Origin of the sequence: Agromyces sp. PvR057 (assembly GCF_040547485.1) — a bacterium.
Classification (GTDB): Bacteria; Actinomycetota; Actinomycetes; order Actinomycetales; family Microbacteriaceae; genus Agromyces.
Map to the genome: position 1 here is coordinate 453,143 of NZ_JBEPPT010000001.1, position 115,343 is coordinate 568,485.

Annotated in this window: 90 protein-coding genes and 1 pseudogene (1 of these 91 cut by a window edge); 54 read left to right on the plus strand and 37 right to left on the minus strand. The window is 70.0% G+C overall.

From position 1 onward, the window contains the following. Nucleotides 1-669, plus strand: partial view of a sensor histidine kinase gene (locus ABIC29_RS02060; RefSeq protein ID WP_354242271.1) — the 3' portion only. Its footprint begins 630 nt before the window's first position; 669 of the gene's 1,299 nt are visible here — the last part of the coding sequence; its start codon lies off the left edge, out of view; it ends in the stop codon at nucleotides 667-669. Here ABIC29_RS02060 and ABIC29_RS02065 read toward each other — a convergent pair. Beyond that, complete coding sequence (locus ABIC29_RS02065; protein ID WP_354242274.1) at nucleotides 609-2,114, minus strand: permease prefix domain 1-containing protein; 1,506 nt, start codon at nucleotides 2,112-2,114, stop codon at nucleotides 609-611. The two genes, ABIC29_RS02060 and ABIC29_RS02065, sit on opposite strands and share 61 nt — an antisense overlap. A gap of 1 nt (nucleotide 2,115) precedes the next feature. After that, nucleotides 2,116-2,481, minus strand: coding sequence for a PadR family transcriptional regulator (locus tag ABIC29_RS02070; protein ID WP_116080627.1), 366 nt, complete (start codon nucleotides 2,479-2,481; stop codon nucleotides 2,116-2,118). Nucleotides 2,482-2,762: 281 nt separating this feature from the next. On the opposite strand from ABIC29_RS02070, the gene aceA reads away from it, so the two are divergent. The 3 genes from aceA to ABIC29_RS02085 all read left to right on the plus strand — a co-directional run bounded on the left by aceA (nucleotide 2,763) and on the right by ABIC29_RS02085 (nucleotide 6,668). Next, nucleotides 2,763-4,097: an isocitrate lyase gene (gene aceA / locus ABIC29_RS02075; RefSeq protein WP_354242279.1), complete on the plus strand. Its 1,335-nt coding sequence runs from the start codon at nucleotides 2,763-2,765 to the stop codon at nucleotides 4,095-4,097. Between the two features lie 107 nt (nucleotides 4,098-4,204). Continuing rightward, nucleotides 4,205-5,911 carry a malate synthase A gene (gene aceB, locus ABIC29_RS02080; protein WP_354242282.1) on the plus strand — a complete coding sequence of 569 codons (1,707 nt, stop codon included), beginning with the start codon at nucleotides 4,205-4,207 and terminating at the stop codon, nucleotides 5,909-5,911. Nucleotides 5,912-6,068: 157 nt separating this feature from the next. Continuing rightward, entirely contained in the window at nucleotides 6,069-6,668 is a 600-nt protein-coding gene (locus ABIC29_RS02085; RefSeq protein ID WP_354242285.1) for a GNAT family N-acetyltransferase, read from the plus strand. Here the strand turns inward: ABIC29_RS02085 and ABIC29_RS02090 are convergent. After that, nucleotides 6,665-8,071, minus strand: a complete 1,407-nt coding sequence (locus ABIC29_RS02090) for a cryptochrome/photolyase family protein (protein ID WP_354242288.1) — start codon at nucleotides 8,069-8,071, stop codon at nucleotides 6,665-6,667. The two genes, ABIC29_RS02085 and ABIC29_RS02090, sit on opposite strands and share 4 nt — an antisense overlap. 48 nt (nucleotides 8,072-8,119) lie before the next feature. Further along, complete coding sequence (locus tag ABIC29_RS02095) at nucleotides 8,120-9,637, minus strand: MFS transporter (protein ID WP_354242291.1); 1,518 nt, start codon at nucleotides 9,635-9,637, stop codon at nucleotides 8,120-8,122. 56 nt (nucleotides 9,638-9,693) lie between these two features. Between ABIC29_RS02095 and ABIC29_RS02100 the strand changes: the two genes are divergently transcribed. After that, nucleotides 9,694-10,653 (plus strand): ArsR/SmtB family transcription factor, encoded by a 960-nt coding sequence (locus ABIC29_RS02100; RefSeq protein ID WP_116080631.1) that lies wholly within the window; start codon nucleotides 9,694-9,696, stop codon nucleotides 10,651-10,653. Nucleotides 10,654-10,733: 80 nt separating this feature from the next. On the opposite strand, the gene ABIC29_RS02105 is transcribed toward ABIC29_RS02100, so the two are convergent. The 8 genes from ABIC29_RS02105 to ABIC29_RS02140 form a co-directional block, all read right to left on the minus strand. Beyond that, entirely contained in the window at nucleotides 10,734-11,075 is a 342-nt protein-coding gene (locus ABIC29_RS02105) for a YciI family protein (RefSeq protein WP_354242294.1), read from the minus strand. Between the two features lie 19 nt (nucleotides 11,076-11,094). Beyond that, on the minus strand, nucleotides 11,095-11,499 hold the full coding sequence (locus ABIC29_RS02110) for a DUF1801 domain-containing protein (protein WP_116080633.1): 405 nt from the start codon (nucleotides 11,497-11,499) through the stop codon (nucleotides 11,095-11,097). Nucleotides 11,500-11,508: 9 nt separating this feature from the next. Beyond that, nucleotides 11,509-11,892 carry an MmcQ/YjbR family DNA-binding protein gene (locus ABIC29_RS02115; protein ID WP_354242297.1) on the minus strand — a complete coding sequence of 128 codons (384 nt, stop codon included), beginning with the start codon at nucleotides 11,890-11,892 and terminating at the stop codon, nucleotides 11,509-11,511. A gap of 128 nt (nucleotides 11,893-12,020) precedes the next feature. Beyond that, a complete protein-coding gene (locus tag ABIC29_RS02120) occupies nucleotides 12,021-12,995 on the minus strand; it encodes an NADP-dependent oxidoreductase (protein ID WP_354242300.1) in 975 nt (324 codons plus the stop codon). 24 nt (nucleotides 12,996-13,019) lie between these two features. Then, nucleotides 13,020-13,841 carry an alpha/beta fold hydrolase gene (locus ABIC29_RS02125; RefSeq protein ID WP_116080635.1) on the minus strand — a complete coding sequence of 274 codons (822 nt, stop codon included), beginning with the start codon at nucleotides 13,839-13,841 and terminating at the stop codon, nucleotides 13,020-13,022. Further along, nucleotides 13,838-14,482 (minus strand): YqaJ viral recombinase family protein, encoded by a 645-nt coding sequence (locus ABIC29_RS02130; protein WP_199471471.1) that lies wholly within the window; start codon nucleotides 14,480-14,482, stop codon nucleotides 13,838-13,840. The genes ABIC29_RS02125 and ABIC29_RS02130 overlap by 4 nt, the downstream gene beginning before the upstream one ends. A 128-nt stretch (nucleotides 14,483-14,610) precedes the next feature. Then, nucleotides 14,611-15,618 (minus strand): SDR family oxidoreductase, encoded by a 1,008-nt coding sequence (locus ABIC29_RS02135; RefSeq protein WP_116080636.1) that lies wholly within the window; start codon nucleotides 15,616-15,618, stop codon nucleotides 14,611-14,613. A gap of 81 nt (nucleotides 15,619-15,699) precedes the next feature. Then, the gene (locus tag ABIC29_RS02140) at nucleotides 15,700-17,403 is read right to left on the minus strand and encodes a molybdopterin-dependent oxidoreductase (protein ID WP_354242304.1); all 1,704 of its coding nucleotides are present in this window, start codon (nucleotides 17,401-17,403) and stop codon (nucleotides 15,700-15,702) included. A 178-nt stretch (nucleotides 17,404-17,581) separates the two neighbouring features. Here ABIC29_RS02140 and ABIC29_RS02145 point away from each other — a divergent pair, with 178 nt between their 5' ends. Further along, nucleotides 17,582-17,968: an SIP domain-containing protein gene (locus tag ABIC29_RS02145; RefSeq protein WP_354242307.1), complete on the plus strand. Its 387-nt coding sequence runs from the start codon at nucleotides 17,582-17,584 to the stop codon at nucleotides 17,966-17,968. 18 nt (nucleotides 17,969-17,986) lie between these two features. On the opposite strand, the gene ABIC29_RS02150 is transcribed toward ABIC29_RS02145, so the two are convergent. The 4 genes from ABIC29_RS02150 to ABIC29_RS02165 all read right to left on the minus strand — a co-directional run bounded on the left by ABIC29_RS02150 (nucleotide 17,987) and on the right by ABIC29_RS02165 (nucleotide 21,644). Next, nucleotides 17,987-18,379, minus strand: coding sequence for a RidA family protein (locus ABIC29_RS02150; RefSeq protein ID WP_116080639.1), 393 nt, complete (start codon nucleotides 18,377-18,379; stop codon nucleotides 17,987-17,989). A 94-nt stretch (nucleotides 18,380-18,473) separates the two neighbouring features. Next, a complete protein-coding gene (locus tag ABIC29_RS02155; protein ID WP_354242310.1) occupies nucleotides 18,474-19,259 on the minus strand; it encodes an amidase domain-containing protein in 786 nt (261 codons plus the stop codon). Nucleotides 19,260-19,402: 143 nt separating this feature from the next. Continuing rightward, nucleotides 19,403-20,071: an ABC transporter ATP-binding protein gene (locus tag ABIC29_RS02160; RefSeq protein WP_354242313.1), complete on the minus strand. Its 669-nt coding sequence runs from the start codon at nucleotides 20,069-20,071 to the stop codon at nucleotides 19,403-19,405. 49 nt (nucleotides 20,072-20,120) lie between these two features. Next, nucleotides 20,121-21,644, minus strand: a complete 1,524-nt coding sequence (locus tag ABIC29_RS02165) for an ABC transporter permease (protein WP_354242316.1) — start codon at nucleotides 21,642-21,644, stop codon at nucleotides 20,121-20,123. A gap of 174 nt (nucleotides 21,645-21,818) precedes the next feature. Between ABIC29_RS02165 and ABIC29_RS02170 the strand changes: the two genes are divergently transcribed. From ABIC29_RS02170 to ABIC29_RS02185, 4 genes are all read left to right on the plus strand, one after another. Further along, nucleotides 21,819-22,559 (plus strand): response regulator transcription factor, encoded by a 741-nt coding sequence (locus tag ABIC29_RS02170; RefSeq protein WP_116080643.1) that lies wholly within the window; start codon nucleotides 21,819-21,821, stop codon nucleotides 22,557-22,559. Continuing rightward, on the plus strand, nucleotides 22,556-24,133 hold the full coding sequence (locus tag ABIC29_RS02175) for a sensor histidine kinase (RefSeq protein ID WP_116080644.1): 1,578 nt from the start codon (nucleotides 22,556-22,558) through the stop codon (nucleotides 24,131-24,133). The genes ABIC29_RS02170 and ABIC29_RS02175 overlap by 4 nt, the downstream gene beginning before the upstream one ends. A 47-nt stretch (nucleotides 24,134-24,180) precedes the next feature. Further along, complete coding sequence (locus ABIC29_RS02180) at nucleotides 24,181-25,395, plus strand: PucR family transcriptional regulator (protein ID WP_116080645.1); 1,215 nt, start codon at nucleotides 24,181-24,183, stop codon at nucleotides 25,393-25,395. Between the two features lie 166 nt (nucleotides 25,396-25,561). Then, nucleotides 25,562-27,412, plus strand: a complete 1,851-nt coding sequence (locus tag ABIC29_RS02185) for a Xaa-Pro dipeptidyl-peptidase (protein WP_116080646.1) — start codon at nucleotides 25,562-25,564, stop codon at nucleotides 27,410-27,412. Nucleotides 27,413-27,507: 95 nt separating this feature from the next. Here ABIC29_RS02185 and ABIC29_RS02190 read toward each other — a convergent pair whose 3' ends face one another. Together ABIC29_RS02190 and ABIC29_RS02195 are read right to left on the minus strand one after the other, a co-directional pair. Continuing rightward, complete coding sequence (locus tag ABIC29_RS02190) at nucleotides 27,508-27,960, minus strand: MarR family winged helix-turn-helix transcriptional regulator (RefSeq protein WP_116080647.1); 453 nt, start codon at nucleotides 27,958-27,960, stop codon at nucleotides 27,508-27,510. Between the two features lies 1 nt (nucleotide 27,961). Beyond that, nucleotides 27,962-29,713 carry an MDR family MFS transporter gene (locus ABIC29_RS02195; protein ID WP_199471475.1) on the minus strand — a complete coding sequence of 584 codons (1,752 nt, stop codon included), beginning with the start codon at nucleotides 29,711-29,713 and terminating at the stop codon, nucleotides 27,962-27,964. A 508-nt stretch (nucleotides 29,714-30,221) separates the two neighbouring features. Between ABIC29_RS02195 and rplJ the strand changes: the two genes are divergently transcribed. The 4 genes from rplJ to ABIC29_RS02215 all read left to right on the plus strand — a co-directional run bounded on the left by rplJ (nucleotide 30,222) and on the right by ABIC29_RS02215 (nucleotide 33,011). Continuing rightward, nucleotides 30,222-30,710 carry a 50S ribosomal protein L10 gene (gene rplJ, locus ABIC29_RS02200; RefSeq protein WP_116080648.1) on the plus strand — a complete coding sequence of 163 codons (489 nt, stop codon included), beginning with the start codon at nucleotides 30,222-30,224 and terminating at the stop codon, nucleotides 30,708-30,710. A 49-nt stretch (nucleotides 30,711-30,759) separates the two neighbouring features. Further along, the gene (rplL, locus tag ABIC29_RS02205) at nucleotides 30,760-31,137 is read left to right on the plus strand and encodes a 50S ribosomal protein L7/L12 (RefSeq protein ID WP_116080649.1); all 378 of its coding nucleotides are present in this window, start codon (nucleotides 30,760-30,762) and stop codon (nucleotides 31,135-31,137) included. Between the two features lie 183 nt (nucleotides 31,138-31,320). Beyond that, nucleotides 31,321-31,776, plus strand: coding sequence for a MarR family winged helix-turn-helix transcriptional regulator (locus tag ABIC29_RS02210; RefSeq protein ID WP_354242325.1), 456 nt, complete (start codon nucleotides 31,321-31,323; stop codon nucleotides 31,774-31,776). Further along, nucleotides 31,773-33,011, plus strand: coding sequence for an MFS transporter (locus ABIC29_RS02215; RefSeq protein ID WP_147309111.1), 1,239 nt, complete (start codon nucleotides 31,773-31,775; stop codon nucleotides 33,009-33,011). Before ABIC29_RS02210 ends, ABIC29_RS02215 begins: the two co-directional genes overlap by 4 nt. 13 nt (nucleotides 33,012-33,024) lie before the next feature. On the opposite strand, the gene ABIC29_RS02220 is transcribed toward ABIC29_RS02215, so the two are convergent. The 6 genes from ABIC29_RS02220 to ABIC29_RS02245 all read right to left on the minus strand — a co-directional run bounded on the left by ABIC29_RS02220 (nucleotide 33,025) and on the right by ABIC29_RS02245 (nucleotide 41,193). After that, entirely contained in the window at nucleotides 33,025-34,167 is a 1,143-nt protein-coding gene (locus ABIC29_RS02220; RefSeq protein WP_354242327.1) for a Gfo/Idh/MocA family protein, read from the minus strand. 4 nt (nucleotides 34,168-34,171) lie between these two features. Continuing rightward, entirely contained in the window at nucleotides 34,172-36,121 is a 1,950-nt protein-coding gene (locus tag ABIC29_RS02225) for a DUF6807 family protein (RefSeq protein ID WP_354242330.1), read from the minus strand. A 264-nt stretch (nucleotides 36,122-36,385) separates the two neighbouring features. Next, a complete protein-coding gene (locus tag ABIC29_RS02230; RefSeq protein ID WP_116080653.1) occupies nucleotides 36,386-37,723 on the minus strand; it encodes an ABC transporter substrate-binding protein in 1,338 nt (445 codons plus the stop codon). Nucleotides 37,724-37,833: 110 nt separating this feature from the next. Further along, nucleotides 37,834-38,709 (minus strand): carbohydrate ABC transporter permease, encoded by an 876-nt coding sequence (locus ABIC29_RS02235; RefSeq protein ID WP_354244567.1) that lies wholly within the window; start codon nucleotides 38,707-38,709, stop codon nucleotides 37,834-37,836. 46 nt (nucleotides 38,710-38,755) lie between these two features. Next, nucleotides 38,756-39,685: a carbohydrate ABC transporter permease gene (locus ABIC29_RS02240; RefSeq protein ID WP_116080655.1), complete on the minus strand. Its 930-nt coding sequence runs from the start codon at nucleotides 39,683-39,685 to the stop codon at nucleotides 38,756-38,758. Between the two features lie 416 nt (nucleotides 39,686-40,101). Continuing rightward, nucleotides 40,102-41,193: a LacI family DNA-binding transcriptional regulator gene (locus ABIC29_RS02245; RefSeq protein WP_354242334.1), complete on the minus strand. Its 1,092-nt coding sequence runs from the start codon at nucleotides 41,191-41,193 to the stop codon at nucleotides 40,102-40,104. A gap of 262 nt (nucleotides 41,194-41,455) precedes the next feature. Here ABIC29_RS02245 and ABIC29_RS02250 point away from each other — a divergent pair, with 262 nt between their 5' ends. From ABIC29_RS02250 to ABIC29_RS02305, 12 genes are all read left to right on the plus strand, one after another. Next, entirely contained in the window at nucleotides 41,456-42,814 is a 1,359-nt protein-coding gene (locus tag ABIC29_RS02250; protein ID WP_116080657.1) for an ABC transporter substrate-binding protein, read from the plus strand. A gap of 128 nt (nucleotides 42,815-42,942) precedes the next feature. Continuing rightward, a complete protein-coding gene (locus tag ABIC29_RS02255) occupies nucleotides 42,943-43,911 on the plus strand; it encodes a carbohydrate ABC transporter permease (protein WP_116080658.1) in 969 nt (322 codons plus the stop codon). Next, nucleotides 43,908-44,906 (plus strand): carbohydrate ABC transporter permease, encoded by a 999-nt coding sequence (locus tag ABIC29_RS02260; RefSeq protein ID WP_116080659.1) that lies wholly within the window; start codon nucleotides 43,908-43,910, stop codon nucleotides 44,904-44,906. Before ABIC29_RS02255 ends, ABIC29_RS02260 begins: the two co-directional genes overlap by 4 nt. Before the next feature lie 227 nt (nucleotides 44,907-45,133). Then, entirely contained in the window at nucleotides 45,134-47,068 is a 1,935-nt protein-coding gene (locus ABIC29_RS02265) for an ABC transporter ATP-binding protein (protein WP_502915440.1), read from the plus strand. 47 nt (nucleotides 47,069-47,115) lie between these two features. Then, a complete protein-coding gene (locus ABIC29_RS02270) occupies nucleotides 47,116-48,591 on the plus strand; it encodes a sugar porter family MFS transporter (protein ID WP_116080660.1) in 1,476 nt (491 codons plus the stop codon). Between the two features lie 131 nt (nucleotides 48,592-48,722). Further along, nucleotides 48,723-50,090, plus strand: a complete 1,368-nt coding sequence (locus ABIC29_RS02275) for a cystathionine beta-synthase (RefSeq protein ID WP_116080661.1) — start codon at nucleotides 48,723-48,725, stop codon at nucleotides 50,088-50,090. 123 nt (nucleotides 50,091-50,213) lie between these two features. Next, nucleotides 50,214-51,380 carry a cystathionine gamma-synthase gene (locus tag ABIC29_RS02280; protein ID WP_354242340.1) on the plus strand — a complete coding sequence of 389 codons (1,167 nt, stop codon included), beginning with the start codon at nucleotides 50,214-50,216 and terminating at the stop codon, nucleotides 51,378-51,380. 169 nt (nucleotides 51,381-51,549) lie between these two features. Further along, the gene (locus ABIC29_RS02285; protein WP_116080663.1) at nucleotides 51,550-52,341 is read left to right on the plus strand and encodes a slipin family protein; all 792 of its coding nucleotides are present in this window, start codon (nucleotides 51,550-51,552) and stop codon (nucleotides 52,339-52,341) included. Between the two features lie 76 nt (nucleotides 52,342-52,417). Continuing rightward, a complete protein-coding gene (locus ABIC29_RS02290; protein WP_354242343.1) occupies nucleotides 52,418-53,830 on the plus strand; it encodes an APC family permease in 1,413 nt (470 codons plus the stop codon). Then, entirely contained in the window at nucleotides 53,827-54,750 is a 924-nt protein-coding gene (locus ABIC29_RS02295) for a cyclase family protein (protein ID WP_354242346.1), read from the plus strand. Before ABIC29_RS02290 ends, ABIC29_RS02295 begins: the two co-directional genes overlap by 4 nt. A gap of 73 nt (nucleotides 54,751-54,823) precedes the next feature. Continuing rightward, nucleotides 54,824-55,654, plus strand: a complete 831-nt coding sequence (locus ABIC29_RS02300) for an aldo/keto reductase (RefSeq protein ID WP_116080666.1) — start codon at nucleotides 54,824-54,826, stop codon at nucleotides 55,652-55,654. 98 nt (nucleotides 55,655-55,752) lie between these two features. Beyond that, nucleotides 55,753-57,306, plus strand: a complete 1,554-nt coding sequence (locus ABIC29_RS02305; RefSeq protein WP_354244572.1) for an MFS transporter — start codon at nucleotides 55,753-55,755, stop codon at nucleotides 57,304-57,306. A gap of 2 nt (nucleotides 57,307-57,308) precedes the next feature. On the opposite strand, the gene ABIC29_RS02310 is transcribed toward ABIC29_RS02305, so the two are convergent. Then, nucleotides 57,309-58,331, minus strand: coding sequence for a LacI family DNA-binding transcriptional regulator (locus tag ABIC29_RS02310; RefSeq protein WP_502915441.1), 1,023 nt, complete (start codon nucleotides 58,329-58,331; stop codon nucleotides 57,309-57,311). A gap of 559 nt (nucleotides 58,332-58,890) precedes the next feature. Between ABIC29_RS02310 and ABIC29_RS02315 the strand changes: the two genes are divergently transcribed. The 4 genes from ABIC29_RS02315 (at nucleotide 58,891) to mmsB (ending at nucleotide 63,844) form a co-directional block, all read left to right on the plus strand. Next, the gene (locus ABIC29_RS02315) at nucleotides 58,891-59,613 is read left to right on the plus strand and encodes an L-ribulose-5-phosphate 4-epimerase (RefSeq protein WP_116080667.1); all 723 of its coding nucleotides are present in this window, start codon (nucleotides 58,891-58,893) and stop codon (nucleotides 59,611-59,613) included. 199 nt (nucleotides 59,614-59,812) lie between these two features. Beyond that, nucleotides 59,813-60,910, plus strand: a complete 1,098-nt coding sequence (chvE, locus tag ABIC29_RS02320; RefSeq protein ID WP_116082238.1) for a multiple monosaccharide ABC transporter substrate-binding protein — start codon at nucleotides 59,813-59,815, stop codon at nucleotides 60,908-60,910. Nucleotides 60,911-61,037: 127 nt separating this feature from the next. Continuing rightward, entirely contained in the window at nucleotides 61,038-62,567 is a 1,530-nt protein-coding gene (mmsA, locus tag ABIC29_RS02325) for a multiple monosaccharide ABC transporter ATP-binding protein (protein ID WP_116080668.1), read from the plus strand. Between the two features lie 32 nt (nucleotides 62,568-62,599). After that, a complete protein-coding gene (gene mmsB, locus ABIC29_RS02330) occupies nucleotides 62,600-63,844 on the plus strand; it encodes a multiple monosaccharide ABC transporter permease (protein ID WP_116080669.1) in 1,245 nt (414 codons plus the stop codon). A 140-nt stretch (nucleotides 63,845-63,984) separates the two neighbouring features. Here mmsB and ABIC29_RS02335 read toward each other — a convergent pair whose 3' ends face one another. Both ABIC29_RS02335 and ABIC29_RS02340 read right to left on the minus strand, forming a co-directional pair. Beyond that, nucleotides 63,985-64,677 carry a maleylpyruvate isomerase family mycothiol-dependent enzyme gene (locus ABIC29_RS02335; RefSeq protein ID WP_116080670.1) on the minus strand — a complete coding sequence of 231 codons (693 nt, stop codon included), beginning with the start codon at nucleotides 64,675-64,677 and terminating at the stop codon, nucleotides 63,985-63,987. 105 nt (nucleotides 64,678-64,782) lie between these two features. Next, complete coding sequence (locus tag ABIC29_RS02340; protein WP_354242353.1) at nucleotides 64,783-65,178, minus strand: glyoxalase superfamily protein; 396 nt, start codon at nucleotides 65,176-65,178, stop codon at nucleotides 64,783-64,785. A 153-nt stretch (nucleotides 65,179-65,331) separates the two neighbouring features. Between ABIC29_RS02340 and ABIC29_RS02345 the strand changes: the two genes are divergently transcribed. From ABIC29_RS02345 to nrdF, 8 genes are all read left to right on the plus strand, one after another. Next, complete coding sequence (locus ABIC29_RS02345; protein WP_116080672.1) at nucleotides 65,332-65,907, plus strand: HhH-GPD-type base excision DNA repair protein; 576 nt, start codon at nucleotides 65,332-65,334, stop codon at nucleotides 65,905-65,907. 141 nt (nucleotides 65,908-66,048) lie between these two features. Next, entirely contained in the window at nucleotides 66,049-67,494 is a 1,446-nt protein-coding gene (locus ABIC29_RS02350; protein ID WP_354242356.1) for a sensor histidine kinase, read from the plus strand. Next, on the plus strand, nucleotides 67,491-68,162 hold the full coding sequence (locus ABIC29_RS02355; RefSeq protein ID WP_116080674.1) for a response regulator: 672 nt from the start codon (nucleotides 67,491-67,493) through the stop codon (nucleotides 68,160-68,162). Before ABIC29_RS02350 ends, ABIC29_RS02355 begins: the two co-directional genes overlap by 4 nt. A 138-nt stretch (nucleotides 68,163-68,300) precedes the next feature. Beyond that, nucleotides 68,301-69,749: an acyltransferase family protein gene (locus ABIC29_RS02360; RefSeq protein WP_158551737.1), complete on the plus strand. Its 1,449-nt coding sequence runs from the start codon at nucleotides 68,301-68,303 to the stop codon at nucleotides 69,747-69,749. 301 nt (nucleotides 69,750-70,050) lie between these two features. Continuing rightward, nucleotides 70,051-70,284: a glutaredoxin-like protein NrdH gene (nrdH, locus tag ABIC29_RS02365; protein WP_157425962.1), complete on the plus strand. Its 234-nt coding sequence runs from the start codon at nucleotides 70,051-70,053 to the stop codon at nucleotides 70,282-70,284. A 68-nt stretch (nucleotides 70,285-70,352) separates the two neighbouring features. Then, nucleotides 70,353-70,772 (plus strand): class Ib ribonucleoside-diphosphate reductase assembly flavoprotein NrdI, encoded by a 420-nt coding sequence (gene nrdI, locus ABIC29_RS02370; protein ID WP_354242361.1) that lies wholly within the window; start codon nucleotides 70,353-70,355, stop codon nucleotides 70,770-70,772. Nucleotides 70,773-70,798: 26 nt separating this feature from the next. Beyond that, complete coding sequence (gene nrdE, locus ABIC29_RS02375; protein ID WP_354244575.1) at nucleotides 70,799-72,904, plus strand: class 1b ribonucleoside-diphosphate reductase subunit alpha; 2,106 nt, start codon at nucleotides 70,799-70,801, stop codon at nucleotides 72,902-72,904. 76 nt (nucleotides 72,905-72,980) lie between these two features. Next, nucleotides 72,981-73,961, plus strand: a complete 981-nt coding sequence (nrdF, locus tag ABIC29_RS02380) for a class 1b ribonucleoside-diphosphate reductase subunit beta (RefSeq protein WP_055855039.1) — start codon at nucleotides 72,981-72,983, stop codon at nucleotides 73,959-73,961. A gap of 167 nt (nucleotides 73,962-74,128) precedes the next feature. On the opposite strand, the gene ABIC29_RS02385 is transcribed toward nrdF, so the two are convergent. Next, nucleotides 74,129-74,716 (minus strand): nitroreductase family protein, encoded by a 588-nt coding sequence (locus tag ABIC29_RS02385; protein WP_354242365.1) that lies wholly within the window; start codon nucleotides 74,714-74,716, stop codon nucleotides 74,129-74,131. A 612-nt stretch (nucleotides 74,717-75,328) separates the two neighbouring features. Here ABIC29_RS02385 and ABIC29_RS02390 point away from each other — a divergent pair. Further along, nucleotides 75,329-77,587 (plus strand): NPCBM/NEW2 domain-containing protein, encoded by a 2,259-nt coding sequence (locus ABIC29_RS02390; RefSeq protein WP_354242368.1) that lies wholly within the window; start codon nucleotides 75,329-75,331, stop codon nucleotides 77,585-77,587. 85 nt (nucleotides 77,588-77,672) lie between these two features. Here the strand turns inward: ABIC29_RS02390 and ABIC29_RS02395 are convergent, their stop codons facing one another. Together ABIC29_RS02395 and ABIC29_RS02400 are read right to left on the minus strand one after the other, a co-directional pair. Next, nucleotides 77,673-78,563 (minus strand): LacI family DNA-binding transcriptional regulator, encoded by an 891-nt coding sequence (locus ABIC29_RS02395; protein WP_354244577.1) that lies wholly within the window; start codon nucleotides 78,561-78,563, stop codon nucleotides 77,673-77,675. A 6-nt stretch (nucleotides 78,564-78,569) separates the two neighbouring features. Then, nucleotides 78,570-78,725: pseudogene (locus ABIC29_RS02400) on the minus strand (LacI family DNA-binding transcriptional regulator); the annotation flags it as partial. Between the two features lie 292 nt (nucleotides 78,726-79,017). Here ABIC29_RS02400 and ABIC29_RS02405 point away from each other — a divergent pair. The 4 genes from ABIC29_RS02405 to ABIC29_RS02420 all read left to right on the plus strand — a co-directional run bounded on the left by ABIC29_RS02405 (nucleotide 79,018) and on the right by ABIC29_RS02420 (nucleotide 86,420). Then, nucleotides 79,018-81,951: a beta-xylosidase family glycoside hydrolase gene (locus ABIC29_RS02405; protein ID WP_354242371.1), complete on the plus strand. Its 2,934-nt coding sequence runs from the start codon at nucleotides 79,018-79,020 to the stop codon at nucleotides 81,949-81,951. A gap of 185 nt (nucleotides 81,952-82,136) precedes the next feature. Further along, nucleotides 82,137-84,485: a family 43 glycosylhydrolase gene (locus tag ABIC29_RS02410; RefSeq protein WP_116080682.1), complete on the plus strand. Its 2,349-nt coding sequence runs from the start codon at nucleotides 82,137-82,139 to the stop codon at nucleotides 84,483-84,485. An 87-nt stretch (nucleotides 84,486-84,572) separates the two neighbouring features. Then, nucleotides 84,573-85,199 carry a hypothetical protein gene (locus ABIC29_RS02415; RefSeq protein WP_354242376.1) on the plus strand — a complete coding sequence of 209 codons (627 nt, stop codon included), beginning with the start codon at nucleotides 84,573-84,575 and terminating at the stop codon, nucleotides 85,197-85,199. A gap of 162 nt (nucleotides 85,200-85,361) precedes the next feature. After that, nucleotides 85,362-86,420: a WxL protein peptidoglycan domain-containing protein gene (locus ABIC29_RS02420; protein WP_354242379.1), complete on the plus strand. Its 1,059-nt coding sequence runs from the start codon at nucleotides 85,362-85,364 to the stop codon at nucleotides 86,418-86,420. 45 nt (nucleotides 86,421-86,465) lie between these two features. Here the strand turns inward: ABIC29_RS02420 and ABIC29_RS02425 are convergent, their stop codons facing one another. Further along, entirely contained in the window at nucleotides 86,466-86,873 is a 408-nt protein-coding gene (locus ABIC29_RS02425; protein ID WP_354242382.1) for a VOC family protein, read from the minus strand. Between the two features lie 107 nt (nucleotides 86,874-86,980). Here ABIC29_RS02425 and ABIC29_RS02430 point away from each other — a divergent pair, with 107 nt between their 5' ends. From ABIC29_RS02430 to ABIC29_RS02445, 4 genes are all read left to right on the plus strand, one after another. Next, nucleotides 86,981-87,448, plus strand: a complete 468-nt coding sequence (locus ABIC29_RS02430) for a DNA alkylation repair protein (RefSeq protein WP_354242385.1) — start codon at nucleotides 86,981-86,983, stop codon at nucleotides 87,446-87,448. Nucleotides 87,449-87,518: 70 nt separating this feature from the next. Next, nucleotides 87,519-88,661 carry a peptidoglycan-binding domain-containing protein gene (locus tag ABIC29_RS02435; protein ID WP_116080685.1) on the plus strand — a complete coding sequence of 381 codons (1,143 nt, stop codon included), beginning with the start codon at nucleotides 87,519-87,521 and terminating at the stop codon, nucleotides 88,659-88,661. Between the two features lie 126 nt (nucleotides 88,662-88,787). Then, complete coding sequence (locus ABIC29_RS02440) at nucleotides 88,788-89,693, plus strand: transposase (protein WP_354242388.1); 906 nt, start codon at nucleotides 88,788-88,790, stop codon at nucleotides 89,691-89,693. Nucleotides 89,694-89,744: 51 nt separating this feature from the next. After that, on the plus strand, nucleotides 89,745-90,491 hold the full coding sequence (locus tag ABIC29_RS02445) for a formylglycine-generating enzyme family protein (RefSeq protein WP_354242391.1): 747 nt from the start codon (nucleotides 89,745-89,747) through the stop codon (nucleotides 90,489-90,491). Between the two features lie 28 nt (nucleotides 90,492-90,519). Here the strand turns inward: ABIC29_RS02445 and ABIC29_RS02450 are convergent, their stop codons facing one another. Then, nucleotides 90,520-90,918: a pyridoxamine 5'-phosphate oxidase family protein gene (locus tag ABIC29_RS02450; protein ID WP_116082247.1), complete on the minus strand. Its 399-nt coding sequence runs from the start codon at nucleotides 90,916-90,918 to the stop codon at nucleotides 90,520-90,522. A 166-nt stretch (nucleotides 90,919-91,084) separates the two neighbouring features. Between ABIC29_RS02450 and ABIC29_RS02455 the strand changes: the two genes are divergently transcribed. The 5 genes from ABIC29_RS02455 to ABIC29_RS02475 all read left to right on the plus strand — a co-directional run bounded on the left by ABIC29_RS02455 (nucleotide 91,085) and on the right by ABIC29_RS02475 (nucleotide 95,522). Next, entirely contained in the window at nucleotides 91,085-91,564 is a 480-nt protein-coding gene (locus ABIC29_RS02455) for a peptidoglycan-binding domain-containing protein (RefSeq protein WP_158551741.1), read from the plus strand. 158 nt (nucleotides 91,565-91,722) lie between these two features. Then, on the plus strand, nucleotides 91,723-92,700 hold the full coding sequence (locus ABIC29_RS02460; protein WP_354244579.1) for a zinc-binding dehydrogenase: 978 nt from the start codon (nucleotides 91,723-91,725) through the stop codon (nucleotides 92,698-92,700). A gap of 100 nt (nucleotides 92,701-92,800) precedes the next feature. Next, nucleotides 92,801-93,970: a 3-oxoacyl-[acyl-carrier-protein] synthase III C-terminal domain-containing protein gene (locus ABIC29_RS02465; RefSeq protein ID WP_116080688.1), complete on the plus strand. Its 1,170-nt coding sequence runs from the start codon at nucleotides 92,801-92,803 to the stop codon at nucleotides 93,968-93,970. Continuing rightward, entirely contained in the window at nucleotides 93,967-94,671 is a 705-nt protein-coding gene (locus ABIC29_RS02470; RefSeq protein WP_354242396.1) for an iron-containing redox enzyme family protein, read from the plus strand. The genes ABIC29_RS02465 and ABIC29_RS02470 overlap by 4 nt, the downstream gene beginning before the upstream one ends. After that, nucleotides 94,671-95,522 carry a DUF6999 family protein gene (locus tag ABIC29_RS02475; RefSeq protein ID WP_354242398.1) on the plus strand — a complete coding sequence of 284 codons (852 nt, stop codon included), beginning with the start codon at nucleotides 94,671-94,673 and terminating at the stop codon, nucleotides 95,520-95,522. Before ABIC29_RS02470 ends, ABIC29_RS02475 begins: the two co-directional genes overlap by 1 nt. A gap of 58 nt (nucleotides 95,523-95,580) precedes the next feature. Here the strand turns inward: ABIC29_RS02475 and ABIC29_RS02480 are convergent, their stop codons facing one another. The 5 genes from ABIC29_RS02480 to ABIC29_RS02500 form a co-directional block, all read right to left on the minus strand. Beyond that, complete coding sequence (locus ABIC29_RS02480) at nucleotides 95,581-97,326, minus strand: SulP family inorganic anion transporter (RefSeq protein ID WP_354242401.1); 1,746 nt, start codon at nucleotides 97,324-97,326, stop codon at nucleotides 95,581-95,583. 180 nt (nucleotides 97,327-97,506) lie between these two features. Beyond that, nucleotides 97,507-99,729: a family 43 glycosylhydrolase gene (locus tag ABIC29_RS02485; RefSeq protein WP_354242404.1), complete on the minus strand. Its 2,223-nt coding sequence runs from the start codon at nucleotides 99,727-99,729 to the stop codon at nucleotides 97,507-97,509. A 108-nt stretch (nucleotides 99,730-99,837) separates the two neighbouring features. Then, nucleotides 99,838-102,021, minus strand: a complete 2,184-nt coding sequence (locus tag ABIC29_RS02490; RefSeq protein WP_354242407.1) for a family 43 glycosylhydrolase — start codon at nucleotides 102,019-102,021, stop codon at nucleotides 99,838-99,840. 29 nt (nucleotides 102,022-102,050) lie between these two features. Further along, nucleotides 102,051-104,945 (minus strand): immunoglobulin-like domain-containing protein, encoded by a 2,895-nt coding sequence (locus ABIC29_RS02495; protein WP_354242410.1) that lies wholly within the window; start codon nucleotides 104,943-104,945, stop codon nucleotides 102,051-102,053. A 134-nt stretch (nucleotides 104,946-105,079) separates the two neighbouring features. Further along, a complete protein-coding gene (locus ABIC29_RS02500) occupies nucleotides 105,080-108,049 on the minus strand; it encodes an immunoglobulin-like domain-containing protein (RefSeq protein WP_354242413.1) in 2,970 nt (989 codons plus the stop codon). Nucleotides 108,050-108,278: 229 nt separating this feature from the next. Here ABIC29_RS02500 and ABIC29_RS02505 point away from each other — a divergent pair, with 229 nt between their 5' ends. After that, complete coding sequence (locus tag ABIC29_RS02505) at nucleotides 108,279-110,990, plus strand: LamG-like jellyroll fold domain-containing protein (protein WP_354242415.1); 2,712 nt, start codon at nucleotides 108,279-108,281, stop codon at nucleotides 110,988-110,990. Between the two features lie 52 nt (nucleotides 110,991-111,042). Then, on the plus strand, nucleotides 111,043-115,197 hold the full coding sequence (locus ABIC29_RS02510) for a beta-L-arabinofuranosidase domain-containing protein (RefSeq protein WP_354242417.1): 4,155 nt from the start codon (nucleotides 111,043-111,045) through the stop codon (nucleotides 115,195-115,197). Nucleotides 115,198-115,343 lie beyond the last annotated feature (146 nt).

Genomic DNA, 115,343 nt, shown 5'->3' on the forward strand with positions numbered 1-115,343 from the left:
ATGCTCGACGTGGCCTTGAGCTCGCAGGGCGCCGGCGACGCGCACCTGCTCGAACGCCTGCGGGAGATGAACGAGCGCAGCATCGCGACCGTCGAGGCGCTGCTCGACCTCTCGGAGCTCGAGTCGACGGACGCCGGCGCGTTCGGCCCCGTGGATCTCGCCGCGCTCGCGGCATCCGTCGTCGATGAGTCGCGTGTCGAGGCCGAGGAGGCCGGGGTGCGCTTGTCGGCGTCGGCGTCGGCTGCGCCGGTGCTCGTCGAGGGCGACGAGGTGCTGTTGCGCCAGCTCGTCGTGAACCTCGTGCAGAACGCGATCCGCCACAACGAGCCGGGCGGTTTCGTGACCGTGACGACGGATGCCGCGGGGCCGCTGCCGATCCTCGAGGTCGCGAACAGCGGGGCCGAGCTCGATGCCGCGACCGTCGCCGAGCTCACGGCGCCGTTCCATCGCGGACGCGGGCGCACCAGTGCCGCCGCTCAGCGAGGCCGGGGTCTCGGCCTGTCGATCGTCGCGGCGATCGCCGAGCGCCACGGGGCCGGCCTGCATCTGGTGCCCCGCGCGGACGGCGGGCTCCTCGTCGCCGTGCGGTTCCCGGGTGACGCCGTCGCTCAGGCGAAGTCGAAGACGGGTGGGAACACCAGCACCAGCACGGCCGCCCAGGCGAGGTAGACCGGAAGGTACCCCGTCTGCCAGCGCTCGAGTCGGTCGAACGGCTCGCGCCCGCGAAGGAATCCGAGCTGCAGCCAGGCGGCCCAGGCGAGGTTCACGAGCAGGATCAGGTTGAGCCCGAGCGATGCCGTCTTGTTCGGGCTGAAGCCGAACTCACCCGTGCGCCCGACCATCGCGACGAGCACGAACACGTCGACCACGAGCGCCGCGACGAGCATCACGAGCTGGATGCGGTCGAACCATCCGGGCCGTTGCAGCGGATCGCGCGACGAGTACGAGTAGACGAGCAGCCCGAGCACCACGACGAGCACGAGGTCGAACGCGATGAGGAGCTCGCGGTCGGCGTCGACGATGTTCCACTGCAGCACCGCGGCCACGACGAGGGCGATCAGCATGATCGTGAAGAGCGGGGTGAAGACCTTGGTGAGCACGGGCGCGATGTTCTCGATCACGCGCTGCTTGGCGTCGACGAGCCAGGCTGCGACGAGCACGGCCCCCGGAATCGCGCACGGCAGCACCCATCGGCCGAAGAACCACGCGACGTCGACGTCGATCGTCGAGAACACGCCGATCGTGAGCGCCGACAGGGCCCCGCCGACGAGGGCGATGAGCACGTAGTACACGAGCCACTCGCCGCTGAACCGCACGAAGTCCATGCGGGCGTCACTGCTGCGCCACCGGCCGGCCGAGTAGGCCACGCCCGTCATGAGCCAGAGGGCGACGGCGGCGCCGAGGGACGCGAGCAGTTCGGTGTCGGCGACCGCGCCGCCGAACGCCTGCGCAGCGCTGAGGGAGGCCCACGGGAAGACGTTCAGCACCACGCCCACGAGCACGAACGCGCCCGCGACGGCCAGCACCGCGGCCATCGGCGGACGGTGACGCCACACGAACCAGGCGGCGAGGAACGGCAGCACGAGCAGCGTGGCGTTCCGCAGGAAGAACGCCGGGTCGGCTCCGACGAGCGTCGCCGCCGTCACGACGAGGCCGGCACCGACGCCCAGCGCGAGCGCGACGGCGAGCCCGTTCGCGCGCTTCCAGAACGGCGCGCGCCCGCCTGCGGCATCCGCGCGGTCGAGGGCGTCGGATGTCCCGGCGCGCGCGCCGGGGTCCGCTGCGCCGGGCTCGGCCTCGCCGTCGAGCACGAGCTGCTTCCACAGCCGTTCGGAGTGCACGCGGGCGTACTCGTGGGAGAGCTCGTCGACGGCGCCGAGGCGCTTCACCGCAACGAGGAAGGCCTCGTCGTCGTGGAGTCCGACCTCGCGCAGCGCGTCGACGCGGTCGAGCAGGTGGCTCTCGAGCTCGTCGAGGTCGGCACGGTTCACGGCGTCGTCGCGCTGCATCCATGCGCGCCAGGAGGCGACGAGTGCGCCGAGCTCGTCGGGGGCGCCTGGCCCGTGGGCGTCGGCCGGAGTCGGGGCCGCCGGGCGCGGGGTCTCGGGTGCCATGTCAGACCTCCCCGAAGGCCAGGCGCATGCGCGGGCCGCCGTCGTCGGGCCAGACCTTGCTCAGCACCTCGCCGACGACCGACCACTGACGGCGCTGCTCGGTGAGCACGCCGGCGCCCTGCTCGGTCAGGCGGTAGTGCTTGCGCGGGCGGCCGGTGTCGGAATGGCGCCACTCGGCGCGCACATGGCCGAGCCGCTCGAGGCGGTGCAGCAAGGGGTAGAGCATGCCGTCGCTCCACTCGAGCTCGCCGCCCGAGAGCGCGGTGATGCGCTGGAGGATCGCGTAGCCGTACGACTCGCCCTCGGCCAGGATGCCGAGCACGACCGGGGTCGCGGCCGCCGCGACGAGGTCTTTGCCGATGCGCATGGGTGACTCATCTCGGTTCGTACCTTGCAGCTCAAGGTATCTGGATCAGCAATATACCTTGCAGTGCGAGGTATCGCCACTCGACCGGACGGCGAACATTCCGCGGCGCAGAAATACCCCGGAAGTTCACCCCCCGAATCGTCGGTCGGGGTGCCCCCGCGGCCCGCAGAGTGGATGCACAGCCACCCCGGAACGCGTCGAGGCAGACGCCGAACGGGCCGCACGAGACATCCGCCCGCCGCACTGAAGCGGCACCGAAGCAGCACCGAAGGAGCACGACGATGAGCACCGACCGCCCCGGCGACCAGACCCAGACCGCAGCCGAACTGCAGCTCGAGTGGGACGCGAACCCGCGTTGGGAGGGCGTCAGCCGCGACTACACCGCCGAGGACGTCATCGCCCTCCGCGGCCCGGTGCGCGAGGAGCGCACGCTCGCCAAGCGCGGCGCCGAGCGCCTGTGGGCCGACATCCAGCAGAACACCGGCACCGCCTTCGCCCCCCAGGAGGACCCGCAGTGGTCGGCCGCGCTCGGCGCGCTCACCGGCAACCAGGCCGTGCAGCAGGTGCGCGCGGGTCTCAAGGCCATCTACCTGAGCGGCTGGCAGGTCGCGGCCGACGCGAACCTCAGCGGCCAGACCTACCCCGACCAGTCGCTGTACCCCGCGAACTCGGTTCCGGCGGTCGTGCGTCGCATCAACAACGCGCTGCTCCGCACCGGCCAGATCGAGCAGGGCACCGAGGCGCAGACCGGCATCACCGACTGGATGGCGCCGATCGTCGCCGACGCCGAGGCCGGCTTCGGCGGCCCGCTCAACGCCTACGAGCTCATGCACCAGATGATCGAGGCCGGCGCCGCCGGCGTGCACTGGGAGGACCAGCTCGCGAGCGAGAAGAAGTGCGGCCACATGGGCGGCAAGGTGCTCATCCCGACGGGCCAGCACATCCGCACCATCAACGCGGCCCGGCTGGCGGCGGATGTCGCGGGCGTGCCGTCGATCATCATCGCCCGCACCGACGCGCTCGCCGCGACCCTCCTCACGAGCGACCACGACGAGCGCGACACGCCGTTCGTCACGGGCGAGCGCACCGCCGAGGGCTTCTACGAGGTGCAGAACGGCATCGAGCCGGTCATCGCCCGCGGCCTGGCCTACGCCGAGTACGCCGACCTGCTCTGGGTCGAGTCGGCCGAGCCCGACCTCGACCTCGCGCGCCGCTTCGCCGAGGCCGTGCACGCGAAGTTCCCCGGCAAGCGCCTGAGCTACAACTGCTCGCCGTCGTTCAACTGGAAGCGCCACCTCGACGACGGCCAGATCGCGAAGTTCCAGCGCGAGCTCGCGTCGATGGGCTACGCGTTCCAGTTCATCACCCTCGCGGGCTTCCACGCCCTCAACCACTCCATGTTCACGCTCGCGAAGGACTACAACGAGCGGCACATGAGCGCATACGTCGAGCTCCAGGAGGCGGAATTCGCCTCGGAGGCATCCGGGTACACCGCCACGCGCCACCAGCGCGAGGTCGGCACCGGCTACTTCGACCAGATCGCCACGGCGCTGAACCCCAACAGCGCGACGCTCGCCCTCGTCGGATCGACCGAGGAAGACCAGTTCGCTCACTGACCTGCCCGTCGGTCGAGGAGGCGCCCCGGCGCCGTATCGAGACCACTCGACCGGGTCTCGATACGCGCTTCGCACGACTCGACCGACGAACCGAAGGAGACACCATCATGAACACGACACCGACCATGACCCTCGAGCGCGAGCGAGCGGATGCCGCGCCCGCACGTCGCCCCGCACCCGCCACCGGGAGCTTCCAGACCGTCGAGCCGCGCATCGAGGTCGCCCGTTCGGGCGCGGAGCGCGCCGCATCCGTCGACCGCGCGGACGAGATCCTCACGCCCGAGGCGCTCGCGTTCCTCGCGGCGCTGCACGACCGCTTCGCCGGCACCAGGCACGAGCTGCTCGCCGAGCGCCTGCAGACCCGCGTCGATGCGGCGAACGGCCGCGACCCGCGCTTCATGCCCGAGACGGCCTGGATCCGCGACGACACCTCCTGGCGCGTCGCCGGCCCCGGCCCCGGCCTCGAGGACCGCCGCGTCGAGATCACCGGTCCGACCGACCGCAAGATGGCGATCAACGCGCTGAACTCGGGCGCGAAGGTGTGGCTCGCCGACCAGGAGGACGCCACGAGCCCCACCTGGGAGAACGTCATCGGCGGGCAGCTGACGCTGTTCGACTTCCCGCGCGGCGACCTCGCGTACACGAGCCCCGAGGGCAAGGAGTACCGCGTCACGGCCGAGGAGACGCCGACCATCGTGATGCGTCCGCGCGGCTGGCACCTCGTCGAGAAGCACCTGACGTTCCACGACCGGGCCGGCCGTGCGATGCACGCGTCCGGCTCCCTCGTCGACTTCGGCCTGTACTTCTTCCACAACGCGACGGCGCTCATCGCCGCCGGTCGAGGCCCGTACTTCTACCTGCCGAAGCTCGAGTCGCACCGCGAGGCCAAGCTCTGGAACGACATCTTCGTGTTCGCGCAGCGCGAGCTCGGCATCCCGCAGGGCACGATCCGCGCGACCGTGCTCATCGAGACGATCCAGGCCGCGTTCCAGATGGACGAGATCCTCTACGAACTGCGCGACCACTGCGCCGGCCTCAACGCCGGCCGCTGGGACTACATCTTCTCGATCGTGAAGACGTTCCGCTCGCGCGGTCGCCGCTGGGTCCTCCCCGACCGCAAGGCGATCACCATGACGGTGCCGTTCATGCGGGCCTACACCGAGCTGCTCGTGCAGACGTGCCACAAGCGCGGAGCGCACGCGATCGGCGGCATGAGCGCGTTCATCCCGAACCGTCGCGACCCCGAGGTCACCGAGCGGGCGCTCGCCGCGGTCGCGGCGGACAAGCGCCGCGAGGCCGGCGACGGCTTCGACGGCACGTGGGTCGCGCACCCCGACCTGATCCCGACCGCTCGTGCGGAGTTCGACGCCGTGCTCGGCGACCGGCCGAACCAGGTCGGCCGCCTCCGCGACGACGTCGAGGTGACGGCGGCCGAACTGCTCGACATCCCGTCGATCGGCGGCGAGGTCACCGAGGCCGGCGTGCGCGACAACGTCTCGATCGCGATCCGCTACATCGAGTCGTGGCTGCGCGGCACGGGCGCGGCGGCCATCGACAACCTCATGGAGGATGCCGCGACCGCCGAGATCTCGCGCTCGCAGATCTGGCAGTGGCTCGACAACAACACGGTCACCGCCGAGGGCACGCGCATCGACCAGACGTCGATCGTGCGCCTCATGGCCGAGGCCGTCGCGGCGCTGCCCCGCTTCGAGGGCGACCGGTTCGACGACGCGATCTCGGTGTTCCGCACCGTGGCGCTCGAGCCCGAGTTCCCGACGTTCCTCACGGTGGGGGCGTACGCCCGGTTCCTCTGAGCCGGCGCCCGCGTTGCCGAAGGGCTGCGTCGACCGCATCCGGTGATCCCGGAAGGTGCAACGGTCGGCGCGGCCCTCTCGGCATGCCTCGGCGGGCGGTGCCGCGTACCGTCACGCGAGCCCCGCGGCATCCGTCGGCCTGCCAGAATGGCGAATCGTGACCCGAACCACGATTCGACAGGCCAGGCCGACGGATGCCGCTGCGCTCGCCGGACTCGCAGCCGAGACGTTCCCGCTCGCCTGCCCGCCCTCGACCACCGCCGAGGCGATCGCCGAGTTCATCGCCGCGAACTTCACGGTCGAGCGCTTCGACGAATATCTCGCAGACCCCGACCGCATCCTCGTGGTGGCCGAGGCCGATGCGGCCGGAGGTGATTCGGCCGGAGTCGGCCCGGGCGAAGCCGGCCCGGGCGAGCTCGTCGGTTACACGATGCTCATCGCGGGCGAGCCCACGGATGCGGATGTCGCGGCCGCCGTCACGGCACGGCCGACGATCGAACTCAGCAAGTTCTACACGCGCAAGGTGCTGCACGGCACGGGCTCGGTCGCCGGGCCGCTCATGACCGGCACGCTCGAGGCCGCCGAGGCGACCGGGGTCGCCTCCGTGTGGCTGGGTGTCAACGAGGAGAACGAGCGGGCGATCCGCTTCTACGAGAAGCACGGGTTCGTGAGGTCGGGGCGCAAGCACTTCCGGCTCGGCGACCGCGACGAGGACGACTGGGTGCTCGCGCGCCCGGCGGCCGGGACCCTCGCCTAGCCCTCGGCGCGGGCGCCGCGCACGACCCGGTACGCGGCCAGGGCGGCCTCGCGGGACTCGCCGAGATCCACGATCGGCTCGGGGTACTCCTCGGAGTCGACCTCGGGCACCCACCGCCGCACGTACGCCCCGTCGCGGTCGAACTTCGTCGCCTGCAGCAGGGGATTGAAGACGCGGAAGTAGGGCGCGGCATCCGCCCCGGACCCGGCGACCCACTGCCAGTTGAACGGGTTCGAGGCCGCGTCGGCATCGACCAGGGTGTCCCAGAACCACTGCTCGCCCCGGCGCCAGTCGATGAGCAGGTTCTTCGTGAGGAACGACGCCGTGACCATGCGCACCCGGTTGTGCATCGTGCCAGTGCGCCAGAGCTCGCGCATGCCCGCGTCGACGAGCGGCACGCCCGTGCGACCCTGCTCCCACGCCTGCAGTGCCGAGGGGTGCAGCCGGGGCCACGGGAACACGTCGAACTCGGCTCGCCAGTTGCGGGTCGCGAGGTCGGGGGCGTGGAACAGCACGTGCCAGGCGAACTCGCGCCAGCCGAGCTCGGCGAGGAACCGCCCGCGGCTCGTCGTCTCGCCGCGGGGGTCCGTCGTACGCCGCTCGCGCACGGCGTTCCAGACCTCGAACGGGCTGATCTCGCCCCAGCGCAGGTGCGGCGACAACCGCGAGGTCGCGTCGATCGCCGGGCGGTCGCGGTCGACGTCGTAGTCGCCGAGCCGCTCGTCGAGGAACGCCTCGAGCCGGTCGTGCGCCGCGGCCGAACCGGGAGCCCAGGTCTCGCGGAGGCCCGCGGCCCAGTCGGGGCGCGTCGGCAGCAGGTGCCATGACGCGAGGTCGTCGGTCGCGACATCCGCTCGCCCTGAACGATCGCCGGGGTCGGCGAACGCGAGGCGCTCCGGAGCCGGCAGCGGATGCCGCGGCTCCGGCGCCGCGAGGCAGGCGCGCCAGAACGGGGTGAACACCGAGTAGGGCGTGCCCTGCCCGGTGCGGATCGTCCACGGCTCGAAGAGCAGGTTCGCGCCGAAGCTGCGCACCTCGAGCCCGTCGTCGGCGAGCGCGGTCTTCAGCTCGGTGTCGAGGTCGCGCTCGGGGCCGCCGTAGCGGCGGTTCCAGAACACGGCGTCGGCGCCCGTCTCGTCCACGAGCGAGCGGATGACGCGGCCCGCCGCACCCCGACGCAGCACGAGCGTCGTGCCGAGTGCCTCGAGGTCGGCGCGCAGGGCCTCGAGCGAGCCGTGCAGCCACCAGCGGGCGGCGCCGCCGAGCGGACGGATGCCGGCGGACTCCTCGTCGAGCACGAACACGCACACGACGGGCGCACGGCGCTCGGCCGCCGCCGCGAGCGCCGGGTGGTCGGCGACCCGGAGGTCGTCGCGGAACCAGACGATCGTCGGTGCGGGCATGCGCCCGACGATACCGGGCGCGCCTGCGGGTCGGGAGCGGCGCCCGGGTCAGGGGATCGCGCGCTCGGCGCGATTCGCCGCCGCCCGCGCGATCGCCCAGGTGCCGAGGCCCGACGCCAGGAACACGACCGCGAGGATCGCCCACCCGGCCAACCCCATGTTGAGGGCCGTGGCCGTGACCACCGCGGGGGCGAGCGTCGCGCCGATCGAGTAGCCCATCGAGTAGACGCCCTGGTAGGTGCCCGCCTGCACGGGATCGGCGAGCTCGAAGCTGAGGCCCCAGCCGCCGGCCTGCGAGAGCACCTCGGCGAACGCGTGCGTGATCGAGGCGAGCACGATGAACAGGACCGAGAACCACACCGGCAGTCCGGCGGCCGCGGCGTACACGAGGCAGGTCGCCGCCATGAGCCAGGCGGCGATCGCCGAGACGCGTCCGGCGCGGCGCAGGTCGTGCGTGCCCCGCGAGAGCGGCACCTGGAACAGCACGACGATCGTCGTGTTGATGATCAGCACCGCCGACACGAGCACGGCCGAGGCGTCGGTCTCGTGCGCGATCCACAGCGGCACGCCGATCTCCGCGACGCCGAACTGCATGCCGAAGATCGCGCTGAGTCCGGTGAGCGCGAGGTACCGGGGGTCGCGCCACGGCGAGTGCGCGAATCGGCTGCGGCGCTTCGCCGGGCGAGCGGATGTCGCGGCGCGGGCGGCGTTCGAGCTGCGGCCGTCTGCGGCATCCGCCCGGTCGGCACTGGCGTCGTCGTCGCCCTCGTCGCCGACCCCGTCGCCCACCGCGACCGCTTCGACGGCGCCAGTGACCGGCGGGACGGCGCGCGGCGCGTCGACGCTCGCGGGCAGCTTCACGAGCCGCACGAGGGCGAGCAGGTAGAGGGCGCCGGCGGCGACGAGCAGGATCCGGTACGCCTCGGCCGTGCCGATGGCCAGGGCCAGCGCGCCGAGCCCGGAGCCGACGGCGATCGACACGTTCGTGACCGTGCGCAGCACCGCCCGGGCGTGCACGCGCTGCTCGGGTTCGAAGGCCCGCGCCAGGATCGCCATGCGCGTGGAGTTCGCGCCCTGCCCGAATGCCCCGACGACCACCGCGACGACGAGCGCCGAGACGAAGTCGCCCGTCGCGGCGTAGCAGAGCAGCCCGAGCCCTTCGAGCGTCGTGAACACCAGCAGCACGCGGCGGGCGCTCATGCGGTCGGCGAGCCATCCGCCCGCGAGCGACGCGACGATGCCGGCCGCGCTCGCCGCACCGAGCACGATCGCGATCTCATGCGCGGGCAGCCCGACGATGAGCGTGAAGTAGAGCACCGTGATGGTGATGAAGATGCCGCGACCGACGCGGCTGATGAGCGTCGCGGTCACGAGGATCCGCAGCACCGGGTCGGAGACGGATGCCGCGATGCGGGCGGCCAGCCCCGGCTTGCCCGTGTCCCCGGCATCCGTCGCCGACCCGACCTGCGCTGCGGCATCCGCCTCGTCGATGCTCGTGGCGGCGGCCTCGAGGTCGGGCTCGATGACGGGGAGGGACGACGTGTCTGGACTGGAGGTAGGGCTCACATGGACGATCCTGCTGATGGCGAGGAGGCGGCGAAATCGATGTAGCGTAGTGCTACATGTTGCGGTACGTGCTGAACGAGGACGACGTCGGAGCCGTGCGCTTCGCCCTCTCACCGCTGTGCGAACTCGGCCTGTCGCTGCGAGCGATCCGGGAGCCCGCGAGGTTCCCGTTGCAGCTCGGCTGGCTCCGCCGTACCGAGGAGGCCCGCGAGCGTCTCGACATGCGCGTGCTCGGGGCGCTCATCGACGAGCGCATGTGGACGCCCGACTTCCTGAACCCCCGCCCCGCCTCGCCGCTCACGCGCCTCGAAGACGAGTTCCGCGTGCTCGCCGCGACCCCGCCCGACGTGTTCCGCAGCGATCTCGTCGCCGTGCACGGGTTCGTGCCCGACGTGCTCGCCGGGTCGACGAGCCAGGCGCTGCGCCGCATCATCCGCGCGTTGCGACAGCTCTGGGAGACCTGCTTCGAGCCGTACTGGCCGCGCATGCGCGCCGTGCTCGAGGCCGACGTCGTCTACCGCGGACGCCAGATCGCGCAGGCGGGCGTGGCGAGCATGCTGAACGGACTCTCGCCGCGCATCGCCTACGACCACGGCGTGGTCTCCGTGCGGCTGGCCGACCCCAACGACCGCACCCTCGCCATCGACGGCAACGGCCTCACCCTCATGCCCACGATGTTCACGCGCCGCGCCTCGGCGCCCGTCGGCGACGGCCCGCCGATGATCCTCTACTCCGCCAGGGGACAGGGCGCCCTGTGGGAGGCCGAGCCGGTCGCGAACCCCGCCGCCGTCGCCGCGGTGCTCGGCGAGACGCGCGCGAGCCTGCTCGCCGCCCTCGGCGACCCCGCGTCATCCACCGAGCTCGGCGTGCGCTTCGGCGTCAGCGCCTCTGCCGTGAACCAGCACCTGCGCGTGCTCCGCGACGCGGGCCTGCTCGTCAGCACCCGCTACGGCCGCAGCGTGCTCTACCTGCGCAGCGAACTCGGCTCGGCCCTGCTCGAGTCGCGCTCGGGCTGAGGCCGGTGTCGGGCCGATGCTCCTGCCCGACACCTCGTCGCCGGAGGTCGTGGAATCGGCCGCGCCGACCCGCGCGGTCGTCAGCTCTCGGGGTCGTACATGAACTCCCGCACCTCCTGCGCGCAGCGGCAGGCGGTCGCGATCCTGGCGGCCCACTCGAGGGCGGCCTCGCGGGTGGGGAGCTCCAGCACGGTGAAGCCGCCGTCGAACTGCCTGGTCTGCGGGTACGTGCCCTCGCCGACCGTTCCATCGCCGTCGACCATGACCGGCGCAACGCCCTCGTCGATGCCGCCGCCGAACACCCAGACGCCGGCGTCCTTCGCGTGCTGCACGACCGCGTGCGCGGCGTCCGCCACAGCCGGCAGCTCGTCGGCGGAGACGACCATAACGCTGCTCGGGAACGAGATCAGGTACTTCGTCATCGTGCTGACTCCTCGTCGTTCATCGGTTCGAGCCGCCCTCCGCCAACCAGGCGCGGATGACGGTGACGATCGCACCGCGCCCGCCCGCGAGTTCGTCGGCGGGCGGCAGCGTGAGGCTGGCCCGGATGTCGGAATGCCAGGTCAGCAGCCCCGCCGGGTCGCCCCCGAAGGTCGACACGGCGCCCTTGTCTTCCGCACGCTCGGTGCCGAAATGCAGGATCAGCCGTACCGGGCCCCTGCCCGCGGCGTTGATCGTCAGCCGATCGATGCCGCCGAGCGTGTAGCTGGGCGAGTTCCACTTCACGATCTCGACGAGACCGGGCTCAGCCTCGCGCACGAGCGCCCGCAGCGCGTCGATGTCGGCTCGGCGGTCGGGCGACTGGGCGGCGAGAAACCCGTCGACGGTTTCGAATCGCGTGGGCATGCGGCGATGCTAGCGCTCGTCGAACTCGCGCCGCAGGTACTTCGGCGCCTGCACGCGCCATCCCTCGGTCACGAGTTCGGCGAGGTGGTCGAGGTCGACGTCGGCCACGCGGAGCGCGATCTTCGGCTCGCCCCACGGGGTCGTCGTGCGCAGGAACACGTCGGGCGCCATCTGCACGAGCGCGAGCGCGTCGACCGGGTCGGCGACCTTGACACCGACGACGAGCTCGGCCGCGACGATCGCGCGCACGTCGTCGGGGATGCTCGGCCAGGGGTGGCACTCCCACGCGTAGAGCTTGTTGCGCACGAACCACGCGGCGCCGCCGGTGGTCGCGCGCTCCTCACTGCCGGGGAGCGTCTCGGCCGTGCGGCGCAGGTCATCGAGGGTGGCCACGAGGGCGAGCATACGCAGCGCCACCGACAGTCGCCGACCCACACGTTTTCAGGACCACATCGGTCATACGTGCAATATGCAGCCATGACCGCTGTGGTCCTGAAAAGGTGCTCGCTCGAACCGAAGCCCTACTCGGGGTCGGGCGCGACGCGCAGCACGACCTTGCCGCGCACGTGCCCGCCTTCGACGAGGCGGTGCGCCTCGGCTCCGCGTTCGAGCGGCAGCTCGCGGTCGACGTGCACGCGCAGGGCGCCGTCGTCGACGAGGCGGGTGAGCACGGCGAGCGTGCGGGCATCGGGGGAGCACGAGTATCCGGTGGCGCGGATGCCGCGGGCGGCCGCCTCGTCGGCCATGGTCGGCCACGACCCGGTGGGCACGTTGACGATGAGCCCGCCGTGGCGGATCACGTCGAGCGAGCGGCTGCCCGTGTCGTCCTTCACGTTGCCGATGAGGTCGATGACGACGTCCTGCTCGCCGGCGACCTCTTCGAAGCGCTCGGCGCGGTAGTCGATGACGTGCTGGGCGCCGAGGCCCTGCACGAACTCGACGTTGTCTGGGCCGCACGTGGCCGTGACGTGCGCGCCGAAGTAGGCGGCGAGCTGCACCGCGAGGTGGCCGACGCCGCCTGCGCCGGCGTGCACGAGCACGCGTTGCCCGTCGTGCACCCGGGCGACGTCGACGATCGCGCCCCACGCGGTGAGCGCCGCGATCGGCAGCGCGGCGGCCTCGACGAAGCCGAGCGAGGCGGGCATCGGCGCCACGCTCATCGACGACACGGTGACGAACTCGGCGAAGCTGCCCGGCGTGCGCGGGGGGCGTGCGCTGCCGTAGACCCGGTCGCCGACGTGCAGCGGATGCGCCGCATACGGCACGTGCTCGACGACGCCGGCGAAGTCGTTGCCGAGCACCGCCGGGTACCCGGTGATGGCGGCGGAGGTGCCGCGTCCGGCGCGGGTCTTCACGTCGATCGGGTTAACCCCGGCGGCGATGACGCGCACGACCACCTCGTCGCTGATGCGGGTCGGCCGGCCGACCTCGGCGAGGTGGAGTTCGTCGGCGTCGCCCGTGCGGTCGATCACCAGGGCGCGCATCGTGTCGGTCATGCGACCATCCTCCCGCGCCGGGCGCTAGAAGTCCCGCAACCAGCGCCCGACCTGCTCGGTGAGCACGTGCGCCTGCGCGGCGGGCCCGTCGTCGCGGGCGGGCAGCACGAGCATCGGCCCGGCGAGTCCGGCGGCCCAGCGCTCGGCGGTCGGGAGCGGGTGCACGGGGTCGCGAAGCGCGGCGACCACGAGCGAGCGGATGCCGCGGCTCTCGAACTCGGCCAGTTCGGCGTCGTCGCGGAACGCCCGGTTGCGCGGGATCTCGACGAGGCGCATGGCCCGTCGCGCGGCGTCGGGGGCGGTGAACTGGGCGAGCAGCCCGCGGGCGCCGAGCGGAGAGATCTCGGCGACCTTCTGGTAGACCTCGCGCTCCTGGAACTCGGCCGCGCCCGAGACGCCGGCGTCGGCGAGCACCTGCCCGATCACGGGGAAGGGGCGGAGGTTCTCGGGCACCGGCTGGTCGTCGAACGACGGGCGGATGAACACCGCCCGCTCGACCGGCAGCAGGCCGGCGAGTGCGATGCGCAGGGCGATGGCGGCGCCCATCGAGATGCCCATGATGGTGATCGGGGCGTCGGGGTCGACGCGGATACCCCGGTCGGAGCCGGATGCCGCCGTGACCGAGCCCGCGGCGAGCGACTGCCGCACCGCGTCGGCGACCTCGGCGGCGAGCCGGTCGATCGCGAAGTCGGCCGCACCTCCGACCTCGAGGAATCCGCCGTGCGCCCGCACGTCGGGTGCGATGACGAGTTCGTCGTCGCCGAGGATCTCGTGCACCATCGGCTCGAGCAGGGTCAGCGGCTGGCGGCGGTCGGCTCCGAGGCCGTGCAGCAGCACCACCGTCATGCGAGCACGCTCGGCCGGTAGTACGCGCGCGCCTCCTGCGCGGACGCCTGCTTCGGCCGGATCGCCTCGAGCAGTTCGTCGGCGAGTTGCACGAGGATCGCGATCTGGTCGTCGTCGCGTTCGATCCACCGGCACTCGGGCTCGGCGGCGACGGGCACGAAGTCGTCGTGCTGCTCCCACACGATGAGGGTGCGCTCGGCGCCGAGCACGTACTGCTGCCACCACACCTGTCGCAGGTAGTTGCGCGGCACCGCGCGCCACGGCTTCGACGTGGTCTTGATCTCGCAGAGCTCGAGCACGCCGCGATCGGTCACGCGCAGCCCGTCGGGCGTCGCGAGATGGCGGTGCTCGGATGCCGCGTGGTAGAGCAGCGACGAATGGCTCATGCCGTGCGTGCGCGCGGCCCATTCGGCGATGACGGGCTCGCGTTCGCGGCCGTGGTCGGTGTAGCGGCTGCCCCCGAAGCTGCGCGGGGCGCCGTGGAGCTTCTCCCAGGCGGCCGACTTCACCGAGGTGCGGGTGGCGAGCTTCGCGGCGTCGGTCGCGGTGATGCCCTGCGACCTGGCGCGGAGCCAGGCGACACGGTCGGTCGAGTCGGCGACGACGCGGGTCTCGTGCGGCAGCCTCGCGCGGGGCGCGATGGAGTCGCGGGTCTCGCGGGTCTCACGCAGATCGCCGTCCGGCGTGAGATCGAAGAGCGCGAAGGGGGAGTCGGGCACTCCCCGAGAGTATCGCGGGCCGCCCACCTCCGGACGGCCTGGTCGGTGTGTCAGCGCGACGCGCGTGCGACGATGCGGTCGAACGCGGCATCCGCCTCGGGGTCGATGCGCTGCAGCTCGGGTGTCGCGTCGATGAACTCGACGATCTCGCGGGCGCCCCGGTCGAACGTGATCGTGGTGGCGAACCCGGGCACGAGGGCCTTCACCTTCGCGTTGTCGAACACCATCGAGTGCGCCTTGTCGCCGAGCAGGCCGGGGCCCCACTCGGGGTGCATGGCCGCGATGGTCTCGGAGGCCACGTGCACGAGCTCGGGCGACGGGACGCCCGCCGCGTCGGCGAGCCACGTGTAGATCTGGTTCCATGTCGGCGCGTGGTCGCCCGTGATGTGGAAGGCGTCGCCGATCGCGAGCGGGTTGCCCAGCAGGCCGGCGAAGGCGACCGCGAAGTCGCGGTGGTGGGTGATCGTCCAGAGGCTCGTGCCGTCGCCGTGCACGAGCACGGGCCGACCCGCCCGCATGCGGGCGAGGTCGGTGTAGCCGCCGATCGTGGGCAGCAGGGTGCGGTCGTAGGTGTGCGACGGCCGCACGATCGTGGCAGGGAAGGCGCGCTCGCGCACGGCCTCGACGAGCAGGTCCTCGCACGCGATCTTGTCGCGGGAGTACTGCCATTCGGGGTTCACGAGCGGGGTCGACTCGGTCACCGGCAGGCGGGAGGGGGGCGTCTGGTAGGCCGAGGCGCTGCTGATGAAGACGTACTGGCCCACGCGACCCTCGAAGAGCTCGAGGTCGGTGCGGACGTGCTCTGGCGTGAACGCGAGGAACTCGCACACGACGTCGAACTCGAGCGGGTTCGCGGTGTCGCGGCCCAGGGCGGCGCGCACCGAGTCGGGTTCCCGGATGTCGGCGGCGATCGTGCGCACCTCGGCGGGCAGCGGCCGCAGCGACGACGAGGCGCCTCGGTTCAGCACGGTCACGTCGTGTCCGAGGTCGACCGCCCTGGCGACGCACGCCGAGCTGATCACGCCGCTGCCGCCGATGAAGAGGATCCGCTTGCCCATCTCCCGATGCTCGCAGATCTCGCCGCGGCCCGCAGTCCTACGATCTGCAGGCGGATGCCGCGGCCAGCCTCGACCGAACCCTCAGCTCACGCGCACGAGCCGCCGCTGCCACCCGGTCGAGCCGTCGGGGGCGATCGGCGCGCGCTCCTCGACCTGCAGGGTGCCGTCGCGGTCGGTCGCGCGCACGGTCACGTCGTGGCTGCCGCTCGTGGCCTCCCACTCGAGGAACCACTGCACCCAGGTGTCGGCGTTGACCGGGTTCGAGAGCGTCGCCGGCTGCCAGTCGGCGTCGTCGATCTTCACCTCGACCAGGTCGATGCCGACGGTCTGCGCCCAGGCGACGCCCGCGATCACGGTGGTGCCGGGCTCGACCGGCTTGTCGAGGCGGGGGGTGTCGATGCGCGACGAGAGCTTGATGGGCGCCTTCGCGCTGTAGCCGCGGGGGGTCCAGTACGCCTCCTCGGCGTCGAAGCGCGTGACCTTCAGCTCGGTGAGCCACTTCGTCGCCGAGACGTAGCCGTAGAGCCCCGGCACGACCATGCGCACCGGGAAGCCGTGCTCGAGCGGCAGCGGCTCGCCGTTCATGGCCACGGCGAGGATCGCGTCGAGCCCGTCGTCGGTGAGCGAGCCGAGCGGTGTCGAGGCCGTGAAGCCGTCGACGCTGCGCGAGAGCACCATGTCGGCATCCGCCTCGGGCCTCGCCTTCGCGAGCACGTCGCGCACGGGAACGCCGAGCCACTTCGCGGTGCCGAGCAGGTCGCCGCCGACCTCGTTCGACACGCAGGTGAGCGTGATCGAGTACTCGTCGAGGCCCATCGCCAGGAGGTCGTCGAACGTGAGCTCGACGCGCTCGCCGACCATGCCGTCGACGACGAGCCGCCAGGTCGCCGGGTCGATCGAGGGCACGGTCAGCGCGGTGTCGACGCGGTAGAAGTCGGCGTTCGGCGTGTACAGCGGCGTGATGCCGGGGATGTCGAGCTCTGCGCCATCCGGAACCGTCACCGTCGAGTTCGGCGCGGGCAGTCTCAGGGCCCTGCGGATCGCGCCGATCGAGCTCGTCGCGGCACCCGCCACGCGGGAGCCGACGCCGACCACCAGGGCGGATGCCGCGGCGAGCCCTGCGAGCACGAAGAACCCGCGACGGTCGACGGATGCCGCCGGCCGCCCGCCCTTCGCACGCGCGCCGGGGTCCGGGGGAGCCGCGGCAGTGGCGGGCCCGGGGCTCGGGACGACCGTCGCCGTCGCGTCGCTCGCCGCCGACCCGCCCGCCGCCGCGTGCTCGCGCCACGCGCGCAGCCGTCCGACGAGCAGCACCAGGACGAGGATGCCCGCGACGGCGCCGACGAGCGGCGGCAGCCAGGCGAACGCGGTCGCGCCCGTGCGCGTCACGACGGCGGCGAGCGAGAGCGCGCCGGCGAGGCCGAGGGCGACCGCGCCGAGCGGGGGCCGCACGAGCTGCAGCACGCCGGCGATCGCGGAGGCCACGAGCACGGCGAGGCCGAGTCCGCCGAGCAGCGCGACCTTGTCGTACTCGCCGAACACCTCGATCGCGAACTCCTTGGCCCACTGCGGCACGATGTCGATCACGAACGACCCGACGGCGAGGATCGGGCTGCCGTCGCGCGCGGCGACGAGCGCGACGAGTTCGGCGGCCGCGAGGAACACGCCGGCGCTGATCACGCCCGAGAGCGCCGCCAGCGACCACCAGCGCAGCCGGTTCCCCGCTCGCGGACCCGCAGGTGCGGCGCCTGCGCGGGCCGTCGATCGTGCCGGGTGCTGCTCCATGTCGGGCCTCCGTCCGCCGCGCGGCGTGCCCGCCCGTCATCGGTGGTTCGACACGGGCGCCGCGCCGGATTGGCCGTGCCTGTCCCGGCAGCTTCGAAAGTGCTGTGCTCGCATTGCACGACAGGTAAGCCTTACCTAAGATGAAGGGGCAACGTGATTCCCGAGGAGAGGCTGGTCGATGGTCAGCAGGATGCGACCGCCCACGCCGCCCGCGGCACAGGTGCTCATGGCCGGCGACACCGGCGACATCGCCGCGATCCGCTCCCGGCTCGCCGACTGCGATCCGAGCGCCACCGGCGTCGTCTTCATCGAGGCGTTCAACGCCGTGCAGATCGTGCATCTCGACACGCCCGCCGGCATCGGCGTGCACTGGGTGTTCCGAGAGAGCTCGCTCGGCACGGTCGCGCCGCGCGGCCGGGTGCTCGTCGCCGCGGTCGATGCGTGGCTCGACGAGTGGATGCGCCCCGAGGGCGGCGTCGAGATCTCGATCTGGCTGGGTGCCCGCTCGTCGGACCTCGTCGCCTCGTTCGCGAGCCGGCTCGACCGCGAGCTCGCCGCGATCTGACCGCGGGAGCCGCGAGCCCTACGCGGGAATCGCCGCGATCGCGCTCACCTCGACCACGAACGCGGGGTTCGCGAACCCGGCCACCTGGATGACCTGCACGGTCGTCGCGTGCCGGCCCCAGACCTCGGCGGATGCCGCGTAGCCCTCGGTCGCGTCGGCGCCCGCGACGAGCGTGATCGTGAGCGAGACGACGTTGGTCTGGTCGGCGCCCGCCTCGGCGAGCACCGCGAGCAGGTTCTGCATGGCCCTGCGGGTCTGCGGCCCGAGGCCGCCCTCGACGGCTGCGCCGTCGGCATCGACGCCGTTCTGTCCGCCGACGTAGAGGGTGTTGTGCGCGCCGGTCACGAGCACACCCTGGCTGAAGGCCGGGCTGCGGTGCAGCGACGGCGGGTTGAGGTGCGTGATCTCCATGTCTCGGGTCTACGCCTGCCCACCGACATCCGCTCGCCCTTGACAAGCGGAGGCGCAGTCGCAGCCGCGGCCGCAGGCGATGACGCCGAGCAGCTCAGTCGGCGATGCTCCAGTACGTCGCGATGCCGCCCGGGTGCAGCTCGGTGATCGCGTAGTCGACCGTGCGGTCCCACGTGGGGTCGGTGTGCCCGGCGTACGAGATCTCGATCGAGCCGTCGTCGTTGGTCACGACCGCCGTGACGATGCCGGTGTGGTCGCGGTCGCCCGAGTCGTCCCAGTCGAACTGCACGATGTCGCCGACCTCGACCTGGTCGCGCTGGTCGTCGGTGAGCATCGTGGCCAGCTCGGGGCGCGCCTCGAGGTACTCCATGAACGCCGTCGAACTGCGCCAGGCGGGCGAGCCCGAGTAGGCGTCGCCGACGGCGTACCACCACTCGTCGTCCTCGAGCCATCCGCGGGCGAGCAGCGACTGGCTCGCGAAGTTCATGCAGTCGTTCTCGTCGAGGAAGCCGAACTCGTCGCTCTCGGTGGCGTCCCAGTGCTCGTGCACGTACTGCATCTGCGCGGTCACGGCCGGGCTCAGCGACGCCCAGTCGAGTTCGAGGCCCGTGTCGGCGGCCGCGGCATCGCCATCGGCGGCGTCCTGCACCGAGACCGAGTCGGCCCCGCCGCCGGTCGGCTCCTCAGCGCCCTGGTTCGCGGAGGCCCAGCCGATCGCGACGAACCCGCATCCGACGGCGAGCACGGTCACGATCGCGGCGGCGGCCAGGGTGCGACGGCGGCGCAGCACGCGCCGGCGAGCGGCGGGGGTCAGCTCGTGGTCTGACGGCTCGGCGTTCGCGAGCTCTTCGGGCAGGGACGGATCTTCAGCAGGGGACATCGCTTCGACGCTAGGCGGCGAGTCTGTGCATCCCCTCTGCCTGCACCAGGCATCGGCCATCACGGACGAGGCGGATGCCGCAGCCGCATGTGGCGGCCGCGGCATCCGTTCTCGCATGCCAGCGGGGTCGGCTCGCGGGCGGCTCAGCGCTCCGTGACCGTGCCGGCCTTGATGTGCAGGCGGCGCTCGGCGCGCCTGGCGACCGCGGAGTCGTGCGTGACGACGATGAGCGTGAGTCCGCGGTCGCGCCAGAGGCCCTCGAGGATGTCGAGGATCTCGTCGCGGGTCTCCTCGTCGAGGGCGCCCGTCGGCTCGTCGGCGAGGAGCACGTCGGGCTCCTTCACGAGCGCGCGTGCGATCGCGACGCGCTGCTGCTGTCCGCCCGAGAGCTCGCTCGGCAGGTGCCCGGCCCGGTCGGCGAGGCCGACCGAGGCGAGCGCCTGGGTGGCCCGCTTCGCGCGGAGCTCGCCCGGGATGCCGAGCGGTTCGAGCGCGGTCTCGACGTTCTCCTGTGCGGTGAGCGTGGGGATCAGGTTGAAGTTCTGGAAGACGAATCCGATCTCCTTCGCGCGGATCTTCGCGAGCGTCCCGTCCGGCATCTTCGAGATGTCCTCGCCGCCGATGGCGATCGAACCGGAGGTCGGCCGGTCGAGCCCGCCGAGCATCTGCAGCAGCGTCGACTTGCCGCCGCCCGTGGGTCCCTGGATGGCGACGTGCTGGCCCGCGCCGATGTGCAGGTCGACGTTCTTCAGGGCGTGCACCGTGCGGGTGCCCTGCTGGTAGGTCTTCGTGAGGTTCGTGAGCGTGTACATGATGTCCTTCGGGGGTTCGAGGCGTGGTCGGATGTCGCGGCGCGGCCGGTCAGCCGACGCTCCGCAGGGCCTCCGCGGGGCGCAGGCGCGACGCGCGCCATCCGCCGATCGCACCGGCGAGCAGCCCGCCGAGGATCGAGATGCCCACGGCTATCGCGATGACCGAGACCGTGATGGGCGCGTTCAGCACCACCTCGGTCGTGGCCGCCGCGGTCTGGCCCATGGGGCCGCCGAAGCTGCGGGTGGCCGTCGCGCCGCTCGCGTCGCCGCCCGCGGCGCCACCGCCCGGGCCGCCCCCCGCCAGGTCGAAGCCGCCGCTCGAGGCGCTGCCCGAGAGCGTCGGGGCGACCAGGTTGATCACGAGGATGCCGATGAGGCCGATCGCGATGCCGACCGCACCGCCGATGAGGCCCGTCACGAGCGACTCGCCCGCGACCTGGCCGACGATGCGCCGGTTCGCCCAGCCGATCGCCTTCAGGGTTCCGAACTCGCGGGTGCGGCGGGTGACGCCGGAGATGGTGAACAGGATCGCGATGAGGAAGGCGGCGACGAGCACGGCGAGCGAGAGCCAGAGGCCCAGGTTCGACACGAGGTCGGACGCGGTGCTGAGCGAGCCGGACACGCTCGACGCCAGGTCCTCCTGCGTCGACACGGTCGCGTCGGGCAGCGCGGCCTCGATGTCGGCCTGCACCTGCGAGATGTCGGTCGAGGATGCGGCTTGGACGAAGATGTTCGAGATCATGCCCTCCTCGCCCGAGAGGGTCTGGGCCACGTCGAGCGGGATGTAGACGTTCGAGGCGCTCGCCGAGTCGGCCGCGTTCGAGGTGACGGTGCCGACGACCTCGAAGTCGGTGCCGCCGATGTCGATGGTGTCGCCGACCGCGAGCTCGGCGCCGGTGGCGTAGTCGGCGTCGAGCACGGCGACGTTCGCGCCGCTGTCGTCGGCGTCGAGCGTGCGGCCCTCGGCGAGGGACACGGCCGAGAGCGGGCCGATCGCGTCGGCTGAGGGGTCGAGGCCGAGCACGCTGAACGAGTCGACGTCGAATGCGCTGCCGCCCGCGCCGTCGGGGCCGCCCTGCGGGGGCGCGGCCTGCTGGTCGGTGGTCGGCCCGGACTGCTCGGTGCTGCCGCCGTCCTGCCGGAACTGCGGCATCTCGCCGTTGAACGTGGTGTTCGTCAGCGACAGGGTCGCGGAGGCCGCGGCCACGTTGTCGACGCCGAGCACCGTGTCGAGGGCGCCGGCATCGAAGGTGCTCGCGCCGAACCCGGCCATGAGGCGGGACTGGCTGAGCTCGGTGGTGCCGTCGGTCGTGGTGCCGGCGTCGGCATCGAACTCGAAGCGCGGACCGCCGCCTCCCTCGCCCTCCTCAGGGGGTGTCGGCGTCTGCGACACCGTGATGTCGGTGCCGACGCCGTAGACGGACTCGAGCACCGAGGCCTGCGCGGCCTTCACGCCGGAGGCGACGGAGTTGACGATGATGACGAGCGCGATCGCGAGCGCCATCCCGATGGCGATGATCGCGGTCTGTCTGCGGCGGCCGGCGAGCTCTCGCCGGAGATACGTGAAGAACATGGGAATCCTCGGGGGTCGGCAGGAGCGTCCCAGGCGGGGCGCCGACGTCGACCGTAGGGACGCGGGCTTTGGCCGCCCTTGCCGCACCCTATGGATCGGCCATGAGCGCCGGGCGCGCGGCATCCGCTCACGAAGTCCATAGGAAACGCATAGCGCGACGCGGATACTGGAGACATGACGACCGCCGCCGCGCACCGCGCCCCCCAGATCGCCAAGGGCGACGGATCCATGGTCCGCGTGCTCGTGGTCGACGACGAGCATTCGCTCACCGACCTGCTGAAGATGGCCCTGCGCTACGAGGGCTGGGACGTGCGCACCGCCGCCGACGGCCTCAGCGCCGTGAAGGTCGCCCGCGAGTTCCGCCCCGACGCGATCGTGCTCGACATCATGCTGCCCGACATCGACGGGCTCGAGGTGCTGCAGCGGGTGCGCGCCGACGGCACCGAGACGCCCGTGCTCTTCCTCACCGCGAAGGACTCGCTCGACGACCGCATCGCGGGGCTCACCGCCGGCGGCGACGACTACGTCACCAAGCCGTTCAGCCTCGAGGAGGTCGTCGCGCGACTGCGCGGACTCATCCGCCGCTCGTCGCTCACGCTCGCGAACGCCAAGGACCCCGTGCTCGTCGTCGGCGACCTCACCCTCGATGAGGACAGCTACGAGGTCGAGCGCGACGGAACCCCGATCGAGCTGACCGCGACCGAGTTCGAGCTCCTGCGCTTCCTCATGCGCAACCCGCGCCGCGTGCTCAGCAAGGCGCAGATCCTCGACCGCGTGTGGTCGTACGACTTCGGCGGCAAGGAGTCGGTCGTCGAGCTCTACATCTCGTACCTGCGCAAGAAGATCGACGCCGGGCGCGAGCCGATGATCCACACGGTGCGCGGTGCCGGCTACATGATCAAGGCCGCCGGATGACGAAGCCGGGCGATCCCGGCCACGCGGCCGCCGCGCGCGCCGATGCCGTCCACACGGGCGCGGGGTCGGCCGACGGCGCCGACGGCGCCGACGACGCCGGGTCGGCCGCCGGCTCCGGTCGTCGCCGCGGGAGGCCGTGGACGCTGCACCGGCGGCTGCTCGTCATCGTCGCGGGGCTGCTCATCGCGGTGAGCGCCGTCGTCGGCGTGGTCACCGTCGCCGTGTTCCACAGCGCGTCGATGGACCGCCTCGACACCAACCTCGACGACGCGATCTCCCGCACGAACCTCGGGCCCGCGCTGCCCGGCGACCCGGCCGAGGCGCCGGGCATCGCGCTCAACGTGCCCGGCCAGGAGGCCGGGACCCTGGCGGCGCTCGTGCAGGCCGACGGCACCGCCAACGCCGGATACATCACCGAGCGCGGTCGCGTGCTCGAGCTGCCGGCCGCGGTCGCCGAGCCGCTGACGACGGTGCCCGCCGACGGAGGTTCGCACACGATCTCCATCGGCGAGCTGGGCGAGTACCGCGCGAAGGCCGTCGAACGCCCAGAGTGGAACGGCATCACGGTCGTACTCGCCCTCCCGCTCGCCGAGGTGACCGCGACCACCGCGCAACTGGCGATCACGATCTCGATCGTCGCCGTCATCGGCCTCGTCCTCGCGCTCATCGTGGGCTCCGTGGTCGTGCGGCGTGCGCTGAGCCCGCTCGCCGCCGTCACCGAGACGGCCCAGCGCGTCTCGGAGCTCCCGCTCGACCGCGGCGACGTCGCGCTCGCCGAGCGCGTTCCCGTCGACGACGAGCGCACCGAGGTCGGCCGGCTCGGCACGGCGTTCAACCGCATGCTCGGGCACGTGGCATCCGCCCTCACCGCACGCGAGCACAGCGAGCGCAAGGTGCGCCGCTTCGTCGCCGACGCCTCGCACGAGCTGCGCACGCCGCTCGCCTCGATCCGCGGATACGCCGAGCTCACGCGCCTGCACGGCGGCGACCTGCCGCCCGACGTCACGCACGCGATCTCGCGCATCGAGTCCGAGTCGGTGCGCATGACCGAGCTGGTCGAAGACCTCCTGCTGCTCGCGCGTCTCGACGAGGGGCGCGAACTCGCCGCCAGGCCCGTCGACCTCGAGCGCATGCTCGGCGAGGCCGTCGGCGACGCGCAGGCCGCGGGTCCCGGTCACGACTGGGAGGTGCGGGCGACGGATGCCGCGACGGCCGTCCTCGGCGACGAGCCCCGCCTGCGTCAGGTCGTCACGAACCTGCTCGCGAACGCCAGGGTGCACACGCCGGAGGGCACGCACGTGGTGGCCGCGATCGACCGCGAGGGCGACGAGGTCGTGCTCCGCGTGAGCGACGACGGACCCGGGATCCCGCCCGAGCTGCTCGGCTCGCTGTTCGAGCGCTTCGCCCGCGGGGACTCCTCGCGCTCCCGCCGCGCCGGCAGCACCGGCCTCGGGCTCGCGATCGTGCGCGCGGTCGTCGAGGCGCACGACGGCGAGGTCGACGTCGAGAGCGAGCCCGGATCCACGGTGTTCACCGTGCGGCTGCCGGCGAGCCCGGCCACGCCGTCGTCCTAGGCTGGGAGCGACCCCCGCCCGCACGAGTCGTGACCCGAGACGCCCCAATGAGCCTGCAGCAGACGATCATCCGGATCGCCGCCGAGTTCGGGCGCCCGGCCCTGATCGAAGACCATCGCCGCTCTGTCGTCGCGTACAGCCCGCATCCCGATGAGATCGACGACGTCCGCCGTCGCTCGATCCTCGAGCATCGCGCGGATCCCGCGGTCCACGCGTGGCTCAGTCGACTCGGCGTCTACGCCGCGACCACCGCGGTGCGCGTCCCCGGCAATCCCGAGCTCGGGATGCTGCCGCGCGTCTGCGTGCCGGTCGGCCGAGCCGGGGTCGTGTTCGGTCACCTCTGGTTCATCGAACCCGCCGACGTCGCGCGGCCGCTCGACCTCGCGCGCGCCGAGGAATCCGCTCACGTGGTCGCGGAGGAATGGGCGCGCGTCCGTACGACGCAGGAGGGCGAGTCCGCACGCGAAGGGGAGCTGGCGCGCGAGCTCGTGCTCGGCCGCGCCGACGTGCGGCGACGGGCCGCCGACGAGCTCGTCGAGTCCGGGCGCTTCGAGAGCGGCCCGCTGCGCGTCCACGTGCTGACGACCGTCGGCGCGCCGACGGTGCATGGCGGTCCGGCAGCGGACGAGCTGCTCGATCGCGCGGCGCGCAAGGCTCGTCAGGCGCTCGGCGGCCGTGGCGTGCTGGTCCTGGCGAGGCGCGACCACGCGGCGCTCGTGGTCCCGTCGTCGACCGGGCGCTTCGCGGACACCGACCGTGTCGCGCACGTCGTCGCCGACTCGGCGGGCGACTCGGTCGGCGGCGCCCTGCGGGTCGCCGTGGGCGGGGAGACCCCCGTCGTCGCCGCCCGCGAGAGCTACCGGCAGGCACGCCGCGCCCTCGGCATCGCCGTCTCCTTCCGGCTGGAGGAGCGCGTGCTGCACTGGGACCGCCTCGGGGTGTACCGAGGCCTCGACTCGGCATCCGCGGCCGGCCTGCGGTCGGGGGACTTCCAACCCGGACTCGAGCGGCTTGCGGCGGAACGCGACGGCGACGTGCTCCTCGAGTCGCTCGAGGCGTACCTCGCGGCGGCCGGGCACGTGCAGCGCGCCGCGACACGGTTGGGCGTGCACCGCACCTCGCTCTACAACCGGCTGAATCGGGCGCAGCGGATCCTCGGCGTCGACCTCGACGACGGCCTCGACCGCCTGGGCCTGCACATCTCGATCCTGCTGCGCGCGGGCGAGGCGACCGGCGGCGACGGCGCTCAGGAGGAGGACTGACCTTCGGCCTGCGATGTCGACATCTGTCGATCGTGCCGACATCCGGTCGCAACATCTGACGCGTGACCTCTGACGCACCTGTGCCTAGCCTGTGAGCCAGCAGTGCCCGCTCCGTCCGCACGCAGCGGCGAGTCGGCGGGCCCGATCACGATCGAAGGAGCTCCACATGACCTCAGCGGCCCTCCATCCGGTCCGACGGCGGCGCAGTCGTGCCGTCGCCGCGGCCCTGACCTCGGTCCTCGCCGGCGGCCTCGTCGTCGTGGCGAGTCCGGCCTATGCGGCGTCGTCGCCCGATATCGAGCCCACGTTCCAGGACGGCTTGTCGCAGGCCGTCTTCACACGGGTCGCGTCGGAGTGGATCAACGAGGAGGCTTGGGTCGAGAGCGAGGTCGACTCCGACCGGGACGGCAAGCCCGACCTCGTCCACATCGACGTGAGCCGCGTGCCGCAGACCGCCGACGGACTGAAGGTGCCGGTGCTCATGGAGATGAGCCCGTACTACGCGGGCGGGACCGCGGTCACGAACTGGGGCGTCGACCACGAGATCGGCGATCCGCCGGCGGAGAAGGAGGGCTGGCCCGCGTACTCGCCGACGAATCGCACGAGCCCGCGGATCTCGGGGTCCCTCGAGAACGCGTGGGTGCCGCGCGGCTACGCCGTCGTGCATGCGGAGGGCCTCGGCAGCGGATGGTCGGAGGGCTGCCCGACGTCGGGCGGCCTGAACGAATCCCTCGCGGGCAAGGCCGTGGTCGATTGGCTGAACGGCCGCGCACGGGCGTACACGGGAACCGATCGCGCGACCGAGGTCACCGCGGACTGGACGACCGGTCGGGTCGGCATGATCGGCACGTCGTACAACGGCACGCTGCCGATCGGCGTGGCGAGCACGGGGGTCGAGGGCCTCGAGGCGATCGTGCCGGTCTCCGCGATCTCGAACTGGTACAACTACTACCGGTCGAACGGTGCCGTGCGCGCGCCCGGAGGCTATCAGGGCGAGGACCTCGACGTGCTGGCCGACTACGTGTACACGCGCTTCGACCAGGAGATCTGCCAGCCCGTCATCGACGAGCTCCGCGCGAACCAGGACCGGGCGACCGGAGACTCGAGCCCGTTCTGGGATGAGCGCGACTACCTCGCGGATGCCGAGAAGATCTCGGCCGCCACGCTCGTCGCGCACGGGTTGAACGACTGGAACGTCATGACGAAGAACGCCTCCGACCTCTACGAGGCACTGAAGGCCAACGGTGTGCCGCACCAGATCTACCTCCACCAGGGCGGTCACGGCGGCAACCCCAACGACACGCTGCTGAACCGATGGTTCACGCGCTACCTCTACGACGTCGAGAACGGCGTCGAGCAGCTGCCGAAGGCATACGTCGTCCGCGAGGACCGCACGCTCACCGAGTACCCGGAGTGGCCGGACCCGGCCGCGCAGCAGGTCAAGCTGAAGTTCGGCCCGGCCGCATCGGCCGACGGCGTCGGCAGCCTCGCCGTCTCCCGCAACGGCTCGCGTTCAACCGAGAACCTGATCGACGACGCGAGCATCCGTGCGACCGCGCTCGCTGCGGCGGAGACCTCGCCGAACCGCCTGGCCTACCGCACCGACGCGCTCGGCGAGCCCCTGCGTCTCTCGGGCACGCCGTCGGTGTCGCTGACCCTCGCGGTCGACCGTGCGAAGGCCAACCTGACCGCGCTGCTCGTGGAGTACCCGGCCACCGGTGCGCCGAAGATCATCACGCGCGGCTGGGCCGACGTCGAGAACCGCGGTTCGTCGGCCGTCACCGAGCCGATCGTGCCGGGCACGGCGTACACGTTCGATTTCGACTTCGAACCGAAGGACTACGTGTTCTCGGCGGGTTCGCGAATCGGGGTCGTGGTCATGTCGTCCGACTTCGAGTACACGGTTCGCCCGGCGCCGGGCACCGAGCTCACCCTGCAGCCCTCGGCGTCGACCGTGCACCTGCCGCTCGTCGGCGGCATGGGCGCCCTGCAGTCGGCGCTCCGCGCGGGCCGATAGGAGCCGATCCACCCGGGGCGGGACTGCTCCGTGCACGGCGAAGGCCCGCACCCCGAGGGGTTGCGGGCCTTCGCGACGTGACGGGTGAACGGGGCTCAGGCCTCCGCGATGCGGCGCAGCAGCGTGGCGAAGCTGCGCAGTTCGGACTCGGGGTGATCGAGCAGCACCTCGCGCAGGCGCCGTTGGTTGCCTTCACGCACCTCGCGGACGCGCTCCTCGGCCAGCGGCGTGGCGACGAGCACGCGCACGCGCCCGTCGTGCTCGTCGGCGCGGGTCTCGACCAGCCCCAGCTCTTCGAGCACGCGCACCTGGCGGCTGACCACCGACTTGTCCATCTCGAACATGTCGGCCAGCACGTGCGCGTTGGCTGAGCCGAGACGCACGATGGTCGAGAGCAGCTTGTAGGCCGCGGGCTGCAGGTCGGGGTGGACCTTCTGCGCCGCCTCCTTCCAGAGCAGGCGGGCCCGGTTGAAGAGCATGCTCATCTGCTCCTCGACGTCGGCGATGGCCTCGTCGACGGCTGGGGATGCCTCGGTCACGATCGTCATGTTAGCGGTCGCCGCCCGTGGCCGGCGCGGTGCGCTCGTCGTCGGCAGCGCGCGTGCGGGTGGCCGTCTTCGTCGTGCCCTCGGCCGCGGCATCCGTCTCGACCATCTGGATGGACGACGTGACGGGGGCGCCGATCTCGGCCTCGGCCAGGTCGATCGCGACCTGCTCGAACTCCTCCTTCAGCTGCTCGGCCGAGGTCTTCGTCGAGAGCGCCTTGTTCGGCAGGAAGGCGATGGCGAACACGCTCAGCACCGCGAGCGGCACGGCGACCCAGAACACGTCGGCGATGCCGTTGCCGTAGGCGTTCTCGATGATGACGCGGATGCCGTCGGGCAGTTCGGAGACGTGCGGGATGCCGCCGCCGGCGAGGCCCTTCAGCGCCTCGACGTCTTCAGGAGACGTGGGCGTGTAGCTCTTCAGGCCCGACGTGATGTGCGTGGTGACCTGCGTGGCCAGCAGCGACCCCATGATGGTGACGCCGATGGTGCCGGCGATCGTGCGGAAGAAGTTCACGTTCGAGCTCGCGGCACCCAGCTGCGAGGCGGGCGTGTCGTTCTGCACGACGAGCGTGAGGTTCTGCATGACCATGCCGAGGCCTGCGCCGAGCACGACCATGTAGATGCTGACCTGGACGTAGTCGGTGTCGTAGCTGAGCGTCGTCATGAGGTAGGCGCCGATGACGACCAGCACCGACCCGAGGAGCATGAAGCGCTTCCACTTGCCGAACTTGCTGATGAGCGCGCCGATGACGATCGAGGCACCCATCTGGCCGACGATCATCGGGATCGTCATGAGGCCCGACTCGGTGGGGGTCGCGCCACGCGCGAGCTGGAAGTACTGCGCGAGGAAGACGCTGGTGGCGAACATCGAGACGCCGATCGCGATCGAGGCGATCACGGCGAGCGTGAACGTGCGGTTCTTGAAGAGCGTCATCGGCACGATGGGCTCGGGCACGAAGAACTCGGTGATGACGAAGCCGATGATCGCGAGCGCCGAGACGCCGATCATCACGTAGCTGGTCATCGAGTCCCACTCGAACTCGCTGCCGCCGAGCGACACCCACACGAGCAGCAGCGAGACGCCGACCGCGAGCAGCACGATGCCGAGGTAGTCGATCTTCACGGCGCGCTTCGGCATGGGCGGAAGGTGCAGGGTGCGCGAGATGACGATGAGCGCGATGATCGCGAGCGGGACCGGCAGGAAGAAGTTGGCGCGCCAGCCCCATGCGTCGGTGATGACGCCGCCGAGCAGCGGGCCGCCGATCGTCGCGACGGCCATGATGCCGCCGACGAAGCCCATGTACTTGCCGCGCTCGCGCGGCGAGATGATGACGGCGATGAGGATCATGACGAGCGACATGAGGCCGCCCGCGCCGAGGCCCTGGATCACGCGCACGGCGATGAGGGTCGTGGTGTCCTGGGCGAAGCCCGCGATCGCGGTGCCGACGACGAACAGGCCGATCGCCGCCATGAGCAGCGCCTTGCGGTTCACCAGGTCGGCGAGCTTGCCCCAGATCGGGGTGGAGACGGCCATCGCGAGCAGGCTCGCGGTGATGACCCAGGTGTAGGCGGTCTGGTCGCCGCCGAGGTCGGCGATGATGAGCGGCATCGAGGTCGAGACGACCGTGCCGGAGATGACGGCGACGAACATCGCCACGACGAGGCCGGAGATCGCGATGATCACCTCGCGCGGGGTGCGTTGCGCCGGCGCGGTCGAGGCCGGCACGGCCCCGGTCGCGGGCTTGTCTGCCACAGAAGTCACGGTGTTTCCTTACGTCTTGCTTGCGTCACAAAGTTGATATTCAACAACTATATATAATTGGTTGCATTGAGTCAACTTTGGACCTCGGTCAACTATTCCCGTCGCCGCGAATACTGGTCGGATGTCGCTCGGATGACGCGCGCGGGCGCCCTGATCGGCGTCGCGCGGCGCCAAGATGCCGGAGCGGGCTCGGCGCCGGCGACTCCCGAGCGCGCATCGACCGCCCGAGTGGCTCGATTTGGCCATGACCGCGGCATCCGGTAATGTGTTCCGAAGCCGAAGACCGCTGGTTGTCGTGCGCATCGAAAGAGGTGCCGACCGAAGTCTTGCGAAAGCAAGGGCCCGCGCAGGTGTGACGAAGACTTTCCGATGATATCGGGCCAGGCTCCGCGCAACTGCGCCGGAGCCTTTTTGCTGTCCGCAGCACCTCGCCACCCGGGCTGCGATCCGAGGCCGTGCACCGCCACCGCGCTGCACGTTGAGTACACAAGGAGTGGCCATGGCGAACAAGGAAGCCTCGGTTGCCGAACTCACGAACCTGTTCGAGAGCTCGACCGCCGTTCTGCTGACCGAATACCGCGGCCTGACGGTTGCCCAGCTCAAGCAGCTGCGCAACAGCATCCGTCAGGACGCGAGCTACGCCGTGGTGAAGAACACGCTGACCAAGATCGCCGCGAACAACGCGGGGATCACGACGCTGGACGACGACCTCACCGGTCCGTCCGCCGTCGCCTTCGTGCACGGCGACTTCGTCGCCACCGCCAAGGCCGTTCGTGACTTCGCCAAGGCAAACCCGAATCTTGTGATCAAGGGCGGCGTCTTCGAGGGCAAGTCCCTCGACGCCGACGAGGTCAACAAGTACGCCTCGCTCGAGAGCCGTGAGGTTCTGCTTGCGAAGGCAGCGGGAATGATGAAGGCGACGATGGGCAAGGCTGCCGCCACCATCGACGCGCTTCGCGAAAAGCTGGAGACCGCCGAGGCCGCGTAAGCGCCCGACGATCTCGTTCTACAACCCCAAAATATCTAGGAGATACATCATGGCGAAGCTCACCACCGAAGAGCTGCTCGAGCAGTTTGCCGGCCTGACGCTTGTCGAGCTCAGCGAGTTCGTGAAGGCGTTCGAGGAGAAGTTCGAAGTCACCGCTGCCGCTCCCGTCGCCGTTGCCGGTGGCGCTGGCGCTGCTGCTGAAGAGGTTGAGGAGAAGGACTCCTTCGACGTCATCCTCGAGGCTGCCGGCGACAAGAAGATCCAGGTCATCAAGACCGTCCGCGAGCTCACCTCGCTCGGCCTCGGCGAGGCCAAGGCCGTCGTCGACGGTGCTCCCAAGGCCGTGCTCGAGGGCGCGAACAAGGAAGCCGCCGAGAAGGCCAAGGCTGCGCTCGAAGAGGCCGGCGCAACCGTCACCCTCAAGTAGTCGCCGCCCTCGCAAAGGGTCGCAGCTTGAGGTGATTCGCGTCACCTGAACGAAACGGATGCCCCGTGGCTCGTCATGAGCCACGGGGCATCCGTCGTCCCATCCGCCGTCCGACGGGCGGGTCGTCGTCGCGATCTCTGCAGCCGCGGCATATTGCATAGCTAAGCTATGTATAGTGGAAGCATGACCCACGACCTCCGCACCGTGCTCGGCGATCTCGTCGCGGTGAACAGCCGACTCACCCGACTGGCGGCATCCGCCAGTGGCAACACCGAGTCGCCCGCCATCTGGCGCACCCTCGCGGTGCTCCGCGACCTCGGACCGGTGCGCCTCGGCGAGCTCGCCCGCGCCAGCCGCGTCAGCCAGCCCACGATGACCAAGCTCGTGCACACGCTCGACGAGCGCGGATGGATCCGGCGCATCGCCGACGCTGGCGACGCCAGGGCCTGGCTCATCTCCGCCGACGCGAGCGGCATCGCCGCCCTGAACGCGTGGCGCGACGAGATCGCGACCGTGCTCGAGCCCACGTTCGCCGACCTCACCGACGACGAGGTCGCCACGCTCGCAGCCTCCGTCGAGATCGTGCGAGCCAGGCTCGAACGCGCCCGCGCGGCGATGCAGGCCGGAGAGGTCGCGTGAGCGCCGGGCACGGCGCATCCGGATCGATCCTGAAGCAGCCGAAGGCGGTCTGGGCCGTCGCGTTCGCGAGCGTGATCGCGTTCATGGGCATCGGCCTGGTCGACCCGATCCTCCCGGCCATCGCCGAGAGCCTGCAGGCGACGCCCACCGAGACCGAGATGCTGTTCACGAGCTACCTGCTCGTGACCGGCGTCGCGATGCTCGGCACCAGCTACATCTCGAGCCGCATCGGCGCGAAGAAGACCCTGCTCATCGGCCTCGGCATCATCGTCGTCTTCGCGGCGGCGGCGGGCCTCTCGCAGAACGTCGAGACGATCATCGGGTTCCGCGCCGGCTGGGGCCTCGGCAACGCGCTCTTCATCTCGACCGCCCTCGCGACCATCGTCGGCGCCGCCTCGGGCGGCTCGGGCGCGGCCATCATCCTCTACGAGGCCGCGCTCGGCCTCGGCATCGCGATCGGGCCGCTCCTCGGCGGCCTGCTCGGCAACCTCAGCTGGCGGGGGCCGTTCTTCGGCACCGCGGTGCTGATGGCCGTCGGGTTCATCGCGATCGTGGTGCTGCTGAAGGGCGTACCCGGCGATCCGCGCCCCGAGCCGACGCGGCTGTCGGCGCCGATCCGCGCGCTGGGCCAGCCCGCCCTCGCGGTGCTCGCCGCCGCGGCGCTGTTCTACAACATCGGCTTCTTCGTGCTGCTCGCGTACTCCCCGTTCCCGCTCGGCTTCGACGCGCTCGGCCTCGGCTTCACCTTCTTCGGGTGGGGCGTCGCGCTCGCGATCACGTCGGTCTTCGTCGCCCCGATCCTCACCGCGCGGATGCCGCGCACGCTCGTGCTGCGCATCGCGCTGCCGCTCCTGGCGGTCGTGCTCGTCGCGGCGGGCATCTCGATCGAATCGCCCGAGTGGCTCGTGGTCTGGATCATCGTCGGCGGGCTCGTGCTCGGCGTGCTGAACACCGTGCTCACCGAGTGCGTCATGGAGGCGACCGACCTGCAGCGCTCGGTGGCGTCGAGCGCCTATTCCGCTGTGCGGTTCCTCGGCGGGGCGATGGCACCGCCGGCGGCCGCCGAGCTCGCACGGCTCATCTCGCCGCAGGCCCCGTACTACGCCGCCGCGGGATCGGTGATCGTCGCGACGCTCATCGTCGTGATCGGGCACCGCGCCCTGAAGCGGGTCGACGGCGAGGCCGAGCCGGCGCTCGTCGAGGCCGAGGCGATCGCCGTCGGCGACGCGGCCTAGCGCTCCCGCCTCGCTACTCGACCGGCGGCGCGACCGCCCACGGCGCCCCGAGGTCGCGGAACGTGCGCCCCTCGAGCACGACGCGCTCCGACCACGCCTCGAGGTCTCGCACCACGCGGCGGTCGCCGTCGGCATCCGTCACCCGGTCGTAGAACCGCGGATCGATCGCGCGGGCGGCCTCGCCCGTGCGCACCGCCTCGAGCACGCGCATGAAGGCGCCGGTCGCCGCGGCGGGCACCAGGAGCGGCGTGCCCTCCCGCACGTGTTCGACCAGGTTCGCGAGCAGGCCGGTGCGCCCGTACGAGGTCGTCGCCGGCAGCGCGGCACCCGTCCGGAACACCTGCACGAGATCGAGGGTGTACCAGAGCACGAGTCGCGCCTCCGAGCCGCGCACGATCACGCACGGCTCCGACCGGGTCGCCGCCGTGAGGCTGAGCGCGCCGGCCACCCGCGCGCCATCGGCCAGCTCGACGACGAGCGAGGACGTGTCGTCGGCCTCGATGTCGTTCGCGCGGTGGAGATCCAGGTGCACGTCCGCGACATCCGTCGTCATCGTCGCACCCGCGACCGCGAGCGAGGTCGCCACGGCGTGCGCCAGCGGATTCGCGACCGCGCCGTCGACCACCGGAGCACCGTCGAGCGTGCGCCGTCCGGCCCATGGCGCCCGCCGCCAGTACTGCTCGGTGCGCGGCCAGGTGCCGAGCGCGCCGTACCCGAGGGGCGCGCCGATCGCGCCGGCCCCGACCAGGTCGCGGACGGCGGCGATCGCCGAGGAGCCGAGGCTCTGGAAGCCGATCTGCACGGCGCGTCCGGCTTCGGCGGATGCCGCGACGAGGCGTTCGAAGTCCGCGAGCGTCGGCGTCGGCGGCTTCTCGAGCAGCACATGCGCGCCGGACCGCAGCGCTTCGCGGGCGAGCGGCAGGTGCGTGTGCATGGGGGTGGACAGCACCACGATGTCGAGGCCCTCGTCGTGGATCATCTGCTCCGCGTCGGCGTAGGCCATGACCCCGTCGAGTGGACGGTCGGGCGGCCGGGGGTCCGCGACCGCGGCCAACCGGATGCTCCCGGCGCGCGCGAGCTCGAGCGCCGTCGCGACGTGCCCGGCGCCGTGCCCGTGGATGCCGGCGATGCCGACCCTGAGCGGTTCGATGCCCATGCGGTCAGCCCGCCGTCGCCGGCGCGGGGCGGGTTCCGTTGGGATTCGCGAGTGCGGGCTTCAGGTCGAGGCCCGGGATCTCCGCGTTCGCCTCGGTCGCGAGGCGTGCGGCGAGCAGCTCGAGTTCTGCGGGATCGGTGATGATGCGATCCACGATGAGCGCGTCGATGCCGAGCTCGAGCCGGCCGCCCTCTGGGATGTGCACCTCGTCGTCCCAGGCGATCGCGGGACCGATGCCGAGGTACTCGGAGACCCTGGCGAACCAGGCGAGCGGTTCGCGATCCGCGGGCTGGGCGAGCAGCACGGTGATCCGGCGCTGCGAGTCGACGACGGCGAGCCAGGGCGACCGGGAACCGTGCGCGGCGGCCTCGCCGACGCCGTCCCGCGTCACGACGGTCGCCTCCCACTTGGGGAACCGCCAGAACAGGCCGCCGTAGCCCGCGCCGTCACGGCCGTTCGTCGCCGGCGAGCCGAGGCGGAGCGCGCCGAAGTTCGCGGCGAGGTTCGAGCGCCATCCGAGCATCCACGCGTCGCGCTCGCCGACCCTCGTCTGCCGGCCGGTGATGCGCCGCACCTCGCTGAGCTGCGCGACGTCGCGTTCGTCGATCCAGGTGAGGCGTTCGACGAACGCGTCGCCGACGAGCTCGAGGTCGTCGCGGCGCTGCAGGCCCTGGTTCTCGAGCATGATCGAGCCGACGCCCTGCACGTAGGTGCGGCCGCCCCAGTAGGACGTGCCGTTCACGTCGGGCAGGGCGACGCCGATGCCGTAGTGGTGCAGGTGATCGGTCGGGTGCACGTCGGTGACCCGCACGCCGCCGAGCGACTCGACCGGGTGCAGGTACGGGCGCGGCGACAGCACCGAGTCGATCGTGCGCCCCTCCTCGTAGCGGGCGACGACGCGGTCGCCGATGCGCAGGATGGGGCGGCCGGGCGAGAGCCAGCCGGTGGCCTCCGGCGCCGGGCCGGTGCTGCCCCTCGCCTCGAGGATCGCGCGGTACGAGAGCGGATGCGTCGCCGGCGTGCCGGCCATCGCGTCGCGGAGGCGCCGCCAGGCCTGGGCGCCGAGTTCGACGCGGGGCACCGACATGGTCGTCAGCGGGGGAGCCGCGAACCTGGCGAGCGGCACGTCGTCGATGCCGGCGACCGAGAGCTCGCCCGGCACGTCGACGCCGAGTTCGCGGAGGCGTGCGAGCAGGCCGAGCGCGATGAGGTCGTTGAACGCGACGACGGCAGTGACGCCAGACGAGAGCACGCCCTCGGCTGCGCGGTAGCCGTCCTCGATCTGCGAGCCGCCCGCGATGTCCTCGACGTGCACCTCGGGATGGTGGGCGACGAACTCCGCGAGGCCGCGGCGGCGGAGCCCGTCGGCGTACGACTGGGGCGGACCGGCGACGTACGCGAGTCGGGTGTGCCCGAGGGAGAACAGGTGCTCGCCGAGCGAGCCGGCCGCGTGGGCGTAGTCGATCGAGAGCTCCGCGGCGGGATCGCTCGCGACGGGCCGGTTGACGACCACGATCGGGCCCGATCGGCTGAGGAGCGCCTCGAGGCGCTCCGCCGGCATGCGCGGGGAGACCAGCACGAGGGCGTCGCAGCGCGAGCGGGCCTCGGCCGCGATCTCCTCCTCGTCGGCGACGCGCTCCGCGGTGTCGGCGACGAGCACGCGGTACCCGTCGCGCTCGGCCTCACGGCTGAGCCCCTTGAGCACGCCCTGGAACATCGGGTTCTCGAGGTCGGGCACCACGAGGGCGACGGTGTTGCTCCGGCCTCGCACGAGGTTGCGGGCCATCTGGCTGGGGGAGTAGTTGAGCTTGTCGACCGCGTCGTGCACCTTGGCGGCGATCGAGGGATCGACCGTCTGGTTGCGATTCAGCACTCGCGACACCGACGCCTGCGAGACGCCCGCGTACTCGGCCACCTGGGCGATGGTGACCTGCCGGTGGGGCGGGTTCGGCACGGGGACCTCCGTCGGATGTTGGTTTCGATACTGCACCCGATGGGGAGGGTGCGCGTGCCCCCGACCGAGTGGGTCTCGGGCGGGGATGAGGGGCGGTGGAAGGGATCCACCGCCCCTCGGGTGGAGCGGATGCCGCGGCAGGCAGGTCGCGGCGACCGCTCCCTTTCGGGGACTGACGGTCCGGGAGGGCCGTCGGGGTGGGGCGGGTCGCGGGAGTTCCGTCCGCGACCCGCCCGCGTCTGTGCTGCGGGCGAGCCCGCCGGATCAGATCGCGGCGTCGTCGAGGGCCCGCTGGAGCTCCTCGATGAACGACTGCGCGGCGGCTTCGGGCGTGAGCTCCCCGAAGAGCACCTTCTGCGTGTGCTGGTCGATGATCGCCTCGATCGCGCCACCGCCCGGGGGCGTCGCCGGCGGCGCGTCTCCGACCTCGGGGGCGAGGTCGTCGAGGAACCCGACGACGGTCTGGTTGACCTCGTCGAGCTTCGGCGTGATGTACTCGCGGATCGTCTCGTTCGCGGGGACGCCGCGCTCGGCGAGCAGCAGGTCGGCGGCCTCCTCACTGTTGGCGAGGAAGTCGAGGAACGTGGCGACCTCGGCCTGGTGCTCGGACTTTGCCGACGCCGACCAGAACATCGACGGCTTGTAGTAGGCCCAGCCTTCGGGCGCCTTCGCGTCGGAGGGGACGCGGAGGGCGACGAGGTCCTGACCGCTCGCGTCGCGCAGCGCCTGCACCTGGTTCGACCACCAGGGGCCGAACGCCGAGGCGTTGGTCGCGGTGAACGACTCGGCGAGGCCGCCGGACTCGCGCTCGATCGTCGCGGCGGGGTCGGGCGTGGCGCCCGCCTCGGTCGCGTCGAGCAGCAACTGCCACCAGCTCGCGAGCGCCTCCTCGGAGGCGGCGACCTCACCATCGGCGGAGTAGAGGGATTCGCCCTGCTGGCGGAGCCAGTTGTTCAGGCCGCCGTCCTCGAAGCCCCACGACTGGGTGCCGACCGTGGCGCCGCCCGAAGCCTGGGCGACCTCCTCGGCGGTGGCGATGAACTCGTCCCAGGTCCAGGTCTTGTCGTCCGGCAGGTCGATGTCGTACTGGTCGAGCAGGTCCTTGTTGGCCATGATCGTGTACGAGTTGATGCCGACCGGCACGCCGTACTGGGTGCCGTCGAGGGCTCCGGTTCCGAGGACGGCCGCCGGGAAGTCCTCGGTCGAGAGGATCGAGGAGAGTCCGCCCAGGTCGGCGAGCACGCCGTTGGCCGCGTAGGTCGAGAGCTGCTTCTCGTCCATCTGGATGATGTCGGGGATGTCGCCGGCGGCGACCGACGTCGAGAGCTTGTCCCAGTACCCGGCCCAGTCGGTGTACTGCGGCTCGATCGTGATGTTGGGGTGCTCGGCCTCGAAGGCCGCGATGAGCTCCTCGGTGATCGCGTGGCGGGTGTCGTTGCCCCACCACGTGAAGGAGAGGGTGACGGGCTCGTCGCTGAGCGTCAGTTCCGGGGCTGCGGCTTCGCCGCCGCCGGCGTCATTGCCGGCGCACGCCGTGAGGACGAGCGTCGCGGCGCCGATGGCTGCGACGAACCCGGCACGGCGTCGTGTGATGCCTCGCATGGTCGGTTCCTTCCTGGTGCTGTCTTGGGTTGCTCGGGAGGTGAGCGTGGTGCTGGTGCTGCCGGTGGAGCTGATGGTGCTGATGGTGGTGGTGCGACCGGAGGGGCCGGTCACTTGATCCCCGTCGTCGCGATGCCCTTGATGAGGAATCGCTGGCCGAAGAGGAAGATCAGGAAGATCGGGATGAGCGAGACCACGCTCATCGCGAACAGTTCGCCGAAGTCGGTCGAGCTCTGCGCGTCCTGGAATGCGTTGAGCGCGAGCGGCACGGTGTACAGGCTCGGCTTGGTGAGGAAGATCAGCTGGCTGAAGAAGTCGTTCCACGTCCAGATGAACGTGAAGATCGTGGTGGTCGCGAGGGCGGGCACCATGAGCGGGAGGATGATCTGCAGGAAGATGCGCGGATGTCCCGCCCCGTCGATGCGCGCGGCCTCATCGAGTTCGCGCGGGATGCCGCGGATGAACTGCACCATCAGGAAGATGAAGAACGCATCGGTCGCGAGCAGTTTCGGCACGATGAGCGGCAGGAAGGTGTTCACCCAGCCGAGCTGCGAGAACAGCACGTACTGCGGCACGATGATCACGTGGATCGGGAGCATGATGCTCAGCAGCATGATCGCGAACCAGAACTTCTTGCCCGTGAACTCGAGCCGCGCGAAGGCGTAGGCCGCGAGCGAGCAGGAGACGAGGTTGCCGATGATCGAGCCGATCACCACGAGTCCCGAGTTCAGCAGGTACACGTTGAACGGGTACGTCAGGGCGTTCCAGCCGTCGACGTAGTTCGAGATCTCGAAGCTGTCGAAGACGAGTCCCGCCTCGCGGAAGATCAGGTCGGTGGGCCGGAACGAGCTGACGACCATCCAGATCACGGGGTAGAGCATCAGCGCGGCCGCCACGATGAGGAACGCGTGGCGCAGGATGCTCGTGACCGGCTTGCGGAACGCGTTGCGGCGGCGGCGCTGTTCGCGGACGCGCTCGGCTGTCATCCCGGTGACGACCGATTCGGTCAGCGGCGCGAGGTCGGTCGAGGGGTCAGTCTTGGTCATCGTAGAACACCCAATACTTCGAGGCCCAGAAATTGAGCACGGTCATCCCGGCGACGATCACCAGGAGCAGCCAGGCCATGGCGGATGCGTACCCCATGTTGAGGTTCGCGAAGCCCTGCTGGTAGAGGTACAGCGTGTAGAACAGCGTCGAGTCCACCGGGCCGCCCGTTCCGCCCGAGACGACGAACGCCTGGGTGAACGACTGGAACGCCCCGATGAGCTGCAGGATCAGGTTGAAGAAGATGATCGGCGTGAGCATCGGCAGCGTGATGTGCCGGAACTGCTGCCGACGGTTCGCGCCGTCGACGGATGCCGCCTCGTAGTACATGACCGGGATCTGCCGGAGCCCGGCGAGGAAGATCACCATCGGTGCGCCGAAGGTCCACACGTTGAGGATCATGAGGGTGCCGAGCGCGGTCTCGGGGTTGGAGATCCACCCCTGTCCCTCGATGCCGAACCAGCCGAGCACGACGTTGACGAGGCCGTCGACGCCGAAGAGCTGGCGCCACAGGATCGCGATCGCGACGCTCGCGCCGAGCAGCGACGGCAGGTAGAAGGCCGATCGGTACAGCGAGAGGCCTCTGAGCCCGCGGTCGAGCACGATCGCGAGGAGGAGCGCGAGTCCGAGTTGCAGCGGCACCGAGATGAGCACGTACTGGAAGGTGACGGCGAGGGCCTTGTGCAGCCGCTCGTCCTCGAACATGCGGACGTAGTTGTCGATGCCGTTGAACCGCGGCGGGCTCAGCAGGTTGTACCTCGTGAACGACAGCGCGAACGACGCGACCATCGGCCCGACCGTGATGAGCGCGAGCCCGATGAACCACGGCAGGAGGAACAGGAACGCGGCCTTGTTCTGCTTGCGCTGCCGCGCCACGGGCTGGCCCTTCACGCGGCGGAGTTCGCCGAGCGCGCTCATCGAGCTGCCTCGGGTGCGCCGTCGCCCGCATCGCGGGCGCCGGGTCTGGTTGGGGAAACCACGGTGTCTCCAGTCATCGACGTCGATCACTTCTCAGAAAGCGCTATCTCAGCGCCTCGAGACGTTTCTACACCAGATTTCAGGGCATTCGCAAGCGCTTTCCCAAGAAACCCATCCGGGGTCTGGTCGAATCCGAGAAAGCGCTTTATCGGACGCCGCCCTCGCGCCGACGACGCCGGCCTCCGAGGCGCTCACGGCTGCGTGCACGAGTCCCGCGGGCGTGCGCCTGCGTTCGGTCCGGGGGCGCTCGCGCGTCGTCGGCCGGCCGCGCCGGGTGCGCACGGCCGGGCGCCCCTGGTGCGGGTCGGACGGCGTCCGGGTGGGACTCGGCGGCACTCGGGCGGGCGCGCGGGCGCTCAGGCGGTCGCGCGCGCCGTGCTCCCGCGCACCACGAGCCGGGTGGCCAACGGGGCGCCCGAGTCCGGCAGTGGATCTGGCAGCGCGGCGTCGCCGAGCATCCGCAGGGCCACCTCGACCGCGAGCCTGCCCTGCTCCGCCGGCGTCTGCGCGATCGTCGTGAGATCGAAGAGCGCGGCGTGCTCGTGATCGTCCACGCCGATCACCGAGAGGTCCCTGGGGATCGAGAGGCCGAGCCGCTCGGCCGCGCGGATCACGCCGAACGCGATCTCGTCGGTCGCCGCGAACACGGCCGTCGGGCGATGCGCCGGATGTCCGAGCAGCTGGAGGCCCGCCTCGAACCCGCCGGGCATGCTCATCTCCGTCTCGACCACGATGGCCTCGATCGGGCCGGAACCGATGGCCCCGGAACCGATCGCCCCGGAGGGGGAGCGGCCCCCGCCGACACCGGTCGCGCCCGCCGCCTCGGCCGCGTCGACGGCGTCCCGGAACCCGGCGGCACGGAGGCCGGGAACGCCCGACGGATGCCGCGTCGCGCCGATGCCCGCGAGGTGGGCGATGCGCGTGTGGCCGAGGTGCAGCAGGTGCTCGGTCGCGAGCAGGCCGACGGCGCGGTCGTCGATCGAGAGACGGGCCGTCGCGTCGCCGCTGCCGCCGACGCACACGATCGGCTTCTCGCGCCGTTCGAGGCCCCGCACCTCGTGCTCGGTCAGGTCGACGGCGATCACGATGACGGCGTCGACCCGCTTGCGGGCGAGGAAGAAGTCGAACACCCGTGCGCGAGCCGGTCCGGACACGGGCAGGTTGTAGAGCGTGAGGTCGTAGCCGGCGCCGAGCAGGGTGCGCTCGATGCCCTCGAGCATCTCGCCGAAGAACCAGCTGTTCACGAACGGGATCACCACGCCCACGTTCTTCGTGCGGCCGGTGACGAGGCTCGCGGCATCCGGCGAGGCGATGTACCCGATCTCGGACGCCGCCTGCACGACCCGCAGGCGGGTCTGCTCCGCGACGTGACCGCGGCCCGACAGCGCACGCGAGGCGGTGGCCTTCGAGACGCCCGCGAGTCGCGCGACATCGCTGATGGCGGGCATCGCGCCTCCCTTCGTCGGGCAGCATCCGTTCCCGATGCTAGTGCTCGCGGGCCCAAAGGTGGAACCGGTTCCGGCCGGACGCCCGGCTGGGGCGGATCCGGCGAGAGAGCGTTCTCATCTGCGCATGGCGGGGAGGCCATCATGTGGCCGGATCGTGATGGCGCATGGGTTGTGCCGTCTCGCACACGTCCCCTACCGTTGACGATGGAACCGGTTCCGGGTCCGCCCCTGCACCACATTCGCTACTCAACGAGGAGAAGACATGAGACTCAGAGGGCATCGCCGGCTGACGGCGTCGCTCGTGGCGGCCGCAGCACTCGGCCTCACGCTTACGGCCTGCACCGGTGACATCGCAGAAGAAGACGCCGCAGACGTCGATTGCGCCGACTACGAGTCCTACGGCACCTTCGACGGCGCCGAGGTCACGGTCGCGGGCACCATCCTCGACCTCGAGGCAGACCGCCTCAACGAGTCGTGGGCCGACTTCGAACAGTGCACGGGCATCTCGGTCGAGTACCAGGGCTCCAGCGAGTTCGAGGCCCAGATCGCCGTGCTCGCCGAGGGCGGCAACGCGCCCGACGTCGGCATCGTGCCGCAGCCCGGCCTGCTCGCGCGTCTCGCAGAGGGCGGTTGGCTGATCCCGGCGTCGCAGCCGGTCGAGGACAACGTCGACGAGTTCTGGTCCGAGGACTGGAAGCAGTACGGCACCTACGACGACACGTTCTACGCGGCACCGCTCATGGCCAGCATCAAGGGCTACGTCTGGTACTCGCCTGCCGAGTTCGAGGAGAAGGGCTACGAGATCCCGAAGACCCTCGACGAGCTCACCACGCTCTCCGAGACGATCGCCGCCGAAGGCGACCACAAGCCGTGGTGCGTCGGCCTCGAATCCGGTGAGGCGACCGGCTGGCCCGGCACCGACTGGGTCGAGGACTACATGCTGCGCCTGAACGGCGCCGACGCCTACGACCAGTGGGTCAAGCACGAGATCCCGTTCAACGACCCCCAGGTCGCGGCGGCGTTCGACGCGGTCGGCGGCTACCTCAAGAACGAGGACATGGTCAACGGCGGCATCGGCGACGTGTCCACGCAGGTCACCGAGGCGTTCCAGACCGCGGGTCTGCCGATCCTCGACGGCGAGTGCTCGCTGCACCACCAGGCCTCGTTCTACGAGACGTTCTGGAACCCCGACGGCGGCGACGACGTGAAGGTCGCGTCCGACGGCGACGTGTTCGGCTTCCTGCTCCCGCCCGCCAACGCCGACGACCCGCTGTCGGTCACCGGTGGCGGCGAGTTCCCGGTCGCGTTCCGCGACGCCGAAGAGGTCGAGGCGTTCCGCGCCTACCTCTCCAGCGACCTGTGGGCCAACAACCGGGTGAGCCTGGGCGGCGTCATCAGCGCGAACAAGGGCGTCGACCCGGAGAACGCGTCGAGCGAGCTGCTGTCGCAGTCGATCGAGATCCTCCAGGATCCCGAGACCACGTTCCGCTTCGACGGGTCCGACCTGATGCCCGGTGCCGTCGGCGCCGACTCCTTCTGGAAGGGCATCGTCTCGTGGGTCGGCGGCGAGAGCACCACGCAGGTGCTCGACACCATCGAGTCCACGTGGCCGACTAGCTGATCGACCCCGTGTCGCGCCCGGCGCAGGCCGGGTGTACGGCATAGTCGAGGGGTGGGGTTCGAAGAGCCCCACCCCTCGGCGAACCCACCTTCAGTGACTGAATTTCAACGAAGAATTCGGGAGGCGCGATGACCACGGCCGATCTCCTCGGCAAGATCCTGCAGGTGGTGATGGGGCTCGTCGTGTTCGCGGCGATCGTCGGCCTCCTCATCTTCTTCATCGACAAGGCGCCCAAGAAGGGCCGCGACTACTGGCAGCTGGTGGGGTTCCTCGCGCCGGCCGTGATCCTCGTGTCGGTCGGCCTGATCTATCCGGCGATCCGCACGAGCTTCCTCGCGTTCCAGACCAACTCGGGCGAATGGACGTTCGACAACTTCATCTGGGCGTTCACCCAGCCCGCCGCCATCCGCACGCTCATCAACACGGTCATCTGGGTGCTGCTCGTGCCCACGTTCGCGACCGCGGTCGGGCTCGCGTACGCGGTCTTCATCGACCGCTCCCGCGGCGAGAAGTTCTACAAGGCGATCCTGTTCATGCCGATCGCGATCTCGTTCGTCGGCGCGAGCGTCATCTGGAAGTTCGTCTACGAGTACCGCTCGGGCGACCGCGAGCAGATCGGCCTCCTCAACGCGATCGTCGTCGCATTCGGCGGCGAACCGGTGCAGTGGCTGCAGACCGACCCGATCAACACGATCCTGCTCATCGTCGTCATGATCTGGGTGCAGACCGGCTTCGCGATGGTCGTGCTGAGCGCGGCCATCAAGGGCATCGCGACCGAGCAGCTCGAGGCGGCACAGCTCGACGGCACCAACGGGTGGCAGCGGTTCACGAACGTGATCGTGCCCGGCATCCGCGGTTCGCTCGTGGTCGTGCTCACGACGATCTCGATCGCGACGCTCAAGGTGTTCGACATCGTGCGCACGATGACCGCCGGAAACTTCAACACGAGCATCGTGGCCAACGAGATGTACACGCAGGCGTTCCGGGCGAGCGAGATCGGCCGAGGTTCCGCCCTCGCGCTCATCCTCTTCGTCATGGTGCTGCCGATCGTCATCTACAACGTCAACGTGCTCCGCAAGCAGAGGGAGATCCGATGAGCATCGCCCCGCCCGACCTGCCGGTCGGCAAGAACCGAGGAGCGCTCGACGCGACCGCCGACGCCGAGGCTTCGGGGTACCAGGAGCCGAAGACCATCCGGGTCAAGAAGCGGCTCACCTCGCGCACCGCGACCATCGCGTCGCTCATCATCGCGCTGCTCTGGACGATCCCGACCTTCGGCCTGTTCATCTCGTCGTTCCGGCCCGCCGAACTGATCCGCACCACGGGCTGGTGGACCATCTTCACCAACCCCGGCTTCACGCTCGAGAACTACCAGGACGTGCTGCTGTCGACGTCGTCGTCATCGCCGCAGCTCGGCTCCTACATCGTGAACTCGATCGCGATCGCGCTGCTCGCGACGATCATCCCGCTCGTGTTCGCGTCGATGGCGGCCTACGCGTTCGCCTGGATGCGGTTCCGCGGCGTCGGCGTGCTGTTCGTCGTCATCTTCGCGCTGCAGATCATCCCGCTGCAGATGGCCCTCGTGCCGCTGCTGCAGATCTTCTCGACCGTGCTGCGGCCGATGCAGGCGTGGCTGCACGACATCGTGCCGATCATCCCGGAGCAGAACTACCTGCCGCTGTGGGTCGCGCACTCGATCTTCGGGTTGCCGCTCGCGATCTTCCTGCTGCACAACTTCATCTCGGAGATCCCGGCCGACGTGATCGAGGCCGCGAGGGTCGACGGCGCGACGCACGGGCAGATCTTCTTCCGCATCGTGCTCCCGCTCTCGGTTCCGGCGATCGCGTCGTTCGCGATCTTCCAGTTCATCTGGGTGTGGAACGACCTGCTCGTCGCCCTGATCTTCTCCGGCGGCACGCAGGACGTCGCGCCACTCACCCAACGATTGGCGGAGCTCACCGGCACGAGAGGGCAGGACTGGCAGTTGCTGACGGCGGCCGCCTTCATCTCGATCATCATTCCGCTGATCGTGTTCTTCAGCCTGCAGCGGTACTTCGTCCGAGGGCTTCTCGCGGGGTCGACGAAGGGGTAGTCCGACACCGGGGGCAGGGGGAGACGGATGCCGCGGGCGGGAGCTCGCGGCATCCGCTCGCCGTCCGAGCCGACGCACGCCGACGCCCGTACCTTTTCAGGACCACAGCGCCGATGGCTGCATATTGCGTCCATGAGCGATGTGGTCCTGAAAAGATGGACGACCCGAAGCGGTGGAGGCTCGCGCGCAGCGGCCGGAGGGCCCCAGGGCGGACGTAGGGTTGGCCCATGAGCATGCACGGAGCGGGTGACGGGCCTCCGGGCGCACAGACGGGCAGGTTCGGCAAGCCGCGGACCCGCATCTCGGCCGCCGACGAGTCCGCGCAGCGCGCCGCGAACGCCGATGCACCCGTGATCCCGAACCTCCTCGGCCGCATCGCCGAGCTGTTCGCCCCGCACCGCGCGGCGCTGGCGCTCACCGTGGTGCTCGTGCTGGTGGCCGCGGCGCTCAGCGTGATCCCGCCGCTGCTCACGCAGCGCGCATTCGACGACGGGCTCTTCCCGGTCGACCCCGCCGAACCCGGCCAGGTGACCGCCCCGAACCTCGCGGTGCTGGCCTGGACCGTCGGCGCCATGATCGCCGTCTACCTCGTCTCGGCGCTCCTCGCGGTCTGGCAGACGTGGCTCACCTCGACCATCGGCAACAAGGTGATGGGTGCGCTGCGCGTGCGCATGTTCACGCACCTGCAGTCGATGGAGCTCAGCTTCTTCACGCGCACGAAGACCGGCGTCATCCAGTCGCGCCTGCAGAACGACGTCGGCGGCGTGGCATCCGTGCTCACGAACACGGTCTCGAGCGTGCTCGGCAACACGGTCACGGTGATCTCCGCGTTCATCGCGATGTGGCTGCTCAACTGGCAGCTCACCCTCGTCGCGCTCGTGCTCATGCCGTTCATGGTCATCGCGCAGCGCCGGGTGGGCAAGGTGCGGGCCCGCATCGCCGGCCAGACCCAGGAGTCGCTGTCGGAGATGACCGCGATCACGCAGGAGACGCTGAGCGTCTCGGGCATCCTCCTCTCGAAGTCGTTCACGCGGCAGCAGAACGAGATCGACCGCTACGCCGACGAGAACCGCAACCAGATCGGCCTGCAGGTGCGCCAGCAGATGACCGGCCAGTGGTTCTTCGCGATGGTGAACATCTTCATGTCCTCGATCCCCGCGATCGTCTACCTCGTCGCGGGCATGCTGATCGCGAACGGTGCGCCGGATGTCACGGCGGGCACGATCGTGGCGTTCACGACCGTGCAGGCGCGGCTCCTGTTCCCGCTCATGGCCCTCATGCGGGTCTCGCTCGACCTGCAGACCTCGAGCGCCCTGTTCGCGCGCATCTTCGAGTACCTCGACCTGCGCCCGGCGATCACGGATGCCCCGAACGCGCGCGACGTGGCATCCGGCCCCCAGCTCGGGCGGGTGGAATTCGACGACGTGACCTTCCGGTACCCCGATGCGACCGACGATGCGACGCCGACGCTCGACGGCGTGAGCTTCGCGATCGAGCCGGGCCAGTACGCGGCGTTCGTGGGCCCGTCGGGCGCCGGCAAGACGACGGTGTCCTATCTCGTGCCTCGGCTCTACGAGGCCTCGGGCGGCACGGTGCGCTTCGCGGGCGACGACGTGCGCGAGCTCCGGCACGGGTCCCTCGTCGACAGCATCGGCATCGTGAGCCAGGAGACGTACCTGTTCCACGCGACGATCGCCGAGAACCTGCGGTACGCGAAGCCCGATGCGACGGATGCCGAGCTCGAGGCGGCGGCGCGCGCGGCGAACATCCACGAGACGATCGTGTCGTTCCCCGACGGCTACGACACGACGGTCGGGGAGCGCGGCTATCGCCTCTCGGGCGGCGAGAAGCAGCGCATCGCGATCGCGCGCGTGCTGCTGAAGGACCCGCCGGTGCTCGTGCTCGACGAGGCGACGAGCGCGCTCGACACGATCTCCGAACGCGTCGTGCAGCAGGCGCTCGACGACGCCGCGAAGGGGCGCACGACGATCGCGATCGCGCACCGGCTCTCGACGGTCGTCGCGGCCGACGTCATCTTCGTCGTGGTCGCCGGGCGCATCGTCGAGCGCGGCACGCACGCCGAGCTCGTCGCGGTCGACAGCGTCTACGCGTCGCTCTACCGGCAGCAGGAGCACGTGCCCACGAGCCAGGGTTGGCGGTAGGCTCGGCAGGACGGCCGGGGAACGCCGATGAGGGCGAGGGGGATCCGATGAGCAATGCCAAGAGCGATGCGCAGCAGTTGCCGAAGGGCGTGAACCGGAAGGTCATCGGGCTCGCCGCGGCGGGCGCGGTCGGCGGATTCCTCTTCGGGTTCGACTCCTCGGTGGTCAACGGCGCGGTCGACGCCATCCAAGACGAGTTCGCGCTCTCCGCGGCGGTGACCGGGTTCGCGGTCGCGAGCGCGCTGCTGGGTTGCGCGCTCGGTGCCGAGCTCGCCGGCCGCCTGGCCGACCGCTTCGGCCGCATCCCGGTGATGATCATCGGCGCCGTGCTCTTCCTCGTCTCCTCGCTCGGTGCCGGTTTCGCCTTCGGCGTCGTCGACCTGATCATCTGGCGCGTACTCGGCGGCGTCGGCATCGGCATCGCGTCGGTCGTGGCGCCCGCCTACATCGCCGAGATCTCTCCGAGCGCGATCCGCGGCCGGCTCGCGTCCCTGCAGCAGCTCGCGATCGTCTTCGGCATCTTCGCAGCCCTGCTCTCCGACTCGCTGTTCGCGGCGGCGGCGGGCGGCGCCGACCAGCCGTTCTGGTTCGGCCTCGAGGCGTGGCGGTGGATGTTCATCGCGTGCGCGGTGCCGTCGATCGTCTACGGCGTGATCGCCCTGCTGCTGCCCGAGTCGCCGCGCTACCTGGTCAAGGCCGGTCGCGAGAAGCAGGCCGAGGAGGTGCTCGAGCGCATCGGCACCCCCGACCCGGCGAAGGCCGTCGCCGACATCACCGGATCCCTGCACAAGGACCAGGTCGCCGAGTCGCAGGGCACGCTGCGCGGTCCGGTGCTGGGACTCAAGGGCATCGTGTGGATCGGCATCCTGCTGTCGGTGTTCCAGCAGTTCGTCGGCATCAACGTGATCTTCTACTACTCGACGACGCTCTGGAAGGCCGTCGGGTTCGACGAGTCCGACTCCTTCACGATCAGCGTGTTCACGTCGGTGACGAACATCGTGGTGACCTTCATCGCGATCGCCCTCGTCGACAAGGTCGGCCGGCGCCCACTGCTGCTCATCGGCTCCACGGGCATGGCGGTGACGCTCGCCACGATGGCGATCGCGTTCGCGAACTCGGTGACCGTCGACGGCGAGGTGAGCCTTCCGGGCGCATGGGGTCCGATCGCGCTCGTCGCCGCGAACCTCTTCGTGGTCGCGTTCGGCTTCTCGTGGGGGCCGCTCGTGTGGGTGCTGCTCGGCGAGATCTTCCCGAACAGCATCCGCGGACGCGCACTCGGCCTCGCGGCCGCGGCGCAGTGGATCGCGAACTTCCTCATCACGGTCTCGTTCCCGGCGCTGTCGGAGTTCTCGCTGTTCTGGACCTACTCCATGTACGCGGGCTTCGCGGTGCTCTCGTTCATCTTCGTGCTCTGGAAGGTGCCAGAGACGAAGGGCATGGCGCTCGAGGACTCCGAGGCCGTGTTCGCGGCGGGCACGGCGCGCGACAAACGTCGGCGAGCGAGCCAGGCGGCCGCAGGGTAGGGTGTCTCTCGTGCTGCTCACGTGTTGTTGTTGTCGTCGCTCAGACCGACCATGACCTCTCGCGCCCTGCGCCCGCCAAGCGGGTCTCGCACGGCGCACCACGATGACGACACCCAGGGGAGAACCCTCCAATGAAGTACGCAGCATCCATCGTCGACCTCGTCGGCAACACGCCGCTCGTGAAGCTCAACCACGTGGTCGAGGGCGCCACCGAGGCGACCGTGCTCGTGAAGCTCGAGTACCTGAACCCCGGCGGGTCGGTCAAGGACCGCATCGCCTCGCGCATGATCGAGGCGGCCGAGCGCGACGGCCTGCTGAAGCCCGGCGGCACGATCGTCGAGCCGACCTCGGGCAACACGGGCGTGGGCCTCGCGCTCGTCGCCCAGCAGCGCGGCTACCGCTGCATCTTCGTCGTGCCCGACAAGTTCGGCGAGGAGAAGCGCAACGTGCTCACGGCCTACGGCGCCGAGGTGGTCGTGACGCCGACCTCGGTCGCGCCCGACGGCCCCGAGTCGTACTACAGCGTCTCCGACCGCATCGTGCGCGAGACGCCGGGCGCCTACAAGCCGAACCAGTTCGCGAATCCGAACGGTCCGCGCTCGCACTACGAGACCACGGGCCCCGAGATCTGGGCCGACACCGAGGGCCGCGTCACGCACTTCGTCGCCGGCATCGGCACGGGCGGCACGATCACCGGCACCGGCCGGTACCTTCGCGAGGTGTCGGGAGACCGGGTGCGCGTGATCGGCGCCGACCCCGAGGGCTCGGTGTACTCGGGCGGCACCGGTCGGCCCTACTTCGTCGAGGGCGTCGGCGAGGACATGTGGCCCGAGACGTTCGACCCCGAGGTGCCGCACGAGGTCCTCGCCGTCTCCGACCGCGACGCGTTCGAGATGACGAGGCGGCTCGCCCGCGAGGAGGGGCTGCTCGTCGGCGGCTCCAGCGGCATGGCGGTCGCGGCCGCGCTCCGGGCGGCGAAGGACGCCTCGCCCGACGACGTCTTCGTCGTGCTGCTGCCCGACGGCGGCCGCGGGTACCTCGGCAAGATCTTCAACGACAAGTGGATGCGCGCCTACGGCTTCTCGAATGCGCCAGAGGGCCACACGATCGCCGACGTGCTGGCCACGAAGGCCGACCGCACGGCGCCGCTCGTGTACGTGCACCCGAACGACAGCGTGCGCGAGGCGATCGACGTGATGGCCACGACCGGCGTCTCGCAGGTGCTCGTGCTCTCGGCCGAGCCGCCCGTGGTGCTCGGCGAGGTGAAGGGCACGATCAGTGAGGACGTGCTGCTCGACCTCGTGTTCACCGGCAAGGTGAAGCTCACCGACGAGGTCGCGGGCGTGGTCGGCGACCAGCTGCCGCTCATCGGCGTCAACGAGCCGGTCTCCGTCGCCCGCGCCGCGTTCGCCGACGCGCAGGCGATGCTCGTGACCGACGGCGGCAAGGCGCTCGGCGTCATCACGCGCACCGACCTGCTCACCTACCTCTCGGCGTAGCCGCCGGCATCCGCCGCACCGACCGACGGATGCCGCGAACCCGCCACCGGCGACGCCGCGCACCCGCCGGCCTCGCCCCCGAAGACCCCCAGACGCAGACTTGAACCAGAAACGGATGTCACGATGAACATCTCCGACCGCGCCGGCTTCGACACGCTCGCGATCCACGCCGGCCAGGCGTTCGACCCCACGACGGGCGCGGTGATCCCGCCCGTCTACCTCACCTCGACCTACGTGCAGGACGGCATCGGCGGCCTGCGCGAGGGCTACGAGTACTCGCGCGGCGGCAACCCGACCCGCACCGCACTCGAGACCCAGCTCGCGGCGCTGGAGCGCGGCATCCGGGGCCTCTCGTTCGCCTCGGGCCTCGCCGCCGAAGACGCGCTGCTGCGCACGGTGCTCGCGCCGGGCGACCACGTGGTGGTCGGCAACGACGTGTACGGCGGCACGCACCGGCTCATCCGCAAGGTGCACGGCGCCTGGGGCGTGCGGCACAGCACGGTCGACCTGGGCGACCTCGACGCGGTGCGCGCGGCGATCGAGCCGGGGGCCACGAAGGTGCTCTGGATCGAGACGCCCTCGAACCCGCTCATGAAGATCACCGACATCGCCGCCCTCGCCGCCCTCGGCGCCGAGGCCGGCGCGCTCGTCGTGGTCGACAACACGTTCGCGACGCCGGCGCTGCAGCAGCCGATCGCGCTCGGCGCGCAGGTCGTGGTGCACTCGACGACGAAGTACCTCGGCGGCCACTCCGACGTGGTCGGCGGCGCGCTCGTGTTCGCCCCGGGGCAGGAGGAGCTCGCCGAGCAGGTGACGTTCACGCAGTTCGCGGCTGGCGCCGTCTCGGGCCCGTTCGACGCGTTCCTCACGACACGCGGCATCAAGACCCTCGGCATCCGCATGGAGCGCCACAGCGCCACCGCCCAGCTCATCGCCGAGCGGCTCGCCGAGCACGACGGCATCGCACGCGTGTACTACCCGGGCCTCGAATCGCACGAGGGGCACGAACTCGCGGCACGCCAGATGTCGGGCTTCGGCGGCATGCTCTCGATCGATCTGGCCGGCGGCGGCGAGGCGGCCCGTCGGTTCGCGGAGTCGACGACGCTGTTCCAGCTCGCCGAGTCGTTGGGCGGCGTCGAGTCGCTCGTGAACCACCCGTGGGCGATGACGCATGCCTCGGTGCGCGGCACCGAGGCCGAGGTCGCCGAGTCGATCGTGCGCCTGTCGGTCGGCATCGAGGACGCGAACGACCTGCTGGCCGACATCGACGAGGCGCTCGGCCGCCTGTAGCGCTGCGCGCCTCGAGGGCGTCGGATGCCGCGGGCGGCCGTCGCGGCATCCGCCCGGCTCCTGCCCACCGACCGGGCGACTCCGGGTTCACGGCGACCTCGGGGGCGCGCGGTGGGAGAATGGGAGCAGGCGCGCGGCACGTCACCGGCGTCTCAGGAGATGAACTCCCATGGTTGCCCTCATCGTCACCCTGATCATCGTCGGCGTCCTCGCGATCGTCCTCTTCTTCATGTCGGTCAAGATCGTGAAGCAGTACGAGCGGGGGGTCGTGCTGCGCTTCGGCCGGCTGCAGAGCGTGCGCGAGCCGGGAATCCGGTTCATCATCCCGATCGTCGACGTGATGACCAAGGTGTCGCTGCGCATCGTGACGCTCCCGATCCAGTCGCAGGGCATCATCACGAAGGACAACGTCACCGTCGGGGTGTCGGCCGTGGCGTACTACCGGGTGGCGGACGCCGTGAGGTCGGTGATCGCGATCGAGAGCGTGAAGTCCGCGATCGAGCAGATCGCCCAGACCACGCTCCGCCGGGTCGTCGGGCAGCATCACCTCGACGAGACGCTCGCGGACACGGCCGCGCTCAACGCGAACATCCGCGAGATCCTGGATGTCACGACGCTCGACTGGGGCGTCGAGGTGACCCTCGTCGAGCTGAAGGACATCCTCCTGCCGGACTCGATGAAGCGCGCCATGGCGAAGCAGGCGGAGGCCGAGCGCGAGAAGCGGGCGAAGATCATCGCCGCCGAGGGCGAGTCGCTCGCGGCGGTGCAGCTCGGCGTCGCGAGCGACACGATGATGTCGCATCCGCTCGCCCTGCAGCTGCGCACGCTGCAGACGCTCGTCGAGGTCGGCGTCGACAAGAACACGCTCGTCGTGTTCCCGGCGCCGCTCATGAGCTCGATCGGGGAGCTCACGAACTTCATCGATCGGGAGGCCGCGGTCGCGCAGGTTCGCGGCGCGTGAGGCGTTGGCACGAAATCGATGAAGAGTGTCATTCCTGCCAGCCGCGCCCGGCGGAGGGATGCTCCAGAATGAGCGGGTGACTTCGAACCAGACCACCGTGGCGGCCGACGCCGCACCCGCCGCGAGCGCGGTCGCGCAGGCCGCGGCGACGGACGATCGCACGCCGCACCACGGCAGCCTCGGGCTCGTGCAGGGCACGGCCCTCTACATCGCGAGCGTGCTCGGCACGGGCATCCTCGTGCTGCCCGGCCTCGCCGCCGCGGCTGCCGGACCCGCCTCGATCGTCGCGGTCGCCGTCGTGCTCGTGCTCTCCATCCCGCTCGCCGGCACGTTCGCCGCGCTCGCCTCGCGCTACCCCGACGCGGGCGGCGTCGCGAGCTACGTGCGCCGCGCCCTGGGCGATACCGCGGCGCGCATGGCGGGGTACTGGTTCTTCTTCGGCGTCTGCATCGGGGCGCCCGTCCTCGCCGTGCTCGGCGGCGAGTACGTGGTGGCGGTGCTCGGCGTCGACCGCTCGGCGGTGCCGATCATCGGGTTCGCGGTCTTCGTGCCGCCGTTCATCGTGAACTGGTTCGGCGTGCGCGTCGCCGGCTGGGTGCAGTTCGTGCTCACCGGGCTCCTCGTGGCGGTCGTGGTCGGCGTGGTCGCCGTCACCGTCCCGGCGGTCGATGCGTCCAACTTCACGCCGTTCCTGCCGAACGGCTGGGGCGGCGTCGGCGTCGCCATCAGCCTGTTCGTGTGGGCGTTCGCCGGCTGGGAGGTCGGCACCCACATCGCCGGCGAGTTCAGGAACCCGCGCAAGATCATCCCGCTCGCGACCGGCATCGCGGTCGTCGTCGTGGGCGCCGGCTACCTCGCCCTGCAGTTCGTCACCGTCGCCGTCCTCGGCGACCGCGCGGGCGAGGGGCAGGTGCCGCTGCTCGACCTCGTCGAGAGCACCGCGCCCGGCATCGGACCCGTCCTCGTCGCGATCGTCGCGGCGATCGTCACCCTCGGCGTCATGAACGCGTACCTGCCCGCCTTCGGCAAGCTCGGCGCCGCGCTCGGGCGCGACGGCGACCTCCCGCGGTTCTTCGCGAAGGGCGCCGCCGACGGCCAGGTGCCTCGCCGAGCGCTCGCCCTCACGGGCGTGCTGATCCTCGGCTACTTCGGGCTCATGCTCCTCAACGACCTCGACCTCACCGGGTTCATCCTCATCCACACGAGCAACATGGTCGCGATCTACGCCGCCGGGATGCTCGCCGCCACCCTGCTGCTGAAGCGCTGGTCGTTCGGCTGGTGGCTCGCCGTCGTCGCGACGATCATGACCGCCGGCCTGCTCGTGCTGGCTTGGCAGAACCTGCTCGTGCCGGTCGTGCTCGCGCTCGCCGCCGTCGTCGTCACCATCGTGCGGCGCATCCGAGGTCGACGGCCCGTCGTCGGCCCCGTCGCCGGCCCCGACCCCGAGGCATCCGCTGCCGTCCCGACCCCCGAGGAGCACCCCGCATGACCGAGTACCGCGCCCGTTTCGACGCCGACATCGCGTTCGCGAACGGGGGAGGCCTGCGCGCCGAGGCGTTCCGCCTCGACCTGCCGGCGGCCGACCTGACCGAGGCCGAGATCGCCGAGCTGCTGGTGCGCCACCTGGGGCTCACGCTCGTCGGCAGCGTGCGCCTGGGGAACCTCGAGATCGTCGAGGAGGCCCACCGCGGATCACGCGGGGTCGCGGCCGAGACGGCGGCCGGAGCCGCACCGGGCCGCGGCGACCTGGTCGACCTCAGCCACCCGATCCGCGCCGGACTCGTGACCTATCCCGGAATCCCCGCGCCCGTCATCACGCCCCACCTCACGCGCGAGGCCTCACGCGGCGTCTACGCGCCGGGCACCGAGTTCGAGATCGACGTCATCGCGATGGCGGGCAACACGGGCACCTACCTCGACAGCCCGTTCCATCGCTACGTCGACGGGGGAGACCTGGCGAGCCTCGAACTCGCGACCCTCGTCGGGCTGCCGGCCGAGGTCTTCCGGCTCACGGACTCGGCGAGCCGCGGCATCCCGGCCGAGGTGTTCTTCGACCGCGACCTCCGCGGCACCGCGGTGCTGCTGCACACCGGATTCGACCGCCACTTCGGAACCCCCGAGTACGGTCACGGCTCGCCGTTCCTCACCGAGGCGGGGGCGCGCCACCTCGTCGCCGCGGGCGTCGCGCTCGTCGGCATCGACGCGCTGAACATCGACGACACCGAGTCGGGCGGCGAGCGGCCCGCGCACTCGCTGCTGCTCGAGGCGGGCATCCACGTGGTCGAGCACCTCACCGCGCTCGAGCGGGTGCCCGTTCGCGGTGCGCGCTTCACGGCCGTGCCGCCGCGCGTCGAGGGCTTCGGCACCTTCCCCGTGCGCGCCTTCGCCGAGGTGCCGCCGGCAGGGTAGCCCGAGCGCCCGATCGGGCGACGTTCGCTGTGGCGTTGTGGCATCTGCCGCCCGCGTGGGTGAGGATGGGAGGATGAGCCTCCCCTCCTACGCGCTGCGCGACGGAAACACCATTCCCGCGATCGGCCTCGGCACCTACGGGCTCAACGAGCAGAGCGGCGTCGAGGCGATCTCCGACGCCATCGGCGACGGCTATCGCCTGCTCGACACGGCCTACAACTACGGCAACGAGGACGTCGTCGGTGAGGCGATCCGTCGCTCCGGCGTCGACCGCAGCGACCTCGTCGTCGCCACCAAGCTGCCCGGCCGCCACCATGGATTCGACGAGACCCTCGCGAGCTTCGAGGAGTCGCGCGCCCGACTCGACCTCGACTGGGTCGATCTCTACCTCATCCACTGGCCCAACCCCAGCGTCGACAGGTACGTCGACAGTTGGAAGGCGATGATCCGCCTGCGCGAGAAGGGGCTCGTGCGCTCGATCGGCGTCTCGAACTTCACCGCGCCGATGCTCGACCGCCTCGAGGGGGAGACGGGCGTCGTCCCCGTCGTGAACCAGGTCGAGCTGCACCCGTACTTCTCGCAGCAGGAGCTTCGCGCCTATCACGCCGAGCACGACATCCGCACCGAGAGCTGGAGCCCGCTCGGCCGCAAGAGCGACCTGCTGAACGAGCCCGTGCTCGCCGAGATCGCCGCCCGGCTCGGGCGGTCCGTGCCGCAGGTCGTGCTGCGCTGGCACGTGCAGCTCGGCTCGGTTCCGATCCCGAAGTCGTCGCAGGCCGACCGACGCCGGGCGAACCTCGACGTGTTCTCGTTCGAGCTGAGCGAGGCCGACGTCGCCGCGATCGCCGGGCTCGAGCGCGGCCGCATCTGGGGTGCCGACCCCGACACGCACGAAGAACTCTGATCGCGGCTCGCGGCTGCGGCTCGCACGGCGGATGACACCGGCGTCGGGAACCGCGGGCGACCCCGACGTCGGCGGTTCGTCGTAGGCTCGATCGAGTGATGCGATCAACGGGCGACGAGGCTGCGAACGACGAGATCGAGTCGAGCGAGCACTCGCTGGCTCCGGCGGCCGAGGCGTACACGTCGGCTGAGGCATCCGTCCACGAGGCGTCGGTTCATGGCGCCGCCGCTCACGAGCGGCTGGTCGACACCGTCGACGCGCCCGAGCCCGAGGGCGACCGCCACGATGCCCATTCCCGGCTGCCCGACGCGAAGGGCCCGCTCTCTGCGCCCTACACGTGGCTCTCGATCGGCATGTTCGCGACGATCTTCCTCGCGGCGTTCGAGGCGATGGCCGTGACCACGATCATGCCGCTGGTCGTGCGCGACCTCGACGGCGAGTCGCTGTTCGCGCTCGCCTTCGCCGTGCCGCTGGCCGCCGGCATCATCGGCATGGTGCTCGCGGGCAACTGGACCGACCGCTCCGGCCCGCTGCCCTCGCTCATCACGGCGGCCGCCCTCTTCGTCGTCGGCCTCGTGATCGCGGGCACGGCGACCGACATGACGGTCTTCATCATCGGGCGCTTCGTGCACGGACTGAGCGGCGCGGCCGTCATCGTGCCGCTCTACGTGATCGTCGCGCGCGCCTACCCCGAGGCGCTGCGCGCCCGGGTGTTCGCCGGGTTCGCCGCGGCCTGGGTGATCCCCTCCATCGTCGGGCCGGCGCTGGCCGGCGTCGTCGCCGAGACGTTCAGCTGGCACTGGGTCTTCCTGGGCGTCATCGTGATCGTCGTGCCCGCTGCGGCCATGATGGTGCCGCCGATCCTGCGGGTGCGCGATCTCGTGCAGGGCGACGCGTCGGTGCCGTGGAGCCTCGGTCGCGTCGGCTGGGCGACGCTCACGGCCGCCGCCGCACTCGCCGTGTCGCTCGCGAAGGAGCTCGACGACCCCTGGCGATGGATCGCCGCCGGGCTCGGCATCGCCGTCGCGGCGTTCGCCGCTCGCCCATTGCTGCCGCCTGGAGCATTGCATGCCGCACGCGGCATGCCCGCGACGGTCGCGGTCAAGTTCGTCGTCGCCGGTGCCTTCTTCGGCAGCGAGGTCTACCTGCCGTACCTCTTCATCGAGAACTACGAGATGTCGCCGAGCCTCGCGGGCGTCGTGCTCACGGGCGCGGGGGTCACGTGGGCCGCGGCCTCGTGGCTGCAGGGGCGCCTCACCCACCGAGTCAGCGACACCCGCGCGGTCGAGATCGGCGCGCTCGCGCTCGTGGTCGCGCTCGTCGTCGTGCTCGCGGTGGCCGCGTTCACCCTGCCGCCCGCCATCGCCTTCGTGGCGTGGGCGCTCGCCGGCGCGTCCATGGGATTCATGTACCCGAGATTCTCGGTGTCGGTGCTCGCGCAGTCCAAGCGCGACGAGCAGGGCTTCAACAGCGCCGCGCTCACGATCTCCGAGTCGCTCGGCGCGTCGATCGCGCTCGCCGTCACGGCGCTCGTGTCCTCGGCGGTCGGTGCCGGCGCGTTCACGGCGGACTTCGCCGTCACCGTGGGCATCGCGATCGTCGGCCTCGTGATCGCTGGCCGCGTGCGCCCGCCGGGCGCCGCCAGGGGCTGAGCTCAGAAGGCGGGGCGACCCGTCGACGCGCGCACGACGAGCTCCGGCACGATCGCATCGCGGTGCTCGGCGGCTGCGGGATCGCCGCCGAGCAGCAGCGCGACGCATCGACGGCCGAGCTCGGCGAAGTCCTGGCGCACGGTCGTGAGCGGCGGCCAGAAGTGCGCGGCCTCGGGGATGTCGTCGAATCCGACGATCGAGACGTCGCGCGGGATCTCGAGCCCGGCGTCGCGGATCGCGTGCATCAGGCCGAGCGCCATCTGGTCGTTCGACGAGAAGATCGCCGTGAAGTCGCGCACGGTGAGCAGCTCGCGGCCGGCGTAGTACCCGAAGTCCGCGGTCCAGTCGCCGAGGATCGGCGCCGTCGTCGGCACGTCGCTCGCGCTCATCTCGTCGAGGAACCCGCGCATGCGCGCCTCGGCCTCGATCCAGTCCTGCGGGCCGGTCAGGTGGTAGATGTTGCGGTGGCCGAGCTCGATGAGGTGGCGGGTGGCCAGTCGCGCCCCGGCGATCTGGTCGACCGAGAGCGTGTGGTCGGGGTCCTGCCCGGTCGACTGGAGGCTCACGTACGGCACCTCGATCGACCGCTGCGCGAGGGTGTCGAACACGCGCGCCTGCGGGGCGATGACCACCAGGCCCTCGACGCCCTGGGCGAGCAGGTGCGCGAGTCCGTCGGCGACCGAGCGGTCGTCGGATGCGTCGATGTTGGCCGTGCTGACCCAGTAGCCGGCCTCGCGCGCGGCCGCCTCGATGGCGGTGATGCTCGACGCAGGACCGTACTGCGTGCTCTGCGACGAGAGGATGCCGATGGTGTGGGAGCGGCTCGTGACGAGCGCCCGGGCCGCGCGGTTCGGCTGGTACTGCACCTGCTCCATGACGTCGAGCACGCGCTGCTTCGTCTCGGGACGGATGCTCGGATGGTGGTTGAGCACTCGCGAGACGGTCTGATGCGAGACGCCGGCCAAGCGCGCGACGTCTCGGATGCTGGGCGCGCGGCCTTTCGACGGCTCGTCTGACACGGTCACTTCCTCGTTCGTGTTGTGGCAGGCATGTGCACGGTCACACGCCTCGCTGCCCTCATTATGCACGTACGGCCGAGAATGTGACCGTCACACATGTGACGGTCACATGACGGCGGAGCCCGCGCGCGACGCCGCACGCCCTCGCTGGTACGGAGTCCGAACCAGGTCCGAGCGTGCGTCGGGTACGCGGGAAACGCCCCCCATCCGGGGTATTGCGCGGATTCCTCGCGTGTGAGGCGGAATTCCGGCGTGCTCGACGAGACGGCGTTCGGATGAACAGGCTGTTACCGATCCGTGACTCGGTCGAGTTGACAGGTCGAGGCGACGTGGGGCTAACATGAGTGTCGCCATGTGAACGGTCACATTGATCTGGCACATGACGCCGCTCTCGAAGACCACGGCACCCGCCCCACCATCGACGAAGGAGTCAGCACGTGAACCACGGCGACCTGCACCCTCTCGGAGCATCCTCCGGAGTGCGCTCCCGTGCGACCGTGAACGACCCCGCGCGACCTGCCGTCTCCGACCGCCTCGCCGGCGCTGCCCGAGTGGCGGTGACCGCGTGAGCAGCTATGGACCCCAGCTCGAAGTCGCCATCGCGCGTGTGCGTACCGAGGTGGCGAAGCTGCATGCCGAGTTGACGCGGTACGGCCTGGTGGTGTGGACGGGTGGCAATGTCAGTGGTCGGGTTCCGGGTGCTGAGTTGTTCGTGATCAAGCCGTCGGGTGTGAGCTATGACGATCTGGCGCCGGAGAACATGATCCTGTGCGATCTGGACGGCAATGTGATCGAGGGCACGCCTGGTGCCGAGCGCAGCCCGTCGAGCGATACGGCGGCGCATGCGTACGTGTATCGGAACATGCCCGAGGTCGGTGGTGTGGTGCACACGCATTCGACGTATGCGGTGGCGTGGGCGGCACGCAATGAGGAGATCCCGTGCGTGATCACGGCGATGGCCGATGAGTTCGGCGGTCCGATTCCGGTGGGTCCGTTCGCGATCATCGGTGATGACTCGATCGGTCGGGGCATCGTGGAGACCCTGTCGGGGCATCGCTCGCGTGCGGTGTTGATGGCCAACCACGGCCCGTTCACGATCGGCACGTCGGCGAAGGATGCGGTCAAGGCTGCGGTGATGGTCGAGGATGTCGCGCGCACGGTGCACCTGGCGCGTGAGGCGGGCCCGTTGGTGCCGATCCCGCAGGACTCGATCGACCGGTTGTACGACCGGTACCAGAACGTCTACGGACAGAGCACCGACGCCCGACGAACACCCTCACGGGCCTGACGGCGCAGACCAGAGCACGACCCGCGCCGACGGCGCACAACTCAACAACACAAGCTTGCGGCATCCGTTTCTCGGGTGTCGCGGGGGAGCGGCGTTCATGGACACCGCCGCTCCGACTGTCACCAAGACGATGACGTCCATGAATGACACAGTGAAAGGAAACACCGTGAAGAACACGAAGAAGGTGCTTCTCGCAACGATGGCGGCAGCTTCCATGCTCGCACTCGCGGCGTGCTCGGGCGGCTCCGGCGACAGCGGGAGCGGCGACGGCGGCGGCGACGGCGGCCTGATCGGCGTCGCGATGCCGACCAAGAGCTCCGAGCGCTGGATCCAGGACGGCGACGCCGTCAAGGCGCAGCTCGAGGACCAGGGCTTCAAGGTCGACCTGCAGTACGCAGAGGACGACATCCCCACGCAGGTCTCGCAGATCGAGAACATGATCACCAAGGGTGCAGAGGCCCTGATCATCGCGTCGATCGACGGCACCACGCTCTCGCAGGTGCTCCAGGACGCGGCTGACGCCGACATCCCGGTCATCGCCTACGACCGCCTCATCCGCGACTCCGAGAACGTGGACTACTACGCCTCGTTCGACAACTACGTCGTCGGCGTGCAGCAGGCCACCTCGCTGCTGAACGGCCTCGGCCTGACCGACCTCGAGGGCGCGCCGGCTGCCGACGCACCCGCCGGTCCGTTCAACATCGAGCTGTTCGCCGGTTCGCCCGACGACAACAACGCCACGTTCTTCTGGAACGGCGCGATCGACACGCTCCAGCCGCTGATCGATGACGGCACCCTCGTCGTCAAGTCGGGTCAGACCGAGTTCGAGCAGGCTGCAACCCTCCGCTGGGACGGCGAGGTCGCTCAGGAGCGCATGGAGAACATCCTGACCTCGACGTACTCCGACGGCTCGACGGTCAACGCCGTGCTCTCCCCGTACGACGGCCTCTCGCGCGGCATCATCTCGGCTCTGACCGACGCCGGGTACACGGTCGGCGAGGGCTGGCCGATCATCTCGGGCCAGGACGCCGAGCTCGACTCGGTCAAGGCGATCAACTCGGGTGAGCAGTACGCGACCATCTTCAAGGACACCCGCCAGCTGGCAGAGGTCGCCGTGAACATGGCCGCCGCGATCCTGAACGGCGACGACGTCGAGGTCAACAACGAGACCGACTACGACAACGGCGTGAAGGTCGTCCCCTCGTACCTGCTCGAGTCGCAGATCGTCGTCAAGGACAACATCACCGAGGTCCTGGTCGACAGCGGCTACTGGACCGAAGAGGAAATCAAGGGCTGATCGACCCAACCGGGTTGACCCGCTGATGGGATGACGCGGCCGGAGCCTGGGGCGGGAGTAGTCTCGCCTCAGGTCCGGCCGCGGCATCCGCGTCCGACAGGGCACCGGCGATGAAGCAGGAGCGAATATGACCACCAACATTCTCGAGATGCGCGGCATCACGAAGACCTTCCCCGGCGTGAAGGCACTGTCCAACGTGACCATCGAGGTCGAGCGCGGCGAAGTCCACGCGATCTGCGGTGAGAACGGCGCGGGCAAGTCCACGCTGATGAAGGTGCTTTCCGGCGTCTACCCCCACGGCACCTATGACGGCGACATCGTCTTCGAGAACGAGACGGTCGAGTTCAAGGACCTGACGGACAGCGAAGCCAAGGGCATCGTCATCATCCACCAGGAACTCGCGCTCAGCCCGTACCTGTCGATCGCCGAGAACATCTTCCTCAACAACGAGTTGAAGGGCCGCGGCGGGCTCATCGACTGGAACAAGACGAACTTCGAGGCGTCGAAGCTCCTCGCTCGCGTCGGCCTCCGCGAGAACCCGACGACCAAGATCATGGACATCGGCGTCGGCAAGCAGCAGCTCGTCGAGATCGCGAAGGCGCTCTCGAAGGAGGTGAAGCTCCTCATCCTCGACGAGCCCACCGCCGCGCTGAACGACGAGGACTCCGATCACCTGCTCGACCTGATCCTGCACCTGAAGGGGCAGGGCATCACGTCGATCATCATCAGCCACAAGCTCAACGAGATCAAGAAGGTCGCCGACTCCGTCACGGTCATCCGCGACGGCAAGACGATCGAGACGATCGCGAAGCAGGAGGTGACGGAGGACCGCATCATCAAGGACATGGTCGGCCGTGACCTCGAGCACCGGTACCCCGACCACACCCCGAACCTCGGCGACGAACTGCTCCGGGTCGAGGACTGGACGGCGCACCACCCCCAGGACCCCTCGCGCGTCGTGGTCGACAACGTCAACCTCAACGTGCGCGCCGGCGAGATCGTCGGCATCGCCGGCCTCATGGGCGCCGGACGCACCGAGTTCGCGATGAGCCTGTTCGGCCAGAGCTACGGCTCGCGCATCTCGGGCAAGGTGTTCCTGCGCGGCAAGGAGATCAAGACCCGAACGGTCTCCGAGGCCATCGACCAGGGCATCGCGTACGCGACCGAGGACCGCAAGACGTACGGCCTGAACCTCATCGAGGACATCAAGCGCAACATCTCGATGGCGTCGCTGAAGAAGCTCGAGAGGTTCGGCCTCGTGCACGACAACGAGGAGTACAAGGTCGCCACCGAGTTCAAGCAGTCGATGAACATCAAGGCGCCCAACGTCCTGGTGAAGACCGGCAAGCTCTCGGGCGGCAACCAGCAGAAGGTCGTGCTGTCGAAGTGGATCTACTCCGACCCCGACGTGCTCATCCTCGATGAGCCCACGCGAGGCATCGACGTCGGTGCCAAGTACGAGATCTACACGATCATCAACAAGCTCGCCGCGCAGGGCAAGGGCATCATCGTCATCTCGTCCGAGCTGCCCGAACTGCTCGGCATCTGCGACCGCGTGTACGCCCTCTCCGAGGGTCGTATCACCGGCGAGCTCCCCATCGCCGAGGCTACGCCCGAGTCGATGCTCAAGCTCATGACCATGGAAAAGCCGCGCTGACGCCCGGGCGCGCGCGAATCACAGGAGACCCCATGTCCAACCCATCTCAGGTCCCGACCACCGAGTCGATCCAGGCCGGCGGCAACGTGAACCCGCCGACCAACAAGTTCACCGAGCGCATCAGCCACGTGCTGGCAGACCTCGGTAAGAACGGCATCTTCATCGCGCTCATCGCGGTGGTCGTGCTGTTCGCCATCCTCACGGATGGCATCCTGCTGCGCCCGCAGAACATCTCCAACCTCGTGGTGCAGAACGGGTACATCCTCGTTCTCGCCATCGGCATGGTGATGGTCATCATCGCGGGCCACATCGACCTGTCGGTCGGTTCGGTCGCCGCCTTCGTCGGCGCCTGCTCGGGCGTGTTCGCCGTGCAGTGGGGCCTGCCGTGGTGGCTGTCGGTGATCCTCTCGCTCGGCATCGGCGCGCTCGTCGGCGTCTGGCAGGGCTTCTGGATCGCGTTCGTCGGCATCCCGGCGTTCATCGTGACGCTGGCCGGCATGCTCATCTTCCGCGGCCTCGCGCTCGTCGTGCTCGGCAACGCGAACATCGGCTCGTTCCCGGCCGAGTACCGTGCCCTCGGCAACGGCTTCCTCACCGACCTGTTCGGCGAGTTCGAGATCGATCCCCTGACGCTCGGCGTCGGTGCGATCGCGATCATCGCGCTCATCGTGCAGCAGGTGCGCACGCGCCGCGGTCGTGCGAAGTACGGCCAGGATGTCGAGCCCCTCGTGTGGTTCGTCATCAAGCTGGTCCTCATCTCGGCCGCGATCGGCTACTTCGCCTACTCGCTGGCACAGTACAAGGGCATCCCGATCACGCTGATCATCCTCGCGGTGCTGATCCTCGTCTACGGCGTGGTCATGAACCGCACGGTCTTCGGCCGTCACATCTACGCGATCGGCGGCAACCGACACGCGGCGGAGCTCTCGGGCATCAAGACGCGTCGCGTCGACTTCTGGCTGTTCGTCAACATGGGCACGCTCGCCGCGCTCGCCGGCCTCATCTTCACGGCCCGCCTGAACCTCGCAGGTCCGAAGGCCGGTGACGGCTTCGAGCTCGAGGCGATCTCGGCGGCCTTCATCGGCGGCGCGGCGGTGCAGGGCGGTGTCGGCACCATCGGCGGCGCGATCATCGGTGGTCTGATCATCGGCGTGCTGAACAACGGCATGTCGATCATGGGCATCGGCATCGAGTGGCAGCAGGTCGTCAAGGGCCTCGTGCTGCTGCTCGCGGTCGCCTTCGACGTCTACAACCGTCGTCGCTCCGGCGGTCGTTGAGTGAGGCCGAGCCTCACGGCGTGACCTGAACGAAGGGGCGGATGCTGCGGCATCCGCCCCTTCGTCGTGCGCAGGGCGAGCGGATGCCGCGGGCAGCCCGCCGCGGTCGGTGCGCGTCGGGCGCGGCCGACCCTCGCCTGTCAGGCCTTGGGCGCGGGGCGCGGTGCGGTGTCGCTGCGGCCGTAGAGGAAGAGCAGGATCTCGGCGGCCGTGCCCTGCAGCACGGGCCCGTGTCCGAAGCTCCAGTCGGCGTCGGTCGCGGCGAGCGTGCAGCCGCGGGTCACGGCCTTGATCTCGGTGGGGGCCTCGAGGGCACGGCGCAGGGCCACGGCCCCTGAGGCGCGCTCGGGCACTGCGATCGGCACGCCGATCGAGGCCGCGACGTCGACGGCCGCGATGACGGCCTCGGCGAGGGCGCCGATACCGGTCTGCACGGTGTCATCGTCGTTGCCGGCGGCCGTGGCATCCCGCAGTCGGGCGAGGGCCGCGACGAGCGCGGTGGGCGAACCGTCGGCGGATGCCGCGGCGCGACGCGCGATCGCGAGCTCGGCGGCCGCGGCGCTGAAGCCCTGCTCGGCGAGCGACCGGGCGCTCGTGCGCCAGCGTTCGCGCCGGGAGGTCGAGAGTCGCCACGCGAGGTGCGCGACGACCTCGTTCACGCTCCAGTCCGGGCGGCGGCTCGCGCTCGCCCACGCGGCGTCGGGCAGCGGCGCGAGCGCGGCGGTGAGTGCGCCGAGCACGTCGGCGAGCTCGACGTTCCACGTGGTCGTCACGGCGGACTCGTCGTGCGTCGGCCGGTTCGAGAGCGGCAGATAGCGCGAGAGGTCGGACATGCATGCAGCCTACGCGCGTGGGCGCGGCGCGGCATCCGCCTTCGTCCGCCCCGAGGGAGCGCATGGCCGCCGTCGCCGCGGCGACGCGGGCGCGCCGACCCCGGCCTACGCCTGCGCCTGCGCGCCCTGCGACCAGGCGGGCAGCTCCTGCAGGGTCCAGCGGTTGCCGTCGGGATCGCTCAGCGTGATGAAGCGGCCCCAGGCCTGCTCGTCGACGCCCTCGCATTCGACGCCCTTGGCGCGGAGGTCCGCGAGTACGGCGTCGGCGTCGGCGATGACCACTTGGATCACGTCGAGGGAGCCCGGCTCCAGGGTGGCGCCGAGGCCCTCGCCGATCGCGATCGAGCAGGCCGAGCCTGGCGGGGTCAACTGCACGAAGCGCAGGTCGTCGCTGACGCGCTGGTCGTGGTCTGCGTTGAACCCGAGCTTGTCGACGTAGAACGCCTTCGCGCGGTCGACGTCGCTGACGGGCACGTGGATGAGTTCGATCTTCCAGTCCATGGCGGTGTGACTCCTCAAGAGGGTTTCGGCGATCCGTTCCATCGAATCGCCTGGGGCCAGTCTCGCCAAGCATCCGGTCGGTTCCTGTCCGGAATGTTCGGCGAGGTTCGAGGGCTTCCGGATGCCGCGGGCGGCCGGTGGGAGGATGGACGCATGCCACTGCACATCACCGGAGACCCCGCCGCCGACGAACTGCTGAGCGACGACGCGTTCGCGCTGCTCACGGGCATGCTGCTCGACCAGCAGGTCACCATGGAGTCCGCCTTCGCCGGGCCCGTGAAGATCCGCGACCGCGTCGGATCGATCGATCCCGTCGTGATCGCGGAGGTCGCGCCCGACGCCTTCGTCGAGGCGTTCAAGCAGACGCCGGCCGTGCACCGGTTCCCCGGATCCATGGCCGAGCGCGTGCAGACCCTCGCCGCCGCGGTGCGCGACGAGTGGGGCGGCGACGCGACGGCGATCTGGACCCGCGGCGAGCCGACGGGCGCCGAGGTGCTGAAGCGCCTCAAGGCGCTGCCCGGGTTCGGCGACCAGAAGGCCCGCATCTTCCTGGCGCTGCTCGGCAAGCAGTGCGGGCTCGAGGCATCCGGATGGCGCGAGGCCGCCGGCCCCTACGGCGAGGCCGACGCGTACCGGTCCGTCGCCGACATCGTCGACCCCGAGTCGCTCGCCAGGGTGCGCGCCACGAAGCAGGCCGCGAAGGCCGCGGCCAAGGCCGCCAAGGGCTGACGGGCGTCGGCGCGGCGACCGCTCGCCCCTCGGGTCGGCGGTCGCCGCGGCATCCGCTCGCCCGGCACCATACCTGCGAGGGATGCCGCAACCGCCCCGTGGAGGGATGTGCGCGCCGAGCGTGCGTGCCAGAGTGACGGCATGGTCACCGCATCACGACCGGGTCCGCCCGTTCCGCCTCCGCCGCCCTCGCCCTCGGCCGTCGCCGCAACGCGCCCCGGTGCCGCGCGCCCCGGCGCAGACCGGCCGGACGCGACCCGCCGGGCCGGCGCATTCGCCGGTCCCTCGCTCGGCGTCGAACCGAAGACGGTCATGTGGGTGCTGGCAGTGTTCGTCGCGGTCGTGCTCTACGCCGTGTCGGTGCCGATCGACGCGGCGGTGTACCACGTGCACGTCGCCGCCGCCTTCGGCATCGCGCTCGTGCAGGTGGGGTCGCTGCTGCTCGCCATGTGGAACGGCTGGGCGGCCGCCGCCGCGTTCCTCGCCGGGCAGGCGGCGTTCGGGCTGCTCGGCTCAGCGGATCCGGGCCTGCCGTGGCCGGTGACGGTGCCCCAGCTGATCCTGCTGTGCGCGCTGCTCGCGCTGATGGTGCTGCGCGGTTCGACGCAGGCGGCGGTCGCGCTCTGGGCCGGGGCCATCGTGCTGCCGCTCGCGATCGCGTTCGTGCCCGGCCACGGTGCCACGCCCGACGGCGTGGTCGCGAACCTCGTCACGAGCGGCGCCGTGAGCGCCCTCGTGCTGGGCGCGGCGCTCGCGGTCACGGCGGGTCGGGCCAGGCTCGACGCCGCGCTCGACGAGGAGCGCCGGTCGAGTGCGGTGGAGCACGAGCGCCGGCTGGTCGCCGAGGAGCGCACGCGCATCGCCCGCGAGATGCACGACGTGATCGCGCACGGCATGTCGATCATCCAGGTGCAGGCGTCGAGCGCGCCCTACCGGCTCACGGGCCTCGACGAGGCGGCGACGGCCGAGTTCGCCGAGATCGCGGCATCCGCCCGGTCGGCGATGGCCGAGATGCGGGCGCTGCTCGGCGTGCTGCGCGACCCCGCCGGCGAACCGGAGACGGCACCGCAGCCGGGGCTCGCCGAACTGCCCGGCCTCGTCGCGAGCGTCGAACGCGCCGGCGTGCCGGTGTCGCTCGAGGTGGCGCCCGGTCTGGTCGACGGCGGGCCGGCCGCCCGTGCCGCCTACCGCATCGTGCAGGAGTCGCTGAGCAACGTGCTGCGGCATGCACCAGGTGCGGCGACCCTCGTGAGCGTCGATCGCGCGGCCGGTCCGCGCGCGGGCCTCGACCTCGTCGTGCGCAACGCGCCGAGTGCGCCGGATGCCGCGGGCGGCGCCGGTGCGACCGGAGCAGGGGGAACGGCCGACCCGTCCGCCGCCCGCCGGGAGCCCGGGGCGGGCCACGGTCTCATCGGCATGCGCGAGCGCGTGCGGATGCTCGGTGGCAGGATCGAGAGCGGAGAGACCCTCGACGGCGGTTTCGAGGTGCGCGCCTCGCTGCCGCTGGCCGCCGATGCCGCGGATGCCGCGGATGCCGGCGACGGGGGCGGCGCGCGTGCCGACGCGGACAGGCTGGGGGACTCGTGACGATCTCGGTGCTCATCGCCGACGACCAGGCGATGGTGCGCGCCGGATTCGCCGCGGTGCTCGACGCGCACGAGGGCATCCGCGTCGTCGGCCAGGCGGCCGACGGCGCCGAGGCCGTGCTGCTCGCCCACGAACTGCGCCCCGACGTCGTCGTCATGGACGTGCGCATGCCGGGCATGAACGGCATCGACGCGACGCGAGCGCTGCAGACGCCGCCGCGTTCGAGCGACTACGTGCCGCGCGTACTGATGCTGACGACGTTCGACATCGACGACTACGTCTATGCGGCGCTCCGGGCCGGCGCGAGCGGCTTCCTGCTGAAGGACGCCCTGCCGGCCGACGTCGTGAACGCCGTGCGGGTCATCGCGGGCGGCGAGGCGCTCCTCGCGCCGAGCGTCACGCGCCGCCTCATCGAGGACGTCGCCCGTTCGACGCCCGCCCCGCGCATCGACGAGCACCTGCTCTCGGCGCTGACGGCCCGCGAGCGCGAGGTGCTCGTGCTCATCGCCCAGGGGCGCTCGAACCAGGAGATCGCCGGCGACCTCTTCATCGCCGAGCAGACCGTGAAGACGCACGTCGGCAAGATCCTCGCCAAGCTGCACCTGCGCGATCGCGTGCACGCCGTCGTCTTCGCCTACGACACCGGCCTGGTGCAGCCCGGCCGCTGACCCGGCGCTGCGTCGCGGCATCCGCTCGCCCGTACCGGGGTAGGGGTGCGAACCGCACCGGCGGGTGATGCCCGCGCAGGCACCGCGTTCGTAGCCTGCCCGCACGGGCGGAGGTGCCGCCCCGGGAGGAGCGTCATCGTGACGCTGAACGCAGAGCGCATCGCCGTGGTGGGGCGGGAGCCGACCCGAGTCCGCAGCCGGAAGCCGTCGGGCCCGACCGGGCGCGAGCCGTCCGGCCCGCGCCGGGATGCCGCGATCGACGCCGCCCGGGCCGCGTGCCTCGTCGTGGTGTTCGCGCTGCACGCCATGATGGTGGGGGTCAGCGTCGGCGCCGCCGGCCCGGTGCTCGAGAACGCGCTCGAGCACTGGTCGGGCTTCGCGGCCGCCACGTGGTTCGTGCAGATCATGCCCCTCTTCTTCGTGATCGGCGGCTACTCGGCCTGGTCGCAGTGGCGGCGCATGCAGGAGCGTGGGGCGGACGCCGCGACTTACGTGCGCGGTCGCCTCGCCCGCCTCGTGCGGCCCGCGATCGCCCTCGTCGCCGTCGTCGGGCTCGCGCTCGCCGTGCTGGCCGCCGCCGGCCTGCCCGCCGAGGTCGTCGCCACCGCCGGATACCGCATCGGGCAGCCGCTGTGGTTCCTCGCCGTGTACCTGGCCTGCACGTCGCTCGTGCCGCTCATGGCGCGCGCGCATGCGCGGCATCCGTTCACGACCGTCGTGGTGCTGGTCGCGATCGTCGCCGCGGTCGACATCGCGCGGATGACCACCGGCATCGAGGCGATCGGCTTCGCCAACCTGCTCGCGGTGTGGCTGCTCGTGCAGCAGGGCGGGTTCTTCCTCGCCGACGGCGCCGTCGACCGGATGCCGCGTGCCGCTCGTCTCTGGGCCGCGCTCGCCGCATTCGTGGTGCTCCTCGCGCTGACGGGCGCCGGACCGTACTCGCCCGACCTGCTCATGAACCTCAACCCGCCCACGGTGTGCCTCGTGGTGCTCGGCGTCGCCCAGCTCGCGCTGTTCTCGCTCGTACGTCCGGCGCTGCGGCGATGGGCAGAGCGGCCGCGACCCGCCCGTGCGATCGCGAGCTTCGGGGAGTGGGGCATGACCCTGTACCTCTGGCACATGCCCGCGTTCATCGTGCTGGCCGGGATGCTGCTCTGGCTGAACGACGCCGTCGGGCTCGCGCTGCCCGTGCCGCTCGAGCCCGAGTGGTGGGCGACCCGCGCGATCTGGCTCGTCGCGGCTGCCGTCGTGACCGCGGGCCTGGTTCTGGTGTTCCGACGCTGGGAGCGCGGCGCCTCGGCTGCGGTGACGGCGGTGCGTGTCGGACGGCTGGCCGCAGTGCGGGTGCCCGTCGCGGTCGCGGCCGTCAGCGGCATCCTGGGCGTGGGCCTGGTGCTCGTCTTCGGCTTCGGCGTGTGGATCGCGCTCGCCGCGCTCGTGCTGCTCGCCGTGGCGCTCCGCGGGGCCCGCGAGCCGGTCGGGACCGAGCGCCGAAACTCGCCTCGGAACGGGCCGCGCGACACGCGCACGACGCCCGCGGCGATGTCGGTGGGTGGTGGCAGCATGGAGGCACAACACAACATGTAGGGGTCGTCGCATCCTGCACCCCCCAAGTGTCGTTCTCGGCGACACGCCCGGGGTTCCATCCACAAGCTGCGAATCGAGACGGTTTCCGACTGTGGATAACCTCAGCGGCCTCCGCGAGAATCCGCGGATCACCGGGGCATCCGATTGGGGATGGACTGTGGATGAAGCGGTGGAAAACTACAGGAATGTAATTACTGCATGTTGTGCCGGGTGAGTTCGCCAGCCACTAGATGTAGTATTGAACTCGCTAGAAATCACGGGGGCGGGCTCCTCCGGAGCCTGAAGAAGAACAGGGGAGAACATGACGGTCACGGTCTACACCAAGCCTTCCTGCGTGCAGTGCAACGCGACGTATCGCGCACTCGACAGCAAGGGCATCGAGTACGAAGTGCTCGACGTCTCGACTGACGAGACGGCACTCGCACAGGTCAAGGAGCTGGGCTACCTGCAGGCCCCGGTCGTCATCACCGACGAAGACCACTGGTCGGGCTTCCGCCCCGACAAGATCGCTGAGCTCGCCTCGCGCCTGGGCTGATCCTCGACCCGCATGGCACCGGTGAGCTCCGCGGAGTGAACCGAAGCCGCGGAGGGAGAGCACCCAGCATGACGAATCTCGTCTACTTCTCGAGCGTGTCGGGCAACACCGCACGCTTCATCGAGAAACTCGGACGCCCGGCCGATCGCATCCCGCTGCTCGCGAAGGACGCGCCGCTCGTGGCATCCGAACCCTACGTGCTCGTGCTGCCCACCTACGGTGGCGGCGACGGCAACGGCGCGGTGCCCAAGCAGGTCATCCGGTTCCTCAACGACGAGCACAACCGGTCACTGATCCGCGGGGTCATCGGCGCCGGCAACACGAACTTCGGCACGGGCTACTGCCTGGCCGCAGACATCATCGCGGCCAAATGCCATGTGCCGCCGCTGTATCGCTTCGAAGTATTCGGAACACCTGACGACGTGAACGCCGTCAACGAGGGATTGGACGCATTTTGGTCAACTCAGCAACTTCTGACAGCGGTGTAGCCGTGATCGACGCGCCGCGCGTGGGCATGGACTACCACTCGCTCAACGCGATGCTGAACCTCTACGGCGACGACGGACAGATCCAGTTCGACAAAGACCGTGAAGCGGCGCGCGAGTACTTCCTCCAGCACGTCAACCAGAACACCGTCTTCTTCCACTCGCTGAAGGAACGGCTCGACTACCTCGTCGAGAAGGAGTACTACGAGCAGGCCGTGCTCGACCAGTACTCGTTCGAGTTCATCACCGAGCTCAACGACCTGGCGTACTCGAAGAAGTTCCGCTTCGAGACGTTCCTCGGCGCGTTCAAGTACTACACGAGCTACACGCTCAAGACGTTCGACGGCAAGCGCTACCTCGAGCGCTTCGAAGACCGCGTCGTCATGACGGCCCTCGGCCTCGCCCAGGGCGACGAGAAGCTCGCCGTCAACCTCGTCGAGGAGATCATCGGCGGCCGCTTCCAGCCGGCCACGCCCACCTTCCTCAACACGGGCAAGGCGCAGCGAGGCGAGCTCGTCTCCTGCTTCCTGCTGCGCATCGAAGACAACATGGAGTCGATCTCGCGCGGCATCAACTCCGCCCTGCAGCTCTCCAAGCGCGGCGGCGGCGTGGCGCTCTCGCTCAGCAACATCCGCGAGGCCGGCGCCCCGATCAAGCAGATCGAGAACCAGTCCTCGGGCATCATCCCCGTGATGAAGCTCCTCGAAGACAGCTTCAGCTACGCCAACCAGCTCGGTGCCCGCCAGGGCGCCGGCGCGGTGTACCTCAGCGCGCATCACCCCGACATCATGAAGTTCCTCGACACCAAGCGCGAGAACGCCGACGAGAAGATCCGCATCAAGACGCTGTCGCTCGGCGTCGTCGTGCCCGACATCACGTTCGAGCTCGCCAAGAACGGCGAGGACATGTACCTCTTCTCGCCGTACGACGTCGAGCGCGTCTACGGCAAGCCGTTCGGCGACATCTCGGTCACCGAGAAGTACCGCGAGATGGTCGACGACCCGCGCATCAAGAAGACCAAGATCAACGCGCGTGAGTTCTTCCAGACGCTCGCCGAGATCCAGTTCGAGAGCGGCTACCCCTACATCGTGTTCGAGGACACGGTGAACAAGGCGAACCCGATCAAGGGCCGCATCAACATGTCGAACCTCTGCAGCGAGATCCTGCAGGTGAACACGCCGACCACGTACAACGAAGACCTGTCCTACAACGAGATCGGCAAGGACATCAGCTGCAACCTCGGTTCGCTGAACATCGCCCTCACCATGGACTCGCCCGACTTCGGCAAGACGGTCGACACCGCCATCCGCGGCCTCACCGCCGTTTCGAACATGAGCCACATCACGTCGGTGCGCTCGATCGAAGACGGCAACGACAAGTCGCATGCCATCGGCCTCGGCCAGATGAACCTGCACGGCTACCTCGCCCGCGAGCGCATCTTCTACGGCAGCGAAGAGGGCATCGACTTCACGAACATCTACTTCTACACGGTGCTCTTCCACGCCCTGCGCGCGTCGAACGCCATCGCGCAGGAGCGGGGCGAGACCTTCGACGGGTTCGCCGAGTCCAAGTACGCGTCGGGCGAGTTCTTCGACAAGTACACGGATGCCGCCTGGGTGCCCGCGACCGCCAAGGTCACGCAGCTCTTCGCCGACTCCAACGTGCACATCCCGACGCAGGAAGACTGGAAGGCGCTGAAGGCGTCCGTGCAGGAGCACGGCATCTACAACCAGAACCTGCAGGCGGTGCCGCCCACCGGGTCGATCTCGTACATCAACAACTCGACGGCCTCGATCCACCCGATCGCGTCGAAGATCGAGATCCGCAAGGAAGGCAAGCTCGGTCGCGTCTACTACCCGGCGGCGTTCATGACGAACGACAACCTGGAGTACTACCAGGACGCCTACGAGATCGGCTACGAGAAGGTCATCGACACCTACGCCGCGGCGACGCAGCACGTCGACCAGGGCCTCTCGCTCACGCTGTTCTTCAAGGACACCGCGACCACGCGCGACATCAACAAGGCGCAGATCTACGCATGGAAGAAGGGGATCAAGACGATCTACTACATCCGCCTGCGGCAGATGGCGCTCGAGGGCACCGAGCTCGAGATGTGCGTCAGCTGCGCGCTCTGACGCCGGTCGAGTAGGCGCGCCAGCGCCGTATCGAGACCCGCCCCGCGACATCCGTCATCTGAGAGAAGCCGAGAACATGACCCCTCCCGAGAAGCTCAAGCTCGTCGACCACGTGCAGGCCATCAACTGGAACAAGATCCAGGACGACAAGGACCTCGAGGTCTGGAACCGCCTGGTGAACAACTTCTGGCTGCCCGAGAAGGTGCCGCTGTCGAACGACATCCAGTCGTGGAATACGCTCACGCCCGAAGAGCAGACGCTCACGATGCGCGTGTTCACGGGGTTGACCCTGCTCGACACGATCCAGGGCACCGTCGGCGCGGTCTCGCTCATCCCCGACGCGATCACGCCGCACGAAGAGGCCGTCTACACGAACATCGCGTTCATGGAGTCGGTGCATGCGAAGAGCTACTCGTCGATCTTCTCGACGTTGTGCTCGACGAAGGACATCGACGACGCGTTCCGCTGGTCGGTCGAGAACGAGAACCTCCAGAAGAAGGCCTCGATCGTCATGGAGTACTACCAGGGCGATTCGCCGCTGAAGCGCAAGGTCGCCTCGACGCTGCTCGAGAGCTTCCTCTTCTACTCGGGCTTCTACCTGCCGATGTACTGGTCGTCGCGGGCGAAGCTCACCAACACGGCCGACCTCATCCGCCTCATCATCCGCGACGAGGCCGTGCATGGGTACTACATCGGCTACAAGTTCCAGAAGGGTCTCGAGAAGGCCACGCAGGCCGAGCGCGACGAGCTGAAGGACTACACGTTCTCGCTGCTCTACGAGCTCTACGACAACGAGGTGCAGTACACGCAGGACCTCTATGACGGCGTCGGCCTGACCGAAGACGTCAAGAAGTTCCTGCACTACAACGCCAACAAGGCCCTCATGAACCTCGGCTACGAGGCGATGTTCCCGAAGACCGTCACCGACGTGAACCCGGCGATCCTCTCGGCTCTGTCACCGAACGCCGACGAGAACCACGACTTCTTCTCGGGGTCGGGTTCGTCGTACGTCATCGGCAAGGCCGTCTCGACCGAAGACGAGGACTGGGACTTCTAGTTGTGAGCGCTCGCGAGAGTTGATCCGACGTGGCATCCGAGTTGATCCAGTTCACACCTCTTGATCCTTCAGGAGGGTGTTGATCCAGGGAAACACGTGGGATCCACGTCGGAATTCGCGCGATCGCGGAGAAGGCTCAAGGAGATGAGAGCAGGATCCCCTGAGCCTCACCAGCCGTCGATGTGCAGGACGTCGTCCAGCGGCGCACGATGGGCGGGTCGGAAGTCCGTTCCAACGGTGTACGCGACGGGCAGCAGCACGCCTTGGCGCACGGTCGGCGGGATCCCGAGGAGCTCTGCGATCTCGCGCTCGTACGCGAGATGCAGGGTCGTCCAGGCGCTGCCGAGGCCCCGTGCCCGCAGCGCGAGCTGCAGACTCCAGGCAGCAGGGAGAAGTGACCCCCACAGGCCGGCCTGACTTCCGGGCTCGAACTCCTCGGCGCCCGTGAAGATCGCGCCGATCACCAGGACCGGGACCTCGCCCATGTGCTCGGCCAGGTAATCGGCGCTCGATGAAACCCGCTGTTGCAGTGCCTGGCGCGTCGGGTCGGCGTGGGTCCGGGCACCCGACGCGCGATACCGCGCGAACGATCGCGCGTACAGGCCGGCGATGGCCTGGCGCTTCTCCGGATCGGTGACGACGATCCAGTGCCAGGTCTGGGCGTTGCCCCCGGTCGGCGCCTGAAGCGCGACCTCGAGCGCTTCTCGGACGACGTCGATTGGGACGGGTCGTTCGAGGTCGAGCCGTCGCCGCACTGAGCGGGTCGTCGTCAGCAGTTCGTCGGGGCTCAATGGGAGTACGCCGCTCATAGCCCGACACTATCGGGCGTTCGGAATCCCTCGGCGCTCCTTGGCCTCCCAGCGCGGTAGGCCGGTGTCGAAGGGAGCGAGTTCCCTTGTGGCGGCCCAGTTGTTCACGGTAACATTCGGAGCGAAGTCGCGGTTTATCGATCTACCGTGCAACGCGAGGGTTGGCGCCCGCGCTTCGGCTTGATCAAGGAGGATCAGTGTCGCCTACGACGTGCCCGTCGATATCGGTTTGTCATCCATCTCACGCCCGCCATCCGTTCGCGACCGGCCGACCGGCACTTGATGCCGACACCGTGAGCAATGGCCGTCTGTCCGAGGACGGCACTTCGGCGGCCTCCAAGTAGAGCAGGCTCCCGAGCGGTTGCGGCGAATTCGACCCCGCCGCGCCCGTCCAGGGATCCGTCGCGCCCAGAACCCCGAGTGAGGTCCGCGAGAGGACCCTCGGCACGCGTGACGGTCAGCAGGATAGCTGGGGTCGATCTCGTCAAGAGGGGGAGTAGTTCAATGTTCGAACGATCCACAAGAAGAGCAGGTTGGCGACACCGATTGCTCGGAATCATGGCCGCGGCTGCGGTCGCCGGCGGGTCCCTCTTGGCGATCTCGCCACCGGCACCCGCCGAGGCGCTCGACAACGGCCTGGCGGACACGCCGCCGATGGGATGGAACAGCTGGAACCAGTTCTACTGCAACGGGGGAAACGGTCTCACGGCCGCCGCGCTCATGAACGTGGCGGACGAGATCGTCGAGAAGGGATTGCAAGAGGTCGGATACGAGTACGTCGTGCTCGATGACTGTTTCCAGAACGGACGCGATGCGAACGGCGTCCTGAAGGTCGACCCGACCCGCTTCCCGAACGGTATCAAGCCGGTCGCTGACTACGTGCATTCGAAGGGGCTGAAGTTCGGCATCTACAGTGTCCCCGGGACGAAGACCTGTGCGAACCTCTACAACGGATACACGCCGAACATCGGGTCGTATGGACACGAGCAGATCGACGCCGAGACGTTCGCGGCCTGGGGGGTCGACTACCTGAAGTACGACTGGTGCTACCCCGACGGAAGTCTCAACCTGACCAAGCAGCAGGCCTTCTCGAAGATGCGCGATGAGCTCGCCAAGGTGGACCGGGACATCGTCTACGCGATCTCCGAATACGGCGACAGCGCGCCGTGGACGTGGGCCGAACCCATCGCCAACCTCTGGCGAACCACCGGTGACATCGCGCCCAACTGGGGATCCATCACGAGCATCATCGACCGGCAGGCGGAACTCCATCCGTACTCGGGTCCGGGACACTGGAACGACCCCGACATGCTCCAGTTCAGCAACGGGTCGCTCACGTACGCCCAGAACAAGAGCCATCTGGCGATGTGGTCGATGCTCGCCGCACCGCTCTTCCTCGGGACGGACGTCGGCGCGCTCAGCGACGCCGAGGTTGCTTTGCTCACCAACAAGGAGTTGGTCGACATCGACCAGGACCCCCTGGGCGAGCAGGCACGCCGGATCAGCAACGGCGACGGTCTTCAAGTGTGGACCCGCGAACTCGCTGACGGCGACCTCGCGGTGGCCCTCCTGAATACGACCGGTTCGAGCGCCACGATCTCGACCTCCCTCGCCGCCCTGGGGGCGCAGGACGACGTCTACGTGGTGCGCGACGTGTGGTCGCACTCCGACCTGTACAACACCGCTGCGGCGATCTCGGCGACGTTGCCCGCATACGAAACCGCCGTGTACCGGCTCTCCGCGGGCATGGACGAACATCTCCCCGGTGTCGTCGGCGCGTCGGGTTCAGGGCGAGTCGAACAATCCGGGAGTACGACGGTTCCCGTCACGGTGCACAACCTCCTCGAGGTGCCCCTCGTCGGCTCGCGACTCGAGATCGGTACCGCTGGCGGAGTCACCGCCGCATCACCGGTCAGCGTTCCGGAGATTGCCGCCGGTGGCTCGGCGACCGTGACGGTCGATATCGAGGCGGGCGCGACCGCGACAATCGGAGATGTGTCCTTGCCGGCGCAGATCGTGTGGGAAGGCGGTTCGGAACCGGCATCGGTGGTCGTCAAGGTCACGCCGAGTGCTCCAACCGGCGAAACCTATCTCAGCGACCTCCCGTGGCTCGCGACGACGAACGGATGGACCGGGACCCCGCGCCGCGACTTCAGTCAGGACGACCACCCGCTCACGGTCGACGGAACGGTCTATCCGAAGGGAATCGGATCGAACGCGGTCTCGACCGTCGACGTCTGGTTGGGCGGGAACTGCACCGTCCTGTCTGGCGCGCTCGGGGTGGACGATGAGACCAACAACGGCAATACGACCCTCAAGCCGTCCATCAGCGGTTCGGTGACCGGGGACGGGTCGACGCTCTGGAGCAACTCCAGCGTCATCCGTTACAAGCAGAAGGAAGCGTTCACCATCGACGTCACCGGCGTGGACCGCCTTCGGCTCACCGCGGATATCGGCGGCGACACGAATGCCTACGACCATGCGGATTGGCTCACGATGAGCTTGTCGTGCGCGGACATCGAGGACCCTGCGCTGAGTTCGGCGGTCTCGGTCGAGACTCGCTGCGTTGCCGGGAAGGGCGTACTCGCGGTGCGCATCGACAACGAGAACGACGTGCCCGTGGACATCAGCATCGACACCGACTACGGAACCAAGTCCTTCGCCGACATCGCATCGGGGAAGTCGGGGTTCCAGGTGTTCTCGACGCGGCAAGCCACGGTCTCGGGCGGCAACGTCTCAATCGTGCTCAGCGCTGAGATGAACGGTCGCACGGTCACGACCGAAGAGGAGGTCCCATACTCCGGAAAGTCCTGCTGACGTCAGCGGCTGCGGTCGGGTCCCACCGGGCCCGACCGCAGGGGCCCGGCGAACGACGGGTGATCGGTTCATGGGCCGAGCGCCGTCAGTTCGCCTTCGTGCCCGGCCGGGGCCCGAGCGTGGACTCGCGTTCGATGAGCGTTGCGGGGTGCACGATGACTCGGCGTTCGAGATCACCGCGCGGATGCGTCATCCGGCTCATGAGCAGATCGACGATGGCGTCGGCGCGTGCCTCGTTCGCGGGCTCGATCGTCGTGAGCCTCGGCACGCTGTAACGGCCGGCCCGCATGTTGTCGAAGCCGACCACCTGCACGTCGTCGGGCACTCGAACCCCGGCATCCGCGAGCGCCCGGAGTGCACCGAGGGCGACTGAATCGGTCATGGCGAACACCCCGTCGAAAGCGCGACCCTGTTCGAGAAGGCGGCTGGTGGCTTCGTAGCCGGCCTCCATTCCGAAGGTCGAGGGGACGATCAGGGCTCTGTCGACGTCGAAGCCGACCGTCGCGTGCGCGTCGAGGTAGCCACGGGTTCGGAGCGCCGGCATGGACTCCTCGTCGGAGTCGATTCCGCCGAGCGCGACGATCCGGTGCGCACCGCGCTGAAGCAGGAACTCCGTCGCGCGACAGCCGCCCGCGATGTTGTCCATCACCACGTGGTCGAATTGGCTGGAGAGCGCGCGTTCACCGAGGAGCACGACGGGCGTATCGGTGTCGATCTGCACGAGGTGGTCGGTGTCGCCGGCCGCCAGAGCGAGGACGAAGCCGTCATACGAATCCAGGCGTGACGACGCGAGAGACTGCATCTCGGCTCCGACCGCGCCACCGGTGGTCTCGATGACGAGCCGCAATCCACGCTCCAGGAACCGGTCGCTGAGCGCTTCGGCGAGGGCTCCGTAGTACTCGGAGTCGAGGGTCGGGATGCCGAGTCCAACGGTGCCGGTGCGCCCTCGGCGAAGGGAGCGTGCCGATTGATTCACGCGATAGCCAAGGGCTGTGATGGACTCGATGACGCGGAGCCGAGTGTCTTCGCTCACCCGACCGGACCGCCCGTTCACGACATTGGAGACGGTCTGTGGTGAGACCGCTGCGCGCCGAGCGACGTCCTGCATCGTGACATTCGATCGGTGCGTGCCCGCCATCCCCTCATCATTTCACCTGCGAGGGCAGCCGGCCGATTGAGATGGTGCCGACGGACGGCGAACGAAGAGGTCAGCGCCTCCGGGCCAGCGACGGTTCGACTCGACTCGCTGCGATTGGGCCTTGTACGCGTCCGACTGTTCCCGGTAACATTCACAGCGGGTTGAAGGTTTATCGATCTACTGATCGCGAACCACCACCTCTCTCGAGCGCCACGCGATCGGATGCCGACGCGTCGCCCTGTGTATTGATCAAGGAGGATCAATGTCCGTCGGACGACCATCGCCTACGCACATGTCTCGCAGAAAGGGCATGCTGAGATTCGTCTCACTCGCCGCAACCGGCCTCCTGGCCAGTGTCGGCCTCTTCGCGACGACCGCCGTCGCGCAGGCCACGGAGGAATGGAACCCCGACTCGTCGTACACGACGACCGATAAGGGCGACGGGACGTATACCGTCCCCCTGCTCAACGCCGACGTCCCCGATGTGAGCGTCGAACGCGTACCCGCGTCGGAGAACGACGAGGGGCGCGACCTCTACTACATGATCAGCACCACGATGCAGCTCAGCCCTGGGGCGCCCATCATGAAGTCGTACGATCTCGTCAACTGGGAGATCGTCAACTACGCGTTCGACCGCCTCGACATCGGCGATGCGTTCTCACTGCGCAATGGATCCAACTCCTATGGGCAAGGGCAATGGGCGTCCTCGCTGCGCTACCACGACGGCACGTTCTACGTCCTGATCAATTCACTGAACCTGGGCGGCGCGTACATCTACCGCACCGATGACATCGAGGACGGCGCATGGACGCGGACGGCGCTCGGCCGCAGCCTCCACGACCCCTCGCTGTTCTTCGACGACGCGAACGGGGGCGTCCCGTACATCATCTACGGCGGCGTCAGCGCAGTGCGGCTGAACTCGACGCTGACGGCGATCGAGCAGGACTTCCCGAACTTCATCCAGCGCAGTGACTTCGCGAGCCAGCCGTACGTCGGCAGCAGCGGACTCTTCGAGGGCGCCCAGGCGTTCTACATCGACGGCTACTACTACGTCGTGATGATCACCTGGCCGAGCAGCGGCCGACAGGTCGCCATGTTCCGCTCGACCGAGCTGCTCGGACGGCTCGCGAACTCTCCTGCCCCATACGAGTCTCGAGGCGCGCTGAATTCGAACGGGTTCGCGCAGGGAAGCCTCGTACCGATCGCGAACGATGAGGGCGAGGACGACTGGTACGGGTTCTTCTTCCGCGACAACTTCCCGATCGGACGTACTCCGGCCCTGATCCCGGCGACGTGGAGCGACGGGTGGCCCACGTTCGGAAACAACGGCGTGGTTCCGGTCAATGGTGCCTTCGAGAAGCCGATCAGCCTCACCCCTGAGCAGGAGCGTTTCGAGCGACTCAAGAGCATCGTCGGGTCCGACGACTTCGACAACGACGCGCCGCACCGGTCCTACCAGGACGAGCAGTGGACGATCCCGACCCCGCCCGACCTGGACGAGTCGCTGATCGGCGTCGAGCTTCTCGACAATCCCGGTCTCGAGTCCGGAGGCACCGGGGGGTGGAGCGTCAATGACACCGCGACGCTCTCGACCAGCACGGACGCCCACACCGGAACCTCGGCCGTCGCGGTCAGCGGACGAGTGACCACCGGTTCGGGTCCCGCGCAGAATGTGACCGGCAAGGTGCAGCACGGGGTCACGTACGACGTCTCGGCATGGGTGAAGTACGACAACCCCGCAAGCCCGGCGACCAAGCAGTTCTACCTCACCGCGCGCTACGGCGGCAGCAGCACCACCTACACGAACCTCTCGCCCGCGACCAACCTCACCCGGGGAACCTGGGGGAAGGTGTCGGGGTCGTTCACGGTTCCGGCCTCGCAGGCGCTCTCGGACGTGCGCATCTTCATCGAGACACCCTGGACGAGTACGCCCTCCACGGCCCCCGACACGCATCTCATGGGCTTCACGGTCGACGATGCGTCACTCGTCGGGCGCCCGGTCACCACCGAAGTCGCGCAGGCGGAGGAAGTCGCGCCGAACGGGTCGAACCTCGACCTGGTCTGGGAGTGGAACCACGCGCCCGACAACCGGTACTGGTCGCTCACCGACCGGGACGGGTGGTTGAGGATGACGACCGGCAAGGTCGTGACCGGCGCGTATGCGCACCGCAGCTCGGGCGGGGAGCTCACGTGGCTCGAGGAGGCGCGCAACACCCTGTCGCAGCGCACCTTCGGGCCGCGCGAATCGGTGGAGACGAAGCTCGACATCTCGGGGATGAAGGACGGCGATGTCGCCGGCCTCGCCGCCTACAACCGCGACTTCTCGTACGTCGCCGTGAAACGCGTCGCCGGGGTGAACACGGTGGGCGTCGTCCATCGCGGCCAGCCGTTCGCATCCTCGATCGACCAGGCGGCGATCGAGGGCTTCCTCCCGGGTCGTTCTGCGACGCTCGGTGCGGCATCGGAGGTCCACCTCAAGGCCGATCTCGACTTCGCCAGGACGTCGGGTCAACTCTTCACGACCTTCTACTTCAGCCTCGACGGCCTGACGTGGACGCAGCTCGGAGATGCGGTCGGGCCGCTGCGGCTCGACGGAGGACTCACGCACTTCATGGGGCATCGCGTCGGACTGTTCGACTACGCCACCCAGCAGGCAGGCGGCCATGTCGACTTCGACCGCTTCCTCCTGAGCGATACGTTGACGTCGCAGAACCAGCCGCTCGACGAGAGCGACCTGGATGCGGCCATCGCCCACGCGGGCACGCTCGACCAGGGCGACTACCCGGCCGAGGCGTGGACGTCGATGCGCACTGCGCTCGCCGATGCGCAAGCCGCGAAGGCTGCAGAGCTGGGGACCCAGAACCAGATCGACGCACCCGAGCGGGCACTCAGTTACCAGCTCGCCCGTCTGGGCGTGCTGGAGGCGGCGACTCCATCGCTGGATGTCGACGTGACGGCCGGAACGCGCTGCGTGGCGGGCAAGGCGCTGGTCACGATCCAGGCGACGAACAATGAAGCGGTGCCGGTCGCGATCGAGTTCGAGTCGGCGTTCGGAACCAAGACGTTCGCATCGGTGCTCCCCGGCAAGAACGCGGTGCATGCCTTCACGACCCGGCAGGCGAGCATTCCCGCCGGTGCCGTATCCGCCGAGGTCTCGGCTGCGCCCGACGGCGAGCCGGTGACGGTGGAGGCGGATGCCGCCTACGCGGCGCACGCCTGCAATTGACCTGGGCGGGTGGGCCCCGAGTGACGGGGACCCACCCGCTCGGAACCCGGTCTCGAGAACGGCTCGCGACCGGTGCTCCAACCGCTCCACGACACATCAATCAAGGAGGATTCGTGGAACTGCAACAACAACGGCGGCGACGCGTGCCGAGGCGGACCCTGGCAGGTCTGGCTCTGGCGGCGCTGATGACCGCATCATTCGCTGCGACGACATCGTACGCCGCCGAGGAGGAATTGATCCTCAACGGCGGCTTCGAGAACGGGACGGCCAGCTGGTTCGTCAACAACGGCAACGGCACGGACGGCGGCACGCTCGCCACGACGACCGATGCGTATTCGGGTGCGAATGCGGCCATCGTGACCGGTCGCACGACGACTGGGTCGGGTCCGATGCAGGACCTGACCGGCAAGGTCAGCGCGGGGCAGACCTATGCCCTCAAGGCGCGGATCAAGTACGAGAACGCCAACGGGCCCGCGACGAAGCAGTTCTTCGCAACCATGCACTACGGCGGATCGACGTACACGAACCTCGTCAACGTGACGGCGACGAAGGGGCAGTGGGCGTACTTCAACGGCACGTTCACCATCCCGGCGGGACAGAGCGTCTCGACCGCGCGCCTCTTCTTCGAGACGCCGTGGACCCAGACGCCGTCGACGGCTCCCGACACGCACCTCATGGACTTCAAGCTCGACGACGTCTCGGTGATCGGTGCTCCGCCGCCCGCCGCGCCGTCGAAGACCATCGAGGTCGTCGGCAAGCTCCCCGGTGAGCACAACCCGCTCCTCGGGCACAAGTTCGGGGCCGACGGATTCGGTTTCGCGGACAACGGCCGTGTGTACATGTACATGACGAACGACACCCAGGGCTACGCGCCAGACCCCGTGACCGGAATCTCGGCGGGGATCAACTACGGCTCCATCAACCAGGTGACGTTGATCTCCTCGACGGACCTCGTGAACTGGACCGACCACGGCGAGATCCAGGTCGCCGGTCCGAACGGAGTCGCGCCGTTCACCGGCAACTCGTGGGCGCCCGGCATGGCCAAGAAGGTCGTCAACGGCGTGGAGAAGTACTTCCTGTACTACGCCAACGGCGGTGGCTCGAGCAACGTGATCACGGGCGACAGCCCGATCGGACCCTGGACCAGCGAGCGCACGAGCACGCTGATCAACGGCAGCACGCCCGGAGCGCAGGGGGTCTCCTGGCTCTTCGACCCCGCTCCGTTCGTCGACGACGACGGCGAGGAGTACCTCTTCTTCGGCGGCGGGCCGGCTTCGACGAGCATGCCGGCGGCTGAACGCTTCAACAACCCGAAGAACATCCGCGTCATCGAGCTCGGCGACGACATGGTCTCCACGGAGGGGACGGCCGCCGTGGTCGACGCGCCGGTCGCGTTCGAGGCATCGCAGGTGTTCAAGCGAGGCGACAAGTACTACCTGTCGTACTCCTCGCACTTCGGCGGCTCCGACTTCGGCGGCAACCAGACGCCGCTGGCGGGGTACCCCGGTGGCGGCCAGATCGGCTACATGATGTCGGAGGACCCGATGTCCTGGCCGAAGGAGGCGTACGCCGGCGTGATGTTCCCGAACCAGTCGCAGTTCTTCGGAGCGGGAACCGGCGGTAACAACCACCAGTCGGTGTTCGAGTACGAGGGCAAGTACTACTTCACGTACCACGCGCCGACGCTGAACAAGCGCATCAACGGCAACACCACGCAGGGCTACCGCAGCCCGCACATCGAGGAGTTGACCTTCAAGGAGGACGGGACCGTCAACCAGGTCGTCGGAACCTACGCGGGTGTCGACCAGGTGCGGGACTTCGATCCGTACCGGGTCTTCGAGGCCGAGACGCTCGGGTGGACGAAGGGAATCGCCACGGCGAAGGTCGCGGGGGGTTCCGCGGAATTCGGTTCCACCGCTCCGAACCTCGTGGTGAAGGACGTCGACAACGGCGACTGGACCGGGCTCTCATCGGTCGCCTTCGGTGAGAACGGGGCTGCCACGGTGACGGCGAAGGTCAAGCCGCTTCAGGCCGGCGGAAAGATCCAGGTCCGCCTGGGTGCACCCGACGGTCCTGTCGCGGGCACGATCGAGGTCGACGGCGCGACCGGCGCATGGACCGAGGTGACCGCCGAGCTCGAGGGAGCGACGGGAAGCCAGGACGTGTACTTCGCGTACACCGGACCGAGCGGCGACCTCTTCGAGGTCGACACCATCGAGTTCGCGGAGGCCGACGCCGCACCATCGCTGGACGTCTCCGTCATCGCGGGCACGAGGTGCGTCGCCGGCAAGACGGTGGTCACGGCCCAAGCGACCAACAACGATGACGTGGCGATCTCGGTTGCCTTCGCGTCGTCCTTCGGCGCGAAGTCGTTCGCCTCGGTCGCCCCCGGCAAGAACGCGGTGCACGCGTTCACGACCCGGCTGGCGAACGTGCCGGCCTCGACGGTGACCGCCCACGTGTCCGGGTCGGTCGACGGTTCGCCGGTGTCGGTGGACGTGGAAGCACCGTATGACGCGAAGTCCTGCGGCTAGCTGACGACGGTGGCCCGTCGGGTTTCCCGCCGGGCCACCGTGACCCGATTGTGTGCCGACATGAGGTCGGCCTTGATTCGAAGGAGCATGGAGATGGAAAAGCGCAGGATGTTCGCCCGCTGTTCGGCCGCGGCGGTCGGTGCAGCATTGTTGGTGGGGATCGCGGGTGCCGCGATCGCCGATGAGTACGGTGATGCGGATGTCGACGTGAACGTCGCGATCAGCGAGCTGGACGAGCCGGGCGTGCTCGCCATGAGCGTGGCGGGGTCCTCGACGTCGTTGACGGAAGACGGGTCGACGGATACGGTCCGTCAGTTCACCGGGGCACTGCCGACGGTCACGGTGACCGACACGCGCACGGCGGAGGAGATCCCGGATGGGGCCTTCTGGTACGTGCTGGGTTCGTCGTCGGACTTCACCGGTGATGCCGGGCAGGCTGCGATCGACGCCGGGCACCTGGGCTGGGCGCCGTCGCTGATCGATGGCGGCGAATCCGGTCAGGTCTCCGCGGGCGACCAGGTCGACACGGTGCTGGATTCCGGTCCGAACGCCGTCGGCGTGGTGGACCAGGAGTTGCTCGCGATGGCCTTCGACTCCGAGGCCGTCGCGCCCGAAGGATCGTGGACGGCAACCGCGGACCTGTTCCTCCGCACTCCTGCCACTGTTGCCCCCGGCAACTACTCAGGAACGATCACCCTCTCGCTCTTCGAATAGCGAGGGCATGCCCGGGGTCTGCGGCGCACCCGCGACCCCGGGCATTTCTCTCGACGCAGGGGCGGACGGGTTGGCAGAAGGAGTGGACGATTGGACAGGAGCGAGAGCGTGAGAACCGATCCCGAGCGCGGCATCCGCACGGCAGCGCGGTGTGGAGGGGCGATGTTCGCGACCCTCGTCGCCTTGGTGGTGCAGCTGGCCGGTGCCGGCGCCGGAGCAGCCCTGGCCGCCGACGAGCCGACCGTCACCTGGGCGGCGAGCCCGGCGAACGAGGCCGGGCCCGACGGCCGTTCGTGGGTCGAACTGGAACTGGACCCGGGCGAATCGACGAGCGATCACCTCGCGGTCCGCAATCTCGGCGCCGAGGAGATCACCTTCACGCTGGCTGCTGCGGATGGCTACCTCACGCCGACCGGTCGGTTCAACATGCTGCCGTCCGACCAGGAGTCGACCGACGCGGGAACGTGGATCGACATCGCCGAGACCGTCACCGTGCCGCCCGCCGGCACGGAGATCGTGCCGTTCACCGTGGAGGTCCCGGCGAACGCCACGCCAGGGGATCACGCCGCCGGCATCGCCGCCTCGGTCTTCTCCGTCAACTCATCGGAGACGGGGACTCGCCTCGGCGTGGAGAGTCGGATCGGATTCCGGGTGATGACGCGGGTTTCCGGAGCAGTGCAGCCTGCCGTGAACGTGGCCGCCATCAGCGCGGCGTACGACCTGTCGTGGAACCCCTTCGCGCCTGGCGCCATAGACGTGACGACGGAGCTCGAGAACTCCGGCAATGTTCGACTCGAAGTGCCCGTTTCCGCGGCGGAGAAGAGCGGGACGCTGCCCGGCTCGAAGGAGTCCGGAGTGACTGACCCCGTCCAGCTCCTTCCCGGAGATCGGAGATCGACGGTCGTCCACGTCTCGGAGGTCTGGCCGCTGGGATTCGCCATCGTGCCCGTCGAATTCCGGCCCATGGTCGTCGAGCCCGACGGGGGAGTCGCGCCCATGGCGCCCATCTCGCGGGACGTCTTCGTGTGGACCATGCCGTGGCCGCATCTGCTCATCCTGCTTGCAGGGGCGCTCATCGTCTGCGCCCTCCTCTGGGGCCGGCGACGACAGGCGCGCGAGGTCGAGCGACTCGTCCGGGACGCTCAGGAACGGGGGCGTCGCGAGGCGTTGGCGAACGGCGCGCTCGTCGAGACCGGTGCACCTGCCGGGACCGGCGCCTGAGCCCGAACGAGAACGGCGCCGGCTGGATGTCGGGCCGATGAGGACTCAGTCGGCGGGGGTCTCGCGCGGCGGGTTGAACATGAACTCGATGCGGATGCCGTTGTCGTCCTCGACGAAGGCCGCGTAGTAGCGGTCGTTGAACCGCGTGAAGGCCTTCGGGCCGCTGACCGCCGTCCAGCCCGCATCCATCGCGATCGCGTGCAGGCGGTCGACCTCGGCACGCGAGTCGACGGGGAAGGCGAGGTGCTGCCAGCCGACGCGGCCGTGCCGGTGCGGTCCGCTGCCCGGTTCGCGGGTGGGGAGGAGGATCAGCTCGTCCTGGCCGCGGTACCAGGACACGCCGTTGTCGGCATCCTGTCGTGTGCAGCCGAGCGCCGTCATGACGGGATCGAACTGCGCGATCGCGCGGGGCAGGTCGTCGACGGAGATGCCGATGTGGTCGAAGAGACGCATTCGGACATCCTATTCAGGGCCGGTACGCCGTCGGCGAGCCGGTGGAGGAACACCTCGTCTCGGGCAGATGCGGCACGCGCGTCGGCGCTCGGCAGCAGAATCGAAGGGTGACGACACCCGCCGCCGACTTCATCGACCGCACCCTCCAGATGGAGGCATCCGAGGAGCGCGCGATCACGGATGCCGCGCGCATCGGCGGCGGGCTGCGGTTCTACGGCGCCTCGGTGGGAGCGGTGCGGGGCGCCGTGCGAGACGCCCGCCGGCGGCATCCGGAACTCACGCATGACGAGGTCACCGCGCTCGCGTCCGAGCTGTGGTCGGTGCCGGTGTACGAGCGTCGGCTCGCCGCGGTCGTCCTGCTCCAAGGTCAGGTGTCGACCCTGCTCGTCAGCGACTTCACGCGCTTCGAACAGCTGCTCCGCTCGGCGGGGGTGCGAGCGCTCGTCGATCCGCTGATGACGGATGTCGCGCTGCCGCTGCTCGGCCGACTCGACGGGGTCGATGCGGCGCGGGCTCGACGCATCGTCGATCGGTGGGAGGCCGAGGGCCTGGTGGACGGAGAACACCGGCGTTGAATGTCCCGTGTCGCGAGCGTGGCCGGTGCCATGATGTGAGCACGTTTCAGCTCACGATCGGGGGATATGCGTGAAGACAGATCGTGCGAGGAAGTCGGGGCTCCTCGCAACTGCCGTGGTCTCGTTCGCCGTCGTGGTGGCGCTCACCGGATGCGCCGAAGGCGCCGACAGCGTCGAGCGGGCCAAGGCGCAGGTCACCGCGAAGGAGAAGGCGGTGGCGAGCGCCCAGGCCGAGTTCGACTCCGCATCACAGGAGTTCTGCGGAGCGAGCCGCGACTACATCGACGCGCTCGATCGATACGGCGACGTGCTGAACGACACCGCGCCGACCGTCGGCGACGTGCGCGTGGCGGGTGCCGATCTCGCCGGCCCTCGCGACGACGCCTTCGACGGAGCCGAGGCCGCGGTCGACGCGCAGCAGGCCCTCGTGGCCGCGCAGCAGGAGCTCGTCGAGGCGCAGGTGGCCCTGGCCGCAGCCGAGGCCGGACCGACGGGCACTCCCTCGGTCACGGCTCCGAGCCCGGCTCCGACCGCCACGCCGCTGGCATCGGCCACCACGGTCGAGCGGGTGAAGCAGGCCGATGCCGAGTTCGATGACGCGCAGGCCGCCGTCACCGAGCAGACGCCCCTCGCGGAGGCATCCGAGCAGTTCAACAGCGCGGTCGTCGCCCTCGAGATGGCCTGGCTCCGGCTCTTCGCCGAGGCCGGCTGCCTCACCGACGACCAGCAGGTGGAGGCCGTGGCCGCGGTCGGCGCATACACGTACGCACTGCAGCAGGACCTCGCCACCGCCGGCTACTACTCCGGGACGGTCGACGGCGTTTCGGGGCCGCTCACCGTGCAGGCGATCGAGGACCTCCAGGAGGCGAACGGGCTGCCGGTCACCGGAACGGTCGACAAGGCCACCGCGGCGGCGCTCCAGGCCGAACTCGTGGCGCTCGGCGGAGCTGCCGCACAGGACTCGCTGGCCACGACGGCTGCCGTGCAGCAGACGCTGAAGCTCGCCGGCTTCTGGGACGGACCGGTCGACGGGGTGTGGACCGATGAGCTCACCGCGGCCGTGCAGGCGTTCCAGACCGAGCTCGGCGTCGAGCCGACGGGGGCGATCGACGCCGCCACGATCGCCGCCTTCGAGCGCGCGATCGCCGAGCTCACCGCACCGGATGCCGAGCCGAGCACGCCGGCGACCCCGACGAGCACGCCGGCGTCCTGAACCCCGGTCGCGCACGCCGAGGTCGCGCTCGACACCCGGGTCGCGCGCGACACCCGGGTCGCGCGCGATACCCGGGTGGCTCGCGAGACCCCGGCGGGCGCGAGAGCCCGGTGGAAGGATGGGGGCATGGCTGACGACGCGTTCGCAGACCTCGTGAACGAGCTGTACGAGTTGCCGCCCGACGAGTTCACCGCGGCCCGCAACGCCCGCGCGAAGGGGCTGCGGGGGAGCGATCGTGCCCTCGCCGACGCGGTCGGCGAGCTTCGTCGTCCGTCGGCACCGGCCTGGCTCGTGAACCAGCTCGCGCGGCATCGCTCAGACGAGCTGGCGCAGTTGCTCCAGCTCGGCGAGCAGCTTCGCGAGGCGCAGGCGGAGCTCGATGCCTCCGTCCTGGTCGCCCTCGCGAAGGAGCGGCGCACGGTCGTCCGGGCGCTCGCGAGCGATGCGGGCGCGCTCGCCGAAGAGCTCGGGCATCCGGTGCGGGGGCCGGTGCTCGACGACGTCGCCGCGACGTTGCAGGCTGCGATGACGGATGCCGCGGCATCCGATGCGGTGCTCACGGGCCGGCTCACCCGCAGCCTGGAGGCGATCGGGACCGAGGTGGACCTCACCGATGCCGTGGCCGCGTGGTCGCCGGGCGACGGCCCGACCGGTTCGAGCCGGCCCGCGCCCCACGACGAGGTCGGCGAACGTCGGGCGAAGAAGCAGCAGAAGGCCGACGAAGCCGAGGCCGCGAAGCGGGCCGCCGACCTCGCGAAGGCCGAGAAGGCGGCTTCTGTCGCGGAGGATGCCGCGGATGAGGCATCCGCTCGCGTCGATGATGCGCATGCCACCGTCGAGAAGGCGATGTCGGCGCGCGACGAACTGCAGAAGGCCGTGCAGGAGCTCGAAGCGCGCTTCACCGAGGCCGAGCATGCGCTCGCCGAAGCCGAACGCGCGGCGGACGAGCGAGAGCGCGAACACGACGCGGCCGTGCGCGCCGCGGAGGTGGCTCGGGAGGCGGCCGACGAGCTGCGCGCGGCAGATCGCTGACCCGGCCGTCACGGACGGCCGATCGTCGCCGGCCCGTGCGAGACTGCCTCGGTGACGGACATCGAGATGGCGAGCATCGACGGCGGCACCGTCGCACTGCACGACGCGCGCCGCAAGGTGCGCTGGAGCGTCGAGCTCGAGCCGTTCGAGTTCGGCGTGTACCCGGTGACGCAGGAGCAGCTCGCCGAGATGCTCGGCGAGACGGCGTCGCATCCGCGACGGCCGGCGACCGACGTGAGCTGGCTGCGGGCGATCAGGTTCTGCAATGCGGCATCCGAATGGGAGGGCCTCGAGCCCGCCTACACGTACGACGGCGAAGACGTGACCTGGCATGTGGATGCCGACGGCTTCCGCCTGCCGACCGAGGCCGAGTGGGAGTTCGCCTGCCGGGCCGGGTCGACGCGCCCGCACTACGGCCCGCTCGACGAGGTCGCCTGGACCAGCGCCGACGGCGTGACCGCGCCGCAGGACGTCGGCGGCAAGCATCCGAACCTCAACGGGCTCTTCGACACGCTCGGCAACGTCTGGGAGTGGTGCTGGGACCTGCTCGACCCGGCACGCTACGACGCCTACCGCGTGTTCCGCGGCGGCGGATTCGCCGACGACGCGTGGAGCGTGCGCGCCTCGGTGCGCCGCGGGGGAGCGCCGCGCATGCATCATGAAGACGTCGGGTTCCGCGTCGCGCGCGGCGGCTTCGATGCGACGGATGCCGCGCAGGGATGGTCTGCGGCCGCAGACCTCGAGCGGGCCGAGGTCGACGGGCCGCTGCCGTCGGGGTGGACGCCGCGCCGGTCGTGACGCGTGGGCGACAGCCGGCCCTGTGGTGTCAGCCGTCGCTCGCGCGCATCCCGACGGAACCCAGCACCCGCTCGACCGTGAGCTCGAGCACGATCCGATGCGGATTCGGGCGCGGTCGGCGGTAGCGTGCGGCGTAGAGCGCGACCGCGAGCGCGATCGACTCGGGATCGGTGCGGATGCGCGCCGGCCCTTCGAAGCTGATCCAACGCCGCCCGTCGACCGTGTTGACGCTGGCGCGGCCGCTGCGCTCGGCGTTGAGGAACTTCTGCGAGCCACGGCTGCCGATGATGCGCACCATGCCGTCGAGGTACGTGATGCCGACCGGCACCGAGTGGATGCGACCGCGCCGATCGAGGGTCGAGAGCGTGGCGAGGTGGTACTCCGAGAGGAACTCCCGCGCGGTGTCGGTGAGCGCGTCGTGTGGCATCAGAACATCGTAGGCGTCGCTCGGCATGGTTCGGATGACCGTTCGGCGAACCGGAACAGGGGAGTGCTGCCCATACAGCCGACCGCGCCCGGCGTGGTGTGATCGGTACGCGCACAGGGGCGCAGACACACGCGCCGCTCCGGCGGCCGAGAACGGGGACCAGCAGATGAAGAAGCTCAGAAGAGGCATTGCCGGTGGCGCGGTCGCGCTCGCGATCGCGGGGCTCTGCGCCATCGCACCGGCCACGGCGGCGACCGCGTACAGCGGAACGACCGGCAAGGGCTGCACGGCCTACCAGTACTCGCGCGGCGGGTACGCCTCGTGCGTCGCCCAGATCCAGCGGATGCTGAACGGGGTCCAGTCGACCTACGGCCTGGGCAGCGCCCTCGCCGTCGACAACTCGTTCGGTCCGGCGACCGAGGCGCAGGTGCGCAAGTTCCAGAGCTGGGTGCACATCACGTCCGACGGCATCGTCGGCCGCAACACGTGGAACACGCTCTGCTCGTACGCCGGCCAGGTGAACTTCGCCTACTCGGGCGCGAGCGCGGCGAAGCGCACGGCATGGCAGGCCGCGTACGACGCGGGATGCTACGTCGAGCAGCCGGCCGCGGGATCGCCCGGCTACGTCACGATCTCGAAGTACTGATCGGGGGAGAAGGGCGGATGCCGCGTGGCATCCGCCCTTCGTCGTCGCCAACGACCGGTGCTCGGCCAACGCCCAGACCCGAGGCGTTGGATGGTGGAGTACCGCCCGGATCGGCGGGGAGCAGGCGAGCAGAGGAGCGCAAGATGGAGCAGACGATGATGCGGGCACTCGTGCACGACCGGTTCGGCGACCCGGCCGAGGAGCTGTCGGTGCGCGAGGTCCCGGTGCCCGAGCCCGGTGCGGGGCAGGTGCGGGTTCGCCTGCTGCTCTCGCCGATCCACAACCACGACCTCTGGACGGTGCGCGGGACGTACGGCTACAAGCCCGAACTGCCCGCCGTCGGCGGCACCGAGGCGCTCGGCGTCGTCGATGCCCTGGGCGAGGGCGTCGAGCACCTCTCGGTCGGGCAGCGCGTCGTCACGGGCGGCACGCTCGGGGTCTGGTCGGAGTTCTTCATCGCGTCGGCTGCTGGCCTCATCCCGTTGCCGGACGGCGTGCCCGACGAGGTCGCCGCCCAGATCGTGGCGATGCCGTTCAGCGCGGTCAGCCTGCTCGACTCGCTGGCGCTCGAGCCCGGCGACTGGCTGGCGCAGAACGCGGCGAACGGCGCGGTCGGGCGACTGCTCGCCCAACTGGCGCCCGCTCGCGGCATCAACGTGGTCGGGCTCGTGCGTCGTGGCGCCGGCGTCGACGAGCTCAGCGGGCAGGGCATCGGCAACATCGTCGCCACCGATGACGAGGGGTGGCGTGACCGCGTCGCCGAGGTGACGGGCGGCGCCCCGATCCGGGCCGGTGTCGACGCGGTCGGCGGTGCCGCGAGCGGCCAGGTGCTCTCGCTGCTGGCCGAGAACGGCACGCTCGTGGTGTTCGGCGCGATGGCGTCGCCGGTCATGGAGATCCCCTCGGGCGACGTGATCTTCAAGCAGGCGACGGTCAAGGGGTTCTGGGGCAACCGGGTGAGCGCCACCATGGCGGCCGAGGATCGCGCCCGGCTCATGGGCGAGGTCTTCACGCGGCTTCGCGAGGGCGTCATCACCCTGCCCGTCGAGGCCGTCTACGGCTTCGACGAGATCGCGAGGGCGAGCCGGGCGAACTTCGACGCGGGTCGCATCGGCAAGGTCATGCTGCGCCCGTGAGCCGACGCGTGTCTTCCACAGAGTGCGCGCGTTCTCGGAATCTGCACGGAACGGATGCATCGCGACGCCCATGACGCATCGCGTGCCCTAGGGTCTCCCCATGGGTTCAACGGCGACCGCGTATCTCACCGGCTTCGGCGCCTACCTTCCCGGTGATCCGGTCGACAACGACGGCATCGCGGCGAGGCTCGGCGGCGACGACGCGGTGACCGAGCGCATCCGGCGCCGGGTGCTCGAGGCGAACGGCATCCGGCAGCGGCACTACGCGCTCGACGAGCACGGTGAGCCGACCGAGCTCAACGAGCAGCTCGCCGTCAAGGCGCTGCAGGCGGCGCTCGACGACCGCGGCATCCGGGCCGAAGACCTGCGCATGCTGGCGTGCGCGACGACGATGGGCGACGTGCTCGTGCCCGGCTTCGCGTCGATGGTGCACGGGCGGCTCGGCGGAGGTCCCATGCAGACGCTCACCGCGTCTGGCGTGTGCGCCTCGAGCCTCGCGGCGCTCGACGCGGCCGTGAGCAAGATCAGGCTCGGCGACCATCCGCGGGCGGCGGTCGTCGGCTCGGAGCTCTCGAGCCGCAGCCTGCGCCAGCGCCGGTTCGACGGCATCCGGGCGGGCATGGACTCGCACTTCCTGCGGTGGATGCTCTCCGACGGGGCGGGTGCAGCCATCGTCGAGTTCCAGCCGCACCCGACGAAGCCGTCGCTGCGGGTCGACTGGGTGCGGCAGGTCTCGCTCGCGCACGAGCACGACGTGTGCATGCGCGCCGGCATGAGCGGCGCCGAGCCGACCGTCGGCGCGACGTGGCAGGACCTCGACATCGCGGATGCCGAGGCGGCCGGCATGTTCGTGCTCCGTCAAGACGTGAGCATGCTCGACGACCTCGCCGAGGCGGGCTTCCGCCAGTTCGAGGAGCTCGTCGACATCGGACTCGTCGACGTCACGCACCTCGACCACGTCGTCTGCCACTACAGCACGAACGCGTTCCGCGACCTCGCGTTCGACGCGCTGAGCCGCCGTATTCCGAACCTGGACACCGACCGCTGGTACTCGAACCTCGAGACGCGCGGCAACACGGGCTCGGCGAGCATCTTCATCGCCCTCGAGGAGGCCTGGCGCACCGGCCGCTTCCAGCCCGGCGAGACGGTGCTGCTCGCGGTGCCCGAATCGGGCCGGTTCTCGTTCGCCTTCGCCCACCTCACCGTGGTCGCCCCGCCGGGGCAGCCCGCACCGCACCAGCCCGCATCCGACGACCGAGGAGCAGCATGACGACCGACACGACCACCATCAGCACGGCGGATGCCGCGGCATCCGTCGCCGACAGGCTCGCCGACCGCCTGGCCGACGTCTGGGTCGAGCTCGAGGAACGCCTCGACCGGGTGCCCGTGCTCAGCCGGCTGGCCGACGGCACGGTGACCCTGCACGACTACGAGCGGCTGCTCTTCAACCTGCGCCAGCAGGTCGTCGACGGCTCGCCGTGGATCTCACGTGCGGCGTCGAACTTCGACATCGAGCACTTCGAGCTGCGCACGGCGGCGATCCGCCACGCCGAGGAGGAGCACCGCGACTACCTCATGCTCGAGCGCGACTACGTGGCGATCGGCGGCTCGCTCGCCGAGCTGCGCGCCGGGCGCAAGAACCTCGGTTCCGAGGCGCTGTCGGGCTACATGTTCCACTACGCCGACCGGCCGAACCCCACGGGACTGCTCGGCGCGATGTTCATCATCGAGGGCCTCGGCGCGAAGCGAGCCGCCGGCTGGGCCGAGCGGTTCCAGGAGGTGCTCGGGCTCGCCGACAACCAGGTGCACTTCATGCAGTACCACCAGGAGGCCGACAGCGAGCACACCGGCGCCCTCGAGGCGATCCTCACCTCGGGCATGATCGACGAGGCCGCCGCCGACGAGATCGTGCGCTGCGCGCAGGTCGTCGCCCGCCTGTACGCGCTGCAGCTGGAAGAACTGGACACCTGATGGCCGAGCCCGTGCGATCCGACCCGAGCATGTGGGCCGCGGTCGCGGTCGACCCCGCCGTGCCGATCGATCGCACGGTCGTGCGCAAGATCATCGCCGACCAGCGGCGACTCTCGCGGCGGTGGCTGTACCCGCTCGCCCGCCCGTTCTCACGCGTCGTCGTCGCGCTCATCTCGGCCGTGAAGCGCGTGCTGCCGTTCCGGTGGATGCCGCTGACCAGGATGGACCGGCTGTGCATCTGGTACCTGCGGCGGTTCGTCTCGCCCGACGCCGTCGAGCTGCTCATCCGGCACTTCGTCATCGAGACGAACCTCGTGAACTTCGTGCTGCGCAATACGGATGCCGCGATCCCACCGGTCACGCTGCGACCCGTGAGCCTCGCCGAACTCGGCGACCACGCCGTCGTCGAGCACGACGTCAACGTCTACGACGTGCTCATCGCGCTCGACGGCGTTGCGCTGAGGCCGCCCGCTCCGCCGGCGCAGCTCGACTTCGCGGAGCTCGACATCCCGCCGATCGATGCCGAACGGCGACGGCTGCGACTGCTGCGCCTCGACATCCAGACCGCCCTCTGCGTCATGAACATCCCGTTCTCGATGGCGCTCACGATGGAGGAGTACCGCCGGGCCGTGCACTCGATGCGGTTCGACGACTCGTTCCTCGAGATCCTCGCGGTGCTCTGCGACGACGACACGTTCCGGCACTGGAAGAACGGCGAGCTGACCGTCTGGATGGACTCCAACGTCGACGTGCCGCGCATGGTCTACCGGCATGCCCTCATCTGCGAGTACGCGCATGCACACCTCGTGAAGCTCGCGGCCGGAGCGGGGGCGGCGGCAACCGAAGCCTGAACGCGGCCGTCGGGGCGCCGCACGGGCCTCGATCGCCGAGCTCACGCGTCCGCTGAGCTCACGCGATCGTCGAACCGCTCGTGCCCTGAGGTGGCCCCGGGTGCTCGAGCTGCGCTCGCACCGCTCGGTCGACGTTGCCGTGGATGTTGTCGGCGCCGATGCGCTGCAGAACCCCGTCGCGAGCCAGCGTCGTGCTGACAGCCGGCTTCAGGCGGGCGAGGCGGAGGGTGACGTCGGAGTCCTGGGCGAGCACGACGATGTCGTTCATCTTGGCGCACCCCTGCGAGTCGATGAAGTTGATCCCCGCGCAGTCGAGCACGATCCCGGTGAGGTCGGGCGTCGAGTGGATGATCTCGCGGACCCGGTCCTCGAGCGCATCGGAGGTTGCGAAGAAGAGGCCGCCGTCCATCCGGATCACGACGACACCCGGGATCTGCTCGTCGGCGGGATGCTCGCTCACGTCGCGGAAGACCTGGGTGCCCCGCTGCCGTGCGAGGGTCGGGATGTTGGGATGCGTCGCGACCCCGATGAGCCAGAGGACGGACAGTCCGATGCCGATCATCACGCCCGCGAGGACGCCGAAGGTCAGGGTGCCGACGATCGCGGCGATGGCGATCCAGAAGTCGAAGGGCTGCACGCGGGCGAGGCGGCGCATCTCGGGGATGTTGATCATGCCCATCACGACGGCCTCGATGATCAGGGCGGCGAGGACCGGTTTGGGGAGGCCCGAGAAGATCGGCGCCAGCACCAGCAAGGTCAACAGGACGGTGAGCCCCGAGGTGATCGACGCCAGTCCGGTTCGGGCGCCCGCGTGGTCATTGAGCGAACTCGCCGACAGGCTGGTCGAGACCGGCATGCCCTGGAAGAGGCCGGCACCGGCATTGGCGACTCCCTGGGCGATCGACTCCTGGTCGATGTCGACCTGGTAGCGGTGCTTGGCGGCGAACATCCTCGCGTCGCCGGCGGTCTGCGAGAAGCCGATCAGCACGAGCGCGACCGCGGCGATCCCGACCGTGGCCGCGTTGTCCCACATGAGGCCGAGGTCGGGCACCGCCAACGAGGGCAGGCCGCGCGGCACGTCGCCGACGAGCGCAACGCCGCGGGCCCCGAGATCGAGGAGCCACGAGGCGAGCAGGCCGCCGACCACGAGCACCAGCGCACCGGGCATCCGAGGCGCGAACCGGCCGACGCCGAAGACCACGACGAGCGACACGACCCCGACGATCAGCGTGGTCCAGTGCGTCTCGTCGAGCGTGCCGAACCACGACCACAGTTCCTGGATCGCGTTGGAGCCCTCGGGGTCGGTGCCGGTGAGCTTCGGGAGCTCGGAGATGACGACGTCGACGGCGGCCCCGAACAGGAACCCGGTCACCACCGCCCGTGAGAGGAACTGCGCGATCCATCCCATCCGGAGCACGAACAGGAGCAGGAAGAGCACGCCGGATGCGAGCGTGATGCCCGCGACGAACGAGGCGATGTCGGCCTGGTCGGAGAGTCCAGTGGCGAGCACGGCGCTGCCCGCGACGGCCGCCAGCGCCGAACTCGGTCCCATGGAGATCTGGCGGCTGGTTCCGAAGATCCCGTACAGGATCGCGCCGGCCGCCGCTGCGTAGAGGCCGTTCTGCAGCGGCACCCCGGCGATGCCCGCGTAGCCGAGGTTCTTCGGCACGATCAGGGCCGCGACCGTCACCCCGGCGATCAGGTCACCCGCGAGCCATCGGCGGTCGTACCCGCGGATCCAGCCCAGCAACGGGATGAATCGGGCGACCCCGGGTCGCCGGTGCTGGTCGGGGGCGGCATTCATCGCACGCGCTCCCGCTCGCCGACGTGGCCGTTCATGGATACATCATGGCCGGTCGGCGACGATCGGGGTAGGGCGACGGGTCGGATGTCGCGGCATCCGACCCGTCGTCGAACACCTGATCAGCGCGCGGCGACGACCGCGAACTCGGGGAGGACGTCGGTGGACGGTCGGAGGTTCGGGTCAGCCGCAGCTCCGGGCGGCGTATCCGGCCGAGACCGTGTCGGTCGCCGAGGGGTCGGCACCGGTCGCGGTGACGGTCGCCGTGCCGGCGGGCAGCGCGACGAGTCGGCTCGAGAAGCTCGCGCTGGCCGAGGCGCCGGCGGCGAGGGACGCCACCTGCTTCGCTCCGTACGGCGTCTCGATGTCGACGGCGACGGGCTCGTCGGACTCGTTCGTCGCGGTGACGGCGAGCACGGCCTTGCCGGCGACGCACCGGCTGGTCGCGACCGCCGACACCTCGACCTGCCCGCCGATCAGCTGCGGCGCGACGCTCGTGAGCGTCGGCTGCACGACCTGGAAGAGTCCATCGGCCCCGATCGTCAGCCTGTCGATCGTCGTCTCGCGGTGGGTGCCGTCGCCGTTCGGCATGGCGAAGCGGTGATACGCGATGTACCAGTCGTCGGTGCCCGGCACGTTGATGATCGAGCTGTGTCCGGGGCCCTTGATGCCGAGCGAGAGGTCCTTCGCCAGGATCACGCCCCGGTAGGTCCACGGTCCGGTGACGCTCGTCGAGGTGGCGTAGCCGACCCGGTAGTTCTCCGAGCCGGTGTCGTCGATCGAATAGGTCAGGTGGTAGAGCCCGTCACGGTAGTTCAGGAACGTGCCCTCGCGGAACGAGGTGAGCCCGCTGATCGCCGCGATCGTGCCCGGCTTCAGCGAGAGCATGTCGTCGCTCAGCTCGGCGAAGACCGGGCTGCCGTTGCCCCAGAACAGGTAATACTTGCCCGACACCGGGTCGTGGAACGCGGCCGGGTCGATGGCCTGGCCCGACGTGACGGCCTCGTTGTTCAGCACCATCGCGGTCGGCTGGGCGGTGAACGGACCCTCGGGGCTGTCGGCCACGGCCACGCCGATCGTCTTGCGGTTGAGCGACGCGTTGTGCCCGCTGAAGTAGAAGTAGTACTTGCCGCCGCGCTCGATGATCGTGGGCGCCCAGGCATTGCCCGTCGCCCACGGCACGTTGCCGTTCGCCCCGTCGAGGGTGAGGAACGGTTGGGCGGATCGCGTCCAGTTCACGAGGTCGCCCGACTTCCAGACGTAGAAGTCCTTGCCTCCCCAGCCGGCGGTGCCGTCGGTCGTCGCGTAGATGTAGTACGTGTCGCCGAACACCGCGATGTTCGGATCGGCGTACAGCCCCGGCAGCACGGGGCTGTTCACGGACTGGGCCGACAGCGTCCAGGTCGAGGTCGCGCCGCCCTGCGCCGTGAGGGTGTACGTGACCGGCGAGGTGAGGTCGACCGTCGTGCCCGACGCGGGGGAGACGGTCACGCCCGCGGCGGCGACGAACGTCGGGGCGAGCGCCGAGACATCCGTGCCCGGCTTCACCGGGAGGATCGCCGTGTGCGTCGTGCCGTTCACGATCGCGCCGAGCCTCAGCCGCGTCGGGTCGGTCAGCGAGAGGTCCGTCAACTGGTCGGTCGCGCCGGCATTCGTGAGCACCTCGGATGCCGAGAGGGCCCGGTCGAACACCTGCACGTCGTCGAACGATCCCTTGAAGTACTCGTCGGCCGCGTAGAGCGACTTGCCGAGGTAGCCGTACTGGTTCGAGCCGAGACCCGCCACCGTCGTGCTCAGCGCCGCGTTCTCGCCGAGGTTCGCGCCGTCGACGTAGACGGTCATCTTCATGCCGTCGAAGACCACGTCGTAGTGATGCCATGCCCCGTTCGTGGTCGCGCCGGTGACGGCCGACTCGTTCTGCCACGATGCCTTCGTGATGGCGCTGCGCACCTCGGCCCCGCGCAGCCGAAGGTAGTAGTAGTTCGTCGTGTCGGTGCCGAAGGCGAACGTGAAGAAGTTGCCGCTCGTCTTCTCGCCCTTGATGTCCATCGAGACGGTCATGTTCGAGCGGCCGTCGAAGAAGCCCCTGGGGAACGCCGCGAAGCCGTTCGTCGTGCCGTCGACGCGCAGCACCTTGCCCCGATCGGCGTCGGTGACCACCGCGGCGGTGCCCGACGCGGTCAGGTCGGAGGCACCGACGGCATCCTGCAGGGTGCCGTCGTCGAAGGAGTACGACGCGATCGGCTCGGGTGGCGGTGCCGTGTCGGCGGCCACGGCCGGCATGCCCGCGAAGAGGGTCGACGCCACGGCGGCGCCGACGATGACGGATGCCGCGGCGGTGCGCCGGACACCGGTTCGGCGCGGGAGCCGCGCGGGGGTTCGATCACCGGATGGGGAAGAGTGCATCATCGGTCTCTCTGTTCGTCGGTTCGGTTCGGTTCGGATCGGTCATGATGAAGGCGCCGCCCCGCGGGGGGAGACGGCGCCTTCGTCATCGCATGGGCTGCGGATGCCTCAGCAGCTCGTCGCCGCGTACGCCGCCGTGGTGTTCAGCGAGCGTGCGGTGTCCGCCGGATCGGCTGCCGTGACGTTCACGGTGCCTGCGGCGATCGTCTTCGCTCGGGTCGAGAACGACGCGCTCGCCGACTCGTCGGCGTCGAGGGCGAACGACTTCGACCCGAAGGCGCTCGTCGCCGTGGCGTCGAGGGCGACCTCGTCGGCATTGCGCACCGTGGTCACGACCACGGCCTTGCCCGCGACGCATCGCGTCGAGGCGGTCGCCGCGATCGCCGCCGGGGCGACGGGGTCGGCCGCGACCGAGGAGACCCGGTACCGCTGGCAGTCGTTGTTCAGCACGCTGTACTGGTGGATGCGGGTGGCATCGGCGGCCGCGCAGAACGAGAGGTCGAGCGCCTTCAGGCTGGTGCCGTTGCGGAACTCGACGACCCCGTCGTTGCCGACGAGCACGCGCCAGGTGCTTCCGGCGATGCCGCAGGCGCCCTGCGTGACGGTCGCCGAGTCGGCCGAGGAGCCGCCCGTGACCGACAGGCACTTCGCCGGTGCCGAGCCCAGGTGGATCTCGGACTCGCCGTTCGCCGCGGCCGTGAACGTCACGCCCTGGCATGCGGCGCCGACGTACTCGCGCTGCTGCAGGATCGCGCCGTCGGCGGTCGAGCAGCTGGGCAGGTCGAACGACTTGCCCGAGGCCATCGAGGTCACGACGACCGATCCGGCGGGGCGCAGCGCCCAGTCCTGACCGGCCGACGCGTTCGCGGTCGCCTGCACGACCGCGGACCCGGCCGCGGTGGCGGCCGCCGTGTCGAGCACCTTGCCGCTGGTGCGGCTCGTGAGCGTCGACCAGCCGCCGGTCGTCTGGGCGACCGACCACTGCTGGCAACCCGTCGTGACGAACGGCGTCTGCACGACCCCGGCGCCCTGGGCGATGCCGCAGCCGACCGGGCCGAGCGACGTGCCGCTGACCGCGTTCACGATGCGCAGGTATCCGTCGCCCGTGGTGTCGAGCACGAACCGCGACCGCGACGAGGCGCAGTCCCCCTGCACGAGCGCCGCGCCGGCCTCGGCGGACGGCACCGTGGCGCAGAGCCCGGTGCTGCGGCTCACCAGGTTCCACCTGGCGCCCTCGACCTGTGCCGTGATCGGCGCGTTCTCGCCGCTGGGCACCTGCACCTGCGTGCTCGTGGCCTGCGGAACGCCGAAGTCGGGCTCACCGGCATCCGACCAGTCGACGATCTGCGCGCGCGCCGACCGTTCACGACTGCAGCCGCCGTCGGCACGCGCATTGGCGTGGTAGAGGTTCCACGTCTCGGTGCCGTCTGGCGACTCGAAGAAGTCGTTGTGGCCGGTGCCGTAGACCCCGTTCGCCTTCGAGAAGACGGGGCCGTCGCTCTTCTGCCACGAGGCCTGGAGCACGGGATCGCCGCCGAGGTACTCGAGCGTGCCGAGCTGGTAGTCCTCGGTGCCGCAGAAGCTCGCCGAGTAGACGATCCACGTCTTGCCGTCCTTCTGCAGCGGGATCGGACCCTCGTTCACGGGCTGGCCGATGACCTCCCAGCTCTCGGTGGGCTGCGACAGGATGTTGAGCGATCCGGTCGCGGTCCACGGGTTCGCCATACGGGCGATGTAGTTGCTCTGCAGCCCATCGGGCGCGAACGCCGACCAGGTCACGAACAGCTCGCCGTTCAGCTGCAGGTAGGCGCCGTCGATGTTCCAGGCGTCGGTCGGGATCGGACGGCCCTTGTACGTGTACGGCCCCATCGGGTCATCCGCCGCGCTCTCGATGACCTGCAGGTGCTGGGTGCCGTAGTTTCCCGAGACGCCCATCGTGTACATGAGGTACCAGCGCCAGCCGTTCGGCCCCTCGAGGCGCTGCAGCTCGGGCGCCCACATGTTGCCGTTGCGGCCGGTGTTGGTGTCGGAGTACACGGTCACCGGCTTGGTGGTGCCGAGCCCGGCGAGCGTCGGCGCCTTGCGCATGACGACCTTGTTGTCCCACGTCGTCGACACCATGTAGTAATTGCCGTCGTGGAACTCGATCGTCGGGTCGGCCGTGTCGGGCGCGAGCGGATTGGTGAACGTGTCGGAGCCGATCGCCTCGGCCGCGGGCGCCTGCGCGGTGTCGAGGGCGGTGAGGCCCGTCACGCCCCCGATCGCCAGCGCGGCGACCAGGGCCGTGTGCATCAGGTTCCGGATGCCGCGGGGCGCGCGCCTCAGCACGAGCGGCCCTCATACGCGGCGGTGACCGCCACGCCGTCGACCGTCGCCGTGACCTGCCCGGCGGGCACGGTCGCGAGGCGGCTCGAGAACGTGACCGACTGGGTCGTACCCGCCGCGAGCGTGATGACGCGCTCGCCGTAAGCCGACGAGACCGAGACGCTCGCGCTCTGCGATGCCCGGTTCGTCGACTTCGCGACGAGCGTGACCTTGCCGGCGACGCAGCGGGTCTCAGCGGCCACCTCGACGCCCGGCGTGACGGTCACGGTCGCCGTGACCGGCATCCGCGAGTCGTCCTGCGCGACGCCGCGCACGGTGAACGTGCCGGGGGCCGCGTAATCGCCGGCGGGCACGGACGCCCAGACGACGTCGGCCTGCTTCTCGCTGCCGTCGGCCGTCGTGAGCGAGGCCTTCGGCAGCACCGGCGCGACACCGGCTCGGGTGGTCACCGCGATCGGGTCCACCTCGGCGACGGCGACGGCCGGGGCGTACGCCTCGAGCACCTTCTGGTACTCGGCGCGCGTCACCGGGATCACGGTGCCGTGTCGCGGCTTGCCGCCGTCGCTGTTCTGCGGCAGGTTCGCCCGCAGCGTCGTGCCGAGCGGCTGCCACGACGAACCATCGGCGATGTCGCCCGACCCGAACGGGATGTAGTGGTTCGGACCGCCGTGGTACGACGGCTGGTCGATGAAGAGGTACCACTCGAAGCCGTTGACGTCGCCGGGGTTCGACGGGAAGATGCTCGGCCCCTCGCCGCTCGAGTACGTTCCGCCGGGCTCGCCGTTGGGCAGTCCGGTCGCGATCTTCTCCTTCACGAGCGTCCACTGGTCGGCCGCGCCGGAGGTGCCGGGCAGCGTGCCGCTGATCGTGGCGAGTAGGTCGGTCGACTTCTCCTCGCGGATCGTCATCGACGCCTCGTCCTTCGTGAAGCGGTAGAAGATGCCGTCCTGCTCGGCGACGGTCGAGTCGATGAGGCCCAGGCCGGTGCCGCGCTTGACGTCGGACCAGACCTGCGGCTCCGAGAACGTGACGAAGTCGTCGGTCGTGGCGTAGACCATGCGGTTGTACGTGACGGCCGTGCGCGACGCCGCGTTGGTGTCGGGGTAGAGGTTCGACGCCCAGAACACCACGTAGCGGCCGAGCTCGTCGTCCCAGTAGGCCTCGGGTGCCCAGGTGTTGCCGGCGTACGGCGTCGAGACCTGGATGTGCCGCTGGTTCGACCAGTTGACGAGGTCGGTCGACTCCCACACCTCGATCGCGAGCGAGCCCGAGATCTGCGCGGTCGTGAAGCCGCCGGCGAGCCCGGCGACCTTCAGGTCGGTGGCGAGCATGTAGAACTTGTCGCCCTCGTGCGAGCGGATGATGAACGGGTCGCGGAGGCCCGTCGTGCCCTGCGTCGAGGTGAAGATCGGCTCGCCGTCGTTCAGCGTGTTCCAGCGCAGTGCGTCGTTGCCCTTCGAGGCCGCGAGGCTGACGCGCTCGGCGCCGGCGCCCTCGCCGGTGAAGAACGCCCAGACGTAGGCCTCGGGGTCGTCGGCATCGGCGGGCTTCGCCGGCACGGTCAGCGCGAACGTGCGCGCGGTCGTCGCGGCGCCGCTCGTCGCGGTCGCGGTGAGCTCGACCTCGGCGGAGGCCGCGGGGCGCGTGATCGTGATCGTGGCGGTGCCCGCCTTGACCCCGCCACGCACGGTCGCGACCGTGGCGCCGTCGGTCACGGCCCAGCTGATGGCGGAGCCGTTGGCTCCGACGGTCGGCACCGAGAAGCTCGTGCGCACGTCGCCCGCCGAGACCGGCAGCGCAATGGCCGCGGCGTCGGCGTCGACCTTCGCCTGGTCTGAGAGCTGTGCGGGCACGGTCACGACGAAGGTGCGCGTCGCGGTCGCGCCGCCCGCGGTGAAGGTCGCCGTCAGCGTGACCGTGGCGTCGGCCGAGCCGCCCGGGGGGCGGATGACTGTCGCGGCGCCGCCGGTCACGGCGATCGCCGACGAGTCGGAGGCCCACGAGATGGCCGCGCCGTGGCTCGCCGTCGGCAGCGTGAAGTTCGCGGTCGCCGATGAGGCGACCGAGACCGCGGCAGTCGCACCGGTCAGTGCCTGGTCGGCGAAGAGCTGCTGCACGGTGGCCGAGTCGAGGGCGGCGCCGTACACCGCGTAGTCGCCGACCGATCCGGCCCAGCCGTTGTCGGCGTAGGTCGAGCGGCCGAGGTACGACACGAGGTTCGAGCCGAACGACGACACGTTGCGCGCGATCGCGACCTGACTGATCTGGGCGCCGTTGACGTAGGTCGTGAGCTTGCCCGCGACGCCGTCGATGACGCTCGTGTACAGCGCCATGCCCGTCGGCGTCTTGATGCCGGTGGTGGCCGCGTTCGTGGCGCCCGCGCCGACCTCGGTGCCCCACGGCGCGGTCGCGCTGACCGTGTTCGTCAGCGCGGACTTCACGTAGCCGCTCGGGTTGGTCGGGTTCAACAGCCAGTAGGCGCTGGAGTAGGAGGCGCCGGATGCCACGGGCGCGCCGAGGAACGCGGCGGCGACGTTGGCGGGGCCGGTGCGGTTCTCGAGCCAGGTCGAGACGGTGAGCTGGGTCTTGCCGACGAGCCCCGCGCTCGGGATCTCGACGTAGCCGGCGGTCGCTCGCGCACCGCCCGGGAGCGACAGCGCGCCGCCGTCGACGGTCGCGCCCGTCTGCTTGATGACGCCGTCGTAGCCGTTGCCCGAGGTGTCGGCGACGACCCCTGCAGCAGCGGCGTCGAAGGTGTAGTGGATCAGCGGGGCCGGCGCCTCGGCGGCGTCGGCGGACTGCGGGGCGATGGCCCCGACGGCGGCGAAGGCGGCGGCGGCCGCCACGACGGCGGCCCCCGTCCGCAGCTTCCGCACGAAGGTGTCGTGCATGTCACTCCAATGTGTGTGGTGGTGCGGTGTGGTGGGCCGGCGCGTCGAGCCGCCGGTGGCCGGTGGTGTCGGTCGGAGGGGGCGGCTCCGGATGCCGCGACGCGCCGCCGCGGCATCCGGAACCGCCTGATGGATCAGCCGCAGTTGGCGGCGGGGGTGGGGAAGGCTCCCTCGAAGGTGGAACCGTCGGCGGCGCTGCCCGTGAGGGTGAGCGTGCCGGCGGGGATCGACGAGAGTCGCGTCGACTGGGCGGTCGAGACCGACGCGCCCGCGGCGAGCGTCAGGTTCTTGCTGCCGTACGGAGTCTGCAGCATGGCGTCCGCGCGCTGGTCGTCGGCGTTGCGCGTCGTGACCACGAGCTGCACCTTGCCGGCGACGCATCGGGTCGCGGCGGTCGCCTCGAGTTCGAGGCCGCCCCGCAGCTCGACGGATGCCGAGGTGGAGGTGGCGACGAGGCCGTCGGCGTAGCCGTCGTACTCGGCGGTGACCGAGGCGATGCCGGCCGGCACGGTGACGGTCGCCGAGCCGTCCCGCAGCTCGACGGTCTCGCTCCAGTCGCCGCCCGAGAAGGTCACCGTGCCGACGACGTCGCCGCCATCGGCCGCGGAGACCTCGGCCTCGACGTCGCGGCCCTCGGCCGTCAGCTCGGTGGTCGAGTCGACGGCGGTGATGCCGGTCCAGTCGTGCATGGCGGTGAGCACCGTCTGCGGCACGCTGACGAAGGCGCCGTGGCGCGGGCTCGCGGGCAGGCCGCCGACGGGGCGGACGTTCCAGTTCGCGCGCTGCGAGAGGCGATCGCTCTGCGAGCTCGAGGCGATCTCGGCGCCCGTCGTCGCGAACGCCCGGTAGCCCCCGGCGCCGTAGTTGTCGACGAGGAAGACGTAGCCGTCGCCGCTCGCGTTGTTCGGGTCGCCCTCGTTGAGCTTCACGATCTCGGGGCCTTCACCCGACTGGCCGGTCTCGAGGCTCGTCATGCGGGTGTCGGTGAGCTGCCAGGTCCGGCTCGGGTCGGCGCTCCAGCTCGACGCGGTCGTCGGTGCGGTGAGCACCTTCGAACGCTCGAGGAAGATGTCCTTGCCGGCCTCGAGGGTGCCGGCGGCGCCGCTCTCCTCGTTCTTCGTGAAGCGGTAGTAGTAGTCGTCGATCTTCGTGACCGTGGAGTCGATGCGGGCGTATCCGGTGTCCTGCCAGCTCGCGGGCGGCGAGGTGAAGGTCTTGAAGTCGCGGGTCAACACCTGGAACATGCGCGCGTACAGCTTGTCGCTGTTCGTGTGCGAGGCGTCGGAGTAGAGGCGCGAGGCGAAGAACACGACGTAGGACTGCAGTTCGTCGTCCCAGTACGCCTCGGGCGCCCAGGTCATGCCGGCCGCGGGCTGGTTGATCGTGATGCCGGTGTTCTGGCCATTGGTGCGGGTCCAGTGCACGAGGTCGGTCGACTCCCACACCTCGATCTTGAGGCTGCCCTCGGACTGGGCGGGGCCCCATCCGGTGCCGCAGCTGATGCAGAGGTCGGTGGCCACCATGTAGTACTTGTCGCCGTCGTGCGAGCGCAGGATGTACGGGTCGCGGAGGCCCTTGGTGTCGGCCGTCGAGGTGATCACCGCGGCACCGCCGTTGACCGGCGAGAAGGTGAAGAAGTCGTTGCCCGACGTCGCGGCCTGGTAGATCTTCTCGTCGCCGTCGGACTTGAAGTACGCGGAGGCGTAGCCGGCGTCGGGGGCGGAGCGGGCGTGTTCGGCGACCGTCACCGTGAACGACTTCTCGACCGCGGTCGACCCGAGCACCGCGTGGGCGGTGAGCGTGACGGTGCGGTCGCCGTCGCCGTAGGCCGGCCTGGCGACGAGGCCGCCGCCCGCGAACGGGTCGGCGGAGCCCACGGCGGGCGCCGCGTACCCGGCATCGGTCGGGGTGACCAGGGCGGGGTCCGACGAGGTCCAGGTGATGGCCGCGCCGTTGACGGAGCCCTTGGTGACGAGCGGCAGGTTCTCGGTCGTGCGCGAGGCGAGCGAGATCGCGTCGAGGTCGGCCGAGGGCGAGGCGGCGAGCACGGTGAAGGCGAAGGTGATCACCGTGCCCGTCGGGGTGGTGGCGGTGACCGTCACCGGGGTGTCGGCGGCGACGGTGCGCGAGACGACGCCCGTGTTCGAGATCACCGCGGTGTTCTGCGAGGCCCATGTCAGGGCGACGCCGTTCGAGGACGCGGGGAAGGTCAGGTTGCGGGTGACCTGCGAGGCCGAGGGGTTGGCCCCGAGCACGGTCGGCAGCAGGTCGGCGCGCAGGAGCGCCTCGTTCGCGGCCGCCTTCGCGGCGGCCGTCGGCATGCTCTCGGCGACCTGCGGTTGGGTCAGCGCGACATCCCAGAACTTGACGTCGGTCACGTCGGCCTGCACCAGCGCGTCGCCCGTGTAGAGCGAGCGGCCGAGGTAGCCGAGGGTCGTGCCGGTCGGGATGATCGAGCTCATCGCGTAGGTGTGCGTGACCGTCGAGATCTGCACGCCGTCGCGGTACAGCGTGAGCGCGTTGCCGTTGCCGACGAGGGTCAGCGTCGAGAAGCCGGGGTTCAGGCCGCCGCCGTTCGGCAGGCGCACCTCGCCGTTGGCAGTGGCCGACTTCACCCGGATGCCCGAGAGCACGGCGTTGCTGTAGGCGGATTCGCCCGATCGCGGGTTGACGAACACGTGGTTGCCGAGCGCGGTGGTGTTCCACGCGCCGACGCCGTCGCCGATGACCCAGCCGAACTGGTTCGTGGCGGTCTGGGTCGCGACCGTGTACTCGACCGTGAACGCGTTGTCGGTGCCCGTCACGAGGCCCTTCGGGAGGGCGGCGTAGCCGTCCTTCTTGAACCGCAGCACGGCGTCGCCGGCGGCATCCGCGAACGAGGCGTCGGTGAAGCCCGTGAGCGCGGCGTTGCGCCCGTTGCCCGAGATGTCGAGCAGCTGGTTGCCGGCGTGCGTCATGTCGTAGTGAGCCGTGACGGCGGGCAGTTCGGCGGCCGAGGCCGAGAGCGGCACGGCCATGCAGAGCCCGGTGGCCATGGCCCCGGTGAGGGCGGCGGCGAGCAATCGCCGCGACCTGGAAGGTGGGAGGAGGGCGGACGGGCGCATGGGTCTCCTTGCAGTCGCCGTTGACGAGGATCCGGCGAAGAGCGCCGGAACGCCTGAATGTTACCGGACACATTTCGAGAAGCCAAGGGTTTCGAGCCGGAGAGGAATCCTCACCTCGAACCTCTGGCGAGCCGTCTCGAGGGTGTGCTAGGTTCACGCCGTTACCGGTAACAATCGCCTGTCGCCGGACCCAGCCCGTCAACGAAGCCGAAGGCTCGAGGAGCTCTCAATGTCGAAGCACGCCGTCATCACCCGCGCCCTCCGCGCCGGTGGATTCGCGATCGGAGCGGCCATCACCGCCACCGCGCTCGTCGCCGCACCGCTCGCCTCGCCCGCCCCCGCAGATGCCGCGACCATCGCCGCGACGGCCGCCGCGACCACCGCCGCGCCGCGTACCGGCCTGCTGGCCGAGTACCTCTTCACGCAGGCGACGGGCAGCAGCGTGCCCAACTCGGCCGGGGGAGCAGCGACGGCCGGCGCGGCATCCGTCGTCAACGGCACCGACGCGCTCTGGACCGGATCGTCGCTGAAGCTCACCGGCGGCGCGAAGACGAGCACCGCCGACTGGGTGCGGCTGCCCGACGGCCTGCTGGCGGGCAAGCAGTCGGCCACGATCACCGTCGAGACGAAGTTCGACGCCTCGATGCTCACGACCTTCAACTTCCTCTGGAACATCGGCAGCGACAGCACCACCTCGTACTTCTTCGCCACGATGCGCGACAAGGCCCGCACCGCGATCACCACCGCGAGCAACGGCGGCGAGGCGAACGCCAGGGCCACCGCCTCGCTCGCCGCCGATCGCTGGTACAGCGTCACGACCGTGCTCGACGGAGCCGCCGACACGCTGGCGTTCTACATCGACGGCGTCAAGGTCGGCCAGACCGCGACGAGCCTCGAACCGTCGTCGATCGCGACGCAGACGGTCAACGCGATCGGCCGCTCACCGTGGCCCGACCCGTTCTACAAGGGCGAGGTCTCGGCGTTCCGCGCCTACGACCGGGCGCTCTCCGCCGCCGAGGTCGCGGCGGTCTCCGACGCCGACGCCGGCGCGCACGCCTCGACCTTCGCGGCGAGCGCCCAGGCCGCACTCGATGCGATCCAGCCGATCGCGATGACGGATTCCTCGATCACGCTGCCCACATCGTCGGCCGCCGGCCTCAGCTGGTCGGCCCCCTCGGCCGGGCTCGCGCTCGGCGCGAGCGGCACCACCCTGCAGGCCGTGCAGCCGGCGCCGGGCTCGCCCGCGGCGAGCGGTACGGTCACCGCGACGGCCACCGTGCGCGGCGTGAGCGCCTCGAAGCAGATCCCGGTGAGCGTCTCGCCCGCTGCGGAGGCGACGGATGACTACGGCTACCTGCTCGTGCACTTCATCGAGGACTCCGCCGGCTACGCCGAGAAGATCTACCTCGACGTCTCGCGCGGCGACGACCCCGAGCAGTGGGACCCGCTGAACGACGGCAAGCCGATCCTCGCCTCGCAGCTCGGCACCACCGGCATCCGCGACCCGTACCTGACCTTCAACCCCGAGACGAAGACGTACTACATCATCGCGACCGACCTGCGCGTGTTCGGCGGCGACGGGGGCTCGGGCTCGTGCACCAGCTGGTGCTACTGGACCAAGAGCGCCAGCACGAAGCTGCTCGTCTGGGAGTCGACCGACCTCGTGAGCTGGGGTGCGCCCCGCAGCATCGACGTCTCGCTCGACGCGAGCGGCGCCGAGGTCGCCGAGCTCGGCATGGCCTGGGCGCCCGAGGCGACCTGGGTCGACGACTACTACCCCGACGGCCGCGGTGCATTCATCATGTACTGGGCATCGAACGTCTACCAGGACCCCGAGCACACCGGCACGAGCTACAACCGGGTGCTGTGGGGCGCCACGACCGACTTCACGCAGGCGACCTACGCCTACGGCGGGCCGTTCGTCGACCCGGGTGCGAACGCGATCGACACCACGATGATCCAGGACGACGGCACCACCTACCGCATCACGAAGGACAACGGCCTCGGCAAGGGCATCTACATGGAGTCGACCGCCGCCGCCCGCTGGTGGGAGTCGGGCACGACGTGGACGCAGCTCCAGACCAAGATCGGCGCGGCGTGGGCCGGCGGCAACGCGGGCGGCGTCGAGGGCCCCGCGGTCTTCAAGAGCCACAGCGAGGACCGCTGGTACCTGTACGTCGACGTGATCCCCTCGACCGGCTACCGGCCGATGACCACCACCGACCTCGACGCCGGGTGGACCCAGCTGAACGACCCCGGCTTCTCCATGGCCCCCAGCACCAAGCACGGCGGCGTGGTCTCGCTGACCAAGGCGCAGTACGACACCGTCAGGGCAGCGGATGCCGCGACGGCCGTCACGACCGACCTCGGGTCCGTCGAGGTCGCCCAGGGCAGCACCGCCGACGCCCTCGCCGACGCGCTGCCCGAGAGCGCCGAGGTGCGACTGGCCTACGACCGCGGAACGGCGACGCGACCCGTCACGTGGGACGCGGCATCCGTCGACCTCGCCACCCCCGGCACCTATGAGGTGAGCGGAACCGTGAGCACCTTCAGCGCCAACCTCGACACCTGGACGGGCGCCGGCGGATCGACCGCCTGGAACGCGCCCGACCGGGTGCTCTCGAGCAGCCGCGCCGTGACCGTCGAGGCGACCGTCGTGGTCACCGCCGCCCCGACCGGCCCGTCGTTCGCCGTGACGGCGGAGACGCGCTGCGTCGCCGGCAAGGTGGCGCTGGTCACCCAGCTCACGAACACCGGCGACGCGACGGCCGCGATCACGGTGACCACCGCCTACGGCTCGAAGGTCGTCCAGCTCGCCGCAGGCAGGACTGCCAGCCAGACGTTCAGCACGAGGCTCGCCTCGGTCCCGGGCGGCGAGGTCGTCGCGACCTCCGCCGCCGGTTCGAAGACGGCCGCCTTCGCAGCCCGCGGCTGCAACTGACCGCCCTCCACGCGACCAGGCTCCTCCCGACCTCTCCGAAAGGACACCTCCCATGGTGAAACTGGCACGCGCCGTCGCGCTCGCCGCAGTCGGCGCGCTCCTCGGCGGGCTCGTCACCGCCTCGGCCGCACCCGCGGCCCAGGCCGCGACCGATGACCTCGGCATCGAGTCGTCGAAGGTGCTCGAGCTGAAGCTCGACGGCGATCTCGCCGACACCAGCGCGAACGCCGCCGCCGTGAGCCTGCAACGCGGCACCGCCGCGTACGCGACCGGCATCCACGGCCAGGCGTTCGCGTTCAACGGCTCGACCGCGCTGAAGCTCGGCACGGCCTCGTACCTGCAGCCGCAGGACCTCACCGTCTCGTTCTGGTACAACCCCAATGCGACCATGAGCGCCGAGCAGGTCTTCGCCTGGAGCAAGACGGTCTACAACTCCGACGGCTGGTACCTCACCTCCGAGAGCAGCACGACCCCGCTCGCGCTGTCGATCGGCCCCTCGACCGGGCAGCCGTACAAGGTGGCCGTCGACGCCGACCGCGCGACCTTCTTCCCTGCCGGGAAGTGGACCCACGTCGTGGCGACCTACGACCACACGACGAAGGCCGTCGCCTTCTACCGCAACGGCGTGCTCCAGCAGGCGAACGTGAAGACCCCCGTGAGCGCGACCGCCTCGGGCGTGCTCGGCTCCGAGGGCACGAGCACCAAGACCGTCGGCTACAACGGCCCGAACTACAACGGGTCGTACCTGAACGGCCGCCTCGACGACTACGCGCTCTACAACGGCGTCGCCACCGTCGCCGACGTCGTGACGCTCACGCAGCGCAACGACCCCGCCTTCGACCCGGCGGCGGTCGCGCAGTCCGACCTCGCCGCGATCTCGATCCCGGCGGATGCGAGCGTCGCCTTCCCCGTTCCGGCCGCCGGGCAGAAGGGCAGCACGATCGAGTGGACCTCGTCCGACGAGTCCGTCATCGCGATCGACGGCGAGATGGCCCGCGTCACCCGCCCCGAGACCGAGTCGGCCGCGGTGCGGCTCACGGCGACCGCGACCTACGGCGGCAGCGACCCCGTCTCCCGCGAGTTCGACGTCGTCGTGCAGCCCGGGGAGGACTCCGTCTCGCAGTACCTCGACGACGCGGGCCTCGAGAACGTGACCGTGACCGACGGCTACCTCGAGAACGCCAACGGCAAGACCATCGACTACCTGCTGAGCCTCGACCCCGAGAGGTTCCTCTACTCCTGGTACGTGCAGGCCGGCCTCACACCCGCCACCTCGAGCGGGTACGGCGGCTGGGAGCGCTCGACCGGCACCCGCTTCCAGGGCCACTTCTTCGGCCACTACGTCTCCGCGCTGTCGCAGGCGTACGCCACGACGACGGATGCCGCGGTCAAGGCGCAGCTGCTCGCCAAGCTCACCGCCGCGGTCGACGGTCTCAAGCGATGCCAGGATGCCTGGGCCGCCGCGAACCCGTCGAGCGCAGGCTACGTGGCGCCGTTCGCCCTGAATGCGCTGCCGAGCGGCCGCGACGGACTGCTCGTGCCGTTCTACAACCTGCACAAGGTGCTCGCGGGGCTGCTCGACGCCCACGCGTACGCGCCGCCCGCGGTCTCGGCGAAGGCCCTGTCGGTGGCATCCGGCTTCGGCACCTGGGTGAAGAACTACGCGGCGTCGCTCTCGAACCCTGCCGTCATCCTGAACACCGAGTACGGCGGCATGAACGAGGCCCTGTACGAGCTGTACAGCATCACGAAGAACCCCGTGCACAAGCGCGCAGCCGAGTACTTCGACGAGGTCACGCTCTTCCAGAGCCTCGCGAACGGGCAGGACGTGCTCAACGGCAAGCACGCCAACACCACGATCCCGAAGCTCGTCGGCGCGCTCAAGCGCTACACGGTGTTCATGGACGACCCCGACCTCTACGCCACACTCACCCAGGCCGAGAAGGACGCCCTGCCGATGTACCGCACGGCGGCCGAGAAGTTCTGGCAGATCGTCATCGACGACCACACCTACGCGAACGGCGCGAACAGCCAGTCGGAGCACTTCCACGGCGCCGACACGCTCTACCAGTTCGCGACCAACGGCGTCACCACGGGCTACGGCGAGAACTCCACCGCCGAGGGCTGCAACGAGTACAACATGCTGAAGCTCAGCCACGCCCTCTTCGCCGTGACGAAGGACGTGAAGTACGCCGACTACTCCGAATCGACCTTCATCAACACGATCCTCGCCTCGCAGAACCCCGAGACGGGCATGGTCACGTACTTCCAGCCCCAGACCTCCGGCTACGCGAAGGTCTTCGGCACCCGCCTCGACCAGTTCTGGTGCGACCACGGCACGGGCATCGAGAGCTTCACGAAGCTCGGCGACTCGATCTACTTCACCGACGCGACATCGGTCTACGTGAACCAGTTCCGCAGTTCGGAGTTGCGCTCCGAAGGGCAGAACCTGCGACTGGTGCAGACGGCCGACGTGCCGGCGAGCCCCGACGTGCACCTCGAGGTGAGCGCGCTCGACGGCGGAGCGGTCGCCGACGGCACCGTGCTGAAGCTGCGCGTGCCGGCCTGGGCGGCTTCGACCCCCACCCTGACGGTCAACGGCGAGGCGCAGGATGTCGCGGCGCTCACGAGCGACGGCTACCTCGAGCTTCCGGTCGCCGCCGGTGACGAGATCGACTACACCCTCGCCGCGCAGGTGACCATCGAGGATGGCACCGAGAACCCGAACTGGGTCGCCTTCAAGTACGGTCCGGTGCTGCTCGCGACCGAGCTCAGCCGCGACAACGTCGGCGCCAGCTACACCGCCGGCGTGCTCGTGGAGATGGGCGTCGCCGACACGTCCCTCAGCTCCGACGTGATCGTGGCCGACGCCGAGGCCTGGAAGGCCGACGCGGCGACGAGCATCGAGCGCATCGCCGACGGCGCGAACGCGAACGGCATGACCACCATGCGGTTCAAGCTGCACGGCGTCGACGCGACGTCGGCCGCGCTCACGTTCGAGCCGTACTACAGCCTGTACGACGCGCGGTACGCGACGTACATGACCCTGGTCGAGCCCGACTCCGCCGAGGCGCAGGCCCTGATCCTGAAGGGCAAGCAGCAGCTGCGAGCGGCCGAGACGACGATCGACTCGCTGACCTCGTTCGACGACAACAACAGCGAGGCCGACAAGAATTACCGGTTCGTCAACTCGACCGTCGGCGTCTACAACGGCCAGAGCTTCCGGCACGCGCCGGCGGCCGCCGGCGCCTACTTCCAGTACGACATGATCGTCGACCCGTCGCTGCCGAAGAACTACCTGGGCGCGCGGTACTACGGCGGCGACAACGGGCGAACGTTCGACGTGTACCTGAACGACGTGCTGCTGAAGCACGAGACGATCACGAACGCCGGCGGCGCCACGAACTGGTACATCCAGTACGACCAGATCCCCAAGGCGGTGCTCGACGGCATCGCCGCGAAGGACAGCTACAAGCGCGACCAGAACGGGCAGTTCGTGCTCGACGAGCACGGCGAGAAGATCCCGGTCGTGACGGTGCGCTTCCAAGGCAACGGCACGAGCTTCGTCGGCGGCCTGTTCGGCCTCTCCACCTCCTCGTCGAACAGCTACGGCACGGCGGCCGAGCTCTCGAAGCTCGGGGTCGACGGCGGAACGCTGTCGCCGGCCCTGATCGCGGGAACGCGCGAGTACACCGTCACCGTGCCGCTCGATGCGACGAGCGTGAAGCTCGACTTCGACCCGGCCGTGCCGAGCGGACTCGTGCACGTCGACGGGATCCTCATCGACGACGCCGAGCCTCGCACCGTCGCCGTCGCGGCGGGCACGGACCCGACCACCGTGATCGTGAAGGCGTACGCGCAGGACCACACGACGAACGTCACGTACACGCTGAAGATCGTGCGGGCCGTGCCGGAGCGCGAGCTGGCCGTGAGCGCCGAGGCGAGCGTCCGATGCGTCGCGGGCAAGGTCGTGCTGGTCGTCAAGGCGACCAACGGCGACGACGTGCCGGTCGTGCTCGACGAGACATCCGCCTACGGAACCGCCACGGCCTCGCTCGCCGCGGGCAAGACGGTCTCGAAGACCTTCTCGACCCGGGTGGGCTCGGTCGCGGCCGGCTCGGTGACGGTCGCCGCCACGGCGACGGTCGACGGCGCGCAGGTCTCGACCGAGGTCGCGGCGGCGTACCCCGCGCTCGGCTGCGGTTGAACCGGTCCGGCGGCCGTCACCCTCACCCGGTGACGGTCGCCGCACCACCATCGACGGACGCACGCGAGACACGAGAGGAGTACGACGACATGAGGCGGACAGAGCGAGAGCTCCTGGCGGCAGGCGGCCCGGGGGAGGCCGTGGCG

Excerpts from the sequence above, each read along its gene's own strand:
- ABIC29_RS02425 (WP_354242382.1), bottom strand. The coding sequence starts at position 86,873 with ATGCGTCTCTTCGACCACATCGGCATCTCCGTCGACGACCTGCCCCGC.
- ABIC29_RS02390 (WP_354242368.1), top strand. The coding sequence starts at position 75,329 with ATGGCCGCGGCTGCGGTCGCCGGCGGGTCCCTCTTGGCGATCTCGCCA.
- ABIC29_RS02070 (WP_116080627.1), bottom strand. The coding sequence starts at position 2,481 with ATGCGCATCGGCAAAGACCTCGTCGCGGCGGCCGCGACCCCGGTCGTG.
- ABIC29_RS02150 (WP_116080639.1), bottom strand. The coding sequence starts at position 18,379 with ATGGAGATCACGCACCTCAACCCGCCGTCGCTGCACCGCAGCCCGGCC.
- ABIC29_RS02245 (WP_354242334.1), bottom strand. The coding sequence starts at position 41,193 with ATGCCCGCCATCAGCGATGTCGCGCGACTCGCGGGCGTCTCGAAGGCC.
- rplL (WP_116080649.1), top strand. The coding sequence starts at position 30,760 with ATGGCGAAGCTCACCACCGAAGAGCTGCTCGAGCAGTTTGCCGGCCTG.
- ABIC29_RS02140 (WP_354242304.1), bottom strand. The coding sequence starts at position 17,403 with ATGGAGCAGCACCCGGCACGATCGACGGCCCGCGCAGGCGCCGCACCT.
- ABIC29_RS02185 (WP_116080646.1), top strand. The coding sequence starts at position 25,562 with ATGACCTCAGCGGCCCTCCATCCGGTCCGACGGCGGCGCAGTCGTGCC.
- nrdI (WP_354242361.1), top strand. The coding sequence starts at position 70,353 with ATGACGAATCTCGTCTACTTCTCGAGCGTGTCGGGCAACACCGCACGC.
- ABIC29_RS02350 (WP_354242356.1), top strand. The coding sequence starts at position 66,049 with ATGGTCACCGCATCACGACCGGGTCCGCCCGTTCCGCCTCCGCCGCCC.
- ABIC29_RS02230 (WP_116080653.1), bottom strand. The coding sequence starts at position 37,723 with ATGCGAGGCATCACACGACGCCGTGCCGGGTTCGTCGCAGCCATCGGC.
- ABIC29_RS02145 (WP_354242307.1), top strand. The coding sequence starts at position 17,582 with ATGGTCAGCAGGATGCGACCGCCCACGCCGCCCGCGGCACAGGTGCTC.
- ABIC29_RS02455 (WP_158551741.1), top strand. The coding sequence starts at position 91,085 with ATGAAGAAGCTCAGAAGAGGCATTGCCGGTGGCGCGGTCGCGCTCGCG.
- chvE (WP_116082238.1), top strand. The coding sequence starts at position 59,813 with ATGGCGGCAGCTTCCATGCTCGCACTCGCGGCGTGCTCGGGCGGCTCC.
- ABIC29_RS02450 (WP_116082247.1), bottom strand. The coding sequence starts at position 90,918 with ATGCCACACGACGCGCTCACCGACACCGCGCGGGAGTTCCTCTCGGAG.
- ABIC29_RS02255 (WP_116080658.1), top strand. The coding sequence starts at position 42,943 with ATGACCACGGCCGATCTCCTCGGCAAGATCCTGCAGGTGGTGATGGGG.
- rplJ (WP_116080648.1), top strand. The coding sequence starts at position 30,222 with ATGGCGAACAAGGAAGCCTCGGTTGCCGAACTCACGAACCTGTTCGAG.
- ABIC29_RS02105 (WP_354242294.1), bottom strand. The coding sequence starts at position 11,075 with ATGACGAAGTACCTGATCTCGTTCCCGAGCAGCGTTATGGTCGTCTCC.
- ABIC29_RS02460 (WP_354244579.1), top strand. The coding sequence starts at position 91,723 with ATGCGGGCACTCGTGCACGACCGGTTCGGCGACCCGGCCGAGGAGCTG.
- mmsA (WP_116080668.1), top strand. The coding sequence starts at position 61,038 with ATGACCACCAACATTCTCGAGATGCGCGGCATCACGAAGACCTTCCCC.
- ABIC29_RS02285 (WP_116080663.1), top strand. The coding sequence starts at position 51,550 with ATGGTTGCCCTCATCGTCACCCTGATCATCGTCGGCGTCCTCGCGATC.
- ABIC29_RS02260 (WP_116080659.1), top strand. The coding sequence starts at position 43,908 with ATGAGCATCGCCCCGCCCGACCTGCCGGTCGGCAAGAACCGAGGAGCG.
- ABIC29_RS02090 (WP_354242288.1), bottom strand. The coding sequence starts at position 8,071 with ATGCCCGCACCGACGATCGTCTGGTTCCGCGACGACCTCCGGGTCGCC.
- ABIC29_RS02490 (WP_354242407.1), bottom strand. The coding sequence starts at position 102,021 with ATGCACACGGCCCTGGTCGCCGCGCTGGCGATCGGGGGCGTGACGGGC.
- ABIC29_RS02420 (WP_354242379.1), top strand. The coding sequence starts at position 85,362 with ATGTTCGCGACCCTCGTCGCCTTGGTGGTGCAGCTGGCCGGTGCCGGC.
- ABIC29_RS02220 (WP_354242327.1), bottom strand. The coding sequence starts at position 34,167 with ATGGGCATCGAACCGCTCAGGGTCGGCATCGCCGGCATCCACGGGCAC.
- ABIC29_RS02155 (WP_354242310.1), bottom strand. The coding sequence starts at position 19,259 with ATGTCCCCTGCTGAAGATCCGTCCCTGCCCGAAGAGCTCGCGAACGCC.
- ABIC29_RS02505 (WP_354242415.1), top strand. The coding sequence starts at position 108,279 with ATGTCGAAGCACGCCGTCATCACCCGCGCCCTCCGCGCCGGTGGATTC.
- ABIC29_RS02440 (WP_354242388.1), top strand. The coding sequence starts at position 88,788 with ATGGCTGACGACGCGTTCGCAGACCTCGTGAACGAGCTGTACGAGTTG.
- ABIC29_RS02500 (WP_354242413.1), bottom strand. The coding sequence starts at position 108,049 with ATGCGCCCGTCCGCCCTCCTCCCACCTTCCAGGTCGCGGCGATTGCTC.
- aceB (WP_354242282.1), top strand. The coding sequence starts at position 4,205 with ATGAACACGACACCGACCATGACCCTCGAGCGCGAGCGAGCGGATGCC.
- ABIC29_RS02295 (WP_354242346.1), top strand. The coding sequence starts at position 53,827 with ATGACCGAGTACCGCGCCCGTTTCGACGCCGACATCGCGTTCGCGAAC.
- ABIC29_RS02165 (WP_354242316.1), bottom strand. The coding sequence starts at position 21,644 with ATGTTCTTCACGTATCTCCGGCGAGAGCTCGCCGGCCGCCGCAGACAG.
- ABIC29_RS02250 (WP_116080657.1), top strand. The coding sequence starts at position 41,456 with ATGAGACTCAGAGGGCATCGCCGGCTGACGGCGTCGCTCGTGGCGGCC.
- ABIC29_RS02270 (WP_116080660.1), top strand. The coding sequence starts at position 47,116 with ATGAGCAATGCCAAGAGCGATGCGCAGCAGTTGCCGAAGGGCGTGAAC.
- ABIC29_RS02170 (WP_116080643.1), top strand. The coding sequence starts at position 21,819 with ATGACGACCGCCGCCGCGCACCGCGCCCCCCAGATCGCCAAGGGCGAC.
- ABIC29_RS02405 (WP_354242371.1), top strand. The coding sequence starts at position 79,018 with ATGTCTCGCAGAAAGGGCATGCTGAGATTCGTCTCACTCGCCGCAACC.
- ABIC29_RS02495 (WP_354242410.1), bottom strand. The coding sequence starts at position 104,945 with ATGCACGACACCTTCGTGCGGAAGCTGCGGACGGGGGCCGCCGTCGTG.
- ABIC29_RS02415 (WP_354242376.1), top strand. The coding sequence starts at position 84,573 with ATGGAGATGGAAAAGCGCAGGATGTTCGCCCGCTGTTCGGCCGCGGCG.
- ABIC29_RS02410 (WP_116080682.1), top strand. The coding sequence starts at position 82,137 with ATGACCGCATCATTCGCTGCGACGACATCGTACGCCGCCGAGGAGGAA.
- ABIC29_RS02335 (WP_116080670.1), bottom strand. The coding sequence starts at position 64,677 with ATGTCCGACCTCTCGCGCTATCTGCCGCTCTCGAACCGGCCGACGCAC.
- ABIC29_RS02265 (WP_502915440.1), top strand. The coding sequence starts at position 45,134 with ATGAGCATGCACGGAGCGGGTGACGGGCCTCCGGGCGCACAGACGGGC.
- nrdF (WP_055855039.1), top strand. The coding sequence starts at position 72,981 with ATGACCCCTCCCGAGAAGCTCAAGCTCGTCGACCACGTGCAGGCCATC.
- ABIC29_RS02465 (WP_116080688.1), top strand. The coding sequence starts at position 92,801 with ATGGGTTCAACGGCGACCGCGTATCTCACCGGCTTCGGCGCCTACCTT.
- ABIC29_RS02305 (WP_354244572.1), top strand. The coding sequence starts at position 55,753 with ATGCGATCAACGGGCGACGAGGCTGCGAACGACGAGATCGAGTCGAGC.
- ABIC29_RS02240 (WP_116080655.1), bottom strand. The coding sequence starts at position 39,685 with ATGAGCGCGCTCGGCGAACTCCGCCGCGTGAAGGGCCAGCCCGTGGCG.
- mmsB (WP_116080669.1), top strand. The coding sequence starts at position 62,600 with ATGTCCAACCCATCTCAGGTCCCGACCACCGAGTCGATCCAGGCCGGC.
- ABIC29_RS02300 (WP_116080666.1), top strand. The coding sequence starts at position 54,824 with ATGAGCCTCCCCTCCTACGCGCTGCGCGACGGAAACACCATTCCCGCG.
- ABIC29_RS02210 (WP_354242325.1), top strand. The coding sequence starts at position 31,321 with ATGACCCACGACCTCCGCACCGTGCTCGGCGATCTCGTCGCGGTGAAC.
- ABIC29_RS02160 (WP_354242313.1), bottom strand. The coding sequence starts at position 20,071 with ATGTACACGCTCACGAACCTCACGAAGACCTACCAGCAGGGCACCCGC.
- ABIC29_RS02175 (WP_116080644.1), top strand. The coding sequence starts at position 22,556 with ATGACGAAGCCGGGCGATCCCGGCCACGCGGCCGCCGCGCGCGCCGAT.
- ABIC29_RS02110 (WP_116080633.1), bottom strand. The coding sequence starts at position 11,499 with ATGCCCACGCGATTCGAAACCGTCGACGGGTTTCTCGCCGCCCAGTCG.
- ABIC29_RS02125 (WP_116080635.1), bottom strand. The coding sequence starts at position 13,841 with ATGACGGTGGTGCTGCTGCACGGCCTCGGAGCCGACCGCCGCCAGCCG.
- ABIC29_RS02510 (WP_354242417.1), top strand. The coding sequence starts at position 111,043 with ATGGTGAAACTGGCACGCGCCGTCGCGCTCGCCGCAGTCGGCGCGCTC.
- ABIC29_RS02470 (WP_354242396.1), top strand. The coding sequence starts at position 93,967 with ATGACGACCGACACGACCACCATCAGCACGGCGGATGCCGCGGCATCC.
- aceA (WP_354242279.1), top strand. The coding sequence starts at position 2,763 with ATGAGCACCGACCGCCCCGGCGACCAGACCCAGACCGCAGCCGAACTG.
- ABIC29_RS02190 (WP_116080647.1), bottom strand. The coding sequence starts at position 27,960 with ATGACGATCGTGACCGAGGCATCCCCAGCCGTCGACGAGGCCATCGCC.
- ABIC29_RS02120 (WP_354242300.1), bottom strand. The coding sequence starts at position 12,995 with ATGACCGACACGATGCGCGCCCTGGTGATCGACCGCACGGGCGACGCC.
- ABIC29_RS02275 (WP_116080661.1), top strand. The coding sequence starts at position 48,723 with ATGAAGTACGCAGCATCCATCGTCGACCTCGTCGGCAACACGCCGCTC.
- nrdE (WP_354244575.1), top strand. The coding sequence starts at position 70,799 with ATGGACTACCACTCGCTCAACGCGATGCTGAACCTCTACGGCGACGAC.
- ABIC29_RS02180 (WP_116080645.1), top strand. The coding sequence starts at position 24,181 with ATGAGCCTGCAGCAGACGATCATCCGGATCGCCGCCGAGTTCGGGCGC.
- ABIC29_RS02480 (WP_354242401.1), bottom strand. The coding sequence starts at position 97,326 with ATGAATGCCGCCCCCGACCAGCACCGGCGACCCGGGGTCGCCCGATTC.
- ABIC29_RS02100 (WP_116080631.1), top strand. The coding sequence starts at position 9,694 with ATGTTGCGGTACGTGCTGAACGAGGACGACGTCGGAGCCGTGCGCTTC.
- ABIC29_RS02280 (WP_354242340.1), top strand. The coding sequence starts at position 50,214 with ATGAACATCTCCGACCGCGCCGGCTTCGACACGCTCGCGATCCACGCC.
- ABIC29_RS02345 (WP_116080672.1), top strand. The coding sequence starts at position 65,332 with ATGCCACTGCACATCACCGGAGACCCCGCCGCCGACGAACTGCTGAGC.
- ABIC29_RS02065 (WP_354242274.1), bottom strand. The coding sequence starts at position 2,114 with ATGGCACCCGAGACCCCGCGCCCGGCGGCCCCGACTCCGGCCGACGCC.
- ABIC29_RS02475 (WP_354242398.1), top strand. The coding sequence starts at position 94,671 with ATGGCCGAGCCCGTGCGATCCGACCCGAGCATGTGGGCCGCGGTCGCG.
- ABIC29_RS02340 (WP_354242353.1), bottom strand. The coding sequence starts at position 65,178 with ATGGACTGGAAGATCGAACTCATCCACGTGCCCGTCAGCGACGTCGAC.
- ABIC29_RS02235 (WP_354244567.1), bottom strand. The coding sequence starts at position 38,709 with ATGACAGCCGAGCGCGTCCGCGAACAGCGCCGCCGCCGCAACGCGTTC.
- ABIC29_RS02135 (WP_116080636.1), bottom strand. The coding sequence starts at position 15,618 with ATGGGCAAGCGGATCCTCTTCATCGGCGGCAGCGGCGTGATCAGCTCG.
- nrdH (WP_157425962.1), top strand. The coding sequence starts at position 70,051 with ATGACGGTCACGGTCTACACCAAGCCTTCCTGCGTGCAGTGCAACGCG.
- ABIC29_RS02485 (WP_354242404.1), bottom strand. The coding sequence starts at position 99,729 with ATGCACTCTTCCCCATCCGGTGATCGAACCCCCGCGCGGCTCCCGCGC.